The sequence below is a fragment of the Pseudomonas sp. S44 genome (genome assembly GCF_016624805.1).
In the GTDB taxonomy this organism is placed as follows: Bacteria; Pseudomonadota; Gammaproteobacteria; order Pseudomonadales; family Pseudomonadaceae; genus Aquipseudomonas; species Aquipseudomonas machongensis.
This window is the reverse complement of record NZ_JACVTY010000011.1, coordinates 57105-138518: the sequence shown is the minus strand read 5'-3', so window position 1 is coordinate 138518 and position 81414 is coordinate 57105. Positions and strand designations below refer to the sequence as shown.

Here is an 81414-nt window from a genome sequence, read left to right as displayed (position 1 = left end):
ATCCCTCCCCGCCCCATCTAAGCACCATAGTCATTCACGCAGGTGCCCCATGAGCGACCAGCAGGATTTCCCGGAACACCCCGACGCACAGAGCGAAATCGAACACCTCGAGGCCAAGGCCGAGACCAGCCGCGCCCTTGCCCTGCCCGGCCAGCAACTGCCGGACAAGGTCTACGTGATCCCGATCCACAACCGCCCGTTCTTCCCCGCGCAAGTGCTGCCGGTGATTGTCAACGAGGAACCCTGGGCCGAAACCCTCGACCTGGTCGCCAAGACCGATCATCATTCCCTGGCCCTGTTCTTCATGGACACGCCGCCCGAAGACCACCGCCACTTCGACACCAAGGCGTTGCCGGAATACGGCACCCTGGTCAAGGTGCACCATGCCAGCCGCGAGAACGGCAAGCTGCAGTTCGTCGCCCAGGGCCTGACCCGCGTACGCATCCGCACCTGGCTCAAGCACCATCGACCACCCTACCTGGTCGAAGTCGAGTACCCGCACCAGCCCGCGCAGCCCACCGACGAGGTCAAGGCCTACGGCATGGCCCTGATCAATGCGATCAAGGAACTGCTGCCGCTCAATCCGCTGTACAGCGAAGAGCTGAAGAACTATCTCAACCGCTTCAGCCCCAACGACCCCTCGCCCCTCACCGACTTCGCCGCTGCCCTGACCTCTGCCACCGGCAACCAGTTGCAGGAAGTGCTCGACTGCGTCCCCATGCTCAAGCGCATGGAGAAGGTCCTGCCGATGCTGCGCAAGGAAGTCGAGGTTGCGCGGTTGCAGAACGAGATTTCCGCCGAAGTGAACCGGCAGATCGGCGAGCATCAGCGTGAGTTCTTTCTCAAGGAACAGCTCAAGGTCATCCAGCAGGAGCTGGGCCTGACCAAGGACGACCGCAGCGCCGACCTCGAACAGTTCGAACAGCGCCTGCAAGGCAAGACCCTGCCCGAGCAGGCTAAAAAGCGCATCGACGAGGAAATGGGCAAGCTGGCGATCCTCGAAACAGGCTCGCCGGAATACGCTGTGACCCGCAACTACCTCGAATGGGCCACCGCGTTGCCTTGGGGGGTATACGGCCAGGACAAGCTCGACCTCAAGCACGCACGCAAAGTGCTCGATCAGCACCACGCCGGGCTTGACGATATCAAGGAGCGCATCCTCGAGTTCCTCGCCGTCGGTGCCTGGAAAGGCGAGATCAGCGGCTCGATCGTACTGCTGGTCGGCCCGCCGGGCGTTGGCAAGACCAGCATCGGCAAATCCATCGCCGAATCCCTGGGGCGCCCCTTCTACCGCTTCAGTGTCGGCGGCATGCGCGACGAAGCCGAGATCAAGGGTCACCGCCGTACCTACATCGGCGCCCAACCCGGCAAACTGGTACAGGCACTGAAGGATGTCGAGGTGATGAACCCGGTGATCATGCTCGACGAGATCGACAAGATGGGCCAGAGCTACCAGGGCGACCCCGCCTCGGCACTGCTCGAAACCCTGGATCCGGAGCAGAACGTCGACTTCCTCGACCACTACCTGGACCTGCGTCTGGACCTGTCAAAGGTGCTGTTCGTCTGCACTGCCAACACCTTGGATTCGATCCCCGGCCCGCTGCTCGACCGCATGGAAGTGATTCGCCTGTCCGGCTATATCACCGAAGAGAAGCTGGCCATTGCCAAACGCCACCTGTGGCCCAAGCAGCTGGACAAGGCTGGCGTTGCCAAGACCAGCCTGAGCATCAGCGACAGCGCCCTGCGCCTGGTGATCGAAGGCTACGCCCGCGAGGCTGGCGTGCGTCAACTGGAGAAACAGCTCGGCAAGCTGGTGCGCAAGGCAGTGGTCAAGCTACTGGAGAACCCGGATGCCAAGCTCAAGATCGGCACCAAGGACCTCGAGGCAGCACTGGGCATGCCGGTGTTCCGCAGCGAGCAAGTACTGGCGGGCAAGGGCGTGATCACAGGCCTTGCCTGGACCAGCATGGGCGGCGCCACCCTGCCGATCGAGGCAACACGCATTCATACGCTCAACCGCGGCTTCAAGCTCACCGGCAAGCTGGGTGAGGTGATGAAGGAGTCCGCAGAAATCGCCTACAGCTACGTCAGCGCGAACCTCAAGCAGTATGGAGGCGACCCAGGCTTCTTCAACGAAGCGTTCATCCACCTGCACGTCCCCGAAGGCGCCACGCCCAAGGACGGTCCCAGCGCTGGCGTGACCATGGCCAGCGCCCTGCTGTCACTGGCGCGCGACCAGGCGCCGAAAAAAGGCGTGGCGATGACGGGTGAACTGACGCTGACCGGGCAGGTGCTACCGATTGGCGGGGTACGCGAGAAGGTGATCGCCGCCAAGCGGCAGAAGATCTTCGAACTGATCCTGCCGGAGGCGAACCGTGGGGACTTCGAGGAACTGCCCGACTACCTGCGCGAAGGGCTGACGGTGCATTTCGCCAAGCGCTTTGCCGACGTGGCGAAAGTGTTGTTCTGATAAACACAGGGCTCTGAGGGGCCATCGCAGGGCAAGCCCGCGATGGCCCCTCAGAGCCCCACATACACAAGCGCATCGGTTATCCTCAGGCCATCGTCCGCCTCAGGAGCCACCATGACCCTCTCCCGCCTGCTGCTCCCCTTGAGTCTCAGCTTGCTCGCCGCCTGCGCGCAGCAACCGCGGCAAACCGTCGAGCTGGATGCCGACAGCGAATGTCCCAAGCGCCTGCAGATCGGTCAGACTCTATCGCTGTCGCTGGCCAGCAATCCTTCCACCGGCTATCGCTGGACGCTCAAGGACCCAGCCTCAAGCGTGCTACGCAGCCTGGGCCCAGAGGTATACAGCACTCCGGAAGAGGCCGGTATCGTCGGCAGTGCAGGTCTTTCAAACTGGCGCTTCCAGGCCAAGGCCGAGGGTACTGCCACGCTTGCCCTGATCTACCAACAACCCTGGGCCCCTGAGGTCGCGCCCGTACAAACCTTCGAGTGCCAGATAACCGTGCGTTGAAACCTGGAGCGATGCGTGCGCTCAGACGGTCTCGAAGTTGCGGCGTACCTCCGCCAGGTAGACGGACAACGCCATGAGGGCATTGCCAAGCGTGCCCAATTCAGTCGCCTGTTGTGCAGCAGCCTGATGGCTCTGCCAAGTCGTCGTCAGCTTTTGGGCTTCCAGTACCCAGCGATCACGCCAACTGTCGACATTGCCAGCAGTGACCAGTTCGTCATGTTCTTGAACAGCCTGTTGCAACAAACTCTGCAACGACGACAATGCCTGTCGCTGTTCGGCAATCTGCCCTACACACGTCGCCCGGGCTGACACAAGATCCGAGAACTTGCGTCCTTCGCCTATGACATCCAGATTGGCCTCGAACTTCTTGACGGCTGCCTTCACCAGTTCAGGGCTCACCGTGGGGTTCTTGATGCTGCTCATCAACAGGTCCACTTCCTCCTCTGTCGGAATCATGCCCTTGATAGTACTGAACAGCGTTGGCACTTCGAACGTCTTGATGATCTGGTCCAGCTCGTTCTTTTGACGCTCCATGCCTGCAACCACTTCCAGCAGGTGGTCGACACTGACTTGCATACGTTCCTTGGTCCCTGCCAGCTGTGAACGGCGCTCCTCCAATTCCGACAGGCGATAAACCTGTATTGCGCTGACTCGCTGGCCCAACACCTGCAACGACGCCTTCAATCGACCCCGCAGACGCACCAGCTCGTCTTCGATATCTTTCTTGATGCCTTGGTTCTGGCCATTTTGCGAACTCACGGCTGCGGCATTTATCTCCGACCAATTCTGGTGCGCAAGATTGAGCGTGGCACTCAATACCTGGTCTTTCATTTGAGCGTCGCACTCCCTGAGCAGCCTCAGCAAATCCGAGACGTTCTCCCGGATAGACGAGCTCAGATGTTTGGCCTGCATATTTACAAACTTGGAAATTTCACCTTGCATCAATCGCATTGCAGACACATCGGGGTACTTCACATGTATCGGGCTGCTAATATCCATATCAATTCTCCTGATTAAAACTTTTCATGACGTCGTTAAAAATCAATGCCAACTCGTGCGAAATATTGCCAATCTTGTGCCACGGGCGGACCACACGATCGATCCGACGCGCAAATCGTTCCACGCTGACATTGGTATCGAGCAGGTCAAGTTCCTCACTCGAGACTTTTGTATGGTCACTCAAGGTGCGGATAACGTAGCGCAGGTTCCAGGCGGCCGTATTGACCTCTTTGAGTCGGCCCTTGATGTCATTGAGCAGACCCGACAATGTGGCCAGGTTCGCCAACTGCGGGGTAAACGATTGCATCTCCATCACCAGCGCTTCGCGACGTTCCAGCAGCTTCTGCTTATCTTGTTTCGCAGACTTTGCCTGATCACCGAACAGCGAATAGGTTAGCCCAACCCCCAGGGGCGAAAATGTCAGCCCAAACAGGGTATAGCCCGTGAAGCCGAGAATGATCGAAGACTGATACTCGATTTCCTGGTCCAATACTCGCAAGTTGTCTGCAAGCGCTGCTGCTCTCTCGCCGGCACCGGCAATGTCAAGCGTCGAATCCAGCCCTGCCAACTTTGGCAGCAAAATATCTTCGACATCCTTATAGAAGCGATCTGCACGCGTTTGAACCTGATCAATATCCTTCGACATCCTGTCGATCAGCTCTTTGATATCCTCGATCGCGCCGAGGATGGATTCAGCCTTAAGCGTACGTTCGTTTTCATCAAGCAGTACTGTCTCCAGTTGCTCCAACACCGCATCCTCGATATCGGAGAGACTATTGCCGTGCATACTGCGGATTTCACTCACGAGCAGCGCGCCTTCGGTGGCGAACGTCTGCGCGAAATTTTCCAGTTTCACGCTAAGGGCTTGAGTTTCGCGCTCTAATGGCTCCCACCCTTCGGCATGCTGGTTCAAGTCGGAGATAAAACTACTAACCCCCTCGCCATCCAGGCCCAGCTTCACGAAGTCGATCCACTCGCTGATTGGCTCCGATGCGCCCGGAAACGAATCCACGGCCTTGACGTAGCGTTTGATCACCAGCAGGTTTTCGCGGCTGAAGATCAACCCAGGTTGCTGGTCAGTCTTTATCGGATCGCTGATCGTCTCGATGTATTGCAGAGGTATCAGCTCTGCTTTCAGCTGCGGGTCGAGAGTTGCTAACGACTCATTCTCTAGCACTTCCATAGTGATCGTCCTTTGAGGGTCGGATGAGGTGCTCCGCCAGTACAGCGCAGAGCAAGCCTCACCATACGTCGCGCCCCACTCGTCTTCCGTGGCTCTAGACTTGGCTTGGTGACATCCAATTCGCTTCCACTTGGCAGAAATACAGCTCTTTCGAGTCACCACTTTCTTCCCAGACCCACCGATCACTGGCCGCACTCCCGGTATGCAGCACCGCATGGCTTGGCTAGAATGTCGCCTTTGTCTGTTCCCGAGCCCACTGTGAGCCAAGACCCCGACCGCCTTTTCGCCCAACCCCTGGAGCAGGTGCCCGACTTCGTCTTCAACGAGGACGTGGTGCGTGTGTTCCCGGACATGATCAAGCGCTCGGTACCCGGCTACCCGACCATTGTCGAGAACCTCGGCGTGCTCGCCGCACGCTTCGCTCAACCCCACACCGCGCTGTACGATCTTGGCGCCTCGCTGGGCGCCGTGACCCAGTCGCTGCGCCGCCATGTGCGCCACGACGGTTGCCGGGTGATCGCGGTGGACAACTCAGCAGCCATGGTCGAACGCTGCCGCCAGTACCTCACCGCACAGGACTCGATGTTCCAGGAACTGCTGCCAGTGCAGGTAATCGAAGCCGACATCCTTGCCCTGCCCTTCGAGCCCGCCTCGGTAGTGGCGATGAACTTCACCCTGCAATTCATTGCCCCTGAGCAGCGCCTGGCTCTGCTCGCACGCATTCACCAAGCCCTGCTGCCGGGTGGCGCGCTGATCCTGTCCGAGAAACTGCGCTTCGACGACGTACAGGAACAGGACCTGCTCAACGACCTGCACCTGGACTTCAAGCGTGCCAATGGCTACAGCGATCTGGAAATCGCCCAGAAGCGCAGCGCCATCGAGCACGTGATGAAGCCCGACACCCTGCAAGCCCACCAGGAGCGCCTCCACGCCGCCGGCTTCTCGAAAGTCGTACCCTGGTTCCAATGCCTCAATTTCGCCTCGCTGATAGCCCTGCCATGATCGATCTGTCTCCCCTCGTCCGCCGTCTGACGGGCACGCCACTGGCTTCCTGGTCCCTGGGGCTGCAAGCACAACTCGACACCAAGCTGGAGAAGGGCCATGGCGACCTCGAGCGCTGGCGCGGCGCCCTGGATGCGCTGCCTGACCTGACGCCCGAGAAAATCGACCTGGTCGACGGATTGCGTCTGGACAGCAATTGCGATGACGCCACCCGTGCTCAGGTGTACCAGGCGCTGATGGGGCTCTCGCCGTGGCGCAAGGGGCCGTTCGACCTGTTCGGTGTGCACGTGGACACCGAATGGCGCTCGGACTGGAAGTGGTCGCGTGTCGGTCCGCACCTGAACCTCAAGGGCAAACGCGTGCTCGATGTGGGCTGCGGCAACGGCTACTACCAGTGGCGCATGCTCGGCGCTGGTGCCGACATGGTGGTCGGTGTCGACCCGAACTGGCTGTTCTTCTGCCAGTTCCAGGCGGTGCAAAAATACCTGCCAGACCTGCCCGCCTGGCACCTGCCCTTCGCCCTGGAAGAACTGCCCGCCAACCTCGAAGGCTTCGACACCGTGTTCTCGATGGGCGTGTTCTATCACCGTCGATCCCCCATCGAGCATTTGCTGGCGCTCAAGGACTGCCTGGTCAAAGGCGGGGAGCTGGTGCTGGAAACCTTGGTGGTCGAGGGCGATGAGCAGCACGTGCTGGTGCCCGAGGACCGCTACGCACAGATGCGCAACGTCTGGTTCCTGCCGTCGGTACCCGCGCTGGAGCGCTGGCTGCGCCGCGCCGGCTTCAGCGATGTACGCTGCGTGGATGTAAGCGTCACCAGCGTCGAGGAGCAGCGCAGCACCGACTGGATGCGTTATCAGTCGCTGGCCGATTTCCTCGACCCGAACGACCACAGCAAGACCATCGAAGGCCTCCCGGCCCCCCGCCGCGCCACGCTCCTGGCGCGTAAATAAAAAAAGCGCCCCGAAGGGCGCCCAAGTTCACCAGCAGCGAGGAGCTGTCGCAGCGCCGGTGCCTGACTACCGCTAGTCCTTGGCTACCTCACGGGCCGTCTCCTGCGCCTGGCGCTCACGTTTGACCAGCACTTGCTGCCGGTCGCCGAACAGCCGCTCCTGCTCCTTGAGAAAGGTATCCACGAACTGCTGTGAACGCTCCGCGCCACCTTCGGCGAAAACGCTGGTGCTGCCCATCGCGAGGGTCGCCAGCAGCAGATATTTGATCAGGTTCATCGTGCTTGCCTCATGATCACCGTTCAGACAGCGCCATCCTAGCCAGCGGCAGCTAACGCCAAGGTGAGCCCGGCATTACAGTCTTGCAATGTGGTCCTGCGGGCGGTGTTTCCAAGCGAAGGGCCCCAAACAGGCACCCAGATGACGCCCGCATTACAAATCGGTTATCTGCGCCGACAACGCATTCTCATGCCGTAACATCCTGCAGCTTGACCCTAAAGCCCCTACAGGCTTGAGAATCGCGCCCTTTCAACTCCACAGAGCCCACCATGCGCCTATTGATCATCGAGGACGAACCCCGTACCGCCGACTACCTGCAGCAGGGCCTACGCGAAAACGGCTACGTGGTCGATTGCGCATACACGGGCACCGACGGCCTGCACCTGGCGCGCCAGCACAGCTACGATCTGGTGATCCTCGACGTCAATCTGCCCGAGCTCGATGGCTGGGGCGTGCTACAGCGCCTGCGCGCCGAATCGTCGACTCGGATCATGATGCTCACCGCCCATGGTCGCCTGGCCGACCGGGTCAAGGGCCTGGACCTGGGCGCCGACGACTATCTGCTCAAGCCTTTCGAGTTTCCGGAACTGCTGGCGCGAATCCGCAGCCTGCTGCGGCGCAACGATCAGCATCTGCAACCAGACACCCTGAAGGTCGCCGATCTCGAACTCGATCCCGGCCGTCATCGCGCCTGGCGCGGCGGCCAGCGCATCGACCTGACCGCCAAGGAGTTCACCCTGCTGCATCTGCTGATGCGCCAGAGCGGCGAGGTGCTCTCACGCACGCAAATCATCTCGCTGGTGTGGGACATGAACTTCGACTGCGACACCAATGTGGTCGAGGTGTCGATCCGCCGTCTGCGGGCGAAGATCGACGACCCCTTCGAGCACAAGCTCATACACACCTTGCGCGGCGTGGGGTACGTGCTCGAGGCACGCGCGTGAAGGGCCGTACCCTGTCGCTGCGCCTCGGGCTTTCGGTCACCCTGATGGGCGCCGCGCTGGTACTGCTGCTGGCCTGCCTGGCAGTGTTTGCCCTCGACCACGAACTGGACAGCCGCGCCCGTCGCGACCTGGCGCGCAAGATGCTGCAAGTCGAGCACAACCTGCGGGTGGATCTGCGCAGCGACGACCTCGGCGCCCGCGCTCATCCCCTGCTCGACCTGGTGATGGGGCACGACAACCTCAGTCTCAATGTGCTGGCGATCAATGGACGGCACCCGTCGCTGCTGAGCCTGGGCCCGGCACTGGAGGCGCAGGCGTTGCGCCAGCTACCCGCGGGGCAGCAGCCAAGCTTCACGCAATGGCGTGACAGCGACGGGCGGCAGATCCTCACCGTCACCCAGTTGATGCGCCTGCGCGACGACCAGCCGGTGCGAGTCATGATGTCGCTGGACCGCGCCGACGACAATGCGCTGCTCCAGGCCTACCTGAACTCGACCTTGCTGGCGCTGCCGATACTCTTGCTGCTGATCGGCATCGGTGCCTGGAAACTGGTGCAGCGTGGGCTCGCCCCCCTGCGCCGATTCCGCCGTATCGCCGGGCAGATCTGCGCGCACGACCTGGCGCATCGACTGCCGACCAGTGGCCTGCCCCAGGAACTCGCGGAGCTGGCCGGCAGCATCAACATCATGCTCGATCGCCTCGACCAGGGTGTTCGCCAGCTGTCGCAGTTCTCCGACGACCTGGCCCACGAACTGCGCACCCCCATCGGCAACCTGATGGGCAAGGCCCAGGTCACCTTGTCCCGCGAGCGCGACGGCAACCGCTACCGCGAGGCGCTGGAGGACAGCGTCGAGGAGCTCACCCGCCTGAACCGCATCATCAATGACATGCTGTTCCTGGCCCAGGTCAGCCAACCCCAGGCACTGGCCATGCTCAAGCCACTGTCCCTGGCCGATGAAACCGCACGGGTGATGGAGCTGTTCGACTTCAGCGCCGAACTGAAAGGAATCGAGCTACGGGCACACGGCTGGGGCACGGCCTTGGCCGACCGATTGATGTTCCAGCGAGCGCTGTCGAATCTGCTGAGCAATGCCATCCGCCATAGCCCACAGGGCCAGGTGATCGAACTGGGGATCGAGCGGCGCCAGGACCAGGTCTGGTTGTGGGTGCAGAACCAGGGCGCGGGGATTGACGAGGCGCACCTGGCGCATCTGTTCGAGCGCTTCTACCGGGCCGGCTGTGGTCGCTCGCGTCTGGAGGGTGGTACAGGGCTGGGGCTGGCGATCGTGAAATCGATCATGCAACTGCATGGAGGCAGGGTCGAGGTCAGCAGCGCAGCGCAAGGACCGACTCGGTTCAGCCTGGTGTTTTAGGCCGAGTGATGGCGGCGGCTTCGCGAGCAAGCCCGCGAGACCGCCCCAATATCAACGCGAAGCCGCCACGATCAAGGCCTTCATTTCTGCCACCGCCGCCTTGAAGCCGACGAACAATGCATGGGCCACCAGGGCATGGCCGATGTTCAGCTCATTGATCCCCTTGATCGCCGCCACTGCTTCGACGTTATGGTAGTGCAGGCCATGCCCGGCATTGACGATCAGCCCCTGCCCCACGCCAAAGGCCACGCCGTCGACGATACGCTTGAGCTCCTCGGCTACCTCGGTCGGGGTCTGTGCATCGGCATAGCGACCAGTATGCAACTCGATGGCCGGCGCGCCCACGCGACGCGACGCCTCGATCTGCCGTTCGTCGGCATCGATGAACAGCGACACCTCGGCGCCGGTGCGCGCCAGGCGCTCCACTGCAGCCTTGATCCGCGCCTCCTGGCCTGCCACGTCCAGGCCACCTTCGGTGGTCAGCTCCTGGCGGGTCTCGGGCACCAGGCAGATGTGTGCCGGACGGATCTTCTCGGCGAAAAGCATCATCTCTTCGGTGACGCCCATCTCGAAGTTCATGCGCGTTTGCAGCACGTCCTTGAGCAGCAGCACATCACGCTCCTGGATGTGCCGGCGGTCTTCGCGCAAATGCACGGTAATACCGTCGGCACCCGCTTCCTCGGCGTCCAGCGCGGCCTTGACCGGGTCCGGATAGCGGGTGCCCCGGGCCTGGCGCAGGGTGGCCACGTGATCGATGTTGACGCCGAGAAGCATGCGGTTGCTGTGAGTCACGAAAGGCTCTCCTGAAGATTGAGCCCCACAGCATACGACGTGCTCAACGCTTGCGAAACAGTTCCCGGCTGACCAGTGGCTTGGGCCCCAGGTGGACGGCCAGCGCCTGACGCATCAGGCGCTTGGCCGCAAGCAGCGCGCCCGGGGCATCCCAGTCGGCATCGGCCAGGGCCAACAGCTCCGTACCACTGAACAGACCAGGCTGAAACAGCTCGACCCGCTCCAGCCCCGCGTCCACCTGGAGCCGATAGCGCCCCTCAGCGACGACCGCATCATCGTTCACGTCGTGGGTCAGCGAGAAGGCATAGCCCAGCTCGTCCAGCAGACGCCATTCGAAGGCCCGCAGCAGCGGCTCCAGCGGCCGGCCGGCAGCCAGCGCCTCGAGGGTCAGGGTGTAATGCTCGAACAGGGCAGGAAACGGCGCTTCGGCAGGGAGCAGGCGCATCAGCAACTCGTTGAGATACAGACCGCTGAACAGCGCGTCGCCGTGCAGCCACCCGGCAAGGCCGACCGTATCCAACCGACCGACGTTCTTCAACTCGCCCCGCCCGCGTAACTCGACTTCCAGCGGCACGAAAGGGCGCACCGGGCTACCGCCCTTGCCCCGCGCGCGCCGCAACACCGCCCGCACACGGCCTTGGGCGGTGAAGAAGTCCACCAACGCGCTGGTTTCCTTGTAGGCGCGGCTGTGCAGGACGTAGGCGGGTTGCGGGGTGGGTTGGTCCATGGATATCTCAGGTGGCAAACATGACTGTGGGAGCGGGTTTACCTGCGAATGCATCAGTGAATCCACTATCGCATTCGCGGGTAAACCCGCTCCCACAGGTTGGGGCAGATTCGCGGTTGACGCTACAGGTCGCCGTAACCCAGCGAACGCAGGGCGCGTTCGTCATCGGACCAGCCGCCCTTGACCTTGACCCAGAGGTTGAGCATGACCTTGGAGTCGAACAACACCTCCATGTCCTTGCGGGCCTCGGAACCAATGCGTTTGATACGCTCGCCCTTGTCGCCGATGATGATCTTCTTCTGGCCGTCACGCTCGACCAGGATCAGGGCGTGGATGTGCAGGACATGCCCCTGCTGTTTGAATTCTTCGATCTCGACGGTGATCTGGTACGGCAGCTCGGCGCCGAGCTGGCGCATGATTTTCTCGCGTACCAGTTCGGCTGCCAGGAAGCGGCTGCTGCGGTCGGTGATCTGGTCTTCCGGGAAGAAGTGGTCGTTTTCCGGCAGGTGCTTGGCGATCTGGGCTTCCAGGGCGTCCAGATTGTGCCCCTGCTGAGCCGAGATCGGCATCACTTCGGCGTTCGGCAGTTGCTCCTGCAACCACTGCAGATGCGGGATCAACTCGGCCTTCTCTTCCATGCGGTCGGTCTTGTTGACCGCGATGATGAGCGGACCGGTGACGTACTGCACACGCTCGAGCACCAACTGGTCCTCGTCGGTCCAGCGAGTGCGGTCGACCACGAAGATCACCACGTCGACATCCTTGAGCGCTGCCGAGGCGTTGCGGTTCATGTAGCGGTTCAAGGCCTTGTCGTTGGCCTTGTGCATACCGGGGGTGTCGACGTAGATCGCCTGCACATCACCTTCGGTCTTGATGCCGAGCATGTTGTGACGGGTGGTCTGCGGCTTGCGCGAAGTGATCGCCAGCTTCTGCCCGAGGATGTGGTTGAGCAGCGTGGACTTGCCCACGTTGGGGCGGCCGACGATGGCCACGTAACCGCAGCGGGTCGGATTGTTCTCAGTCATTGCCATTCTCCACGCCCAAGGCGATCAGTGCAGCGGCAGCGGCGACCTGCTCGGCGATACGCCGGCTCACGCCCTGACCACGGCTCTTGTTGTTCAGCAGCACCACTTCGCATTCGACGAAGAAGGTGCGGCAATGAGGTTCGCCCTGGATATCCACCACTTCGTAGCGCGGCAGTTCGCAGGCACGCGACTGCAGATACTCCTGCAGACGGGTCTTGGGGTCTTTGTTGGTGTCGACCAGCGTCAACCCATCGAACTCGCCGGCCAGCCAGGCGAGAATGCGCTCGCGGGCGGTCTGCATGTCGGCGTCCAGATAGATCGCCCCGATCAGCGCTTCGAGTGCATCGGCAAGAATGGATTCACGGCGAAAACCACCGCTCTTGAGTTCGCCCGAGCCCAGGCGCAGATAGTCGCCCAGGTCGAAGCCGCGGGCCAGGCGGGCCAGGGTCTCACCCTTGACCAGCCGTGCGCGCAGGCGCGACAACTGGCCTTCGCGAGCCTGGGGGAAGCGCTCGAACAGCGCCTCGCCCGCCACGAAGTTGAGAATCGCATCACCGAGAAATTCCAGGCGCTCGTTGTTGCGCCCGGCATAACTGCGATGCGTGAGTGCCAGGAGCATCTGATCCTGGTTCTTGAAGGTATAGCCGAGCTTGCGCTCCAGGCGTTCGAGGGAAGCGCTCATGCAGCCACCCCTTCGTTGTTAAACGCGTTCAAATCAACATCCTGAAAGACTGTTTGGCTGTGTCACGCCGTCGTGCAGCGGCGAATTTACCCATCCCTGAGAACACAGCCTATGTCAGAAATGCATTCGGCGCTGTCTGTTGACAGCGCCGAGGGGTATCAATGGATCAGGCCGACCCGCGACAGGTTGGGGAAGTGGCTGAGCTTGGGCTCGGGCCAGCTCATCCAGACTGCGAAGGCCTTGCCGACGATGTTGCGGTCCGGGACCATGCCCTGCAGCTCGCGCGGGATGCTCGGATCGTCCCAGTAGCGGCTGTCGTTGGAGTTGTCGCGGTTGTCGCCCATCATGAAGTAATGCCCGGCAGGCACGGTCCACTGCTGGTCCGGCGGCATGCGGTAGCGGCTCATCTCCTTGCGGATCAGGTGCTCGGCTGCGCCCAGCTTCTCCTTGTACAGCTCGGCACTGCCCAACGATCCGGCTTCGGTGCCCACCAGTTGCTCGGCGACCAGTTGGTCGTTGACGTACAGGTGCTTCTCGTTGGTGTAGCGGATCCGGTCGCCCGGCAGGCCAACCACACGCTTGATGTAGTTGACGTTCGGGTCACTCGGGTAGCGGAACACCATGACGTCCCCGCGCTGCGGGTCACCGACCTCGATGACCTTCTTGTCGATCACCGGCAGGCGGATGCCGTAGGAGAACTTGTTCACCAGGATGAAGTCGCCCACTTCCAGGGTCGGCTTCATGGATCCCGACGGGATCTGGAAGGGTTCGACCAGGAACGAGCGCAGCACCAGCACGATGAACAACACCGGGAAGAACGACTTGCCGTACTCGACCAGCAACGGCTCCTTGTTCAGGCGTTCGACCACCGCAACTTCGGGCTGGCTGACGCTACCCTGGTAGTTGGCGATCGCCGCTCGCCGGCGCGGAGCCAGGAACAGCAGATCGATCAGACCCAACAGACCGCAGACAGCAACGGCGATGACTAGCAACAGCGGGAAATTTAGCGACATAGGACCTAGCTATCCAACCTGAGCACAGCGAGGAAGGCTTCCTGTGGGATCTCCACGTTGCCCACCTGCTTCATGCGTTTCTTACCGGCCTTCTGCTTCTCCAGCAGTTTCTTCTTACGGCTGACGTCACCGCCATAGCACTTAGCCAGTACGTTCTTTCTGAGCGCCTTGACAGTGGTCCGCGCAATGATCTGGCCGCCGATAGCTGCCTGGATCGCCACGTCGAACATCTGCCGAGGAATCAGTTCCTTCATCTTCTCGGTCAACGCACGACCTTTGTAGGCCGCGTTGTCACGATGCACGATCAATGCCAGGGCATCGACCTTGTCGCCGTTGATCAGCACGTCCAGCTTGACCAGGTTGGCCGACTGGTAGCGATCGAAATGATAGTCCAGCGAGGCGTAGCCGCGGCTGGTGGATTTGAGACGGTCGAAGAAGTCCAGCACCACTTCGTTCATCGGCATGTCGTAGCGCACCTGCACCTGGCTGCCGAGGAACTGCATGTCACGCTGAACGCCACGCTTCTCGATGCACAGGGTGATGACGTTGCCCAGGTGCTCCTGCGGCACGAGGATGGTCGCGGTGACGATCGGCTCGCGGAAATCGGCGACCGCCGAGACATCCGGCAGCTTCGACGGGTTGTCGACGACGATGGTTTCGCCGGTCTTGAGCTCCAGCTCGTAGATCACGCTTGGTGCCGTGGTGATCAGGTCCAGGTCGTATTCGCGCTCCAGGCGCTCCTGGATGATCTCCATGTGCAGCATGCCGAGGAAGCCGCAACGGAAGCCGAAGCCCAGTGCATCGGAGCTTTCCGGCATGTACTGCAGCGACGAGTCGTTGAGCGTCAGCTTCTGCAGGGCGTCGCGGAAGTCCTCGAAATCGTCGGAACTGACCGGGAACAGGCCGGCGTACACCTGCGGCTGGATCTTCTTGAAGCCTGGCAGCACTTCGACCTCAGGGGTCGAGGACAGCGTCAGGGTGTCGCCGACCGGCGCGCCATGAATGTCCTTGATGCTGGCGATGATGAAGCCCACTTCACCGGCCTTGAGATCGGCGGTGGCGGTGTGTTTCGGGGTGAAGACGCCGACGCTGTCGACCAGGTGCACCTTGCCGGTGGACTTGACCAGGATCTTGTCGCCCTTCTTGACCCGGCCCTGACGCACGCGTACCAGCGACACGACGCCCAGGTAGTTGTCGAACCAGGAGTCGATGATCAGCGCCTGCAAGGGTGCGTCGATCTCGCCTTCCGGCGCGGGGATAGTCTGTACCAGGCGCTCGAGCACCTCGTCCACGCCCATGCCGCTCTTGGCACTGCAGGCCACGGCGTCGGTGGCGTCGATGCCGATGATCTTCTCGATCTCGTCCTTGACGCGGTCCGGATCGGCCTGGGGCAGGTCCATCTTGTTCAGTACCGGCATGACCTCGAGGCCCTGCTCGATGGCGGTGTAGCAGTTGGCGACCGATTGCGCCTCGACGCCCTGGCCGGCATCGACCACCAGCAGCGCGCCCTCGCACGCCGCCAGCGAACGCGAGACTTCATAGGTGAAGTCGACGTGGCCGGGGGTATCGATGAAGTTCAACTGGTAGGTTTTGCCGTCCTGCGCCTTGTAATGCAGGGTGACACTGTGGGCCTTGATGGTGATACCGCGTTCACGCTCGAGGTCCATGGAGTCGAGGACCTGGGCTTCCATTTCGCGCGCCGTCAGGCCACCGCACATCTGGATGAAACGGTCGGCCAGCGTCGACTTGCCATGGTCGATGTGGGCGATGATGGAGAAATTGCGGATATGACTCAAATCACTCACGGGTCAACACTCGAAAAGGCTGCGAGCCGGACGCCCGCGGAAAAATAGCCGGGAATTGTACCTCAAGCCGGAGGGATATGGGAGATTCCTCTATCGCCACGCACACCTGCAAATGCGACATGAATTTGCTCGGCTCGCTGATGTTCCCACAGAAAATCATGACACGCTCATGAAAAAGGGCAGCCGAAGCTGCCCTTTCCTACCCTTCACTCAGCCTATTCAGCCAACTTGAAGGTGATGAAGCTGGCGCGCCCTTGTCGCAGCACACGCATCGATACCGAACGATTCTTCGGCAGGTCCTTGGCGATCTCGGTAAATTGCTTGGCCGAGCTGATCGCCTGGTTGTTCAGGTGGCTGATAACGTCGCCCGGACGCAGGCCAATAAGGGCAGCCGGGCCATCCTGAACCTCCTTGATGACCACGCCGCCCTTGAGCTCGAGCGACTTCTTCTGCTCGTCGCTGAGGTCGGCGACGGAGACGCCCAGGCGGTTGCTGTTGCGCTCCACGCCGGCCTGACCACCGGTGCCAATGTCGGCATCGTCTTCAGGGAGTGCGCCGACAGTGATGTCCAGGGTCTGGCGCTTGCCTTCGCGAATGATTTCGAGCTTGGCTTTCTGGCCATCCTTGAGACCGCCGACCAGGTGTGGCAGGTCTGCGGACATGATGATCGGCTGGCCGTTCATGCTCAGGATCACGTCACCGACCTGCAGGCCGCCCTTGGCCGCAGGACCGTTTTCCAGCACCTGGGCCACCAGGGCGCCGGCAGGCTTGTCGAGCCCGAAGGATTCAGCCAGGTCCTTGTTCACTTCCTGGATCACCACGCCGAGCCAGCCGCGACTGACCTTGCCGTCTTTCTTCAACTGGTTCGAGACATCGATCGCCACGTCGATCGGGATGGCGAACGACAGACCCATGAAACCGCCGGAGCGGGTGAAGATCTGCGAGTTGATACCTACGACCTCGCCCTTCATGTTGAACAGCGGGCCGCCGGAGTTACCCGGGTTGATCGCGACGTCGGTCTGGATGAACGGCACATAGGTGTCGTTGGGCAAGGTGCGCCCCTTGGCGCTGACGATACCTTTGGTCACCGAATGATCGAAGCCGAACGGCGAGCCAATGGCCAGCACCCACTCACCGACCTTCAGCTTCTCGGAATCGCCCAGTTTGACGGTCGGCAGATTCTTGCCATCGACCTTGAGCAGCGCCACGTCGGTGCGCGGGTCGGTGCCGACCAGCTTGGCCTGCAACTCGCTGCGGTCGGACAGGCGGACGATGATTTCGTCGGCGTCGGCAACTACATGGTTGTTGGTCAGGACATAGCCATCACTGGAGATGATGAAGCCCGAGCCCAAGGACTGCGCTTCACGCTGGCGGTCGCCGCCACGCGGGGAACGCGGCTGCTGCGGCATGTTGCGCTCGAAAAACTCGCGGAACATCGGCGGCAGGCCTTCCAGATCGGGCATCTGCCCAGCGGCCACGCGACGGTCCGGCAGCTTTTGCTTGGTACTGATGTTGACCACTGCCGGCGAGGCCTGCTCGACCAGGGTGGTGAAATCCGGCAGGGCTTCTTCGGCCTGGGCGGTGAGCACCTGGCCGAGCATCAGCACGGCGGCGAACATCGATAGGTAGGTTTTCAAGCGTGGTATTGACATACGGCTCCCGTCACAACGAGCGTAGTTAGCAGAAGGGCCCCTGCAGATGCAGGAAAGGCCAGACTCCAGGGAGTCTGACCTATAGGAAATTTACCAGTTGATTGCAAATGACAATGCTTTAATTTCATGTCAGCTGCATGCCTGGCAGCTTGTAGGAAGGGTCTGCGACGGTCATTGCCGTGCCTGGACATCCTGGGCGCGCATCGACAGCGCCACGCGCTCGGCAGTGCCCAGCGGAATCTCTCCGACCACGGTCACCATGACCTTGCCCTTGGGCGTGTTCAGATGCCGCGAAACAGCGACAGTCGGCCCCAGTTGCGCACGGGTGTCGGTACCGGCGTCTTCCTTGATCGGCTCGAGAAAGACCGAAAAACGTGCCAGCCCATCGTCGTACATCAGGCTGCTGACGGTACTGTTGCGTTCCGGATCACGGCGAATAGCACTGTTGACCAACTCGAACCCCGGCGGCAGCCAGTCGGAACGCCAGCCAGCGACTGTTTCGGATTTGGTCGCCGCAAGACGTTCCACCGGCTTGCACGCGGCACTGGCCTGCAGGTCGCGATCGGTCGGCACATCATCGGTGTCCAGGCGGGTCATCTGGAAGCGCTCGAGCAACTGCCCCTTGTCGTTGAGCATCAACGAACGCAGCGGCAGGCCGGTCTGGCGATCCAGGTGAAGCTCAAAGGCGTAGCGGTGCTGGTCGCGTGGCGTGAGCGTGACGATCACCGCGTCGCGCCCGGCGATTCGGGCCTTGCCAGCCACACCCAGGTCGTACCAGCTCATCAGCTTCAAAGGATCTAGTAAACGCGGGGCGGAATCGGGCGGTGTACCGACCCCGCTGACCAGGGAACCACTGACGCACTGCACCTTGCCATTGACCCGCACGATTTCCTGGGCGGCGCCATCAAGCTGCAACAGCCGCTCGCTGACCTTGCCGTCCTGGACTCGATGCCAGATATCGTGGGAAGAAAAACTGCCGTTACGTTCGTAGACGAAAGAACCCTGGTAACTCTGCCCTTGCTCGGCCTGTGCCAGCTTGTTGAGCCACTCGCTCGCCTCGGGCGAAGAGTTGGCCGCCAATACCGGCACCGTCATGCAACTGCCGAGCAGCAGCGACAGAAGAGGTAGCGCGCGCATGAGCCTCCTTACTTAGCGATTTTCCAGGCTGGCGGCGCGGGCATAAGGCAGAGCGGTTTCGGTGCCCTTCAGCGCAGACTCCTGAGCGTGCTGGCGCAGATAACCTGGCAGACGCTGATCCCAGCCAGCCTGATTCTGCAGCACACCGTTGGCCATCGGACCGGTCGGTTGCTCACTGCTTTCACTATAGCCTGCCAGAACGGCTGGGCCCTGAGCCTGTGGCACGGTGATGCCCTGCTGCACAGGCTGCTGCGAAGCGAGTTGCGCACCGTTGATCTCGTCCTGGTTGTACAGGCGTACGCCTGCCAGCACAGCGACGGTCACCGAGGCGGCAACGGCCAGGCGGCCAATGCTGCGCCACGGGCCACGCTTGGCCTTGACCGGTACGGCTTCATCGGCCAGCGCAGCCGAAACGGCCGAGGCGATGTCGAGCTTGGGCAGCAGCAGTTCCTTGTGCATGGCTGCGCGAGCGACCTGGTAACGCGACCAGGTGGCACGGGTCTCGGCATCATCGACCGCGTTCAGCACGCGACGTAATTCCAGTTCGTCCGCTTCGTTATCCATTACCGCGGACAGCGATTCCTGCAAAGCTTCACGACTCATGGCGGTTCCTCTCTTGGCTGTCGCCGCTGTCTCAGGTTTCCTGCAACAGGGGTTGCAGGGCTTTGTCTATGGCCTCCCGAGCGCGGAAGATTCGAGAGCGCACGGTACCCACTGGACATTGCATGACACTCGCAATGTCTTCGTAACTCAGTCCGTCGAACTCGCGCAGGGTCAGTGCTGTGCGCAGGTCTTCGGGCAGTTGCTGGATGGTGCGATGGACAGTGCCTTCGATTTCATCCCGCAACAACGAGCGCTCTGGGGACTCGAGATCCTTGAGACCATGATCGCCGTCGTAGAACTCCGCATCCTCGGAGCTCACATCGCTGTCTGGCGGCCGTCTTCCACGGGACACCAGGTAATTCTTCGCCGTGTTGATGGCGATGCGGTACAGCCACGTGTAGAACGCACTGTCACCGCGGAAGTTGCCAAGCGCACGATAGGCCTTGATGAACGCTTCCTGTGCCACGTCCTGCGCTTCATGGGTGTCGTGTACAAAACGCACGATCAACCCGAGAATCTTGTGCTGATACTTCAGCACCAACAGATCGAACGCTCGCCTGTCACCGCGCTGCACGCGCTCGACAAGCTGCTGATCCTCTTCCTGGGTTAGCATGAACACTCCTCAGTGAACTCAAAGGAGCGTTGCGACAGCCATCGTTCAGGCTTGCAACCATAGACTCGGGCTTTGCGCAAAAGTTCTCCCCTCCAAGCAAGTTTCCTGCGGCCTCTGGTCGGCTCGCACGAAAAAGACACAGCGCGGTCGCAGCCGGCTGCGTCGATAATCGGTGTTTCGAATACACAGGTTTCAGCCCGGGTAGAGCTGCTGTCCTGCGTCGCCTCGGCAATCGTGGCAGACGGGCAGCCTTCTTGAGATTTGCAGGGGTGCTGGAAAGTTCCCACAAAGTCGCCGCGCCCGCGCAACCGCCATTGGAAATCCGACGCCGGGGGCTGCTATAAAGGCAGCCCGGCACTTTTCCAATAGTTTCACAATGCCATATACGCATGCCTATTGTGCCGCTCCCCTTCCCTAGTTACTAGTGTCCCGACATGAGCCAACAATTCCAACATGATGTCCTGGTGATCGGCAGTGGCGCCGCCGGTCTCAGCCTGGCACTGAACCTTCCCAGCCACCTGCGCGTTGCCGTGCTGAGCAAGGGCGACCTCGCCAATGGCTCTACCTTCTGGGCCCAGGGCGGTGTCGCCGCAGTACTGGACGACACCGACACGGTGCAGTCGCACGTCGAGGACACGCTCAATGCAGGCGCAGGCCTGTGCCATGAAGACGCCGTGCGCTTCACCGTCGAGCACAGCCGCGAAGCCATCGAGTGGCTGATCGAGCAGGGCGTGCCTTTCACGCGCGACGAACACCACGGCGTCGACGACGGAGGCTTCGAGTTCCACCTCACCCGTGAAGGCGGTCACAGCCACCGCCGCATCATCCATGCCGCCGATGCCACGGGCGCCGCGATATTCACCACCCTTCTGGAACAGGCACGCCAGCGCCCGAACATCGACCTGCTCGAACAGCGTGTGGCCGTGGACCTGATCACCGAGCGGCGCCTGGGCCTGCCCGGCGACCGCTGCCTGGGCGCCTACGTGCTCGACCGCAACAGCGGCGAGGTAGACACCTTCGGCGCGCGCTTCACGGTATTGGCGACTGGCGGTGCAGCCAAGGTCTATCTCTACACCAGCAACCCCGACGGCGCCTGCGGTGATGGCATTGCCATGGCCTGGCGCGCTGGCTGTCGGGTGGCGAATCTTGAGTTCAACCAGTTCCACCCCACCTGCCTGTACCACCCGCAAGCCAAGAGCTTCCTGATCACCGAGGCCCTGCGCGGCGAAGGCGCACTGCTGCGCCTGCCCAACGGCGAGCGTTTCATGCCGCGCTTCGACCCACGTGAAGAGTTGGCGCCACGGGATATCGTCGCCCGCGCCATCGACCATGAAATGAAGCGCCTGGGCGTGGACTGCGTGTACCTGGATATCACCCACAAACCTGTCGAGTTCATCAAGAGCCACTTCCCCACGGTCTACGAACGCTGCCTGACCTTCGGCATCGACATCACGCGCCAGCCAATCCCCGTGGTACCGGCGGCCCACTACACGTGCGGCGGCGTGATGGTCGATGAGCGCGGGCACACCGACGTGCCGGGCCTGTATGCCATCGGCGAAACCAGTTTCACCGGCCTGCACGGGGCCAACCGCATGGCCAGCAACTCGCTATTGGAGTGCTTCGTCTACGGACGTGCGGCGGCAGCGGACATCGAGGCGCACCTGGACGAAGTCAGCAGACCGCAGGCCCTGCCTTGTTGGGATGCCAGCCAGGTCACCGATTCGGATGAGGACGTGATCATCGCGCACAACTGGGACGAACTGCGGCGATTCATGTGGGACTACGTGGGCATCGTGCGCACCAGCAAGCGCCTGCAGCGCGCCGAGCACCGGGTGCGTCTGCTGCTCGACGAAATCGACGAGTTCTACAGCAACTACAAGGTCAGCCGCGACCTGATCGAGCTGCGCAACCTGGCGCAGGTGGCCGAGCTGATGATTCGCTCGGCGATGCAGCGCAAGGAAAGCCGTGGGCTGCACTACACCCTGGATTATCCAGGGATGCTGGGCGAAGCCAGGGACACGATTCTCAACCCGACCTGAGCCTGGCGCCGACCTCTTCGCCTGTGGCGTCTTGCCCGTGAAGAGGTCGATCCCTCACCTCACTCTCCCGCCATCACCCACCGGCGCCGGCTGAACTTCAAGCGCACACGAAGCCGCCGGTGTTCATCCGCCGTCAGCGTATCCCTTGGAATGCACTGACTCTGGGCAACCCGCCGCCCGTCGCGCACGAAGCGCAACACCACTATCCGCGGCAGAGCGACGCTGTCACGACACAACCTTATCCGCTCCCAGCCACAGGCACGGCTGAACGCCTGCCAGCCACGCGCATCACGGCGCAAGCCAGTCACGGCATCGGGATGAGTCAGAAGGATACGGCGGGGAATCACCCAACAGGCATGGGCGAGGCAGCCAATCAGTGCACAAGCTGCCAACCACCAGGGCAACTCGACTGACCACAGGGTGGCGAGCGCCAGCGCCTGCCCGCAAAGATAGGCCGTCAGCAGCAGGCGCGAGCCTTGCCAACGGCACTCGAAGCACTCACTTGGGCTGGACACGGTCCAGGATGATGCGGACCATGCGCTGCAGCTCAGGGTCTTCGGATTCGTTACGCTCCATGAACCAGCCGAACATGTCCTGGTCCTCGCAGGTCAACAGGCGGCGATACAGTTCGCGATCCGCTTCGCTCAGGTTCGGGTAGACCTCTTGAGTGAAGGGGACGAGCAGCACGTCCAGCTCCAGCATGCCGCGGCGGCTGTGCCAGAAAAGCCGGTTGAGTTCAGTTTGTTCGACCATGGGGCCCTCCTCGAATGGTCGCGCAGTATACCGCGCTGCAACCGCAGCGGCACGAGGCATTGGTCTAGTCACCTACCTATTTTGTTACTGGCGTTCTATGATGGCCGCCAGTCTTTATAGCTACCGCGATGACCCATGGCCGACTCCGCTTTCTTCTGTCCCCTGTCCCACGAGGGCATCCTCGCTGTCCGCGGCTCCGACGCCGGAAAATTCCTGCAAGGCCAGCTGACCTGCAACCTCGACTACCTGAATCTGCAGCACGCCAGTCTCGGCGCGCGCTGCATGGTCAAAGGCCGCATGCAATCCAGCTTCCGCATCCTGCCCGAGGGCAATGGCTACCTCCTTGCCATGGCCAGCGAACTGCTCGAGGCGCAACTGGCGGACCTGAAGAAGTACGCGGTCTTTTCCAAGGCCACGCTGACCGACGAAAGTACCGCCTGGGTGCGCTTCGGCTTGCAGCAGGGCGATGCCGCGCTGCAGGCGCTGGGGCTTGAAACACCGCAGGCAGCCGGCGCCACGGTGCGTCATGAAGGGCTTTTGGCCATCGCCGTCTCGCCCGCTCGCGTCGAATTGTGGGTGCCCGCCGAACAGGCCGCCAACGTGCGCGAAACCCTCGCCGCCGCGCTGCCCGAAGGCACCCTGGATGCCTGGCTGCTGGGCCAGATCCGCGCCGGCATCGGCCAGGTCATGGGCCCGACCCGTGAACTGTTCATCCCGCAGATGATCAACCTGCAGGCCGTCGACGGCGTGAGCTTCAAGAAGGGCTGCTATACCGGCCAGGAAATCGTCGCGCGCATGCAGTACCTGGGCAAGCTCAAGCGTCGCCAGTATCGCCTCTCGCTGCCCGTGGACGAAGCGCCCGCACCAGGCGCAGAAATCTTCTCGCCCACCCACGGCTCGTCTGTCGGCGAGGTAGTCATCTCGGCACCCGCCGAGCAAGGTGTCGAACTGCTGGCAGTGCTCAGCGCCGACTCGGTGGAAGATGACAACCTGCACCTGGGCAGCCTCGAAGGGCCGCGCCTGACCCTGCTCGACCTGCCTTACGAACTGGACCGCGACCGGGAAATCCAGCGCTGACCAGCCCGCCCCGCCGCTGCGGCGGGGCAGCCCCACCACTGCGGTAGAGAAGTCCATGAACAAGCTGGCCGAGATGGTTCAAGCGCAGTTGCTCGCTGCCATCGACAACGACGACCTGGTCCTGCCCACGCTGCCAGAGGTTGCCCTGAGCATCCGCGAAGCCGCCGAAGACAGCGAAATCAGCGTGGCCGCCTTGAGCCGCGTGATCGGTCGCGATGCCGCGCTCTCGGCGCGCCTGATCAAGGTGGTCAACAGCCCGCTGCTGCGCGCACTGGTGGAGGTCACCGACCTGCACACCGCGATCACGCGCCTGGGCGTCAACTACAGCTGCAACCTGGCCATCGGCCTGGTGATCGAACAGATCTTCCATGCCCGCTCGGCGGCGGTGGAGCACAAGTTGCGCGATATCTGGGAAAACAGCCTGGAAGTAGCGGGCATCAGTTACGAAATATGCAGGCGCTACACCCACCTCAAACCCGATCAGGCCACCCTGGGTGGGCTCGTGCACCAGATCGGCGCCCTGCCGGTGCTGATCTACGCCGAAGAGCACAACGAGCTGCTGTCCGACCCCGTGTGCCTGCACTATGTCATCGAGCAGATTCAACCGGTGCTGGGCGACAAGATCCTCAGCGCCTGGGAGTTTCCAGAGCAACTGGTCAACCTGCCCAGCCAGGTCCAGAACCTGGAGCGCGAGACCGACAAGATCGACTACATCGGCATCGTCCAGATCGCTCGCTCGCTCAGCCTGCGCGGGCGCGGCCAGCCCTTGACCAGCCTCCCCGCCTATAAGCTGCTGCGCCTGCCGGAGGGCAAGGAGCTGGACCTGATGGAACTGGTCGAGGCGCGGGACATGTTGCGCTGAATGCCGCGGGTGCGGCGGTCAATCCGCGATGAAACTCACCCGCACCTTCAAACCGCCGTTGTCGCCATCATGCAGGCTGATCTGCGCCAGATGCGCACGGCAAATTTCGCCGACGATCGCCAACCCCAGCCCACTGCCCTGGGCACTGCGCCGGTAGAAGCGCTCGAACACACGCTCGCGATCATCCAGTGGAATCCCCGGGCCATCGTCCTCGACCTCCAGTACGGCGGGGGCCAGCACCCGCAGAATCACGTTGCCGCCCATCGGCGTATGGGCCAGTGCATTGTCCACCAGGTTGCTGAGCAGCTCGTTGAGCAAGGTCGGTTCTCCCTTGAGCCACACCGGCGCCTCGGCTTCCAGCGCCAGGGCAACACCACGGGCATGGGCCAGCGGTGCCATCGCCATGCCCAGTTCGCGGGCCAGCTGGCTGAGGTCCAGGCGCTTTGCACCGCCTTCGGCGATCGCCCGCGCGCCATTTTCCACCCGGGCCAGCGACAGCAGCTGGTTGGCCAGGTGGGTAAGGCGATCAGTACCCTGGGCCGCGGACTCCAAGGTCTGGCGCCACTCCTCGGGCTCCCGCGAGCGCAAGCCCAACTCCACCCGCGCCTTGAGCGCCGCCAGCGGTGTGCGCAACTCGTGGGCGGCATCGGCGATGAACTGCGCCTGGCGCTCGAACTGCCCACGCAGCCGCTCGGTGAAATGGTTCAGGGCCCGCACCAGCGGCCCCAGCTCATGCTGTACCTGCACCACCGGCAGGGCCCTCAGGTCGTCGGGCTGACGGGCTTCCACCGCCGTGCGCAGGCGCTCCAGCGGACGCAGCGCAGCACTGACTGCAAACCACACCATCACCAGCGCACCCAGCGCAAGCATGCCCAGGCGCAGCAAGGTATCGGCCATCAGCCCACGCGCCATGCTCACCCGCGCCTCTTCGGTCTCGGCCACGCGGATCTCGGCCATGCCGTTCATGTTCGGCTCGCTGACAGCCTTGAGCAGGCTCACCACGCGCACGTCCTGCCCCAGGTAGGTGGCGTTGTAGAAGCGCGCCAGTGCCGGATAGTCGTCGGTGCGCGGCGTGCCAGGCGGCGGCGGCGGCAGCTTCTCGTAACCGGAAATCAACTTCTGGTGGATATCCAGCACCTGGTAGTAGATGCGTCCGGCGCTGTCGTAGGCAAAGGTGTCCAGCGCGACGTAGGGCACATCGGCGCTGAGCGTGCCATCACGCTGGGAAAGGCCGGCGGCAATGGTCCGCGCCGAGGCCAGCAGCGTGCGGTCATAGGCGGTGTCGGCGGCCTCGCGGCCATTCCAGTATGCGCTCAGGCCACTGGCCAACATCAGCACCACGAGCAACAGCGCCAGGTTGCCGAGCAGGCGCGCGCGCAGGCTGCCGTTGTCACGCATCACGATGCTCGAGCAGGTAGCCCAGACCGCGGAAGGTGACGATGGCCACCGGATGGCCATCGAGCTTCTTGCGCAGACGATGGATGTAGATCTCGATGGCATCGGGGCTGGCTTCTTCGTCCAGGCCAAACACCTGGGCGGCCAATTGCTCCTTGCTCATCACCCGCCCGGGACGGGCGATCAGCGCCTCGAGCACGCTCTGTTCCCGCGAGGTCAAGGTCAGCGGCTCGTCACCCAGCGCAAAGCGCCGCGTGTCCAGGTCGTACACCAGGGGCCCGCAACGCTGCTGACGTTCGCCACCGAGCACGCTACGGCGCAGCAGGGCCTTGACCCGCGCCTCAAGCTCGGTGAGCTCGAAAGGCTTGGCCAGGTAGTCGTCGGCCCCAAGGTTCAGGCCGTGCACGCGGTCCTTGACGTCGCTGCGCGCGGTGAGCATCAGCACCGGCAGGGTCTTGCCCCGCGAGCGCAGGCGCGCCAGCACCTCGAAGCCGTCCATGCGCGGCAGGCCGACATCCAGCACGGCGACAGCATAGTCCTCGCTGGCCAGGGCCAGGTCGGCGGCGACGCCGTCATGCAGCACATCCACGGTCAAGCCCTGGCTCTTGAGGGCCTGGGCCACGCTTTCAGCCAACGGCAGATGGTCTTCGACCAGCAGCACACGCATCGGATTCTCCCTGCTCGGGTTGGGCGGTGGCGCGGAGTGTAACGCCGTCGTGGGGACTGTGAAGCCCTTGTGACAAACCTTTCGCGCTGAAAGGTTAGCGAAAGGTTCGCCACCTAGCATCGCACCACGGTCGCTCCACGCGCCGAAAAAAGCACCAGCAAGGTGCAACGAATAAGAACAATAAAACGGAGTCAGACGACGATGCTGTCAATGCAGCCCAGCCGGTCCCTTTGCGCCCGCCCCTCCACGCTCGCCAGCGCCATTGCCCTTGCCGGCATCGCCCCGATGAGCCAGGCCGCCTTCTTCGAAGACAGTACGGCCACCTTCGAAACCCGCAACATGTACTTCAATCGCGACTTCCGCGATGGCACCAGCTCGCAGCAATCCAAGCGCGACGAATGGGCCCAGGGCTTCATGCTCAACTTCGAATCCGGCTATACCGACGGCACCGTGGGCTTCGGCCTCGACGCCCTGGGCATGCTCGGCATCAAGCTCGACTCCAGCAAGGACCGTACAGGCACCGGCCTGCTGCCGACCCACGACGACGGCAAGGCGGCCAACGAGTACTCCAAGCTCGGCCTGACCGGCAAGGTCAAGATCTCCCAGACCGAACTCAAGGTCGGCACCCTGATCCCGGAACTGCCGACGCTGCAACCCAACGACGGGCGCATCCTGCCGCAGACCTTCGAAGGCGGCCTGCTCACCTCCCGCGAGATCAAGAACCTGACCTTCACCGGCGGGCGCCTGGAAAAGGCCAAGGACCGTGACGACACCAACTGGGAAGACCTGGCGCTGAACAACAAGAACGGCCGCTTCGGTGGTACGTTCCGCGCCGATCACTTCGACCTGGGCGGCCTGGACTACAAGTTCACCGACCGCATCACCGGCAGCTACCACTTCGCCCAGCTCGACGACATCTACCGCCAGCATTTCGTCGGCATGGTCGCCACCCAGCCCTGGGGCCCCGGCACCTTCGGCGCCGACCTGCGCCTCTCGAAGAGCGACGAACAGGGCAAGGCCCTGGCCGGCAAGATCGACAACACCACGGTCAACGGCATGCTCAGCTACGCGCTCAGCGGCCACAAGTTCAGCGCCGCCTACCAGCACCTGTCTGGCGACAGCGCCTTCCCCTATGTCGACGGCGCCGACCCGTACCTGGTCAACTTCGTCCAGATCAACGACTTCGCCGGCGCCGACGAGCGCTCCTGGCAGGTCCGCTACGACTACAACTTTGCCTCCCTGGGCATCCCCGGCCTGACCTTCATGACCCGCTACATCAACGGCGACAACGTCAGCCGCGCCGATGGCAGCGAAGGCAAGGAATGGGAACGCAACACCGAGTTCAAGTATGTGGTGCAGAGCGGTCCGCTGAAGAACGTCGCAGTGCGCCTGCGCAACGCCACCTTCCGTTCCAACTTCGCCCGCGACGCCGATGAAGTACGCCTGCTGGTCAGCTACAGCGTGGCCCTGTGGTAACCCATAACAACAACGCTCACGGAGATAGACGATGAACCTTTCACTACGCCGACTCGTCCTTGCCACTGGCTGCCTGCTGCTGGCAGGCAACGCCCTGGCCGCCGAACCGAAACGCCCGGAATGCATCGCCCCGGCCTCGCCCGGCGGCGGTTTCGACCTGACCTGCAAACTGGTACAGAGCGCACTGGTCGAGGAGAAGATCCTCAGCAAGCCCATGCGCGTCACCTACATGCCAGGCGGTGTTGGCGCCGTGGCCTACAACGCCGTGGTGGCCCAGCGTCCGGCCGACGGTGGCACGCTGGTCGCCTGGTCCAGTGGCTCGCTGCTGAACCTGGCCCAGGGCAAGTTCGGCCGTTTCGACGAGAACGCGGTGAAATGGCTGGCCGCCGTCGGCACCAGCTATGGCGCCATCGCAGTGAAAAGCGACTCGCCCTACAAGACCCTCGATGACCTGGTTGCGGCATTGAAAAAGGACCCGAGCAAGGTGGTGATCGGTTCCGGCGGCACCGTGGGTAGCCAGGACTGGATGCAGACCGCGCTGATCGCCAAGGCTGCCGGCATCAACCCGCGCGACCTGCGTTACGTGGCCCTGGAAGGCGGCGGCGAAATCGCCACCGCGCTGCTCGGCGGCCATATCCAGGTGGGTTCGACCGACATTTCCGACTCCATGCCACACATCCAGAGCGGCAGCATGCGCATCCTCGCGGTGTTCTCGGAAAATCGCCTGGACGAACCTGAAATGAAGAACATCCCGACCGCCAAGGAGCAGGGCTACGACATCGTCTGGCCGGTGGTGCGCGGCTTCTACCTCGGCCCGAAGGTGAGCGACGAAGACTACGCCTGGTGGAAGGAGTCGTTCGACAAGCTGCTGGCCTCGGAAGACTTCGCCAAGCTGCGTGACCAGCGCGAGCTGTTCCCGTTCGCCATGACCGGTGAAGAGCTCGATGGCTACGTGAAGAAGCAGGTCGCCGACTACAAGACCCTGGCCAAGGAATTCGGCCTGATTCAGTAAGCCCCTGCGATCTCTGTGGGAGCGGGCTTGCCCGCGAATTCGCCAGTCGCAGCAGCATCGTTGCCTGGTCTGTTCCATTCGCGGGCAAGCCCGCTCCCACAGGGAAGCATGAAAGCCGCTTCTATCGAGGATTCCTTCATGATCCTGCAACGCATCTTCGCCCTGGTCCTGCTGGCAGTCTGCGCCGCCCTGGCCGTCATGGCCTGGCCGTACCAGGCGGCGTTTTCCTATGAGCCGGTAGGGCCGCGGGCCTACCCGCTGCTGATGCTCGGCCTGATGAGCCTGGGCCTTTTGTATCTGGCGATTCGTCCGACGCCCATCGTGCACAAGGACGATGAAATTCCCCTGGACCGCGAGACCCTCACCAAGATCGCCGCCTGCATCGGCCTGCTGATCGTCTTCGCCGCCACCTTCGAGTCGCTGGGCTTCATCCTCAGCGCCGTCCTCACCGGCCTGCCCATGGCCCGCCTGTATGGCGGCCGCTGGCTGCACAGCGCCATGGTGGTGGTGGGCATGAGCATCTTCCTCTACTGGCTGTTCGACCGGGTGATGGACGTCCCCCTGCCTCTCGGCCTGCTCGACGTACTGGAGAACTGACACATGGATACCTTGAGCTACCTCGGCCAGGGCTTCGGCGTCGCCCTGAGCCCCTACAACCTCGTCACTGCCCTGAGCGGCACCTTGATCGGCACCGTCGTCGGCCTGTTGCCAGGCCTGGGCCCGATCAACGGTGTGGCGCTGCTGATCCCCATCGCCTTCGCCCTCGGCCTGCCGCCGGAGTCGGCGCTGATCCTGCTGGCCGCGGTGTATCTGGGCTGCGAGTACGGCGGCCGGATCAGTTCGATCCTGCTGAACATCCCGGGCGAAGCCTCGACCGTGATGACCACCCTCGATGGCTACCCGATGGCCCGCCAGGGCCTGGCCGGTGTCGCCCTGTCACTGTCGGCCTGGAGCTCGTTCATCGGTGCCTTCATCGCTACCTGCGGCATGGTGCTGTTTGCCCCGCTGCTGGCGAAATGGGCGATCGCCTTCGGACCGGCGGAGTACTTCGTGTTGATGGTGTTCGCCATCGTCGCCCTCGGCGGCATGGCCGGCGACAAGCCACTGAAGACCTTCATCGCCGCGCTGATCGGCCTGTTCCTGTCCGCCGTCGGCATCGACGCCAACAGCGGCGTGTACCGCTTCACCGGTGACAGCGTGCACCTGGCCGACGGTATCCAGTTCGTCGTGCTGGTACTGGGCCTGTTCTCCATCAGCGAGATTCTCCTGCTGCTGGAAAAGACCCACCATGGCCACCAGGCCGTCAAGGCCACCGGGCGCATGTTGTTCAACCTCAAGGAAGCGGCCTCGGTCTTCGTCGTCAACATTCGCTGCGGCCTGCTCGGCTTCTTCATGGGCGTGCTGCCCGGTGCCGGTGCCACCCTGGCCAGCGCCGTGGCGTACATGACCGAGAAGCGTATCGCCGGGACCAGCGGCAAGTTCGGCAAGGGCGATGCCCGTGGCCTCGCCGCCCCGGAAACCGCCATCGGTGCATCCTGCTGCGGCGCCCTGGTGCCAATGCTGACCCTGGGCGTACCAGGTTCGGGCACCACCGCCGTGATGATCGGTGCACTGACCCTGTACAACATCACCCCCGGCCCACTGCTGTTCGAACAGCAGCCTGACATCGTGTGGGGCCTGATCGCCTCGCTGTTCATCGCCAACATCATGCTGGTGATCCTGAACATCCCGATGATCCGCATCTTCACCCGCATCCTTGCCGTGCCGAACTGGGCGCTGGTGCCGGTGATCGCGATCATCACCGCGATCGGCGTCTATGCCGTGCACGCCACCACCTTCGACCTGTTCCTGATGGTTGGCATCGGCATCATGGGCTACATCCTGCGCAAGCTCGACTTCCCGCTGTCGCCGATCCTGCTGGGCTTCATCCTCGGCGGGCTGATGGAGCAGAACCTGCGCCGTGCGCTGTCGATCTCCAACGGCGAGCTGGGCATCCTCTGGTCGAGCCCGATCAGCATGAGCGTGTGGGCACTGGTGTTCTGCATGCTGGCCCTCCCGCTGCTGCGCATCTGGCGCCGCCGCAGCCTGCAGCGCCGGGCCATGGCTGATGCCTGATCGGTCGTTGCCGCTGTTCTGGGCCACCGGGCTGGTCGGACTTGCTGGCGGTTTCATCGCCAGCAAGGTCGGCTGGCCTTTGCCGTGGATGGTCGGCTCGCTGCTGGCGATCATCGCAGTACGCTGCCTCACCCCCTGGCAGCTGTCGGAGATCCCCAACGGCCGCAAATGCGGGCAGTGGGTCATCGGTATCGGTATCGGCCTGCACTTCACTCCGGAAGTGATCGAACAGGTTGCCAGCCATTTCGGCTTGATCTTCTTCGGCGCGCTGCTGACCACGGTCTCCAGCGGCGTCGGCGTGTGGCTGCTGCGCCGCTCCGGTGAGGACCGTGCCACGGCATTCTTTGCCAGCATGCCTGGCGGCTCGGGGGAAATGGTCAACCTGGGCGCGCGCAACGGTGCGGTACTCAGCCAGGTAGCGGCAGCGCAGAGCCTGCGCGTGCTGGCGGTGGTGCTGTGCGTACCGGCGCTGTTCAAGCTGCTGCTGGGCGATGGCGTGGCGCTGAACCATGCCGGCAGCGTCAGTTGGGGCTGGCTGGCGCTGATCGCGCCGCTGAGCATCGGCATGGCGCTGCTCTGGCAACGCCTGCGCCAGCCCAACCCCTGGTTGTTCGGGCCACTGTTGGTGGCCGCCAGCATCAGCCTGGCAAACAACCTGCAGATCGGCCTGCCCAACGGCGCCAGCCAGATCGGCCAGTGGCTGATCGGCAGTGGCCTGGCCTGTCACTTCAACCGCGCGTTCTTCCGCCGTGCGCCGGCATTCCTGGGGCGCACCCTGGTGGCGACGGCCCTGTGCATGCTGATCGCAGGCGGAGCGGCCTGGGTGCTGAGCCTGTTCAGCCACCTGGACCTGCGTTCGCTGACATTGGGGATGATGCCGGGGGGGATTGCCGAGATGAGCCTGACGGCGGAGACCCTGCAACTGTCGGTGCCGCTGGTGACGGCATTGCAGGTGATGCGGCTGCTGTTCGTGCTGTTTCTGGCAGAGCCGATGTTCAGGTATTGGGTGCGCCAGGGCGATTGAGCGGTCGGTCTCTTCGCGGGCAAGCCCGCTCCCACTGGCTGAGGGCAGGCTTGCCCGCGAAGAGACCAACCCGACCGCAAGCCCTTACAACGGCGGCACCGCCCAGTTGATGGGCTCCAATCCGCGCTGCTGCAGGAAGCCGTTGGTCCGGCTGAAATGCCCGCAACCCAAAAATCCGCGATACGCCGACAAGGGCGACGGATGCACCGACTTGAGCACCAGATGCTTGGTCCCGTCGATCAGCTTCTGCTTGCTCTGCGCATGGGAACCCCACAGCAGGAACACCACGTTCTCGCACTGCTCGCTGACCAGCTCGATGATGCGGTCGGTGAAGAACTCCCAGCCCTTCTTGGCATGCGACGCAGCATTGGCACGCTCTACCGTCATGGTGGTGTTGAGCAGCAACACCCCCTGCTCGGCCCAGCTCTGCAAGTAGCCGTGATTGGGGATCGGCAGGTTCAGGTCGCGCTGCAGCTCCTTGTAGATGTTCACCAGCGAAGGCGGCGTCGGCACGCCCGGCTGCACCGAGAAGCACAGACCATGGGCCTGGCCGGGGCCGTGGTAAGGGTCCTGGCCGAGGATCACCACCTTCACCTTGTCCAGCGGCGTGGTGTTGAGGGCGTTGAAGATCAGCGGCCCAGGTGGATAGATCTCCTTGCCCGCGGCATATTCCTGGCGCAGGAATTCGCGCAGCTGCTGCATGTAGGGCTTGTCGAACTCGGCACGCAATGCGGCCTTCCAGCTAGGTTCGAGCTTGATGCGATCGTCGTCGGTCATGGCGCCATCCTGAATCAGAGTGGGCGCGACACTAGGAAAGCCGCCCCGGCTTGTCAATCGCTCCGACCGGTGACAAGCACGATCGGCCAGGCAAGCCATACTTGTGCGACGACTTGCGCGAGGTTGTCCATGTCCATTCATTGCGAGGTACTCACCGGCGCCGATGGCGCCCGTATCGGCATCGCCACCCTGGATGCCGCCAAGACCCTGAACGCCCTGACCCTGCCGATGATCGAGATGCTCGATTCGCACCTGCGCGAATGGGCGCGCGATCCGGGCGTCGTCTGCGTGCTGCTGCGCGGCGATGGCGAAAAGGCCTTCTGCGCAGGCGGCGATGTCCGGGCGCTGGTACAGGCCTGTCGCGAGCATCCCGGCAGCGTGCCGCCGCTGGCGGCAACCTTTTTCGCCGCCGAATACCGCCTCGACTATCTGCTGCACACCTACCCCAAGCCGCTATTGTGCTGGGGCCACGGTCATGTGCTGGGCGGCGGCATGGGCCTGTTGCAGGGTGCCAATGTACGCATCGTCACCCCCAGCAGCCGCCTGGCGATGCCGGAGGTGAGCATCGGTCTGTATCCGGATGTCGGTGCCAGTTGGTTCCTCAGCCGCCTGCCGGGCAAGCTTGGCCTGTTTCTGGCGCTGACAGGTGCGCCGATCAATGCCCGTGACGCCCTTGACCTGGGGTTGGCGGACCGCTTCCTCGGCGAGCAGCAGCAGGCGGCGCTGATTGAGGAACTGCTGCAACTGAACTGGCAGGAACAGACCGACTTGCAACTGAACAGCCTGCTCAGGGCCGAGCAGCATCGCGCCTGGGGCGAACTTCCCGAGGCGCAGTGGCTGCCCCGCCGCGCCGTGATCGATGCGCTGCTCGATATCGCTGACCCGGTAGCCGCCTGGCGGGCCGTGTGCGGCTTGAGACAACACGCCGATCCACTGCTGGCCAAGGCGGGCGAGCGCTTGCATGAAGGCTGCCCGCTCACGGGTCATCTGGTCTGGGAACAGCTTCACCGCGCCCGTCACCTGTCGCTGGCCCAGGTGTTCCAGATGGAATATGCCATGAGCCTGAACTGCTGTCGGCATCCGGAATTCAGCGAAGGGGTGCGTGCTCGCTTGCTCGACAAAGACAACCAACCGCGCTGGCACTGGCCGGATATCGGCAAGGTGCCAGCGGCGGTGATCGACGCGCATTTCGCTAAAGTCTGGGAGGGGCGACACCCGCTGGCAGATCTGGGCTGATCCTATCGCTGCCAGTTGCGATCCCCGCGCCCCCGGTCCCTTTGCCCATTGGAATGCCAGCGATCATCCCGCCCACCACCACGATAGTCCTGGCGATCGCGGTCACGCCCATAGTCATAGCGCTGGCGGTTGCCGTAGTCATATCGCGGATTGCCATGCCACTGGTTCACCACCGGTGGCGTGTAGGGCCGGTAGTAAGGCGCCGGCGCTGGACGGTAGTAACGCGGTGCCGTCTGGTAGTAATACCGAGGCTGGGGCGCGACGTAGTAACGGTCCTGACGATAGTAGTAACCCGGGTAGGCGTAGCGGTCAGCGGTGTAGTACTCGCTGCGGTAATAGCCCCCGCCCCCGTAGTATGGGGCGCAGGCACTGGTCATCAGGCCAAGCAGAACGACCAACAGGATTCGAGGGTACATGGCGGCCTCCTGGACCGCTGGATTGCCCGGCACAGCGGCGCTGGCGGACGTCGATCGCAACACGTTGATCGACACTGAGTAAGACAGTGCGCCCGAGGTCCGGTGCCATTTGCGCAACAAATTGAAACAGACAGAACGATCTGGAAATACAAATGGACATAGGCGCGACAAGAGCTGTGAGCGGATATACTGCGCGCCTCCGTGCAGATCTACCTCGAATACCCGGAAGCCCCCATGAACGACAGCCAGCGCTGCCCCGCCTGCGGCGCCGCCAACCAGTGCGCCCTGGCCGACCCGCGCAGTGCCACCCAGGCCTGCTGGTGTTTCAGCGTCAGCATCGACTCCGCTGTGCTCGAAGCGCTTCCCGACGAACTGCGTAACAAAGCCTGTCTGTGCCCTCGCTGTGCAGCAGTCGACGAACAGCTCAAGGCAGCCGACCAGCGGCAGCCTCTCTAAGACTTGTACGATGCGCCTCGATCGATTTCTCGCCAACTTCCCCCAGTACAATCGCCAGCAGGTGCGCGTGCTGCTGGTGCAGCGCCGTGTGCGGGTCGACGCGCAGCCGGTGATCGATCCGCGCCACGAGGTGCGTGAATTCAGCCGAGTCGAGGTCGATGAGCAGTTGCTGCAGGCCGGGCGCCCGGCACGCTACCTGATGCTGCACAAGCCCGCCGGTTGCGTCAGCGCCACCCGCGACCCGCAGCACCCCACCGTACTCGACCTGCTGCCGCCCGAACTGCGTGACGACCTGCACATTGCCGGGCGCCTGGACTACAACACCACCGGCCTGATGATCCTGACCAATGACGGCCAATGGTCACGCCGCCTGACCCAACCACGCACCAAGCAGGCGAAGATCTATCTGGTCGAGACCGAGGACGAAATCGGCGCGCACTACATCGACAAATTCCGCCAAGGCTTCTACTTCGCCTTCGAAGACCTCACCACCCTGCCCGCCCAACTCGACATTCTGGGCCCACGCAGCGCGCGGCTGGCGATCGTCGAAGGGCGCTATCACCAGGTCAAGCGCATGTTCGGCCACTTCGACAACAAGGTGATCGGCCTGCACCGCGAAAGCATGGGGCCGATCCATCTGGACCCGGCCCTGGCGCCAGGTGCGTTCAGGACGCTGACCGCCGAGGAAATCGCGGCGGTCTGAAGGTCGGCCTCAGGCGTTCTTCCTCACCCTGAACCACGCCGCATACAGCGCCGGCAGGAACAACAGCGTCAGCGCCGTGGCCACGATCAGACCACCCATGATCGCCACCGCCATCGGCCCGTAGAACACGCTGCGCGACAGCGGGATCATCGCCAGAACCGCCGCCAGGGCGGTCAGCACGATGGGCCGGAAGCGCCGCACCGTGGCCTCGATGATCGCCTGCCAGCGGTCCAGCCCAGCAGCGATGTCCTGCTCGATCTGGTCCACCAGGATCACCGAGTTACGCATGATCATCCCTGCCAGCGCGATGGTGCCAAGCATCGCCACGAAGCCGAACGGCTGGCGGAACACCAGCAGGAACAGGGTCACACCAATCAGCCCCAACGGCGCGGTGAGGAACACCATCACCGTGCGCGAGAAACTGCGCAGCTGGATCATCAGCAGGCTCAGTACCACCACGATGAACAGCGGCATGCCCGCGTTCACCGAGCGTTGACCGCGCTGGGCATCCTCCACCGTGCCGCCGACTTCCAGCAGGTAGCCGTCGGGCAACTGCTCGCGCACCTGCTGCAGGGTCGGCAGGATCTGCTTGACCAGGCTGTCCGGCTGTTCCTTGTCGTAGATGTCGGCACGCACGGTCACCGTCGGCAGTCGATTGCGGTGCCAGATCACGCCCTCTTCGAAGCCGTACTCCAGCGTCGCCACCTGCGACAACGCCACGCTCTGGCCGTTGTCGGTCGGCAGCGCCAGGCTGCCCAGGCTACCCATGTCGCTGCGCTCCTCGCGGGTGCCGCGCAGGAGGATCTCGATCAGTTCGTTGTCCTCGCGGTACTGGCTGACCGTAGTACCTGTCAACGAGCTCTGCAGGAAACTGGACAGGTGCGAGGTACTCACCCCCAACGCGCGGGCACGGTCCTGGTCGATCGCCAGGAACACCGCCTTGCTCGGCTCCTCCCAGTCCAGGTGCACGTTGACCACATGCGGGTTCTCGCGCACCTTGGCCGCCACCTCGCGGGCCAGGGCGCGTACTTTCTCGATGTGCTCACCAGTGACCCGGAACTGCACCGGGTAACCCACGGGCGGACCGTTCTCAAGGCGCGTGACCCGCGAGCGCAATTGCGGGAATTCCTGCTCAAGGGTGGTAATGGCCCAGCTGCGCAGGGCTTCGCGGTCTTTGAGCGACTTGGCCAGCACCACGAACTGGGCGAAGCTCGCCGCCGGCAGTTGCTGATCCAGCGGCAGGTAATAACGCGGTGAGCCGGTGCCGACGTAGGCCACGTAGTTGTCGATACCGTCCTGCTGCTTGAGTAGGGCCTCCAGGCGCTTGACCTGCTCGGCGGTATTGGCCAGCGAAGCCCCTTCGGCGAGCTTCAGGTCGATCATCAGCTCAGGCCGCGCCGACGCAGGGAAGAACTGCTGGGGCACGAAGCGGAACAGCACGATGCTGCCGATGAAAGCGGCAATGGTCAGCACGATCACGGTCTTGCGACGGCGCACGCACCACTCCACCACCCTGCGCACACGCTGGTAGAACGGCGTGGCATAAGGGTCGGGCGTATGCTCACCATTGCCGTGACGCGCCGCATGGCGCTTGGCCAGGTCCGGCAGCAGGCGGTCGCCCAGGTAGGGGACGAACAATACCGCCGCGACCCACGAGGTCAGCAAAGCAATGGTCACCACCTGGAAGATCGACCGGGTGTACTCGCCGGTGCTCGACGCGGCCGTGGCGATCGGCAGAAAGCCCGCAGCGGTGATCAGCGTGCCGGTCAGCATCGGGAAGGCGGTACTCGACCAGGCATAGCTCGCCGCCTTGAGCCGGTCGTAGCCCTGCTCCATCTTGATCGCCATCATCTCGACCGCAATGATCGCATCGTCCACAAGCAACCCCAGGGCCAGTACCAGCGCCCCCAGCGAAATCTTGTGCAAGCCGATGCCGAAGTAGTGCATCGCGGCGAAGGTCATCGCCAGCACCAGCGGGATCGCCAGCGCCACCACCAACCCCGTGCGCACCCCCAGCGAGAAGAAGCTCACCAGCAACACGATGACCAGTGCCTCGACCAGCACCTGGATGAACTCGCCGACCCCAGCCTTGACCGCTGCCGGCTGATCGGACACCTTGCGCAGCTCCATGCCCGCTGGCAGGTTGTGCGCCAGGCGGGCGAACTCGGCTTCCAGCGCCTTGCCCAGTACCAGGATGTCACCGCCGTCCTTCATCGACACGGCAAGGCCGATGGCATCCTCGCCCATGAAGCGCACACGTGGCGCAGGTGGGTCGTTGAAGCCGCGATGGACTTCGGCGACATCGCCGATGCGGAAGGTTCGGTCGCCCACACGGATGGGGAACTGGCGAATCTGCTCGACGCTGTCGAAGCGCCCGCTGACCCGCAGTTGCAAGCGCTCACTGGGCGTTTCGAAGAAGCCCGCAGTGCTCACCGCATTCTGCTCGCGCAACGCCTGCTGCACCGCCGCCAGCGGCACCCCAAGGGTCGCCAGCTTGGTGTTGGACAGCTCGATCCAGATCTTCTCGTCCTGCAAGCCGATCAGCTCGACCTTGCCCACATCCTTGACCCGCTGCAGCTGGATCTGGATACGGTCGGCATAATCCTTGAGCACCGCATAGTCGAAGCCTGCCCCGCTCAGGGCGTAGATATTGCCGAAGGTGGTACCGAACTCGTCGTTGAAGAACGGCCCCTGCACCTCCGGTGGCAAGGTGTGACGAATGTCCGCGACCTTCTTGCGGATCTGGTACCACAGCTCGGGAATTTCGTTCGAATGCATCGAGTCGCGGGCCATGAACGTGACCTGGGACTCACCCGGACGGGAGAACGAGACGATCTTGTCGTACTCGCCGGTCTCCATCAGCTTCTTTTCGATGCGCTCGGTGACCTGTCGGGACACCTCTTCGGCGGTGGCACCAGGCCACAGCGTACGCACGACCATGGCCTTGAAGGTAAAGGGCGGATCTTCACTCTGCCCCAGCTTGGTGTAGGACATGGCGCCAATGGCCGCCAACAGGATCATCAGGAACAGTACGATCTGGCGATTGCGCAGCGCCCAGGCGGAAAGGTTGAAACCCATCGGGACTTACTCCTTGATCGCCAGGTTCACCACACGGTTGCTGCGATCGACCGGCCGTACCTCCTGGCCTTCGCGCAGCACGTGGCCACCCGCGGCGACCACCCAGTCGCTGGCGCCCAGCCCTTCGAGCACCGGCACGCTGTCTGCGCCATAAGGGCCGAGACGCACGGGCGCACGCTCCAGCCGATTGTCCTTGCCAACCCGCCAGACATAAGCCTGGCCCTGCTCGGCAGTCACCGCCGACAGCGGCACCGACAGCGGCGAGTGTTCGGCATGGGCGATGTACACCTTGGCGCTCTGGCCCAGCTCTGCCGGGGCTTGCGTCGATGTGAAAGCGATTCGCGCAGCGAAGGTGCGCGAGCGTGGATCGGCCGCCGGTGACAGCTCGCGGATGCGTCCCTCGAAGCGTTGCTCGGGGTGCGACCACAGTTCGACACTGACCGCCTGCCCTACCGAGAAACGCGCGAACTGTTGCTCGGGCAGGCCGATGGCCACCTCACGTTCGCCATCGGCGGCCAGGGTGAACACTGTCTGCCCCGCCGCAACCACCTGGCCGACTTCGACCTGGCGCTTGGCGATCACCCCGTTCTGCGGCGCCCGCAGCACCGCGTATTCGGCCTGGTTGCCGGCCACGTCGAATTCGGCCTTGGCCTGCTTGAGGCGGGCAAGACCTGCACGGTAGAGGTTCTCGGCATTGTCGAACTGGGAATGGCTGACCATCTGCCGGTCGAGCAGCTTCTGGTAACGGTCGCGTTCGGCCCGCACCAGCGACAGGTTCGCTTCGGCGGCCGCCATCTGCGCGCGGTTGGCCTCCAACTGCAGGCGCACATCCTGTGGATCGAGCTCGGCCAGTGGTTGGTCGGCCTTGACCCGCTGCCCTTCCTCGACCAGGCGCTTGCTGACCTTGCCACCAATACGGAACGCCAGTTCCGGCTCGAACCTGGCGCGTACTTCGCCCGGATAGCTGTCGGCCGAGGCGCCGGTGGGCTGGGGCTGGATCACCAGTGCCGGACGCGGGGCCGCGGGTGCAGCAGCCTCCTGGCCACAGGCAGTGAGCAGCAGAAGGCAGGCAAGGGGCAGGACGAGGGGCGACGCACGACGCAACATGATGGAGGACCTTTCGCAGAGGACGCATCGAATAATTATACTGGCGGGTATATTAAGTCAGCGAAACGACTCCGGGAAGCAGGTGCGAGAGAGAAAAAATGTATTTGCGCCGCGACGTGCGTAGCAGCCGCGAGCCGCGCGACCCGGTAATATGAGCGCTTCATCAGACAGACACGGATTCCAATGCCCATCGACGCACCCACAGGCCCTGGCCGGCCCAAGGATCTCGCCAAGCGCGAGGCCATCCTCGAAGCCGCCAAGTCGCTGTTCCTCAGCCTTGGCTACGCCAACACCAGCATGGATGCGGTCGCTGCGGCGGCAGGTGTTTCAAAACTCACGGTCTATAGCCACTTCAACGACAAGCAGACCCTGTTCGGCTCGGCAGTCATGGCCACCTGCCAGACGCAGCTGCCCGACCTGATCTTCGAGCTGCCTGAAGGCGTGCCGATCGAAGACGTACTGCTCAACATCGCCCGAGGCTTCCAGGCGCTGATCAGCAGCGACGAGTCGGTCAAGCTCACGCGCCTGATCATGGCCCTGGGCAGCCAGGACCCTGGGCTTGGACAGTTCTTCTACGAGGCGGGGCCCAAGCGGGTGCTGGCCGAGATGGAGGAGCTGCTGCGCTGCGTCGACGAGCGAGGGCTGCTACGGATGGAGAATCCGTTGCGCGCCGCCGAGCATTTCTTCTGCCTGATCAAAGGCGCTGCCGATTACCGGTTGTTGCTCGGTTGCGCACCGCCGCTGGCCGGAGAGGAAGCCGAGCAGCATGTGCGCGAAGTGGTCGGGGTGTTCATGCGGGCGTATAGCAGCCCCCTGTAGGAGCGGGCTTGCCCGCGAAAAGTACATCGCGCTCATGCACCGGCTTTGCCGGTGTTCGCGGCGGTTCGGCGCCCCCCCTCGAGCTGGCTTCCCCTAAGCCTTCAACGCCTTCTTCGGATAGATATCGTAGCGGCTGGACTTACCTTCCAGGCTGTGACTCGGCTTCGGCCCGTCGATGATCGGCGCCTTGCGCGGGCGCTTGACCACCACCCGGTGGCTGGCCAGCGCCAGCGCCGCCTCCAGCAGTGCAGGAGCATCCAGGTCGTCGCCCACCAGCGGGCGGAACACGCGCATTTCCTTCTTCACCAGCGCGCTCTTGTCACGATGCGGGAACATCGGGTCAAGGTAGATCACCTGCGGCGCCTCGCCCTGCCAATCGCGCATGCGCTCGATGGCGTTGCCGGTCAGCAGGCGCATACGCTCGACAATCGGCGCCACTTCGGCATCCAGGCGCCCACGCGCCAGGCCATCCTCGAGCAACGCAGCAATCAGCGGCTGGCGTTCGATCAGGGTCATCTGGCAGCCCAGACTCGCCAGCACAAAGGCATCCTTGCCCAGCCCGGCAGTGGCATCCAGCACCTGCGGGCGAACGCCCTGGGCGATACCGACCGCCTTGGCGATCATCTGCCCGCTACCACCACCGAACAGGCGCCGATGCGCCGCCTGCCCTTCGACGAAATCCACCCGGACCGGGCCGGGAGCCTGCGGTCCCAATTGCTGGATCTGCAGACCATCAGCACCGATTTGCACAGCGAACTCCGCCGCGTCATCCACCTGCGGCAGGCCCAGACGCTGCGACCATTCCTGTGCCTGCGCCTGGAACGACGCCGACAGCGCCTCGACCCTGATACCTGTGCCCTGCTCTTGCTCTGCCATCCGATCCCGCACTCGAAAAAATTAATGAAACCCCGGCCACGGCCGATAAAAGCTCTATCCGCTATTCTGCCAGAGCACAACGCGCGCGACTGCCATGTCAGATACTCTTCCCATCGGTTTGACCTACCTGTCGCCAGTCGGCAACTACGGTCGCCAGAATACCCAGGCACTGGGCGGCGTCAGCCACCTGTGGCAGGACTTCTTCGCCCGCGCGATGGCCGAGCAGTCCGCAGAAGAGCAGGACAGCTTCAGCCAGGCATTGACTCGCCAGTACGACAAGGACAGCGGCGAGCCACTGGGTGGCGCCAAGGCGCTGGCATTGATCGAAATTCAGCGCGCGCTGCCGGTTCAGGATACCGAGGTGCGTCCGCCAGAGCCGCTGTTCCTGCCCAAGGCGGAACTGGAAGCCAACCTGCTGGAGCCGGCCCCCGAACCCTTCAGCGCCAGCGAACTGATCGAGCAGCAGCGCCAGCTCGACCTCAACGGCAGTTGGCTACGTCCGCTGGTGATGAACCAGGGCCATCCTTCGCCCGAGCCGGGCCCGGCGCCTTCGCCGCGTCCGCTGCACCTGCCAATCGCCGAACTGGAAAAGTACCTGCTAGAGCCCGCCCCGGAACCCTTCGACGACGCGACTCTCGCCAAGCAGCAGACCGACCTGGAGTTCGACACCCACTGGGCGCGCCCGGTGGTGCTGAACAACGTGCGCGTACACGCCTGAATCAGCGACAGACCTGCCACCGCCCCGCATCCAGATGAAAGTGATTGGCGTGGGCGGCGTTGTAGTCAGGCCCAAGCACCGTACTGAAGCTCTCGCAGGCCGCGTCGCGCACTTCGCGCAGGAATTGCCCCTTCGCCCCGCCCGCCTGCCAGTCTCGCGCCAGCACGATGCGCTGGCCATCCTTCAGACGAAAACCGCTGATGTCCAGGGCATTGGCCGTCGCGTGCTGGCTAAGCCGCCCCTGCTCGCGATGATAGACATTGCGACAGGCAAAGCTGCCCAGGTGATCCACCTGTGCCACCGACTGGCCGAACACACGCTGCGCCGCAGGCTGCAGGCCGTGAGTCTCGAACAGCGCATAGGCCACCGCCAGCGGACAACTGGCGAGAAAGCTGCTGCTCAACCGCGCCTCGCCAGCTTCGATACGCCATACGTTGCGTAACGGACAACGCGCCGTTTCCGGGCTGTCGGCCTGTTCCCGATAACGCAGCGCGGAGGTTTGCAGTGCCTGTCGACACAGATCCGGGTCGTCACGCAGGCGTGACAGCTTGTAGGCCGTCAGCAGGTTCGGCGGCTGACGCACATCGAGCGCCGCCCAGGGGTTCCACGCCGCCGGGGGGCGCCATCCGAGATACCAGGCAACAGCGCCTGCGACCATCAGCCCGCCCAACAGCGTCGCCAGCAAGCGCATGGCCGATCAGCGTCGGAACAGATCGTTGAGCTGGGCGAACGGCACCGCCTGCTCGCCGTAAGCGAAAGTGCCCTGGTCGCGGATCTCCAGCGCCGCACGCTGCAAAGCCCCCAGCGCCGCCCTGGCCATTGATGAACCCACACTGATGCGCCGCACACCCAGGTCCTGCAACTGGTTCACCCCCAGCGGCACGCCTGCCATGCCCATCAGCACATTGACCGGCCTGGGCGCAACTGCCTGCACCACTGCTCGTATCTCATCGACGCTGCGCAGGCCTGGGGCATAGAGCACATCGGCACCGGCCTCGGCGAACGCCTGCAGCCGCTTGATGGTGTCATCCAGGTCCAAGCGCCCGTGCAGCAGGTTTTCTGCACGGGCACAGAGAGTGAACGGGAAAGGCAGGCTGCGGGCCGCCTGCACTGCCGCGCGTACGCGCTCGACGGCCAGGTCGAAGTCATGGATGGGGGAATCGCGGCGACCGCTGGCGTCCTCGATCGAGCCGCCCACCAACCCGGCCTCGGCGGCACGCAGGATGGTCTGCGCGCAGTCTTCGGGCCGGTCGCCGAAACCGTTCTCCAGATCTGCGGCCACCGGCAGAGGTGTGGCATCGACGATGGCCTGGGCGTTGGCCAGGGTTTCATCGAGGCTCAGAGCGCCCTCAGCATCAGGACGGCCCAGACTGAAGGCCAATCCTGCGCTGGTCGTGGCCAGTGCCTCGAAGCCCAGCGCAGCCAGCAGCTTGGCGGACCCGGCGTCCCAAGGATTGGCGATGACGAAGGCGCCATCACGCTCATGCAACATCTTGAAGGCTTCGGCTCGCAGGGTTTGCACATCCATGATCAGGTCTCCGGCAAGGTCTGGGGGTCAGAGTAATCCCAGTTGTTCGACCTCAGGTGCGCGCGGCAATTCCGGCAAGGCCGCCAGGCCCGGCAACCGCACCATGAGGCGCTGGTGAAAGTGCTGGGCCAAGGCTGCGGCCAGGCGGTTGTCGGAGGTGTGCAGGAAAATGTACGGGCAACGCCCCTCCTCGATCCAGCCGGCGACCTTGTCTACCCAGGGTGTGAGAAAGCAGTCGTTGGCAGCCAACTCCGGATGACCGATGAAGCGCACCTGCGGGTGCTGGCTGAAGGCGGCCGGACGCGGCGGCACCTTGGGCTTCTTGGCCTGCGCGTGCAGCACCGCCGGGTCGCGCGACGTGCAACTGAATAGTGCCCGCGGATCCAGGCAGATCCGCTCCGCACCGCGCTCATGCAACAGTCGGTTGAGCAGGCGCTCTTCATCGCCACGGGCGAAGAAGGCATCGTTGCGCACCTCGACAGCCACTGGCACACCGATCTCGTCGAGAAAGTGACTCAGTTCTGCCAATCGGGCCGGGCCGAACAGCGCTGGCAGTTGCAGCCAGTAGGGGGTTACTCGCTCGCCCAGCGGCGCCAACAGGCGGGTGAAGTCCAGCGCGGATTCAAGCTGATCACGCAGATCGCCCGCATGGCTGACGTCACCGGGAAACTTCGCAGTGAAGCGAAACCGCTGGGGCATGACCTGGGCCCAGCGCTCCACCGTGGCGGGCGCAGGACGGGCGTAGAAGGTGGTGTTGCCCTCGACCGCATTGAACACCTGGCTGTACAGGCCAAGGTATTGAGCAGGGCGGGCGTCGGCGGGATACAGGTAGTCGCGCCAGGCGTTCTCGCTCCAGGACGGACAACCGAGGTGATAAGGCAGAGGCGATGGATTCATCCATCAAATGTACAGGTCCAACCCCAGCACTTCCATCTCCCAATCGGTGAAACCGGCGGTGCTGAGGTAACTGGCCAGCGCAGTGGCGGTGCGTCGGTCACGGGCGCGGGGGAATACCATGTCCTGCTGACGCGCAGGCAGGCCGGCGCTGCGGCGGTTGGCGCGGGCAATCTGCTCGGCTTCGTCGTCTTCGACGTCCTCGATTACCTGCGCATCGTCGATGCTCTCGTCGCGCACCAACGCCTTGCGCGGGGCACGCTTGACCGGGTAGGACTGTGAGGAGAAACCGTCGATGCGCATGATGGGTGCACTCGGGAGCAATGATGGCAATCTAGCAGCATCAGGCTTCCATCACCAATGCGCGTGTGATAACTGGACCACAGTTCGCGCAAAAGGTTTTATCTCGAACGGCAATAGCCGACGAACTGCACTCAGCGCGCCTTGGGCGTAGCGACGTTATCGCGCAGATAGACCGGTTGAGCCTGTTCGGCTGCAACCGCCTCGCCACGCGCCCAGGCATGACCGGCCAGGCTGAGGATATCCAGGGCATGCGGCAGGGCCTGGGCATCGCAACGCTCGACCTGCACCGCCAGACGCTCGCCATAACCCCAGCCAGTGCCGGCACCGAACCACTGGCCGGCCTGGGGCAGTGCCACCCGCTCAGGGGCGATCACCCGCTCCTGATCGAGCAGGCGCATTTCGCCATCGTGCGCCTGGTAGCAGCCCCAATACACTTCGTCCATGCGTGCATCGATGGCCGCGGCCACCTGCTGCACACCCTGTTGGCGCAAGGCCCCCTGGGCCAGGGCGGCGAGGTTCGACACCGGCAGCACCGGCCGTTCGAGGGCGAACGCCAGCCCCTGGACCACACCGATGGCGATGCGCACACCCGTGAAGGCCCCAGGCCCACGGCCAAAGGCGATGGCATCCACTGCACTCAGGGCGATACCGGAGTCGGCGAGCAACTGCTTGATCATCGGCAGCAGCTTCTGCGCATGCTGGCGCGGGATCACCTCGTAATGGCTGGTCACCTTGCCGTCATGCAGCAGGGCGACGGAACAGGCTTCGGTGGCGGTATCCAGGGCCAGCAGGGTGGTCATCGAACGTGTATCCAGGCGAAAGGGAAAAGAGCGGCAGTATAAACGACAACGGCCCGCAAGCGGGCCGTTGTAAAACGCAGAGGGCGATCAGCTCAGGGCTGCCAGCACCTTGGCGGTGATCGACTCGACCGAGCCGACGCCTTCGATGTGGGCGTACTTGGGCTTGCCGGCGTTAGCGGCGGACAGCTTCTGGTAGAAGTCCACCAGCGGCTTGGTCTGGCTGTGGTAGACCGACAGGCGGTGACGCACGGTTTCTTCCTTGTCGTCGTCGCGCTGGATCAGGTCTTCGCCGGTGACATCGTCCTTGCCTGCCACTTTCGGCGGGTTGTACTGGATGTGGTAGGTGCGGCCCGAGGCCAGGTGCACGCGGCGACCGGCCATGCGACCGACGATCTCTTCGTCGTCCACGGCGATTTCGACTACGGCATCAATGTCGACACCGGCAGCGACCATGGCTTCGGCCTGCGGGATGGTGCGTGGGAAACCGTCGAACAGGCAGCCCTTGGCGCAGTCTGGCTGAGCGATGCGCTCCTTCACCAGGCTGATGATCAGATCGTCGGAAACCAGCTGGCCGGCGTCCATGACTTTCTTCAGTTCCAGACCCAGCGGGGTGCCGGCCTTGACAGCGGCACGCAGCATGTCGCCGGTGGAGATCTGTGGAATACCGAACTTCTCGGTGATGAACTTTGCCTGAGTACCTTTACCGGCCCCGGGAGCTCCCAGCAGAATTACGCGCATCTTGTGCTCCTCATATTTTTTTATTGCAAATCAATGGATTCGGCGTTCAGGGCCAAGTCCGGAAAATCGGATCAGACCGGAAAATCGGTCAAAAGGCTGCTCAAGATACACAGCGCCCGGCAGGCAGACAAGCGTTCCAAAATTGCACGAACGCCCATCTGGCGCCCTTTTGCCGAGCAGGTTGCACCCATCGCAACCTACCCCGATGCATACCCCGGCTGCATCACCGTGCAGCCCGGTGCGGCGCTGTCCGACGGCCTCAGCCGGTGTTGCGCAAACCGGCGGCAATACCGGCCACGGTCACCAGCAGGGCCTGCTCCAGCGGGCTGTCCAGAGCGGCTTCGCGCACCCGCGACCGGGCCAGCAGCTCGGCCTGCAGGCGGTGCAGCGGGTCCAGGTAGGTGTTGCGCAGGCTGATGAATTCCAGGGTCTCCGGGCTGTGTGCCAGTAGCACCGGCTGGCCGGTCAGGCCCAACACCACCTGGCACGACTGCGACAATAGGTCGCGCAGATGCGCACCCAATGGCAGCAGCGCCGGTTGCACTAGACGTTCGTCGTAGGCCCTGGCGATTTCCGCATCGGCCTTGGCCAGCACCATCTCCAGCATGTCGATGCGGGTGCGGAAGAACGGCCACTGCTCACGCATCTGCCCCAGCAGCTCACCCTGGCCGCGCGCCAGGGCATTGCTCAGCGCCGTTTCCCACCCAAGCCAGGCCGGCAGCATCAGGCGTGTCTGGGTCCAGCCGAAGATCCACGGGATGGCCCGCAGGCTTTCGATGCCGCCCGCCCGGCGCTTGGCCGGCCGACTGCCTAACGGCAGGCGCCCAAGTTCCTGCTCCGGGGTGGATTGACGGAAGTACTCGACGAAATCGGGGTTCTCGCGAACCACCGCGCGATAAGCCTTCACCCCATCGGCGGCGAGCTGGTCCATGAGTTCGCGCCAGGCAGGCTCGGGCGGTGGCGGCGGCAGCAAGGTCGCTTCGAGCACCGCCGCCAGGTAGAGATTGAGGTTCTGCTCGGCGATCCCCGGCAGGCCGAACTTGAAACGGATCATCTCGCCCTGTTCGGTCGTGCGGAAACGCCCCGCCACCGAACCTGGCGGTTGGGAAAGGATCGCCGCATGGGCCGGGCCACCGCCACGGCCGACGGTGCCGCCGCGGCCGTGGAACAACAGCAGTTCGACTTGGTGTTCGCGGCAGATGCGCACCAGGTTTTCCTGCGCCCGGTACTGCGCCCAGGCGGCTGCAGTGGTACCGGCATCCTTGGCCGAGTCCGAGTAACCGATCATCACCTCCTGCGGCCCGTGCAGGCCGGCACGGTAGCCCGGCAGGCCGAGCAGTCGTTCCATCACCGGGCCTGCGTTGTCCAGGTCGGCGAGCGTTTCGAACAGCGGCACCACGCGCATCGGCCGGGTCAGGCCGGCCTCCTTGAGCAGCAGTTGCACGGCCAGCACATCCGATGCTGCGCCAGCCATGGAGATGACATAGGAGCCAAGCGATGCCGCTGGTGCTGCAGCAATCTCGCGGCAGGTGGCAAGCACCTCGGCAGTCTCGGCCTCGGGCTGGAAATGCGCGGGCAACAGCGGCCGACGATTCTTCAGCTCGGCCTGGAGGAAGCTCATGCGCTGTTCTTCGTCCCACTCGGCATAACGCCCGAGCCCCAGGTACTCGGTGATCTCCGACAGCGCGTCGCGGTGCCGGGCCGCATCCTGACGCACGTCCAGGCGCACCAGGAACAGGCCGAAGGTCACCGCCCGGCGCAGGCAGTCGAGCAACGGGCCGTCGGCGATCACACCCATGCCGCAGTCGTGCAGCGACTGATAGCACAGTTGCAGTGGTTCGATCAGTTCACGGTTGTCGGCGAGCACGTCCGCACCGGCAGGCTGCGGACCGGCCAGCGAGGCATGGGCCCAGGCCCGGGTGGCACGCAGGCGATCACGCAGTTGCTTGAGGAAGGCGCGGTAGGGCTCGGCGCTGTCACCCACCTTGGCGCGCAGGGCGTCACTGGCCTGTTGCATGGACAGTTCGGCGGCGAGGTAGTCGATATCGCGCAGGAACAGGTCGGCGGCCATCCAGCGTGCCAACAACAGCACCTCGCGGGTGACCGGGGCAGTGACGTTGGGGTTGCCATCGCGGTCGCCGCCCATCCACGAGGCGAAACGCACCGGCGCCGCTTCCAGCGGCAGGTGCAGGCCCGTGGCCTCGAACAGCGCCTTGTCGACCTTGCGCAGGTGGCTGGGAATCGCCTGCCACAGGGAATGCTCGATCACCGCAAAGCCCCATTTGGCCTCATCGACCGGCGTTGGCCGGGTGCGTCGAATCTCCTCGGTGTGCCAGGCCTCGGCGATCAACCGGCGCAGGCGCTCACGCACCTGCTGGCGCTCGGCCGGCGTGAGGTCGCGATGGTCCTGCGCGGCAAGCTGCGCGGCGATGGCATCGTATTTCTGGATCAGCGTACGCCGCGCCACTTCGGTGGGGTGGGCAGTGAGTACCAGCTGGATGTCCAGCTTGGCCAGTTGCCGGGCCAAGGCATCGTTGCCATGCCCTGCCTGCTTGAGCCGCGCCAGCAACTCGGGCAGAGCACGGTCCTCGAACGGCGCCGGTTGGTCGGCGCCACGGCGATGGATCAACTGGTACTGCTCGGCAATGTTGGCCAGGTTGAGGAACTGATTGAAGGCCCGGGCAACCGGCAACAGGTCATCGTCTGCAAGATCGCCGAGGGTGGAGCTCAACTGCTCGGCCGCGCCACGGCGATCGGCCTTGGCGCTGTGACGGATATCCTCGATCTTCTGCAGGAATGCCTCGCCATGCTGCTGGCGGATGGTCTCGCCCAGCAGTTCACCCAACAGATGGACATCTTCACGCAAGCGCACATCGATATCGGTCATTGGCTCTCCTCATCGCGCGGTCCACCCGCGCCGCCGCCCAGGTCATTGCCCCAAGAGTGCCCACAGGCGCCCCCGCAAGGCAAGCCGGGATCGGCCAATGCAACTAAAGTGAAGAGACGGCCCTCACAGCTCATGCCATGGTTTTACAGAGGTCATCATGAAAATCCGCGAGCTCGCACAACATTGGGAACAGAACGCCGCCGGCACCCTCAGCCCCACCGGGCACCACCTGCACCTGGACCTGGAGTCCGAAGCGCGCCTGGCAGCCTTGGTCGAGATGTACCCCAAGCGCACCACCGAAGAATTGCTCGGCGAACTGGTTGCCGCCGCGCTCGAAGAACTCGAAGCCAGCTTCCCCTACGTGAAGGGCCAGCAGGTGATCGCCACCGATGAAGAGGGTGATCCGCTGTACGAAGATATCGGCCCCACGCCACGCTTCCTCAGCCTGTCGCGGCGGCATCTGCATGACCTCAGCCACACGCTTCCCAAGCGCGACGCTTGAGCTGGAAGGCCCGGGAATACTGCCGCGCACGGCAATAGTTCCGTAGGAAAAGCACTGACTGACCAGTCAGAAATAATTACGAAGCCTACGCAACTTTTTCTGAACTATTCTGAAAATGCTCAAGTCGGAGCCAATAGCCATCACGCAAAAACCCTGCACGCATGGTGTTTGGCTTTGGACTCGAGCACATGCGTATGTCAGGGAGCGATGGACTGCCACGGACATCGTTATCAGGAGTGATCCAATGGAGTTGACCACCATGAAGACCCGCACCGAAAAATTCCCGTCCAACTCTCTGCGCGGGCTCAAGCTGGCCGCGCTGGCGCTTGGCAGCAGCCTGGTACTGGCTGGCTGTGCTGGCAACCCGCCGACCGAGCAGTATGCGGTGACCCAGTCTGCCGTGAACTCTGCCGTCAGCGCAGGCGGCACCGAGTTTGCCGCCGTGGAGATGAAAGCGGCGCAGGACAAGTTCAAGCAGGCGGAAATCGCCATGCATGACAAGAAGTACGACGAAGCCAAGCGACTGGCAGAACAGGCCGAATGGGACGCCCGCGTTGCCGAGCGCAAGGCACAGGCAGCCAAGGCCCAGAAAGCCGTGCAGGATGCCCGCCAGGGCGTTCAGGACGTACGTGAGGAAGGCCTGCGCAGCGCCCAGTGAGGCCTGCCCGGTATTCCCCTGCCTTCGTTATCGATCAAAGGATGAACACAATGCGCAATTACGTAATGATCCCTGCCCTGTTGGCTCTGAGCGTCGGTCTGGCTGCGTGCTCGCACGACCCGAACGCCAACCTCGAATCGGCCCGCACCAACTTCTCGGCGCTGCAGAGCGATCCGCAGTCGAGCAAGCTGGCAGCCCTCGAGACCAAGGACGCCCAGGACTGGCTGAACAAGGCTGACAAGGCCTACATGGACCGCGAAGACGAGAAGAAGGTCGATCAACTGGCCTACCTCACCAACCAGCGTGTCGAAGTCGCCAAGCAGACCATCGCCCTGCGTACCGCAGAAGCCGATATCAAAAATGCTGCGGCGCAACGCGCCCAGGCCAAGCTGGACGCCCGCGACGCGCAGATCAAGAAGCTGCAGGACAGCCTCAACGCCAAGCAGACCGACCGCGGTACGCTAGTGACCTTCGGCGACGTGCTGTTCGACTTCAACAAGGCTGACCTGAAGAGCAGCGCCCTGCCCAACATCACCACCCTGGCCAACTTCCTCCAGGAAAACCCGGAGCGCAAGGTGATCGTCGAGGGCTATACCGACAGCGTCGGTTCGGCCAGCTACAACCAGGGCCTGTCGGAGCGTCGCGCCGAAAGCGTGCGCCGTGCGCTGCTCCGTGCCGGCATCGACCCGTCCCGCGTGGTCGCCCAGGGCTATGGCAAGGAGTATCCGGTCGCGGACAACTCCAGCAACTCGGGCCGTGCGCAGAACCGTCGCGTGGAGGTGACCATCTCCAACGACAACCAGCCAGTTCAGCCGCGTTCCACCATGCGCTGATACAGGTTGCGTGAGTGACATGAAAAACCCGCCTTGATGGCGGGTTTTTCATGTCTGGGGAACAGCGATGGGTCACTGCACCTGCTGCGGCGTGTCCTGGCCCATGCAGCGGATCGCCCGCTTGCGGTTGTCGACCAGCACGCCCGTCAGGCCCTTCTGCTGGGTATCGAACAGCACCAGGACACCCTCGACACACTGCGCCACCTGCGGCGATGGATCGAGAGAAACCCGATAGTCTTCGCCCGGGATCGTCTTGAGCATGGTGTAGTCCTGCAGCAGCAGGGCGTCCTCGGGCTTGGCGAAATGCAGGTAGCCGTAGTACCACAAGGCACCCACCGTCACGATGATGCTGCCGACACCGGTCAGGATCAGCGGGATGGCGTTGCGTTCTTCACTCATTGCTCATTCTTCTCGTCAGGGTAATTCGGGACTTCCGCCAGTCGGCGCAGGCCGTTGAAGTGGCTGGGGTCGTCGAGGAAGCGCAGCATCACCTGACGCCAGGTCGGGTCGGCGAAGGTCTGCACATGGTCGCCGCGGGTCAACTGCAACACGCGGGGCGGCGGGGCATGCTGGTACAGGCGGATACCGTTGGCCATGGGCACCAATTTGTCATCGATGCTGTGGAAGAACAGCTTGGGTGGGCTGTCCAGGCGTTCGATGGAGTGGATCGCGCTGTCAGCGTCCGGCACCAGCCACGACAGCGGCACCTGAAGCGGCCAGGTCATCCACGACGTGCTCAGGGCGAAACGCCCGACGTCGCGGTAACTCGCCGGTACGCCATCGAAGACCAGCGCACTGAAACGCTGGCGCTGCTCGGGATGGCCGGCCAGGTAATGGATGGCCATCGCACCACCCAGGCTCTGGCCGAGCAGCACCAGCGGCTTGCCCTGCACCTCGGGCGCCTTGCCCAGCCAGTCCAGCGCAGCGTCGATATCCTCGTAGACCGCTGGCAGTGTCGGCGTGCCCTGGGACAGGCCATAGCCGCGGTAATCGATCATCAGTACCTGATAACCCTGCTCGGGCAGCCAGTAACTGCCACCCAGGTGCCAGGCCAGGTTGCCACCATTACCGTGCAGATGCAGCACCGTGCCCTTGACCTCGACGCCCGTCTTGACCGGCAGCCACCAGCCATGCAGGCGAGTGCCATCCTCGGTGGTCAGCGTGACGTCGCGGTATTGCAGGTGCGCTCGCTCGGGGGTGAACGGCTGGCCCGGCTCTGGATAGAACAGCAGGCTGCTGCAACCGGCCAGGCACGTCAGCCCGAGCCCTAACAACAGGGTGCGGCAACGCTTAGAGAATGTTCGCGTAGTCGGCTTCAATGCGATCCAGGCTCAGGTGATTGAGGAAGTTGGAGAAACACATCCAGGCCGACAGCGCGTTGAGGTCGCGGAACTGTTCGGGCAGGTACTTCGGCGGTTCCACCAGGCCCTCCTCGACCAGTTGGCGCAAGGTGCGCATGTCTTCCAGCGTGGTCTTGCCGCAGAACAGCAGTGGAATCTGCTCCAGCTTGCCCTTTCTCACGGCCAACTGAATGTAGTTGTAAACCATGATGAAGCCCTTGAGATAGGACAAGTCCTTGGTAAACGGCAGGCCATTGGGTACCGAACCGCGGAATACCCGGCTGGCATTGCCATAGCTTTCGGCCATCTCGAAGCCCTGGCCACGGAAGAACTCGTATACCTGCAAAAAATCGGCGCCCTGCTCCACCATGTGGATGGCGCGGGTGCGGTTGGTCAGCTTGCGCAAGCGGCTGGGATAGGAGGCGAAGGCGATCACCTCCATGAGGATGGCCAGGCCCTCCTGGGTCACGGTCGACGAGGGCGGCCCCTTGGCCAGGAAGGTGCAGATCGGCTGGTTCAGGCCGTTGAGCGTGGTGCCCACGTGCACCAGCCCTTCGTGGACTTCCAGCGCGCGTACGTCGCGGCTGTTGAACATGGCATCGGCGCGCACCTTGATGTAGTCGGCACCGGCCGCCGCATCGGCGACGATGCCATCGGACTCGAACACGCGGATGGTTTCTTCTGCCTCGCCGAAGACCTTGTTCAGGCGGCGCTGGAGGATTTCCACCGCCTCCTTGGCCGTGAGGTTTTTCGGCTCGTCCTTCAGGTCACCACGGCCATCGATGTTGTTCAGGTAGTCCGAGAGCATCAGCCCCAGGTCGGCCAGGGTCGGGTCACCCGCGTGGAACGCGTCGGAGGCGGCGCCGTAGAGCTCCTGGGAAATCAGGCCGAAGTCCTCGGTGCCGCGCGCTTCGAGCATGCGCACCACCATGCGGTATTCGCGGCACATGCGCTTCATGATCTGCCCGACCGGGTTGAACTGGCCGAGCTGGCGGATGATGTCGCGCTCGATGGCCTGGAACTCGGCCTTCACCGCGCTCGAGTCGAACGACAGCGGACGGTTCTGGTAGTAGGCACGGTCCACCGCTGGCGGCTCCTTGCCCTTGGCCTTGAAAAAGCCCTGGCGAATGCCGTCGTCCCATTTCACCGCGTCCAGGACCCGGATCGGGGTCTGGGCCGCGACGATACGGTCGGACAATGCGCGTATGGTTTGCTGGTATTCGTCCACCGGGGACTCCTTGTAAGGCCCTATTCGCGGGCAAGCCCGCTCCCACAGGTACGCGGTATCCGCTATTTGCCGGCCCGCTGGAACCGCGCCACCTCGACGAACAGGTCGGAGTTGGCCGGATCGTCGAGGTAGGCCAGCACCCGCTCGGGGGGGCTGTCGATCAGCACACCCGGGCCATTATCCTCGGGCACCTCGGTGCTGCGTCCGCTCAACTCCTTGTTGTTTACAGCCTGCTGGACCTGCTCGACGTCAAGGTTGTAGACCACCAGTTGCTTGCCGTCGACGACCTCGAAACCGCCAATCAGGAACTTGCCCCCCAGCCGCTTGGGCACGCCGGCAGACAGGTACCAGCGGTTGCCATGGCGCGACACACTGAAAGTGTATTCCTCGGCGGCCTTGCCCTGCGTACGGGCCACGGCCTTGTAGGTGTTACCGCCAACGCGGCTGATGGTCAGCTTCAGTGGCTGGCCCCAGGCATCCTTGCTGCTCCATTGGCCCAGCAAGGCCTTGGGGGCCGGCTCATTACTGGCCAGCGGTTCGTCGAAGGTCACCAGACACCCGCCCAGCAGCAGGAACGACAAGGTCAACAACAGCACACGCCAGGCTTTCATCAGGTTCTCCTTGAAAAGATCGGCTGCGCCTCAAACCGCGGCCAGCACCAAGTGCAGGTAACGGGTAAGGATAGCGAGCATCTGCCCATCGGCCTGGGCGTTCGCTTCTTTGAGCAGCCCTTGATATTCCATCTGCTCGATGATGGCCGTCAACACCAGGGCGTCCTGCTCGGGCTGGCGCGAGCCCACCACCTGAAGCATCTGCCGCGCGCCATGCAGCAGGATCTGCTCGTGGGCCCGCACCAGTTCGGCCAGACGGGGGCACAGCAGCGCCTCCTGGCGGAAGGCCTGCTCGGCCATCAGGAAGTCGCGGCGGTTGTACAGCTGGCGGGTCACATAGTCGGCGGTCATGCGCGCCACTTCGTCGGCAAGGCGTGCACGGGACTGCGGGCTGCAGTCGCCCTGGGCCAGCAACTGGCGCAGCACCACTTCGGTGTTGGCCCACAGCTTGGCCATGTAGGCGGCGCTGCGTTCGACGTACTGGGCGAAGGTATCGGTGAGCAGGTCTTCGATATCCTTGAAGTAATAGGTGGTGGCCGACAGCGGCACCTCGGCCTCGGCCGCCACTGCGCGGTGGCGCACACCGCGCACACCGTCGCGCACGACGATGCGCATGGCCGCGTCGAGGATCTGCTGGCGGCGTTGCTCGCTGCCCTGGCGGCTGGTCTTGCGACCCTGGTACTGCACGCTCTCGGCGACGGCGTTGGCTACGCCGGCGGCGCCTTGCTGGGCGTTTGCGGGGGGCACGGTAGGGACCTCGGTGTCTGTCTGGGGGATGTTCATTGTCTGTACCGGCCCTATCGCGGGGCAAGTCGGATCGCCGCACCGCCGCTCCTACAGGTACAGCGCCGCGCCTGCAGGAGCGGCGGTGCGGCGATCCGACTTGCCCCGCGATAGGGCCGGTACAGAGACTACACAGCCAGGCAAGAAAAAGCCGCCCCGAGAGGCGGCTTTTTCAAATCACTCAAGCCTGCGGACGCATGTGCGGGAACAGGATCACGTCGCGAATCGACGGCGAGTTGGTCAGCAGCATCACCAGGCGGTCGATACCGATGCCTTCACCGGCGGTCGGCGGCATGCCGTATTCCAGGGCCCGAACGAAGTCGGCATCGTAGTGCATGGCTTCGTCGTCACCGGCGTCCTTCTCGGCGACCTGTGCCAGGAAGCGCTCGGCCTGGTCTTCGGCATCGTTGAGCTCGGAGTAAGCGTTGGCGATTTCGCGGCCACCGATGAACAGCTCGAAGCGGTCGGTCACGGCCGGATTGTCATCGTTGCGACGGGCCAGCGGCGACACTTCGAACGGATACTCGGTAATGAAGTGCGGCTGCTCCAGCTTGTGCTCGACCAGCTCTTCGAAAATCATCACCTGCAGCTTGCCCAGACCTTCGTGGCCCAGCACCTTGGCGCCAGCCTTCTTGGCGATGGCGCGGGCCTTGTCGACGTCCTGCAGGTCGGCGGCGGTCAGCTCCGGGTTGTACTTGAGGATCGAGTCGAACACCGACAGGCGCGCGAACGGCTCGCCGAAGTGGAATACCTTGTCGCCGTACGGCACGTCGGTAGTACCCAGTACCAGCTGCGCCAGCTCGCGGAACAGCTCTTCGGTGAGGTCCATGTTGTCACGGTAGTCGGCGTAGGCCTGGTAGAACTCGAGCATGGTGAACTCGGGGTTGTGCCGGGTCGAAACGCCTTCGTTACGGAAGTTGCGGTTGATCTCGAACACTTTCTCGAACCCGCCGACCACCAGGCGCTTGAGGTACAGCTCCGGCGCGATACGCAGGAACATGGCCATGTCCAGGGCGTTGTGGTGGGTTTCGAACGGCTTGGCCGCAGCGCCACCCGGGATGGTCTGCAGCATTGGCGTCTCGACTTCGAGGAAGTCGCGTTCGATGAGGAACTTGCGAATGTGCGAGATCACCTGCGAACGCACACGGAAGGTGTGGCGGGTTTCCTCGTTGACCATCAGGTCGACGTAGCGCTGGCGGTAGCGCTGCTCGGTGTCGGTCAGGCCATGGTGCTTGTCCGGCAGCGGACGCAGCGACTTGGTCAGCAGGCGCACGTCGGTCATCTCGACGTACAGGTCGCCCTTGCCCGAGCGAGCCAGGGTACCTTCGGCGCTGATGATGTCGCCCAGGTCCCAGGTCTTGACCGCGGCGAGGGTTTCTTCAGGCAGGGTCTTGCGGTTGACGTAGACCTGGATGCGCCCGGTCATGTCCTGGATCACCATGAACGAGCCACGGTTGAGCATGATGCGACCGGCAACCTTGACCGGGATCGCGGCTGCTTCCAGCTCTTCCTTGGTCTTGTCCGCGTATTGCTTCTGCAGGTCGTTGCAGTAGCTGTCGCGACGGAAGTCGTTGGGGAAGGCGTTGCCCTTGGCACGCTCGGCGGCAAGTTTTTCCTTGCGCAGGGCGATCAGGGTGTTTTCTTCCTGTTGCAGGTCTTGCGATTCGGTCTTGAGGTCGCTCATGTCGTCATTGTTTCCATCAGGTATTCGGTGCCCCTGTCGGGCAGGGCACGCGATACGGGCCCATGGCCTCGTATCGCGGCAGTGGTGTGCGGTTTACAGCCCCTGCTTGAGGCTGGCTTCCAGGTACTGGTCGAGGTCGCCGTCAAGGACCTTCTGGCAGTCGCTGCGCTCGACACCGGTACGCAGGTCCTTGATGCGCGAGTCATCGAGCACGTAGGAGCGGATCTGGTGACCCCAGCCGATATCCGACTTGCTGTCTTCCAGCGCCTGCGAGGCGGCGTTGCGCTTCTGCATCTCCAGCTCGTACAACTTGGCCCGCAGCATTTTCATGGCGGTATCCTTGTTGGCGTGCTGGGAGCGTTCGTTCTGGCACGCCACCACGGTGTTGGTCGGCACGTGGGTGATACGCACCGCCGAGTCGGTGGTGTTGACGTGCTGGCCGCCGGCGCCGGAGGAGCGGTAGGTGTCGATGCGCAGGTCGGACGGGTTGATCTCGATCTCGACCTTGTCATCGATCTCGGGCGAGACGAACACCGCCGAGAACGAGGTATGGCGACGGGCACCGGAGTCGAACGGGCTCTTGCGCACCAGGCGGTGCACGCCGATTTCGGTACGCAGCCAGCCGAAGGCGTACTCGCCCTTGATGTGCACGGTGGCGCCCTTGATACCGGCGACTTCACCTTCGGACAGCTCGATGATGGTGGCGTCGAAGCCGCGCTTGTCGGCCCAGCGCAGGTACATGCGCAGCAGGATGTTGGCCCAGTCCTGCGCTTCAGTGCCACCGGAGCCGGCCTGGATGTCCAGGTAGGCGTTGTTCATGTCCATCTCGCCGCTGAACATGCGACGGAACTCGAGCTGGGCAAGGTTTTCTTCCAGGCCTTCCAGTTCGGTCACGACATCGCCGACGGCACCTTCGTCACCCTCCTCGACCGCCATGTCGAGCAGGTCCTGGCAGTCAGCCAGGCCGTTGGACAGCTTGTCGAGGGTCTCGACCACCTGCGCCAGCATGGCACGTTCGCGGCCCAGGGCCTGAGCGTACTCGGGCTTGTTCCAGACGTTGGGGTCTTCCAGCTCGCGGTTGACTTCGATCAGACGATCAGCTTTGTGATCGTAGTCAAAGATACCCCCGAATGGACTGGGAGCGTTCGGTGAGGTCCTTGATGGTGTTCAGGATCGGTTGGATTTCCATGGCTCTGGCTACTCGCACGAATTCGGTGAAAAGCCTGCGAGTATAACGCCATTCATGCCAGGGCGGCAGCCCCGCCGGGCAGCCACTGCACTTGCCCATTGCAGGGGCGACCCGGCTGCACAGCTCCCAGGGTTTCGCGCAATGCGCGCTGGTTTCAGGCAACCCCGACCTGGTTACGCCCGCTGTTCTTGGCCAGGTACAGCCCCTTGTCCGCCGCCGAAATCAACTGCCGGCAATGACTGCCGACACTCGGCGTCTGCGTCGCCAGGCCAATGCTCACGGTCAGGCGCGATTCCGGTTGCGGGGCACTGTGCGGAATATTCAGACCCAGCACGGTCTGGCGCAGCTTTTCCGCAATCAGCCGTGCACCACCTGGCGAGGTGTTGGGCAGCACCAGGGCGAACTCCTCGCCGCCATAGCGCGCCGGCAGGTCGCTTGGGCGCGAGCAGGAGCCGCGGATCGCTTCGGCCACCTGGCGCAACGCTTCGTCACCGGCCAGATGGCCGAAGCTGTCGTTGTAGGCCTTGAAGTAGTCGACATCGATCATCAACAGCGACAGTTGCTGCTGCTCGCGCATGGCGCGGCGCCACTCCAGTTCCAGGTACTCGTCGAAGTGGCGGCGGTTGGACAGCCCGGTCAGGCCATCGGAGTTCATCAACCGCTGCAGCATCAGGTTGGTGTCGAGCAGCTGCTGCTGGCTGACACGCAAGGCGCGATAAGCCTCGTCACGCTGCAGCAGGGTGAGGTAGGAGCGCGAGTGATAGCGGATACGCGCCACCAGCTCGATGGTGTCCGGCAGCTTGACCAGATAGTCGTTGGCCCCGGCGGCGAAGGCCGCACTCTTGACCAGCGGGTCCTCCTTGGTCGACAGGACGATGATCGGGATATCCTGGGTCGCCGGGTTGTTGCGGTACTCGCGCACCAGCGTCAGACCATCCAGGCCCGGCATGATCAGATCCTGGAGGATCACCGTCGGCTTGATGCGCATGGCCTGGGCTACCGCCTGGTGTGGATCGGCACAGAAGTGGAAGTCGATGTTTTCCTCGTGGGACAGCCCACGACGCACCGCCTCGCCGATCATCGCCTGGTCGTCGACCAGCAGGACCATCGCGGCGCTTTCGTTGATCGTCGTGAAACCATCGATCGGTAGGTCATTCATCCCTATTCACCAGGTCACTACCGGCCAGGCGGCGTGACTCAATACATATCGTCATTTCGGAAAGATTTCCACAAGTCGCCCGGCAATTCGCTCCAGCGGCCGTATCTCGACCGCCGCCTGGATCGCTGCGGCGGCCTTGGGCATGCCATACACCGCACTGCTTTGCTGGTCCTGGGCGATGGTCAGGAAGCCCTGCTCGCGCATCCACTTCAGGCCCTGCGCGCCATCGCGGCCCATGCCGGTGAGCAGCACGCCCACCGCATCGCTGCGCCAGAAGCGCGCCACGCTCTCGAAGAACACGTCGATCGAGGGGCGGTAGATTTCGTTGACCGGCTCGGCGGTATACGCCAGCTGGCCATTCTGCAACAGCCGGATGTGGTGGTTGGTACCTGCCAGCAACACCTGCCCCGGCTGCGGTGGTTCACCCTCGCGGGCCAGGCGTACCGGTAGCCCGGACACACCGCTCAGCCATTCGGCCATACCGGCGGCGAACACCTGATCGACATGCTGGACCAGCACGATGGCCGCCGGAAAATCCCGTGGCAGTCCCTTGAGCAACACTTCCAGCGCAGCCGGGCCGCCCGCCGACGAACCAATGGCCACCAGGCCGCAGCGAAGCACTGGGTTGCGCACCGGCACCGCCTCGGTGCGCGCCGCGCTGGAGCGCTGCTGGCCGATCAGCCAGCTGATGTTGAGAATCTTGCGCAGCAACGGTGCCGCCGCCTCCCGGGCATCGCCCGCGCCCAGTGCCGGCGTGTCGACCACATCGAGGGCGCCGTGGCCCATGGCCTCGAACACCCGGTGCACATTCTGCTTGCGATCCACGGTGACGATGACGATGGCGCAAGGGGTTTCGGCCATGATCCGGCGAGTCGCCTCCACGCCATCCATCACCGGCATGATCAGGTCCATGAGGATCAGGTCCGGCGTCTGCTCGGCACACTTGTGCACGGCCTCGGCACCATTGCCGGCCACCCAGATCACTTCGTGCGCAGGCTCGAAGGCCAGCGCACGGCGCAAGGCTTCGACAGCCATGGGCATATCATTGACGATGGCGATCCTCATCCCTGGGCTCCTCCAATCAACTCCTCCACCGCATCCAGCAACGCATCGTCATGGAAGCTGGCCTTGGCCAAATAATAGTCGGCGCCTGCATCCAGTCCACGTCGGCGGTCCTCTTCCCGGTCCTTGTAAGACACCACCATCACCGGCAACGACTGCAGGCGATTGTCGCGACGCACCAGGGTGACCAGCTCGATACCGTCCATGCGCGGCATGTCGATGTCGGTGATCAGCAGGTCGAAGTCTTCGCTGCGCAGGGCGTTCCAGCCATCCATGCCATCGACCGCCACCGCTACGTCGTAGCCCCGCGTACCCAGCAGCTTGCGCTGGAGCTCGCGTACCGTCAGCGAGTCGTCGACCACAAGGATGCGCTTGCGCGCCACTCCCCGGCCCGCCCGTGCCCCGCGATCGATACGCTCCAGGCGCCCGGTGCTCAGCAGCTTGTCCACCGAGCGCAAGAGGTCTTCGACATCGATGATCAGCACCACCGAGCCATCGTCGAGCAAGGCGCCGGAGGAAATGTCCTGGACCTTGCCCAGACGCGGGTCGAGCGGCATCACCACCAGCACTCGCTCGCCGATCAGGCGCTCCACGGCCACACCGTACAGTTGCTCGCGCTCGCGAATGACCACCACGCGCAGGTTGTCCGCCTCCTCCTGCGCCGCCGGACGGTTGAGCAACTGGCTTGCGGCGACCAGGCCGATATGGCGGTCTTCGTGCCAGAAGTGCTGGCGACCTTCGATCTGGACGATGGCCTCGGCCGGTACATCGAGAGTGCGTTCGATGTGCGCCAACGGGAAGGCGTAGGCTTCGCCACCGACCTCGACCACCAGGCTGCGCACCACCGACAGGGTCAGCGGTACCTCCAGGTGGAAGCAGCAGCCCTGCCCCGCCACCTGAGTGAGCTCGATGGACCCGCGCAGTTCGCGCACCATGTGCTGCACCGCGTCCAGGCCGACGCCTCGTCCAGACACCTCGGTGACCTGGTCACGCAGGCTGAAACCGGGCAGGAACAGGAAGGTCAGCAGCTCGGCCTCGCTCATCTGCGCCACGGTCTCGGCGGGCGACAGTGCCCGATCGACGATGCTGCGGCGCAGGCGCTCAAGGTCGATGCCCGCACCGTCGTCGCTCAGTTCGAGAATCAGCAACCCGGCCTGGTGCGATGCGCGCAGGCGCAGCGTGCCGTCACTGGGCTTGCCCGCCAACAGGCGTCGCTCGGGCTGCTCGATGCCATGGTCGACAGCATTGCGCAGCAAGTGCGTGAGCGGCGCCTCGAGTTTTTCCAGCACATCACGGTCGACCTGGGTCTTCTCGCCCTCGATCAGCAGCCGCACCTGCTTGCCCAGGGAGCGCCCAAGGTCGCGCACCATGCGGCTCTGCCCGGTCAGCACATCGGCGAAGGGACGCATCCGGCAGGCCAGCGCAGTGTCGTACAGCAACTGCGCGCGCTGGCTCGCCTGCCAGCCGAACTCGTCGAGGTCGGCAGCCTGCTGCTGGAGGATCTGTTGGGTTTCGGCGAGCAAGCGCTGGGTCTGGGCCAGGGCGTCGAGCACCTCGGCGCTCTGCCCGCTGCCCTCGAGCTGGCTCTTGAGCCCGTCGAGGGCGCGCATGCCTTGGCCATGCATGCGCTTGAGGCGCTGCAGGCTGGCGAGATAGGGCTTGAGCCGCTGGGTTTCCACCAGCGACTTGCTCGACAGGTCGAGCAGGCTGTTCAGGCGGTCGGCGGTGACCCGCAGCACGCGCTCCGCGCCCTCGCCTGCGCGCTTGCCGCCCCTGGCTGCGGGCGCAGGCTCCACTTCCGCCTCGGGCTCGACAGGCGTCGTCGGCACCTCGGGCGGCATCGCCAGCGGCGAAGGCGTGGCCGCACCGCCGGCAGCATCCGGCGCGGGTGCCGAAGAAGGGTCGAGCAACATGGCCATCTGCACCAGGAACGCCGGCACCGCCGTTTCGGCCTGGGTATCCCCGGGTGTTGCAATGCGCATCAGCAGGTCAGTGCCCTGCAACAAGGCATCGATGTGCTCAGGGCGCAGCAACAGGCGGCGCTCCTGGGCCGCGACCAGGCAATCCTCCATGACATGAGCGACGCTGACGCCGGCATCGATGCCGACGATACGCGCGGCGCCCTTGAGGGAGTGCGCTGCGCGCATGCAGGCTTCCAGCTGGTCGACCTGGGCCGGATTGCGCTCGAGGGCCAACAGCCCGGCACTGAGCACTTGGGTCTGGGCCTCGGCCTCAAGGCTGAACAGTTCGAGCAACGATGCGTCGCGCATTTGCTCCGGGGTCATGACAGGCTCCGCTTCACGGCAGACAGGAGGTGTTGGTCATCGAGTACGCGCACACTGCGGCCACGCCATTGCAATACCGCCAGCGTGAAGTGGGCCGCGTCGTGCTCCTCGTGCAGGCGCGAAGTGTCCAGCCGATGGATGCCGTCGATCTCGTCGACCGGCAATACCACCGGGCCACCTTCGGCAGCCAGGATCAACATCCGTGGCATCACCCGGCCGCTACGCTCCTGTGTCGGCGCCAGCTCCATGCCCAACAGGTCGGCGAAGGACAGGCACGGCACCAGCGCACCTCGCACGTTGGCGACCCCCTGCAACATCCGCGAACGCTGGTGCGGCAGCGAGTGAACGGCCTGCAGCGGCGCGATCTCCGCCAGGCAGGCCGTGGCCAGCGCCAGCCATTCCTCCCCCAGCCTGAACAGCAGCATGGAACGGCCGACAGTGCCCTGTTCCACCTGCACGGTCTCGACATGCTCGTCCTGCAACAAGGTGTAGCGGTCGAGCAGGCGGGTAGCCGCCGCGGCATACACTTCGCAATTGCGGCAGTGGATGTGCCGGTCCAGCAGGGGACATTGCTTGTCGCCATGGACACCGATGCGATTCCAGCAGTCGTCGATATCTTCATGGTCCCGGGCGATCAGGTCCATCGAGTAGGCACCGCTCATCGTTCAGACTCCCTGCCCGCCCGCGCCGCCCGCTCCTGCAGGCGCCGAGCCCCTGTGACATCCCCCTGGGATGCCAACAGCGTGGCCAGGTGCAGCAGCGCCTCGGTGTGCTGGGGCTCGAGGTACAGGGCCTTGCGGTAATGCTTGAGTGCTTCGCCGGCATCGCCCTGGGTATCGCTGAGCAGCCCCAGCCAGTAGTAGACCTGCGCCGCGGGTTCGAACAGACGCAAGTAGCGCTCGCAACTGGCGCGGGCCTGCTCGCTGGCACCGGCATTGGCCTGGCGGGCGATGGCTGCCAGCAACTCGCTTTCGTTCTCGTTCATGGTCGCCAACGCAACCGGCCTGGCGGGCGGGCGGGGAGCACGGGCAAAGGGTGGTGCCGCCACGGGCATGGCGACTGGACGCGGCGAAGCCACCGGCGCGATGGCGGGCCGTGCCGACGGCACCGGGTTGACCGGCGGCTGTACGCCAAGCTGATCCTGACGCACGTAGGCGAACGACTGCGCGATGCCGATCGGCCGCATGCCCAGGCGCGCCAGCAAACTGCCCTCGGCCGGGCCGATGAACAGCACGCCATCGTCGTGGAGCAGCTGTTTCAGCACCTCGAAAACCCGCTGCTGGGTAGGTACGTCGAAATAGATCAGCAGGTTGCGGCAAAAGACAAAGTCATAGACTCCCTTGCGGCTGCGCAAGGCGGGATCGAGCACATTGCCAGGCTCCAGGCTGACCTGCTGGCGCACGCGCTCATGCAACCGGTAACTGTCATCGGTGCAGTCGAAGTGCCGCTCACGGAATGCCAGTTCACTGCCCCGGAACGAGTTGCGGCCATACACGGCCTGCTCGGCACGGGCGAGGGAGCTGGGGCTGATGTCCATGGCATCGATGCGCACGGCCGATGGAGACAGACCCGCATCGAGCAGCGCCATGGAAATCGAATAGGGCTCCTCGCCGGTCGAGCACGGCAGGCTGAGGATACGCAGCGGTCGTGATCCGGCCAGCTCGACCAGGCGTTTTTGCGCCAGCCCGGCCAATGCCGTGAACGATTCGGGATAACGGAAGAACCAGGTCTCGGGGACGATCACTGCCTCGATCAACGCCTGCTGCTCGCCGGGCGATTGCTGCAGGCGCAGCCAGTAGTCGTCGAGGTCACGCGCGGCAAGTACCACGCACCGCTGGCGCAGGGCCCGCTCGACCATCGGCGCGCCCACCGAGTCCACATCCAGGCCGATGCGCTCCTGCAGGAAGCGGAAGAAGCGTTGTTCGATCATCCTGCCACCTGCGCGGATTGATCCGGGAACAACAGCAGGCGTACGGCATCGCTCAACAGGTCGTCAACCTGGATGCGCTGCAACAGCCCCTGTGCATCCTGTCGCACAGGGCCCAGGTAACGCGCCTCGCTGTTGTCCAGCCCATAGGGCTGGAACTCGTCGGGTTGGCAACGCACGGTGTTGGTCGCCTGTTCGAGCACCAGCCCCAGTTGCAGGCCATTGCCATAACGCACCAGTACCAGGCGCGTGCTGGTGCGCTGCGGTGCAGGCGCGCCGAAGGTAAGGGACGACAGGTCGATGACCGGTACCAGCGCGCCGCGATGCCCGAGGATCCCGGCGACCCAGACGGGCGCCTGGGCGATGGGTTTGAGCGGGCGCAGCGGCAGCACCTCTATCACTTCGCGCACATCCAGGGCAAAGCGCTGTTCGCCAATATGGAACAGCAGGTACAACACGCCCTTGGCTTCGGCCGGCCGCTGATCATGCGGTTGCAGATCGTTCATCGCCGTCAGACTTTGAAGCGCGAGACACCGCCACGCAGCCCGGCAGCCACCTGGCTCAGTTCGTCGATGGCGAAACTGGCCTGGCGCAACGACTCGACCGTCTGCGTGCTGGCATCACTGAGCTGGGCCAGCGCCTGGTTGATCTGCTCGGCGCCGGTGGCCTGGGCCTGCATGCCCTCGTTGACCATCAGGACCCGTGGCGCCAGCGCCTGCACCTGATGAATGATCTGACTGAGCTGCTCGCCTACCTGCTGCACCTCGAACATGCCGCGGCGCACTTCCTCGGAGAACTTGTCCATGCCCATGACCCCAGCCGACACCGCGGACTGGATCTCGCGCACCATCTGCTCGATGTCGTAGGTGGCCACTGCGGTCTGGTCGGCCAGGCGGCGCACTTCGGTGGCCACCACGGCAAAACCGCGGCCGTACTCACCGGCTTTTTCCGCCTCGATGGCCGCGTTGAGCGACAGCAGGTTGGTCTGGTCGGCGACCTTGACGATGGTCACCACCACCTGGTTGATGTTGCTGGCCTTCTCGTTGAGGATGCCCAGCTTGGCGTTGACCAGGTCGGCGGCGCCCATCACCTGATGCATGGTTTCCTCCATGCGCGCCAGGCCTTGCTGGCCGGACCCGGCAAGGCTCGAAGCCTGGTCGGCGGCACTGGTCACCTCGGTCATGGTACGCACCAGGTCACGCGAGGTCGCGGCGATCTCGCGCGAGGTGGCGCCAATTTCCGTGGTGGTTGCAGCGGTTTCGGTGGCCGTGGCCTGCTGCTGCTTGGAGGTGGCGGCGATCTCGGTGACGGAGGTGGTCACCTGCACCGATGAACGCTGGGCCTGGGCCACCAGGTTGGCAAGCGCCTCGCCCATTTCATTGAAACCATTCTCGATGGCGCCGAACTCATCCTTGCGGTCCAGGTTCAGGCGCGCGCTGAGGTCACCCGAGCGCAGCTTGTCGAGGGCATGCACGATGCGCTGCATGGGAGCACTGATGGCGCGCATCAGCAGCAGGCCGCAGATACCAGCAGCGACAATCGCCAGGATCAGCGAAACGATCATGCTGCCCTTGGCGGTGGCCACGGCGCTGACGATCTCGCGGGTGGCGGCATTGGCGGATTCGGTATTGCGGTCGATCACCGAGTTCAGGTGCTTGCGCCCGTCGGTCCAGGCCGGTGTCAGTACTTCGGCGATCAGGCGCTCGGCTTCGGGGTAGTTCTTCTCGCGGTAGGCTGCCAGGACCTGGTCGACCACCTTGACGTAGGCCTCCTCGAGACGCACGAAGGTGTCGAAGGATGCCTGGTCCTCCGCATCCTGGATCGTGCCCTGGTAGTTGGCCATCTGCGCCCTGAGGCGGTCGTGGAACCCCTTGAACAGCTCGAGGTCGGCCGAGGTCAGCTCGCGATGGTTGGACAAGCCGACCAACTGCTGGCTGGCGACGTAACTGTCGACCCAGGCGCTGCGGATCATCGAGCTGTAGTAGATCCCCGGAATGCTGTCCGTGCCCACTGCCTGCTCGCTGGCTTCGATGGTCACCAGGCGTGAATACGCCGCTACGATCATCAACAGCATGATGGCGATGATCACGGCGAAACTTGCCAGGATCCGTTGGCGCAAGGTCCAGTTCTTCACAATCAGCCCTCAGGAATTCTTCACGAGCGGGAAAATCGTCGAAGTATAGCCTAGGCGCCAGGCGCGTTATCGGTTGAATTGCGGAGTATTCCGGCATCCCTGCCGATTAAATAGCCAATCGCCACATCACTGCGCTGCAGCGTCCCGTACCTGGCGTTCCAGTTCCTCACGCAAGTTCGGGTCCAGGCGCAATTGGCGGGCCAGTTCGTCAAGGTAGGCGCGCTCCATGAAGTGTTCCTGATCGACCATCATCACACTGGCCAGGTACATCTCTGCGGCCATTTCAGGGGTCTGTGCGGCACGGGCCACTTCGGCAGGATCGAGCGGCTTGTTCAGCTCGGCATGCAGCCAGGCCTGCAGCTCGCGATCGCTGTCCAGGCGCACGAACTCGCCCTCGATCAGTTCACGCTCGCGCTCATCGATATGACCGTCGGACTTGGCCGCCGCCACCAGCGCCTTGAGCACCGCCTGGCTGTGTTGCTCGGCTTGGGCCGGCGGCAGGCGATCGAGGGTCTGTGGCTCCTGCGCAGGGGCCTGGCCCTGGCGCGCCTGCCAGTTGCCATAGGCTTTGTAGGCCAGCACGCCAAGGGCGGCGAGGCCACCGTAGGTGAGTGCCTTGCCACCGTACTTGCGCGCCTTCTTGCTGCCCAGCAGCAGGCCCATGGCCCCGGCCGCCAGCGCCCCGCCTCCGGCACCGGAAAGCAGGCCGCCAAGGCCAGAGCCCTTGCCTTGGCCACCCCCGAGCAGATCACCAAGACCGGGCACCTTGCCCGCCCCGCCCTTGCCCTGCTGGTTCTGCAGCAGTGACTGGCCGGACTTGAGCAGTTGATCGAGCAGACCACGGGTGTTCATCTGGATGACTCCTGGACGGATAGGAAAGCTCCAGAGTAGGCCCGCAGCCTGAATTCTCCCTTAACGCATTTGCTTCGGGATGTTGCATCCGGCCAGTCGAACGGGACGCGGATCCATCACTCCCGCAGATCCGACTCATGAATCGGATTGGCCCGGCTGGTCGCACGTTGGTACTGCGCAGGCCAGGTTGCCTTGTTGCCACCCAGGTCATCGTCGGCATGCAGCGGCCAGTAAGGATCGCGCAGCAGTTCGCGGGCGAGGAAGATCAGGTCGGCCTGACCGGTACGCAGGATGTGTTCGGCCTGGGCGGGTTCGGTGATCATGCCCACGGTGCCGGTGGCGACTTCCGACTCCTTGCGCACCCGCTCGGCGAAGCGGGTCTGGTAACCCGGGCCGGTGGGGATCTCGGCATTGACCGAGGTGCCGCCCGAGGACACGTCGATCAGGTCGACCCCCAGCGCCCTCAGACGACGCGCCAGCTCGACCGTCTCGTCTGGGTTCCAGCCATCCTCGACCCAATCGGTGGCCGATACCCGCACGAACAGCGGCAGCTCCTGCGGCCATACCTCACGCACGGCCTCGGTCACCTGAAGCGTCAGACGAATACGGTTCTCGAAGCAGCTGCCGTACTCGTCACGCCGCTGGTTGCTCAGCGGCGAAAGAAACTGATGCAGCAGGTAGCCGTGCGCCGCATGGATTTCGACGACCTTGAACCCGGCTGCCTTGGCACGCTCGGCGGCCTGGACGAAGGCCTGGACAACACCCTGGATCTCATCGTGGCTCAGCTCGCGCGGCGGCGTATGCTCCGGATCGAAGGCGATCTTCGAAGGCCCGACCGGCTGCCAGCCGCCGTCCTCGACCTTGACGCTGCCGTGCTTGCCGAGCCAGGGACGATGGGTGCTCGCCTTGCGCCCGGCATGCGCCAGCTGAATGCCCGGAATGGCGCCCTGGGAAGTGATGAAGCGGGTGATACGTTGCAGTGGGACGATCTGGTCGTCGTTCCACAACCCGAGGTCTTCGGCGGTGATTCTTCCGTCGGCAGTGACAGCCACCGCCTCGGTGATCACCAGCCCGGCGCCACCGACGGCGCGACTGCCCAGGTGGACAAGGTGCCAGTCGTTGGCCAGGCCATCGACGCTCGAGTACTGGCACATTGGCGAAACCGCAATGCGATTGGGCAGGGTCAGCTGACGCAGGGTATACGGCTCAAGCAGCAGGCTCATGAGGGGACCTCCCAAGGACTCCAATGGTGATCCGGCCCGGACACTCGTGTGCGGCCGTGGCCCGGTACCGGTCTTCTCTGAGACTAGACCAGATTACCCTGGGGGGAGGTTCCGCCGGATGGACGCCCCGCGCTGAGGGCTGCCCTCTGTCAGCGCGGCTCCATGTGCGCAATCATCAGTTGCACGCTTTCATTGCCGCGAAACTCGTTCACATCGAGCTTGTAGGCCACCTCCACCCAACGCACCGTCGGGTTGGGCCACACGTCGCGGTCGATACCGAAGGCGATCCCATCGAGTTTCACCGAGCCGCACTCGCTCTTGAGCACCACTTTCAGATGCCGCTCCCCCACCACGCGCTGTTCGACCATCTGGAACACGCCATGGAACAGCGGCTCGGGAAAATGCTGCCCCCAAGGGCCGGCATTGCGCAGGGCGCGGGCCAGGTCCAGATGAAACTCCTCGACCGCCAGGGTGCCGTCGGACAGCAGGCGCCCGGTCAGGTCGTCCTCGCACAACTGGCGCCGCACCTCTTCGTCGAACGCATCGGCAAAGGCCTGGAAATTGGCCTCAGGCAGCGACAAGCCTGCGGCCATGGCGTGGCCGCCGAACTTGCTGATCAGGTGCGGCTGGCGTGCGGCCACGGCATCCAGCGCATCGCGGATATGGAAGCCCGGCACCGAACGGGCAGAGCCCTTGAGCATGCCCTCGCCCGCATCGGCAAAGGCGATGGTCGGTCGGTGGTAGCGCTCCTTCAGGCGCGAGGCGAGGATGCCGATCACACCTTGGTGCCAGTCGGGGTCGAACAGGCACAGGCCATAGGGCATGGACTCGATCGGCAGGTCCTTGAGCTGGGCCAGGGCTTCGCGCTGCATGCCCTGCTCGATGGACTTGCGATCCTGGTTGAGCCCGTCCAGTTGCCCGGCCATGTCCAGCGCAACGGCGGCGTCTTCGCACAGCAGGCATTCGATGCCCAGGCTCATGTCGTCCAGCCGACCGGCGGCGTTGAGCCGTGGCCCGAGGATGAAACCCAGGTCGGTCGAGGTGATGCGCCGATGATCGCGCCGCGCCACTTCGAGAATTGCCTTCAACCCAGGACGAGCACGCCCGGCACGGATGCGCTCGAGCCCCTGGTGCACGAGGATACGGTTGTTGGCGTCCAGCGGCACCACGTCGGCGACACTGCCCAACGCCACCAGGTCGAGCAGTTCGCCAATGTTCGGTTGGGCCTGCGTCTCATAGCGTCCAAGGCTGCGCAGACGGGCACGCAGGGCCATCAGCACGTAGAAGATCACCCCTACCCCGGCCAGCGACTTGCTGGGGAAGATGCAGCCTGGCTGGTTCGGGTTGACGATCGCATCGGCGTCGGGCAACTGCTCGCCAGGCAGGTGGTGGTCGGTGACCAGGACCTTGAGCCCGGCAGCCTTGGCCGCCGCCACGCCATCGACACTGGAGATACCGTTATCGACAGTGATCAGCAGTTGCGGCTGACGCTGCAACGCCACCTGCACGATCTCCGGGGTCAGGCCATAGCCGTACTCGAAGCGATTGGGCACCAGGTAATCCACATGGGCCGCACCCAGCAGTCGCAGCCCCAGCACACCTACGGTGCTGGCGGTGGCGCCATCGGCGTCGAAGTCGCCAACGATCAGGATGCGCTGACGCAGGTCCAGGGCCTCGACCAACAGGTCGACGGCCGCCTCGATTCCTTTAAGTTGCTGGTACGGCAACAGGCGCGCCAGGCTCTTGTCCAGTTCGGACTCGCTCTGCACGCCGCGGGCGGCATACAGCCGGGTCAACAGGGGCGGCAGGTTGCCAAGGAAGGGCAGTGCCGATGGCAGGGGGCGGGGTTCGATACGCATGGGGTCTTCGGCTGTCAGATCGGATCAGGTCAGCCGCGCTCACCGAGCAGCCACTGCAATTGGACTTCGTGCTGGCCACGGTCGTCGGTGACGAATACCGTGCCTTCACTGATCATCACATCCCATTTGATGGTACGCGGCATGTCGGTGGCCAGAACCTCCAGGACTTCCTGCGGGACAGCAGCGATGCTCAGGTTTTTCAGGCCCTTGACCGCGCCGACCACCTTGTTCTCCCACACCCGCAAGCTGCCATAGGCCAGCAGGCTGGTGCGCTCGGTACGGCGCGAGCACCAGGTGAGACGGTCGGCGTCGGGCTGGCCGACTTCGATCCAGTGCAGGATGCGATCATCCAGGCTTTTTCCCCACAGGGCGGCCTCATCGACATCCGACAGACCGCGGCCGAACGACAGGTTCTCGTTGTACCAAAGGGCGTAAGCCAGCAGACGGACGGCCATGCGTTCCTCGGTCTCCGACGGGTGACGAGCGATCGTCTGACGCACGTTTTCGTACACGCCGCGGTCGAGGTCGGTCAGATTCAGTTCGAACTTGTAGGTGGTGGAAGGCTGGGCCATGGGAAAGGGGCTTCTTTGGAGAAAGTCGCAGAGTTTAACCGATCCGAGTTTGTTGGGGTGGGTGGTTGCGCATCTGCGTGCACTGGACTCTGCCTTGCAACAGTATCTGCCATTGACCAGCTGTGATAAAACCAAGCCTCTTTTCTGTCGCCACGGACGCACCATGCCCACCCCCGCCAAACCCCTCGCCGGTCTGAAGGTCATCGAGCTCGGCACCTTGATCGCCGGCCCCTTCGCTTCGCGTATCTGCGCCGAATTCGGCGCCGAGGTGATCAAGGTCGAATCACCTGATGGCGGCGATCCGCTGCGCAAGTGGCGCAAACTGTATGAAGGGACTTCGCTGTGGTGGTTCGTCCAGGCACGCAACAAGCAATCGCTCACGCTCAACCTCAAGCACCCCGAAGGACGCGAGATCCTCAAGCAATTGCTGGCCGATGCTGACATCCTGATCGAGAACTTCCGCCCTGGCGTGCTGGAGAAACTCGGCCTTGGCTGGGAGGTACTGCATGCCCTCAACCCACGCCTGGTAATGGTACGCCTGTCAGGCTTCGGCCAGACCGGGCCGATGAAGGACCAGCCAGGCTTCGGTGCCGTCGGCGAGTCCATGGGGGGCCTGCGTTACATCACCGGTTTCGAGGATCGTCCGCCCGTGCGCACGGGCATTTCCATCGGCGACTCGATCGCCGCCCTCTGGGGCGTGATTGGTGCGCTGATGGCCCTGCGCCACCGCGAAGTCAATGGCGGTGAAGGACAGGTGGTGGATGTGGCGCTGTACGAGGCAATCTTCGCGATGATGGAAAGCATGGTGCCGGAGTTCGATGTGTTCGGTTTCATTCGCGAGCGCACCGGCAACATCATGCCGGGCATCACCCCCTCCTCCATCCACACCAGCGCCGACGGCCGGCACGTGCAGATCGGCGCCAACGGCGATGCGATCTTCAAACGCTTCATGCAGGCCATCGGCCGCGACGACCTCGCCGAGGATGCAACCCTGGCCAGCAACGATGGCCGTGACCTGCGTCGCGACGAGCTGTACGGGGTGATCGACCGCTGGGTCAACAGCCTGCCGCTGGAACAGGTGATGCAGGCGCTGAACGACGCAGGCGTGCCTGCCAGCCGCATCTATTCGGCCGAGGACATGTTCAGCGACCCGCAATTCCTCGCCCGGGAAATGTTCCTTCAGGCGAAGCTCCCAGACGGCAAGCCCTTCAAGATGCCGGGTATCGTGCCCAAGCTGTCGCAGACACCCGGCTCCACGGAGTGGGTCGGGCCTGCGCTGGGAGAGCACACGGCGACACTGCTCGCCGGGCTGGGCTATAGCACTGCCGAGGTGGCACGCCTGCGCGAGCAGGGGGCGGTCTGATCGGGCGTCGAGCAAGCATGATGCGCATGTTTGTGCTGCTCTGCGTCCTGCTGCTGCCCTGGCAGCAGGGCCAGGCCCGCGAGCGCCTGACCTGGCTGGTACGCGACCTGCCACCGTTCACCATTTTCGAAGGCCAGGAAAAGGGCCAGGGCGTGGTCGATCGCATGCTGCCTCTGCTCATCGAGCAGATGCCCGAGTACGATCACACAATCCTTCGGGTAAATCGCGCGCGCGGCATCCAGATGCTCCAGGAACGCAACTTCACCTGCGACCCGACCCTGCTATGGACACCGGAACGCGCCCATTTCGTGCATTTCTCCCAACCCTCCCTGCCCATCCTCAGTGGCGGGCTGATCATCCGCAAGGCAGACCTGGGACTACTGGAAGAGTCCGAGGAAGGCACGCCTGTGGACCTGAAGCAGATGCTGGTACGACCAGGCCTGAAGCTGGGAATAGTGGCCCAGCGCAGCTACGGGGTCGTGGTCGACGAGATCCTGAGCCAGTTGCCAGAAACCACCCTGAGCCGCCACTACGGCAACGATGCCACCGCCAACCTCCTGCAGATGCAGCAACTGGGGCGCCTGCAACTGGTCCTGGGCTACTGGCCGGAGGTGCGCTACCTGATCCAGCAGCAGGGCGGCTCGCTGGACAGCTACCAGTTCCACCCGATCAAGGGGGCGAATCGCTACCAGTTTCTGCATGTGGGCTGCTCCGACACGCCACTGGGACGCGAAGCCATCGCCCATATCGACAAGCTGTTGCCGCACCTGCGCCAGGAAGTACTCCCCGAGTTCTACGCCAGCTGGCTCGACCCCGAACTGCGCACAGAGTACCTGGAGCAGACACGGCACCTGGTCGAGGAGCTTCCCTCTGCAGCCAACGTCCAGCCATGACGCAGACAAAAGAAACCCCGGATGCTGGGGAAGACATCCGGGGTCAACTCAAAGCCCTTTAGCGGACTCTGTACGGCGATCCAACGCTACCGGAGCAAAGCAGCGTTCGAACACCCTATAAAGTCTGACGAGACACTCAGGCAAAGGTTCCCTGAGGTTGATGTCGGTGTTGCAAGGCCGCGATCACACAAGGCTGCAGACGCCCCTCGACGATCTGCAGGTCGCGGTGCAGACCGTCGACCAGATCGACCAGCAAGCGTTGCTCCTGTAGCTGGCGCACACTCACGGCGCGGCGCAACACCTCGTTGCCCTGCGCATCGAGCAAGGTGAGTTGGCGATTGCCGCGCGCATCTACTTCGTCGAGGCGGGTGTGATAAGGGGACAGGGCATCGTTGAGCAGGGAGCAGATTCTTTCCATCCGGCGTACTCGCTTTGTCGGGGACCTATCGGAACTGACCGCCAGGCACTTCGGAAAGTTCGCCCGCACGCGCCTGTATCAGCGAGCATGCGTGGGCAACATGACCGTTTCGATATCCCGCCCGGAGTTCCTGCGCGGCGGCCGACGCAGCCGCTGCAATGCCGCCTGCAACCCCCTCACCGACAACGGCCAGGGCAATTGGGCAACCACCCACTGCCCCTGACGCTGGGCCTCGACAGCGAGATCAGGGCCGCGCACAGGGGGATGTCCGACGAACAGCAGCGCACGCGCATGGCCTTGCCGGGTCACGTGCTTCAACAGTGCCTGGGCGCTCAGCGCCGGCATGCCATGGTCGATGATGAGCATGTCCAAGGCTTGCATCTGCGCCATGCTTGCCTTGGCGCTGGCCAGATCGCAGGCAATGCGCACGTTGAAAACCCCCAGGGCATTGCAGGCCTGGTGCAGGGCGATCTGCTGGGCGGGACGAGACTGGACGATAAGGATGTTGAGCCGGTGCATGAGCCGCTCCTGAGGGCTGCGAGCCCTGATGGACAGGGCACACACTCTAGAAACGCAGCAGAGAGACTCAAATAAGAAAAATCTGAAAGCACCAAGGAAGATTCTGGTATTGCGAGAGCCGCCCAAACGCAAACGGGGCAAGCCGATGTTCCGACTTGCCCCGCCCGGTGCCGCCCAGTACTGCGATTTACAGCGGCTTGCCGCGGTTGCCGTGCTGGCTGACGAAGGCCTGGACCACCTTCAGGTCATTGGCCAGGACCGTGCAACGCTCCTCGCGGCTGAACAGGTCGCTCAAGTGCGCCGGCAACTCGAGGGCCTTGCCGACACCGGCCTTCTCCACCGCTTCGGGGAATTTGACCGGATGCGCGGTGCCCAGCACCACCATCGGCGTGTCCAGGCTGCGACGGCACTCGCGAGCGGCCTTGACGCCGATTGCGGTGTGCGGATCAAGCACTTCGCCGGTGGCCTTGAACACCTCGGCGATGGTCTCGCAGGTCTGCTCGTCGCTCACCGCCAGGGAGTCGAACAGCTTGCGCGCCTCGGTCCAGCGATCCTGCTCCACGCTGAAACCGCCACCTTGCTTGAAGTTGGCCATCAACTCGGCGATCGCTGCGCCGTTGCGACCGTGCAGGTCGAACAGCAGGCGCTCGAAGTTGGACGAGACCATGATGTCCATCGACGGCGACAACGTTGGGTGCAGGGCATCCTTGACGTACTGGTTGCCGCTCATGAAGCGGTGCAGGATGTCGTTGCGGTTGGTGGCCACCACCAGTTGGCTGATCGGCAGGCCCATGTTGCGTGCCAGGTAACCGGCAAAGATGTCGCCAAAGTTGCCGGTCGGGACCGAGAACGCGATCGAGCGCGCCGGGCCGCCCAACTGCAGTGCTGCATGGAAGTAGTAGACGATCTGGGCCATGATCCGCGCCCAGTTGATCGAGTTGACCGCCACCAGGCGAGTGCCCTTGAGGAAGGACTGATCGGCGAAGCTGGCCTTGACCATTTCCTGGCAGTCGTCGAAGTTGCCTTCGATGGCGATGTTGTGGATGTTGTCACCGAGGATGGTGGTCATCTGCCGACGCTGAACTTCCGACACACGCTGGTGCGGGTGCAGGATGAAGATGTCGACGTTGTCGCAACGGCGGCAGCCTTCGATGGCGGCAGAACCGGTATCGCCGCTGGTGGCGCCGACAATCACCACGCGCTCGCCACGCTTGACCAGCACGTGGTCGAGCAGACGGCCGAGCAGTTGCAGGGCGAAGTCCTTGAACGCCAGCGTTGGGCCGTGGAACAGTTCCATCACCCACTCGTTGCCATTCAACTGGCGCAGCGGCGCCACCGCGGCATGGGCGAAGGCACCGTAGGTTTCCTCCAGGATCTTCTTGAAGTCGGCGTCGGCGATGCTGCCGGTGACGAACGGGCGCATCACCCGGAAGGCCAGTTCGTGGTACGGCAGGCCGGCCCAGGACGCGATCTCTTCCTGGGTGAAGCGTGGCAGGTTCTCCGGCACGTACAGGCCGCCATCACTGGCAAGGCCAGCCAGCAGGACGTCTTCGAAATTCAGGGCCGGCGCCTGGCCGCGAGTACTGATATAGCGCATTGTGCAAACCTTCGGTTCTGGGCGCGGGGGGGGGGGGGGGGGCGGGGCCGGCGGGGGGGGGGGGGGGGGGGGGGCGGGGGGGGCGGGGGCGGGGGGGGGGGGGGGGGGCGGCGGGGGGGCCCCGCCGCTGAATTAATTGAGCTGTTCGACGCGGATGCGCACGACGTTGCCGACCACATCCTGCAGGGCTTCAAGGGCGACGATAGCATCGTTGATACGCTGCTCGACCACGCCGTGCGTCAGCAGGATCATCGGCACCAGGCCGTCCTGCTCCTCGGCTTCCTTCTGCATGATCGACTCTATGTTGATGCCACGCTCGGACAGGATGCTGGCGACCTGGGCCAGCACGCCTGGGTGATCCTTGGCCTGGATACGCAGGTAGTAGGCACTTTCGCAAGCCTCGATCGGCAGGATCGGGTGCGCCGACAGCGAATCCGGCTGGAAGGCCAGGTGCGGAACGCGGTTTTCCGGGTCGGAGGTCATGGCACGCACCACGTCGACCAGGTCGGCGACCACCGACGAAGCGGTCGGCTCCATGCCGGCACCGGCACCGTAATAAAGCGTAGACCCTGCAGCATCACCGTTGACCATCACCGCGTTCATCACGCCGTTGACGTTGGCGATCAGGCGGTCGCTCGGGATCAGCGTCGGGTGCACGCGCAGCTCGATGCCGTCGGCGGTACGGCGGGCCACGCCCAGGTGCTTGATGCGATAGCCCAGGGCTTCGGCGTAGTTGACATCGGCAGTGGTCAGGCGGGTGATGCCCTCGGTGTAGGCCTTGTCGAACTGCAGCGGAATACCAAAGGCGATGGAGGCCAGGATGGTCAGCTTGTGCGCAGCATCGATGCCCTCGACGTCGAAGGTCGGATCGGCTTCGGCGTAACCCAGCGCCTGGGCTTCGGCCAGCACGTCAGGGAAGGCACGGCCCTTTTCACGCATTTCGGTGAGGATGAAGTTGCCGGTGCCGTTGATGATCCCGGCCAACCAGTTGATGCGGTTGGCCGAGAGGCCTTCGCGGATCGCCTTGATCACCGGGATACCGCCGGCAACTGCCGCCTCGAAGGCCACGATCACGCCCTTTTCACGGGCCTTGGCAAAAATTTCGTTGCCGTGCACGGCAATCAGCGCCTTGTTGGCGGTGACCACGTGCTTGCCGTTCTCGATGGCCTTGAGCACCAGATCGCGGGCAATGGTGTAGCCACCGATCAGCTCGATGACGATGTCGATTTCGGGGTTGGTCGCGACTTCGAACACATCAGCGGTAATGGGGGTACCGGTAATCTGGCAGTTCGGGTTCTGCGAGCGCATGGCAATCTGAGCCACTTCAATACCGCGCCCGGCACGGCGGGCAATCTCCTCGGCGTTGCGCTGAAGTACATTGAAGGTACCGCCACCGACGGTCCCCAACCCACAGATGCCTACTTTGACCGGTTTCACTGTGAACTCCCCATTGAACGGCCGGCACCTGCGCCGACCGTGAAACATGCCGTCACCCCATGACGACGGCGTATTGAATGAATTACTTGGCGGCTTGCGCCTGGCCGGCCAGGGCCAGCTTGGCCACCTGCGGTGCCGGCTGGTAGCCCGGGATCACCTGGCCGCTTTCGAGCACGATCGCTGGCGTGCCGTTGACACCGATCGACTGGCCGAGCTGGAACTGCTTGCTGACCGGGTTGGCGCACTTGGCCGCCTTGATTTCCTTGCCGTCGACCATCTTGTCCATCGCCGCACGGCGATCGCTGGAGCACCAGACGGCCTGCAGTTGCTCGTCACCCGGCGAGCCCAGGCCCTGGCGCGGGAAGGCGACATAGCGCACTTCGATACCGCGCTTGTTCAGCTCTGGCACTTCAGCGTGCAGCTTGTGGCAGTACGGGCAGGTCGTGTCGGTGAACACGGTGATGTGCGATTTGGTTTCGCCCTTGGCCGGGTAAACCACCATCTCAGCCGCAGGAATGCCGTTGATCAGCTTGGCGATACCCTGGCGTTCGGTTTTCTCGGTCAGGTTGACCGGCTTGCCATCCTGGATCTGGTACAGGTAGCCCTGCATGACGAACTGGCCGTCTGCGCTGGCATAGAGCACGCGACCGCCCTGCAGCTTGACTTCGTACAAGCCGCCGACCGGGCTGCTGGCGACGCTTTCGATCGGTACTTCCAATTCCAGGGTCTTGAGTGTGTTGCGAATGGCCTGCTCGGCACCGGCAGTGACGTCGGTGGCCGCAGCAACGGCAAAGGTACTGGCCAGCGCCAGGGCGGCGGCGGCAAAAATCTGGGTCACGCGCATGGGGTACTCCTGAAGGCGGACGGGGACCGGAGGACGTCGCCTGCGGAAAAATCGCGGCGACCGGGCGGTCCCTGGTGCAAACCGCTCAAGCCTACCACATCAGGCCGCAGCGAAATCACTGTCTGATGGCCGCCGGGCGGAACATGAAAATCATTCATCCACGCGGATGGTGCTGGGCGTGCAACTGCTGCAAACGTGCCTTGGCGACGTGGGTGTAGATCTGCGTGGTGGAAAGGTCGCTGTGCCCCAACAGCATCTGCACCACCCTCAGGTCGGCCCCGTGATTGAGCAGATGCGTAGCGAAAGCATGGCGCAGGGTGTGCGGTGACAGCGGCTTGTCGATCCCGGCCACGCGGGCGTGATGCTTGATGCGGTGCCAGAAGGTCTGGCGGGTCATTTCCTCGCCCCGCAGGCTGGGGAACAGCACATCGCTGGGGCGCCCGTTGAGCAGCTCGGCCCGGCCGTCACGCAGGTAGCGCTCGATCCACAGCACCGCCTCCTCGCCCATCGGCACCAGGCGCTCCTTGCTGCCTTTGCCCATCACCCGCAGCACGCCCTGGCGCAGGTTGACCTGATCGAGGGTCAGGCTCACCAGCTCGGTGACCCGCAGGCCGCAGGCGTAGAGCACCTCGAGCATGGCGCGGTCGCGCTGGCCGATGGCTTCGGCCAGGTCCGGCGCCTTGAGCAACGCTTCGACATCTGCTTCAGACAGGGACTTGGGCAAAGGCCTACCCAGTTGCGGCATATCGACCTGCAAGGTCGGGTCGACACCTATGAGCTTCTCCCGCAGCAGATAACGATAAAAACCACGCACTCCAGAGAGAAAACGTGCAGTGGAACGCGGCTTGTAACCCTGATCGAAGCGCCAGGCAAGGTGGTCGAGGATCGAATCGCGACCTGCATCGGGCAACGTCACGCCACGCTCCTGCAACCAGCCATTGAACAGGGCCAGGTCGCTGCGGTAGGAAACGCGGGTGTTGTCGGACAGGCCTTTTTCCAGCCAGAGGGCATCGAGAAACTGATCGATCAGGGGGTGGTCCAGGGCGGGCATTCGGAGGGCTGCTGGGTGTTGAAAGTGGGCTAGTGTTTCACAGACGCATAATTGTTGTCTGTATCGGCGTCTTCGCGGGTAAACCCGCTCCTACAGGGATCGCGTAGCACCTGTGGGTTTACCCGCGAAAGGGCCCGCACTGGAGAACTCAGGCCTGAGCCAGTACTGGCACCGGCCGCTTGTCCTCGTCGATGGCGACGAAGCTGAAGACCCCATGAATCGCGCGCTCGCGGCCGTCGAGATACATGTTCTCGACGAACACATCGACCTGTACCTGCAAGCTGGTATTGCCCACCTTGATCACGCTGCCAACCAGCTCGACGATCGAGCCCGCCGGGATCGGGTGCTTGAAGTCGATGCGGTCGGTGGACACGGTCACCAGCGGCAGGCGGCAGAAACGCGTAGCGGCGATGAACGACACCTCGTCCATCCAGGCCAGCGCGGTGCCGCCGAACAAGGTGTTGTGGTGGTTGGTGGTGTTGGGAAAAACGGCCTTGGTCACGCGAGTGATCGACAGCTCGGTACGGCGCTGGATTTCCTGATCTCTTGGGGTGGTGGTCATGGGGTACTCACATTGCAAGGGAATGGCAGCGGAGCGACCTGCGAAGCAGGCAACACCAATACCACAGAATGCAAAAAAGCAGCCCGAAGGCTGCTTTTTCTCTCGCAAGGTGGCCGAAGCCACCGGTCAAACTGCACTCAGGACAGTTTTTCCTTGATGCGAGCGGCTTTGCCGGACAGGTCGCGCAGGTAGTACAGCTTGGCTTTACGCACGTCACCACGACGTTTCACGGCCAGGCTGTCGATCTGTGGGCTGTAGGTCTGGAAGGTACGCTCTACGCCAACGCCGCTGGAGATCTTGCGCACGGTGAAAGCGCTGTTCAGACCGCGGTTACGCTTGGCGATAACAACGCCTTCGAACGCCTGCAGACGCGAGCGATCGCCTTCCTTCACTTTAACCTGAACGACAATGGTGTCGCCTGGTGCGAAGGTCGGGATTTCCTTGCTCATCTGCTCGGCTTCGAGCTGCTGGATGATCTTGTTGGTCATGCTGTGCTCCTAAGATGGATAACTCGATCCACCATCGATACGTTAACTATCGTCCCGCTCGCGGAGGTATTCCTCGAGCAGCTTCTTCTCTTCTCCAGAAAGCGAGCGACTTTCCAGAAGATCGGCGCGTCGTTCGAAGGTCCTACCAAGGGACTGCTTCATTCTCCAACGCCGGATGTGTGCATGGTTGCCACTTAGCAACACGTCGGGTACACGCTGATCCGCATACACCTCAGGTCGGGTGTAGTGCGGGCAATCCAGCAGACCATCGGTGAAGGAGTCTTCCTCCGCCGAGTCCACATGCCCTAAAGCTCCGGGCAGCAGCCGCGTAACCGCATCGATCAGTACCATGGCCGGCAGCTCGCCACCGGAAAGTACATAGTCACCAATCGACCACTCCTCATCGACATGAGCTTCGATAAAACGCTCGTCGATGCCTTCATAACGACCGGCGATCAGGATCAACGATTCCTGTTCGGCCAGGCCTTTGACCGCCTGCTGAGTCAGCTTGCAGCCTTGTGGCGAGAGGTAGATCACCTTCGCCGATGCTCCGGTTGCCTGCCTGGCACTGGCCAGGGCGTCTTCCAGAGGCTTGATCTTCATCACCATGCCCGGACCACCGCCAAACGGCCGATCATCCACCGTGTGGTGGCGATCAGTGGTGTAGTCCCGTGGGTTCCAGCAGGTCACTTGCAGCAACCCCTGTTTCACCGCACGACTGGTAATGCCGTACTCCGTGATGGCCGAAAACATCTCGGGGAACAACGTGACGACTTCTACTCGAAGGTTACCCATCGTCTAGAAATCCGCGTCCCATTCGACTCGCATC

The 81414-nt window shown here is 63.7% G+C and carries 81 protein-coding genes (1 of these 81 cut by a window edge); 24 read left to right on the top strand and 57 right to left on the bottom strand.

Annotated elements, in window-relative coordinates; genetic code table 11:
- Window positions 1–49 precede the first annotated feature (49 nt).
- Together lon and IAE40_RS11370 are read left to right on the top strand one after the other, a co-directional pair.
- Entirely contained in the window at window positions 50–2470 is a 2421-nt protein-coding gene (gene lon / locus IAE40_RS11375; protein WP_153773996.1) for an endopeptidase La, read from the top strand.
- A gap of 114 nt (window positions 2471–2584) precedes the next feature.
- Complete coding sequence (locus IAE40_RS11370; protein WP_200603184.1) at window positions 2585–2977, top strand: protease inhibitor I42 family protein; 393 nt, start codon at window positions 2585–2587, stop codon at window positions 2975–2977.
- Window positions 2978–2998: 21 nt separating this feature from the next.
- On the opposite strand, the gene IAE40_RS11365 is transcribed toward IAE40_RS11370, so the two are convergent.
- Both IAE40_RS11365 and IAE40_RS11360 read right to left on the bottom strand, forming a co-directional pair.
- Window positions 2999–3976, bottom strand: a complete 978-nt coding sequence (locus IAE40_RS11365; protein ID WP_197893226.1) for an alpha-xenorhabdolysin family binary toxin subunit B — start codon at window positions 3974–3976, stop codon at window positions 2999–3001.
- Between the two features lies 1 nt (window position 3977).
- Complete coding sequence (locus IAE40_RS11360) at window positions 3978–5159, bottom strand: alpha-xenorhabdolysin family binary toxin subunit A (protein WP_178117555.1); 1182 nt, start codon at window positions 5157–5159, stop codon at window positions 3978–3980.
- 258 nt (window positions 5160–5417) lie between these two features.
- Between IAE40_RS11360 and cmoA the strand changes: the two genes are divergently transcribed.
- Both cmoA and cmoB read left to right on the top strand, forming a co-directional pair.
- Window positions 5418–6161 carry a carboxy-S-adenosyl-L-methionine synthase CmoA gene (gene cmoA, locus IAE40_RS11355; protein WP_153773993.1) on the top strand — a complete coding sequence of 248 codons (744 nt, stop codon included), beginning with the start codon at window positions 5418–5420 and terminating at the stop codon, window positions 6159–6161.
- Entirely contained in the window at window positions 6158–7114 is a 957-nt protein-coding gene (gene cmoB / locus IAE40_RS11350; protein ID WP_197893211.1) for a tRNA 5-methoxyuridine(34)/uridine 5-oxyacetic acid(34) synthase CmoB, read from the top strand. The genes cmoA and cmoB overlap by 4 nt, the downstream gene beginning before the upstream one ends.
- Window positions 7115–7186: 72 nt before the next feature.
- Here cmoB and IAE40_RS11345 read toward each other — a convergent pair whose 3' ends face one another.
- Window positions 7187–7390 carry a hypothetical protein gene (locus IAE40_RS11345; RefSeq protein WP_054891828.1) on the bottom strand — a complete coding sequence of 68 codons (204 nt, stop codon included), beginning with the start codon at window positions 7388–7390 and terminating at the stop codon, window positions 7187–7189.
- 269 nt (window positions 7391–7659) lie between these two features.
- On the opposite strand from IAE40_RS11345, the gene IAE40_RS11340 reads away from it, so the two are divergent.
- Window positions 7660–8334 carry a heavy metal response regulator transcription factor gene (locus IAE40_RS11340; RefSeq protein ID WP_151925358.1) on the top strand — a complete coding sequence of 225 codons (675 nt, stop codon included), beginning with the start codon at window positions 7660–7662 and terminating at the stop codon, window positions 8332–8334.
- The gene (locus tag IAE40_RS11335) at window positions 8331–9707 is read left to right on the top strand and encodes a heavy metal sensor histidine kinase (protein ID WP_200603183.1); all 1377 of its coding nucleotides are present in this window, start codon (window positions 8331–8333) and stop codon (window positions 9705–9707) included. The genes IAE40_RS11340 and IAE40_RS11335 overlap by 4 nt, the downstream gene beginning before the upstream one ends.
- 51 nt (window positions 9708–9758) lie before the next feature.
- Here IAE40_RS11335 and pdxJ read toward each other — a convergent pair whose 3' ends face one another.
- The 10 genes from pdxJ to rpoE all read right to left on the bottom strand — a co-directional run bounded on the left by pdxJ (window position 9759) and on the right by rpoE (window position 19756).
- Complete coding sequence (gene pdxJ / locus IAE40_RS11330; RefSeq protein WP_232233620.1) at window positions 9759–10481, bottom strand: pyridoxine 5'-phosphate synthase; 723 nt, start codon at window positions 10479–10481, stop codon at window positions 9759–9761.
- A gap of 61 nt (window positions 10482–10542) precedes the next feature.
- The gene (gene recO, locus IAE40_RS11325) at window positions 10543–11226 is read right to left on the bottom strand and encodes a DNA repair protein RecO (protein WP_054891832.1); all 684 of its coding nucleotides are present in this window, start codon (window positions 11224–11226) and stop codon (window positions 10543–10545) included.
- A gap of 122 nt (window positions 11227–11348) precedes the next feature.
- On the bottom strand, window positions 11349–12251 hold the full coding sequence (gene era, locus IAE40_RS11320; RefSeq protein WP_054891833.1) for a GTPase Era: 903 nt from the start codon (window positions 12249–12251) through the stop codon (window positions 11349–11351).
- Window positions 12244–12933, bottom strand: a complete 690-nt coding sequence (rnc, locus tag IAE40_RS11315) for a ribonuclease III (protein WP_054891834.1) — start codon at window positions 12931–12933, stop codon at window positions 12244–12246. Before rnc ends, era begins: the two co-directional genes overlap by 8 nt.
- A gap of 158 nt (window positions 12934–13091) precedes the next feature.
- Window positions 13092–13946: a signal peptidase I gene (gene lepB / locus IAE40_RS11310; protein ID WP_200603182.1), complete on the bottom strand. Its 855-nt coding sequence runs from the start codon at window positions 13944–13946 to the stop codon at window positions 13092–13094.
- A gap of 5 nt (window positions 13947–13951) precedes the next feature.
- A complete protein-coding gene (lepA, locus tag IAE40_RS11305; protein WP_054891836.1) occupies window positions 13952–15751 on the bottom strand; it encodes a translation elongation factor 4 in 1800 nt (599 codons plus the stop codon).
- 215 nt (window positions 15752–15966) lie between these two features.
- Window positions 15967–17370: a DegQ family serine endoprotease gene (locus IAE40_RS11300; protein WP_371264425.1), complete on the bottom strand. Its 1404-nt coding sequence runs from the start codon at window positions 17368–17370 to the stop codon at window positions 15967–15969.
- Window positions 17371–17574: 204 nt separating this feature from the next.
- Window positions 17575–18540, bottom strand: coding sequence for a MucB/RseB C-terminal domain-containing protein (locus IAE40_RS11295; protein ID WP_153773991.1), 966 nt, complete (start codon window positions 18538–18540; stop codon window positions 17575–17577).
- A 12-nt stretch (window positions 18541–18552) separates the two neighbouring features.
- On the bottom strand, window positions 18553–19143 hold the full coding sequence (locus IAE40_RS11290; protein ID WP_125930590.1) for a sigma-E factor negative regulatory protein: 591 nt from the start codon (window positions 19141–19143) through the stop codon (window positions 18553–18555).
- Window positions 19144–19174: 31 nt separating this feature from the next.
- Entirely contained in the window at window positions 19175–19756 is a 582-nt protein-coding gene (rpoE, locus tag IAE40_RS11285) for an RNA polymerase sigma factor RpoE (RefSeq protein WP_003252049.1), read from the bottom strand.
- A gap of 434 nt (window positions 19757–20190) precedes the next feature.
- Between rpoE and nadB the strand changes: the two genes are divergently transcribed.
- The gene (gene nadB, locus IAE40_RS11280; protein WP_200603181.1) at window positions 20191–21795 is read left to right on the top strand and encodes an L-aspartate oxidase; all 1605 of its coding nucleotides are present in this window, start codon (window positions 20191–20193) and stop codon (window positions 21793–21795) included.
- A 59-nt stretch (window positions 21796–21854) separates the two neighbouring features.
- Here nadB and IAE40_RS11275 read toward each other — a convergent pair whose 3' ends face one another.
- Both IAE40_RS11275 and IAE40_RS11270 read right to left on the bottom strand, forming a co-directional pair.
- Window positions 21855–22310 carry a protein YgfX gene (locus IAE40_RS11275; protein WP_200603180.1) on the bottom strand — a complete coding sequence of 152 codons (456 nt, stop codon included), beginning with the start codon at window positions 22308–22310 and terminating at the stop codon, window positions 21855–21857.
- Complete coding sequence (locus tag IAE40_RS11270) at window positions 22294–22548, bottom strand: FAD assembly factor SdhE (RefSeq protein WP_054891841.1); 255 nt, start codon at window positions 22546–22548, stop codon at window positions 22294–22296. The genes IAE40_RS11275 and IAE40_RS11270 overlap by 17 nt, the downstream gene beginning before the upstream one ends.
- Window positions 22549–22683: 135 nt before the next feature.
- On the opposite strand from IAE40_RS11270, the gene ygfZ reads away from it, so the two are divergent.
- Together ygfZ and IAE40_RS11260 are read left to right on the top strand one after the other, a co-directional pair.
- Entirely contained in the window at window positions 22684–23625 is a 942-nt protein-coding gene (ygfZ, locus tag IAE40_RS11265; RefSeq protein ID WP_200603179.1) for a CAF17-like 4Fe-4S cluster assembly/insertion protein YgfZ, read from the top strand.
- Between the two features lie 55 nt (window positions 23626–23680).
- Entirely contained in the window at window positions 23681–24487 is an 807-nt protein-coding gene (locus IAE40_RS11260; RefSeq protein ID WP_054891843.1) for an HDOD domain-containing protein, read from the top strand.
- An 18-nt stretch (window positions 24488–24505) separates the two neighbouring features.
- On the opposite strand, the gene IAE40_RS11255 is transcribed toward IAE40_RS11260, so the two are convergent.
- Window positions 24506–25885 carry a sensor histidine kinase gene (locus tag IAE40_RS11255; RefSeq protein WP_054891844.1) on the bottom strand — a complete coding sequence of 460 codons (1380 nt, stop codon included), beginning with the start codon at window positions 25883–25885 and terminating at the stop codon, window positions 24506–24508.
- Complete coding sequence (locus tag IAE40_RS11250; RefSeq protein WP_054891845.1) at window positions 25878–26549, bottom strand: response regulator; 672 nt, start codon at window positions 26547–26549, stop codon at window positions 25878–25880. The genes IAE40_RS11255 and IAE40_RS11250 overlap by 8 nt, the downstream gene beginning before the upstream one ends.
- A 201-nt stretch (window positions 26550–26750) precedes the next feature.
- Between IAE40_RS11250 and IAE40_RS11245 the strand changes: the two genes are divergently transcribed.
- The 5 genes from IAE40_RS11245 (at window position 26751) to IAE40_RS11225 (ending at window position 32176) form a co-directional block, all read left to right on the top strand.
- Complete coding sequence (locus IAE40_RS11245; protein WP_063543370.1) at window positions 26751–28025, top strand: OprD family porin; 1275 nt, start codon at window positions 26751–26753, stop codon at window positions 28023–28025.
- A 31-nt stretch (window positions 28026–28056) separates the two neighbouring features.
- A complete protein-coding gene (locus IAE40_RS11240; RefSeq protein ID WP_153773987.1) occupies window positions 28057–29037 on the top strand; it encodes a Bug family tripartite tricarboxylate transporter substrate binding protein in 981 nt (326 codons plus the stop codon).
- Window positions 29038–29175: 138 nt separating this feature from the next.
- Window positions 29176–29634, top strand: coding sequence for a tripartite tricarboxylate transporter TctB family protein (locus IAE40_RS11235; protein WP_153773986.1), 459 nt, complete (start codon window positions 29176–29178; stop codon window positions 29632–29634).
- Between the two features lie 3 nt (window positions 29635–29637).
- Complete coding sequence (locus IAE40_RS11230) at window positions 29638–31152, top strand: tripartite tricarboxylate transporter permease (RefSeq protein ID WP_054891849.1); 1515 nt, start codon at window positions 29638–29640, stop codon at window positions 31150–31152.
- Entirely contained in the window at window positions 31145–32176 is a 1032-nt protein-coding gene (locus IAE40_RS11225; RefSeq protein WP_153773985.1) for an AbrB family transcriptional regulator, read from the top strand. Before IAE40_RS11230 ends, IAE40_RS11225 begins: the two co-directional genes overlap by 8 nt.
- 84 nt (window positions 32177–32260) lie before the next feature.
- Here the strand turns inward: IAE40_RS11225 and ung are convergent, their stop codons facing one another.
- The gene (gene ung / locus IAE40_RS11220; protein WP_054891851.1) at window positions 32261–32953 is read right to left on the bottom strand and encodes a uracil-DNA glycosylase; all 693 of its coding nucleotides are present in this window, start codon (window positions 32951–32953) and stop codon (window positions 32261–32263) included.
- Between the two features lie 129 nt (window positions 32954–33082).
- On the opposite strand from ung, the gene IAE40_RS11215 reads away from it, so the two are divergent.
- A complete protein-coding gene (locus IAE40_RS11215; protein WP_197893200.1) occupies window positions 33083–34189 on the top strand; it encodes an enoyl-CoA hydratase/isomerase family protein in 1107 nt (368 codons plus the stop codon).
- Window positions 34190–34191: 2 nt separating this feature from the next.
- Here IAE40_RS11215 and IAE40_RS11210 read toward each other — a convergent pair whose 3' ends face one another.
- The gene (locus tag IAE40_RS11210) at window positions 34192–34605 is read right to left on the bottom strand and encodes a hypothetical protein (RefSeq protein WP_153773983.1); all 414 of its coding nucleotides are present in this window, start codon (window positions 34603–34605) and stop codon (window positions 34192–34194) included.
- A gap of 234 nt (window positions 34606–34839) precedes the next feature.
- Between IAE40_RS11210 and IAE40_RS11205 the strand changes: the two genes are divergently transcribed.
- Window positions 34840–35061, top strand: a complete 222-nt coding sequence (locus tag IAE40_RS11205; protein ID WP_153773982.1) for a cysteine-rich CWC family protein — start codon at window positions 34840–34842, stop codon at window positions 35059–35061.
- Window positions 35062–35071: 10 nt separating this feature from the next.
- Complete coding sequence (locus tag IAE40_RS11200; RefSeq protein WP_151925346.1) at window positions 35072–35764, top strand: pseudouridine synthase; 693 nt, start codon at window positions 35072–35074, stop codon at window positions 35762–35764.
- Between the two features lie 9 nt (window positions 35765–35773).
- Here IAE40_RS11200 and IAE40_RS11195 read toward each other — a convergent pair whose 3' ends face one another.
- Together IAE40_RS11195 and IAE40_RS11190 are read right to left on the bottom strand one after the other, a co-directional pair.
- Window positions 35774–38842, bottom strand: a complete 3069-nt coding sequence (locus IAE40_RS11195) for an efflux RND transporter permease subunit (RefSeq protein WP_200603178.1) — start codon at window positions 38840–38842, stop codon at window positions 35774–35776.
- 6 nt (window positions 38843–38848) lie between these two features.
- On the bottom strand, window positions 38849–39949 hold the full coding sequence (locus IAE40_RS11190; RefSeq protein WP_200603177.1) for an efflux RND transporter periplasmic adaptor subunit: 1101 nt from the start codon (window positions 39947–39949) through the stop codon (window positions 38849–38851).
- 183 nt (window positions 39950–40132) lie between these two features.
- Here IAE40_RS11190 and IAE40_RS11185 point away from each other — a divergent pair, with 183 nt between their 5' ends.
- Window positions 40133–40768, top strand: a complete 636-nt coding sequence (locus IAE40_RS11185) for a TetR/AcrR family transcriptional regulator (RefSeq protein WP_200603176.1) — start codon at window positions 40133–40135, stop codon at window positions 40766–40768.
- Window positions 40769–40861: 93 nt separating this feature from the next.
- Here the strand turns inward: IAE40_RS11185 and IAE40_RS11180 are convergent, their stop codons facing one another.
- Entirely contained in the window at window positions 40862–41644 is a 783-nt protein-coding gene (locus IAE40_RS11180) for a class I SAM-dependent methyltransferase (protein WP_200603175.1), read from the bottom strand.
- A gap of 94 nt (window positions 41645–41738) precedes the next feature.
- On the opposite strand from IAE40_RS11180, the gene IAE40_RS11175 reads away from it, so the two are divergent.
- A complete protein-coding gene (locus IAE40_RS11175; protein WP_054895054.1) occupies window positions 41739–42362 on the top strand; it encodes a hypothetical protein in 624 nt (207 codons plus the stop codon).
- Window position 42363: 1 nt separating this feature from the next.
- Here IAE40_RS11175 and IAE40_RS11170 read toward each other — a convergent pair whose 3' ends face one another.
- The 7 genes from IAE40_RS11170 to ppc form a co-directional block, all read right to left on the bottom strand.
- Complete coding sequence (locus tag IAE40_RS11170; RefSeq protein WP_200603174.1) at window positions 42364–43053, bottom strand: extensin-like domain-containing protein; 690 nt, start codon at window positions 43051–43053, stop codon at window positions 42364–42366.
- Window positions 43054–43059: 6 nt separating this feature from the next.
- Window positions 43060–43890 carry an isocitrate lyase/PEP mutase family protein gene (locus IAE40_RS11165; protein WP_153773978.1) on the bottom strand — a complete coding sequence of 277 codons (831 nt, stop codon included), beginning with the start codon at window positions 43888–43890 and terminating at the stop codon, window positions 43060–43062.
- Window positions 43891–43917: 27 nt separating this feature from the next.
- Entirely contained in the window at window positions 43918–44787 is an 870-nt protein-coding gene (locus IAE40_RS11160; RefSeq protein ID WP_200603173.1) for a DUF72 domain-containing protein, read from the bottom strand.
- A gap of 3 nt (window positions 44788–44790) precedes the next feature.
- Window positions 44791–45087, bottom strand: coding sequence for a hypothetical protein (locus IAE40_RS11155; protein WP_054895058.1), 297 nt, complete (start codon window positions 45085–45087; stop codon window positions 44791–44793).
- 131 nt (window positions 45088–45218) lie between these two features.
- The gene (gene tsaB, locus IAE40_RS11150) at window positions 45219–45887 is read right to left on the bottom strand and encodes a tRNA (adenosine(37)-N6)-threonylcarbamoyltransferase complex dimerization subunit type 1 TsaB (RefSeq protein ID WP_112897580.1); all 669 of its coding nucleotides are present in this window, start codon (window positions 45885–45887) and stop codon (window positions 45219–45221) included.
- Between the two features lie 87 nt (window positions 45888–45974).
- Window positions 45975–46625 carry an adenylate kinase gene (adk, locus tag IAE40_RS11145; protein ID WP_153773975.1) on the bottom strand — a complete coding sequence of 217 codons (651 nt, stop codon included), beginning with the start codon at window positions 46623–46625 and terminating at the stop codon, window positions 45975–45977.
- A 259-nt stretch (window positions 46626–46884) separates the two neighbouring features.
- A complete protein-coding gene (ppc, locus tag IAE40_RS11140) occupies window positions 46885–49512 on the bottom strand; it encodes a phosphoenolpyruvate carboxylase (protein WP_112897578.1) in 2628 nt (875 codons plus the stop codon).
- 157 nt (window positions 49513–49669) lie between these two features.
- Between ppc and IAE40_RS11135 the strand changes: the two genes are divergently transcribed.
- The 3 genes from IAE40_RS11135 (at window position 49670) to IAE40_RS11125 (ending at window position 51505) form a co-directional block, all read left to right on the top strand.
- A complete protein-coding gene (locus IAE40_RS11135; protein ID WP_063543338.1) occupies window positions 49670–50014 on the top strand; it encodes a hypothetical protein in 345 nt (114 codons plus the stop codon).
- 244 nt (window positions 50015–50258) lie between these two features.
- Window positions 50259–50672, top strand: coding sequence for a DUF4398 domain-containing protein (locus IAE40_RS11130; protein ID WP_054895063.1), 414 nt, complete (start codon window positions 50259–50261; stop codon window positions 50670–50672).
- Between the two features lie 50 nt (window positions 50673–50722).
- Window positions 50723–51505, top strand: coding sequence for an OmpA family protein (locus IAE40_RS11125; protein WP_065863151.1), 783 nt, complete (start codon window positions 50723–50725; stop codon window positions 51503–51505).
- 72 nt (window positions 51506–51577) lie between these two features.
- On the opposite strand, the gene IAE40_RS11120 is transcribed toward IAE40_RS11125, so the two are convergent.
- From IAE40_RS11120 to IAE40_RS11035, 18 genes are all read right to left on the bottom strand, one after another.
- Window positions 51578–51904: a hypothetical protein gene (locus IAE40_RS11120; protein ID WP_063543336.1), complete on the bottom strand. Its 327-nt coding sequence runs from the start codon at window positions 51902–51904 to the stop codon at window positions 51578–51580.
- The gene (locus IAE40_RS11115; RefSeq protein WP_200603172.1) at window positions 51901–52824 is read right to left on the bottom strand and encodes an alpha/beta hydrolase; all 924 of its coding nucleotides are present in this window, start codon (window positions 52822–52824) and stop codon (window positions 51901–51903) included. Before IAE40_RS11115 ends, IAE40_RS11120 begins: the two co-directional genes overlap by 4 nt.
- Window positions 52796–54073: a flavohemoglobin expression-modulating QEGLA motif protein gene (locus IAE40_RS11110; protein ID WP_054895067.1), complete on the bottom strand. Its 1278-nt coding sequence runs from the start codon at window positions 54071–54073 to the stop codon at window positions 52796–52798. The genes IAE40_RS11115 and IAE40_RS11110 overlap by 29 nt, the downstream gene beginning before the upstream one ends.
- 62 nt (window positions 54074–54135) lie before the next feature.
- Window positions 54136–54684 (bottom strand): hypothetical protein, encoded by a 549-nt coding sequence (locus tag IAE40_RS11105; protein WP_153773972.1) that lies wholly within the window; start codon window positions 54682–54684, stop codon window positions 54136–54138.
- A gap of 30 nt (window positions 54685–54714) precedes the next feature.
- A complete protein-coding gene (locus tag IAE40_RS11100) occupies window positions 54715–55467 on the bottom strand; it encodes a TetR/AcrR family transcriptional regulator (RefSeq protein WP_063543332.1) in 753 nt (250 codons plus the stop codon).
- A gap of 181 nt (window positions 55468–55648) precedes the next feature.
- Complete coding sequence (gene lysS / locus IAE40_RS11095) at window positions 55649–57151, bottom strand: lysine--tRNA ligase (RefSeq protein ID WP_054895070.1); 1503 nt, start codon at window positions 57149–57151, stop codon at window positions 55649–55651.
- Window positions 57152–57244: 93 nt separating this feature from the next.
- Window positions 57245–58340, bottom strand: a protein-coding gene (gene prfB / locus IAE40_RS11090; protein ID WP_112897576.1) for a peptide chain release factor 2 whose coding sequence is annotated in 2 segments (ribosomal slippage) — window positions 57245–58267 and window positions 58269–58340 — 1095 coding nt in all. Because the reading frame shifts where the segments join, the coding sequence is not laid out codon by codon here.
- 154 nt (window positions 58341–58494) lie between these two features.
- Window positions 58495–59499 (bottom strand): response regulator, encoded by a 1005-nt coding sequence (locus IAE40_RS11085; protein WP_054895071.1) that lies wholly within the window; start codon window positions 59497–59499, stop codon window positions 58495–58497.
- A 51-nt stretch (window positions 59500–59550) separates the two neighbouring features.
- Window positions 59551–60564 (bottom strand): chemotaxis response regulator protein-glutamate methylesterase, encoded by a 1014-nt coding sequence (locus IAE40_RS11080; protein WP_153773971.1) that lies wholly within the window; start codon window positions 60562–60564, stop codon window positions 59551–59553.
- Window positions 60561–62846 (bottom strand): hybrid sensor histidine kinase/response regulator, encoded by a 2286-nt coding sequence (locus IAE40_RS11075; protein ID WP_200603171.1) that lies wholly within the window; start codon window positions 62844–62846, stop codon window positions 60561–60563. The genes IAE40_RS11080 and IAE40_RS11075 overlap by 4 nt, the downstream gene beginning before the upstream one ends.
- On the bottom strand, window positions 62843–63508 hold the full coding sequence (locus IAE40_RS11070; protein ID WP_197893183.1) for a chemotaxis protein CheW: 666 nt from the start codon (window positions 63506–63508) through the stop codon (window positions 62843–62845). The genes IAE40_RS11075 and IAE40_RS11070 overlap by 4 nt, the downstream gene beginning before the upstream one ends.
- Complete coding sequence (locus IAE40_RS11065) at window positions 63505–64776, bottom strand: CheR family methyltransferase (RefSeq protein ID WP_153773968.1); 1272 nt, start codon at window positions 64774–64776, stop codon at window positions 63505–63507. The genes IAE40_RS11070 and IAE40_RS11065 overlap by 4 nt, the downstream gene beginning before the upstream one ends.
- Entirely contained in the window at window positions 64773–65279 is a 507-nt protein-coding gene (locus IAE40_RS11060) for a chemotaxis protein CheW (protein WP_153773967.1), read from the bottom strand. Before IAE40_RS11060 ends, IAE40_RS11065 begins: the two co-directional genes overlap by 4 nt.
- A 5-nt stretch (window positions 65280–65284) precedes the next feature.
- Window positions 65285–66907: a methyl-accepting chemotaxis protein gene (locus IAE40_RS11055; protein ID WP_112897572.1), complete on the bottom strand. Its 1623-nt coding sequence runs from the start codon at window positions 66905–66907 to the stop codon at window positions 65285–65287.
- Window positions 66908–67033: 126 nt separating this feature from the next.
- Window positions 67034–67759: a tellurite resistance TerB family protein gene (locus tag IAE40_RS11050; RefSeq protein WP_063543314.1), complete on the bottom strand. Its 726-nt coding sequence runs from the start codon at window positions 67757–67759 to the stop codon at window positions 67034–67036.
- A gap of 116 nt (window positions 67760–67875) precedes the next feature.
- Window positions 67876–68982 (bottom strand): NADH:flavin oxidoreductase/NADH oxidase, encoded by a 1107-nt coding sequence (locus tag IAE40_RS11045; protein ID WP_054895079.1) that lies wholly within the window; start codon window positions 68980–68982, stop codon window positions 67876–67878.
- 149 nt (window positions 68983–69131) lie between these two features.
- Window positions 69132–70841, bottom strand: coding sequence for a single-stranded-DNA-specific exonuclease RecJ (recJ, locus tag IAE40_RS11040; RefSeq protein ID WP_200603170.1), 1710 nt, complete (start codon window positions 70839–70841; stop codon window positions 69132–69134).
- Window positions 70842–70870: 29 nt separating this feature from the next.
- Window positions 70871–71413: a YaeQ family protein gene (locus IAE40_RS11035; RefSeq protein WP_200603169.1), complete on the bottom strand. Its 543-nt coding sequence runs from the start codon at window positions 71411–71413 to the stop codon at window positions 70871–70873.
- Between the two features lie 163 nt (window positions 71414–71576).
- Between IAE40_RS11035 and IAE40_RS11030 the strand changes: the two genes are divergently transcribed.
- A complete protein-coding gene (locus IAE40_RS11030) occupies window positions 71577–72776 on the top strand; it encodes a CaiB/BaiF CoA transferase family protein (protein ID WP_153773966.1) in 1200 nt (399 codons plus the stop codon).
- A gap of 20 nt (window positions 72777–72796) precedes the next feature.
- Window positions 72797–73669 carry a TIGR02285 family protein gene (locus tag IAE40_RS11025; RefSeq protein ID WP_153774045.1) on the top strand — a complete coding sequence of 291 codons (873 nt, stop codon included), beginning with the start codon at window positions 72797–72799 and terminating at the stop codon, window positions 73667–73669.
- A gap of 136 nt (window positions 73670–73805) precedes the next feature.
- On the opposite strand, the gene IAE40_RS11020 is transcribed toward IAE40_RS11025, so the two are convergent.
- The 10 genes from IAE40_RS11020 to rimM all read right to left on the bottom strand — a co-directional run.
- The gene (locus IAE40_RS11020; protein ID WP_153773965.1) at window positions 73806–74087 is read right to left on the bottom strand and encodes a DUF3509 domain-containing protein; all 282 of its coding nucleotides are present in this window, start codon (window positions 74085–74087) and stop codon (window positions 73806–73808) included.
- A gap of 78 nt (window positions 74088–74165) precedes the next feature.
- A complete protein-coding gene (locus IAE40_RS11015) occupies window positions 74166–74606 on the bottom strand; it encodes a histidine kinase (RefSeq protein WP_197893175.1) in 441 nt (146 codons plus the stop codon).
- Between the two features lie 187 nt (window positions 74607–74793).
- Window positions 74794–76203 (bottom strand): threonine synthase, encoded by a 1410-nt coding sequence (gene thrC / locus IAE40_RS11010; RefSeq protein ID WP_153773963.1) that lies wholly within the window; start codon window positions 76201–76203, stop codon window positions 74794–74796.
- Between the two features lie 132 nt (window positions 76204–76335).
- A complete protein-coding gene (locus IAE40_RS11005) occupies window positions 76336–77640 on the bottom strand; it encodes a homoserine dehydrogenase (protein ID WP_054895086.1) in 1305 nt (434 codons plus the stop codon).
- A gap of 82 nt (window positions 77641–77722) precedes the next feature.
- Window positions 77723–78484: a DsbC family protein gene (locus IAE40_RS11000; protein ID WP_054895087.1), complete on the bottom strand. Its 762-nt coding sequence runs from the start codon at window positions 78482–78484 to the stop codon at window positions 77723–77725.
- Window positions 78485–78638: 154 nt separating this feature from the next.
- A complete protein-coding gene (xerD, locus tag IAE40_RS10995) occupies window positions 78639–79535 on the bottom strand; it encodes a site-specific tyrosine recombinase XerD (RefSeq protein ID WP_054895088.1) in 897 nt (298 codons plus the stop codon).
- Window positions 79536–79683: 148 nt separating this feature from the next.
- A complete protein-coding gene (locus tag IAE40_RS10990; protein ID WP_063543306.1) occupies window positions 79684–80097 on the bottom strand; it encodes an acyl-CoA thioesterase in 414 nt (137 codons plus the stop codon).
- A gap of 137 nt (window positions 80098–80234) precedes the next feature.
- A complete protein-coding gene (rplS, locus tag IAE40_RS10985; RefSeq protein ID WP_023629812.1) occupies window positions 80235–80585 on the bottom strand; it encodes a 50S ribosomal protein L19 in 351 nt (116 codons plus the stop codon).
- A gap of 42 nt (window positions 80586–80627) precedes the next feature.
- The gene (gene trmD / locus IAE40_RS10980; protein WP_153773961.1) at window positions 80628–81380 is read right to left on the bottom strand and encodes a tRNA (guanosine(37)-N1)-methyltransferase TrmD; all 753 of its coding nucleotides are present in this window, start codon (window positions 81378–81380) and stop codon (window positions 80628–80630) included.
- Between the two features lie 3 nt (window positions 81381–81383).
- Window positions 81384–81414: the 3' portion of a ribosome maturation factor RimM gene (rimM, locus tag IAE40_RS10975; RefSeq protein ID WP_063543304.1), read on the bottom strand. Its footprint extends 506 nt past the window's final position; 31 of the gene's 537 nt are visible here — the last part of the coding sequence; the start codon falls outside the window, past its right edge — the gene reads right to left on this strand; it ends in the stop codon at window positions 81384–81386.

Excerpts from the sequence above, each read along its gene's own strand:
- nadB (WP_200603181.1), top strand. The coding sequence starts at position 20,191 with ATGAGCCAACAATTCCAACATGATGTCCTGGTGATCGGCAGTGGCGCC.
- tsaB (WP_112897580.1), bottom strand. The coding sequence starts at position 45,887 with ATGACCACCCTGCTGGCCCTGGATACCGCCACCGAAGCCTGTTCCGTC.
- xerD (WP_054895088.1), bottom strand. The coding sequence starts at position 79,535 with ATGCCCGCCCTGGACCACCCCCTGATCGATCAGTTTCTCGATGCCCTC.
- IAE40_RS11130 (WP_054895063.1), top strand. The coding sequence starts at position 50,259 with ATGGAGTTGACCACCATGAAGACCCGCACCGAAAAATTCCCGTCCAAC.
- rnc (WP_054891834.1), bottom strand. The coding sequence starts at position 12,933 with ATGAGCGCTTCCCTCGAACGCCTGGAGCGCAAGCTCGGCTATACCTTC.
- ppc (WP_112897578.1), bottom strand. The coding sequence starts at position 49,512 with ATGACCGATATCGATGTGCGCTTGCGTGAAGATGTCCATCTGTTGGGT.
- IAE40_RS11185 (WP_200603176.1), top strand. The coding sequence starts at position 40,133 with ATGCCCATCGACGCACCCACAGGCCCTGGCCGGCCCAAGGATCTCGCC.
- cmoB (WP_197893211.1), top strand. The coding sequence starts at position 6,158 with ATGATCGATCTGTCTCCCCTCGTCCGCCGTCTGACGGGCACGCCACTG.
- trmD (WP_153773961.1), bottom strand. The coding sequence starts at position 81,380 with ATGGGTAACCTTCGAGTAGAAGTCGTCACGTTGTTCCCCGAGATGTTT.
- IAE40_RS11245 (WP_063543370.1), top strand. The coding sequence starts at position 26,751 with ATGCTGTCAATGCAGCCCAGCCGGTCCCTTTGCGCCCGCCCCTCCACG.
- IAE40_RS11155 (WP_054895058.1), bottom strand. The coding sequence starts at position 45,087 with ATGCGCATCGACGGTTTCTCCTCACAGTCCTACCCGGTCAAGCGTGCC.
- IAE40_RS11225 (WP_153773985.1), top strand. The coding sequence starts at position 31,145 with ATGCCTGATCGGTCGTTGCCGCTGTTCTGGGCCACCGGGCTGGTCGGA.
- IAE40_RS11125 (WP_065863151.1), top strand. The coding sequence starts at position 50,723 with ATGCGCAATTACGTAATGATCCCTGCCCTGTTGGCTCTGAGCGTCGGT.
- IAE40_RS11205 (WP_153773982.1), top strand. The coding sequence starts at position 34,840 with ATGAACGACAGCCAGCGCTGCCCCGCCTGCGGCGCCGCCAACCAGTGC.
- IAE40_RS11105 (WP_153773972.1), bottom strand. The coding sequence starts at position 54,684 with ATGAAAGCCTGGCGTGTGCTGTTGTTGACCTTGTCGTTCCTGCTGCTG.
- IAE40_RS11200 (WP_151925346.1), top strand. The coding sequence starts at position 35,072 with ATGCGCCTCGATCGATTTCTCGCCAACTTCCCCCAGTACAATCGCCAG.
- IAE40_RS11080 (WP_153773971.1), bottom strand. The coding sequence starts at position 60,564 with ATGAGGATCGCCATCGTCAATGATATGCCCATGGCTGTCGAAGCCTTG.
- lysS (WP_054895070.1), bottom strand. The coding sequence starts at position 57,151 with ATGAGCGACCTCAAGACCGAATCGCAAGACCTGCAACAGGAAGAAAAC.
- IAE40_RS11340 (WP_151925358.1), top strand. The coding sequence starts at position 7,660 with ATGCGCCTATTGATCATCGAGGACGAACCCCGTACCGCCGACTACCTG.
- adk (WP_153773975.1), bottom strand. The coding sequence starts at position 46,625 with ATGCGCGTAATTCTGCTGGGAGCTCCCGGGGCCGGTAAAGGTACTCAG.
- pdxJ (WP_232233620.1), bottom strand. The coding sequence starts at position 10,481 with ATGCTTCTCGGCGTCAACATCGATCACGTGGCCACCCTGCGCCAGGCC.
- IAE40_RS11020 (WP_153773965.1), bottom strand. The coding sequence starts at position 74,087 with ATGGAAAGAATCTGCTCCCTGCTCAACGATGCCCTGTCCCCTTATCAC.
- lepB (WP_200603182.1), bottom strand. The coding sequence starts at position 13,946 with ATGTCGCTAAATTTCCCGCTGTTGCTAGTCATCGCCGTTGCTGTCTGC.
- recJ (WP_200603170.1), bottom strand. The coding sequence starts at position 70,841 with ATGCGTATCGAACCCCGCCCCCTGCCATCGGCACTGCCCTTCCTTGGC.
- IAE40_RS11035 (WP_200603169.1), bottom strand. The coding sequence starts at position 71,413 with ATGGCCCAGCCTTCCACCACCTACAAGTTCGAACTGAATCTGACCGAC.
- IAE40_RS11195 (WP_200603178.1), bottom strand. The coding sequence starts at position 38,842 with ATGGGTTTCAACCTTTCCGCCTGGGCGCTGCGCAATCGCCAGATCGTA.
- IAE40_RS11365 (WP_197893226.1), bottom strand. The coding sequence starts at position 3,976 with ATGGATATTAGCAGCCCGATACATGTGAAGTACCCCGATGTGTCTGCA.
- IAE40_RS11165 (WP_153773978.1), bottom strand. The coding sequence starts at position 43,890 with ATGGATGTGCAAACCCTGCGAGCCGAAGCCTTCAAGATGTTGCATGAG.
- ygfZ (WP_200603179.1), top strand. The coding sequence starts at position 22,684 with ATGGCCGACTCCGCTTTCTTCTGTCCCCTGTCCCACGAGGGCATCCTC.
- IAE40_RS11250 (WP_054891845.1), bottom strand. The coding sequence starts at position 26,549 with ATGCGTGTGCTGCTGGTCGAAGACCATCTGCCGTTGGCTGAAAGCGTG.
- IAE40_RS11045 (WP_054895079.1), bottom strand. The coding sequence starts at position 68,982 with ATGAGCCTGCTGCTTGAGCCGTATACCCTGCGTCAGCTGACCCTGCCC.
- IAE40_RS11215 (WP_197893200.1), top strand. The coding sequence starts at position 33,083 with ATGTCCATTCATTGCGAGGTACTCACCGGCGCCGATGGCGCCCGTATC.
- IAE40_RS11085 (WP_054895071.1), bottom strand. The coding sequence starts at position 59,499 with ATGAATGACCTACCGATCGATGGTTTCACGACGATCAACGAAAGCGCC.
- IAE40_RS11260 (WP_054891843.1), top strand. The coding sequence starts at position 23,681 with ATGAACAAGCTGGCCGAGATGGTTCAAGCGCAGTTGCTCGCTGCCATC.
- recO (WP_054891832.1), bottom strand. The coding sequence starts at position 11,226 with ATGGACCAACCCACCCCGCAACCCGCCTACGTCCTGCACAGCCGCGCC.
- IAE40_RS11235 (WP_153773986.1), top strand. The coding sequence starts at position 29,176 with ATGATCCTGCAACGCATCTTCGCCCTGGTCCTGCTGGCAGTCTGCGCC.
- IAE40_RS11230 (WP_054891849.1), top strand. The coding sequence starts at position 29,638 with ATGGATACCTTGAGCTACCTCGGCCAGGGCTTCGGCGTCGCCCTGAGC.
- IAE40_RS11180 (WP_200603175.1), bottom strand. The coding sequence starts at position 41,644 with ATGGCAGAGCAAGAGCAGGGCACAGGTATCAGGGTCGAGGCGCTGTCG.
- ung (WP_054891851.1), bottom strand. The coding sequence starts at position 32,953 with ATGACCGACGACGATCGCATCAAGCTCGAACCTAGCTGGAAGGCCGCA.
- IAE40_RS11065 (WP_153773968.1), bottom strand. The coding sequence starts at position 64,776 with ATGATCGAACAACGCTTCTTCCGCTTCCTGCAGGAGCGCATCGGCCTG.
- IAE40_RS11290 (WP_125930590.1), bottom strand. The coding sequence starts at position 19,143 with ATGAGTCGTGAAGCTTTGCAGGAATCGCTGTCCGCGGTAATGGATAAC.
- IAE40_RS11000 (WP_054895087.1), bottom strand. The coding sequence starts at position 78,484 with ATGCGCGTGACCCAGATTTTTGCCGCCGCCGCCCTGGCGCTGGCCAGT.
- lon (WP_153773996.1), top strand. The coding sequence starts at position 50 with ATGAGCGACCAGCAGGATTTCCCGGAACACCCCGACGCACAGAGCGAA.
- IAE40_RS11360 (WP_178117555.1), bottom strand. The coding sequence starts at position 5,159 with ATGGAAGTGCTAGAGAATGAGTCGTTAGCAACTCTCGACCCGCAGCTG.
- IAE40_RS11025 (WP_153774045.1), top strand. The coding sequence starts at position 72,797 with ATGCGCATGTTTGTGCTGCTCTGCGTCCTGCTGCTGCCCTGGCAGCAG.
- IAE40_RS11190 (WP_200603177.1), bottom strand. The coding sequence starts at position 39,949 with ATGTTGCGTCGTGCGTCGCCCCTCGTCCTGCCCCTTGCCTGCCTTCTG.
- IAE40_RS11240 (WP_153773987.1), top strand. The coding sequence starts at position 28,057 with ATGAACCTTTCACTACGCCGACTCGTCCTTGCCACTGGCTGCCTGCTG.
- IAE40_RS11170 (WP_200603174.1), bottom strand. The coding sequence starts at position 43,053 with ATGCGCTTGCTGGCGACGCTGTTGGGCGGGCTGATGGTCGCAGGCGCT.
- IAE40_RS11060 (WP_153773967.1), bottom strand. The coding sequence starts at position 65,279 with ATGAACGATCTGCAACCGCATGATCAGCGGCCGGCCGAAGCCAAGGGC.
- IAE40_RS11100 (WP_063543332.1), bottom strand. The coding sequence starts at position 55,467 with ATGAACATCCCCCAGACAGACACCGAGGTCCCTACCGTGCCCCCCGCA.
- IAE40_RS11120 (WP_063543336.1), bottom strand. The coding sequence starts at position 51,904 with ATGAGTGAAGAACGCAACGCCATCCCGCTGATCCTGACCGGTGTCGGC.
- thrC (WP_153773963.1), bottom strand. The coding sequence starts at position 76,203 with ATGCGCTATATCAGTACTCGCGGCCAGGCGCCGGCCCTGAATTTCGAA.
- IAE40_RS11075 (WP_200603171.1), bottom strand. The coding sequence starts at position 62,846 with ATGACCCCGGAGCAAATGCGCGACGCATCGTTGCTCGAACTGTTCAGC.
- IAE40_RS11015 (WP_197893175.1), bottom strand. The coding sequence starts at position 74,606 with ATGCACCGGCTCAACATCCTTATCGTCCAGTCTCGTCCCGCCCAGCAG.
- IAE40_RS11160 (WP_200603173.1), bottom strand. The coding sequence starts at position 44,787 with ATGAATCCATCGCCTCTGCCTTATCACCTCGGTTGTCCGTCCTGGAGC.
- IAE40_RS11345 (WP_054891828.1), bottom strand. The coding sequence starts at position 7,390 with ATGAACCTGATCAAATATCTGCTGCTGGCGACCCTCGCGATGGGCAGC.
- IAE40_RS11070 (WP_197893183.1), bottom strand. The coding sequence starts at position 63,508 with ATGAGCGGTGCCTACTCGATGGACCTGATCGCCCGGGACCATGAAGAT.
- IAE40_RS11050 (WP_063543314.1), bottom strand. The coding sequence starts at position 67,759 with ATGAACACCCGTGGTCTGCTCGATCAACTGCTCAAGTCCGGCCAGTCA.
- IAE40_RS11255 (WP_054891844.1), bottom strand. The coding sequence starts at position 25,885 with ATGCGTGACAACGGCAGCCTGCGCGCGCGCCTGCTCGGCAACCTGGCG.
- rplS (WP_023629812.1), bottom strand. The coding sequence starts at position 80,585 with ATGACCAACAAGATCATCCAGCAGCTCGAAGCCGAGCAGATGAGCAAG.
- IAE40_RS11300 (WP_371264425.1), bottom strand. The coding sequence starts at position 17,370 with ATGTTCGCCGCCGTGCTGATGCTCGGCCAGGTGCTCACCGCCCAGGCC.
- rpoE (WP_003252049.1), bottom strand. The coding sequence starts at position 19,756 with ATGCTAACCCAGGAAGAGGATCAGCAGCTTGTCGAGCGCGTGCAGCGC.
- IAE40_RS11175 (WP_054895054.1), top strand. The coding sequence starts at position 41,739 with ATGTCAGATACTCTTCCCATCGGTTTGACCTACCTGTCGCCAGTCGGC.
- IAE40_RS11370 (WP_200603184.1), top strand. The coding sequence starts at position 2,585 with ATGACCCTCTCCCGCCTGCTGCTCCCCTTGAGTCTCAGCTTGCTCGCC.
- IAE40_RS11295 (WP_153773991.1), bottom strand. The coding sequence starts at position 18,540 with ATGCGCGCGCTACCTCTTCTGTCGCTGCTGCTCGGCAGTTGCATGACG.
- IAE40_RS11270 (WP_054891841.1), bottom strand. The coding sequence starts at position 22,548 with ATGGTCGAACAAACTGAACTCAACCGGCTTTTCTGGCACAGCCGCCGC.
- IAE40_RS10990 (WP_063543306.1), bottom strand. The coding sequence starts at position 80,097 with ATGACCACCACCCCAAGAGATCAGGAAATCCAGCGCCGTACCGAGCTG.
- IAE40_RS11030 (WP_153773966.1), top strand. The coding sequence starts at position 71,577 with ATGCCCACCCCCGCCAAACCCCTCGCCGGTCTGAAGGTCATCGAGCTC.
- era (WP_054891833.1), bottom strand. The coding sequence starts at position 12,251 with ATGACTGAGAACAATCCGACCCGCTGCGGTTACGTGGCCATCGTCGGC.
- IAE40_RS11135 (WP_063543338.1), top strand. The coding sequence starts at position 49,670 with ATGAAAATCCGCGAGCTCGCACAACATTGGGAACAGAACGCCGCCGGC.
- IAE40_RS11210 (WP_153773983.1), bottom strand. The coding sequence starts at position 34,605 with ATGTACCCTCGAATCCTGTTGGTCGTTCTGCTTGGCCTGATGACCAGT.